We start from the raw sequence: 115,343 nt of genomic DNA, 5'->3' as shown, positions 1-115,343 counted from the left end.
TTGGCTGTTCGGCGGCGGCTTCAAGATCGGTGGCTTCCACTTTTCCCTCGGCTTCCGAGACACCGGCTATGCACCGACCTACTACTACCGCACTCACGATCGCGTAGCCTACCGCGGCTACAAGTGCAGTGACCGCTGCTACCGCAGCGGCCGAACCCATTACCACCACGAGGCTTGCCCGGTGATCTCGCACCATCTCGATCGCCATCGGCTGACGCTGCACACGATCTTCGCTCGCCATGCGCCCTACTACGACGGGCGCTACGCTCGCGGCTATGACCGCTACTACCGTTCAGACCGCTACGGCTACGACCGCTACGACGACCGCTATGACCGCTCCGAGCGGCGGCGCTATCACCGGCGCGGTCACCGGCACGACCGTAGCTGTCCTTACGACTGAGTCACCGGGCGCCGAGTCGTCGAGACTCCGAGGCGTCCCCAACCCCTGTGGGGTGCGCAGGCACCCACAGTGCGTCTCGTCTCCTCATCGAGACTCCCTCGGCCGGGGCGCTTCCCCCAGCGTCCCGGCTCTTTTTGTCGCATCGGTGGCGTGTCTGCTCCCTGCTGTGGTCGGCTGGTGCCCGGTGGGTCTTGCTGAAGGCGCCTTGGAGCGGAGTCGTCTCTTGCATCGGCCAGATGGAGTGCGAGGGTGGAGCCGACCGTATCGAATTCCGTCCAATGCGAGGTCTCGAATCGGAGCGAGAGGCCCGGTAGGTCGCGAAAGAACCCAACCGAGGGCTTCATCTCGCTCACGAAACGATTCAGTAGCCAAGCTTCATGTTGGATTGGATGCCTTGCCGGACTCGGTCTCGGACTGTGAGGATGCTTTGTCGCGGATCTGGGGCAGAAGGATCTCTCGGACGTAGTACCAGTGGGGCTGAAGCTCGAGCGCGCGGAGGGCATACTGCTCCGCCGTGGCAGTGTTGGGTGCATCAGCGTTCAGATGAGCCCACGACAGCGACATGAGCGCTTCAGGTACTCCCCAGTCGGGTCCTAGGGAACTGAGCGGTTTCTTGGACCGATCCGCTACCGTCTCGAAGATCTTCAGTGCCTGAGTACGATCTCCTCCGTACTGTGGCGGCGCGGAAAGAAGCATCCCGGCCTTGACCCACAAGACTCTCGGGTTCTCTGGCTGTAGCTGTGATGCAATTCCGATGTGCTTCCAGGCATTCATCGCCAGCGTCGTTCGCTCATTGGTTTCGATCTGTGCGAATCCTTGAAGCCATCCCGTGGTGCCAGCGATCGCTGCATGGCCGTCAGCAAAGTCAGGGCGTTTCTCGACCGAGGCTTCGAAGTTGTCTATGGCCTTTCGCAACACTTGTTCGAGATGTCCTGTCTCGCGGTCTAGGTTGGCCGTATTGATGGCTTTCCGCCAGAGCGCAAAGCCCGACCAGTAGTTCGCCAGGTAGCCGCAGTCCTCGGTGTCGAGCCACGGCTTGAGCTGTTCTACAACGGAGTCGAGGAGCTTCAGGTCTGACCTGTAGTCACCCTTCATTGCCTCGGCTTTGGCTCGTTCTATGGTCGATTCGCAGTCGGTCGCCCGTGCTTCTGCGCTCGACGCGAATCCCACACCTACAATCGTCATAAGCAGTCCGAATAGGGTGTTTTGAATTCTCACTTTAGGTTCTCCGGTCTCTTCAGATAGATAGGGCAACGATGCCCGATGTTTGCCCGTAACGGCCCAGAAGTTTCACCTTATTCACTGGTCCCTGTATTGAAGAAAATCCAACCGGGTTCCTGCTGAAGCCGACGGGTACGGGTGGAAGCCTTCTCTGCAGGCCCTGGTGATTCTGTTTGGAGGCAACCGTGCTTCGCGGCCGGGCGGCGAAAGAAAGGGTTGGATTTCTTTCTATCGTGGAGGCAGCTCCAAGCCTACTCTCAGTCTTGTCTCGTAGAGAAACAGCTATGGAGGAGAACCCAATGATCACCAAGCGACCTCAGCCCAGACCTCGGTTTCGAAGGCACTCCCTGGCGGTGGTGCTGGGATTGACCGCCGTCCTGATGAACGTTTCTCCGGCCTGGGCGGGGAGAGTCAACTGTACCGGGAAAGTCCTGTCGATCAAGAAATGGCCGCTATCGAACCAGGGGCATGTCGCACCCATGATCGAACTCGAAACCGGTGAGAAGCGGAGCTGGATCATCTGTACTACGAATCCAGACAGCACGTTCAGCTCCAGCACCCCCGAGGAGTGCAAACAGTTGCTGACGATGCTGCTCTATGCGAAGGCCAAGGATGAGCTGGTGACGGTCTCTTTCGACCAGGAGAAGGTGCCCAGCCGGTCGGGTGGTATTGGTGTGTCGGCCTGTTCGGAGGTCGCGCAGAACTTGCCGGAGGTGATGCGATGGATGAGGCAGTTCGTTCTTCATTGAGGCCTGCTTCGTAGACCGACAGCGCGGCACGCCGGGCATCCGCCTGAACTTACCTACTCTCGCCAATAGAGAGCTTCCTGACCTCAAGGAACTGCCATGTCCCGTTTTTTCAGCCTTCCGCTTGTGGCGACTCTCCTACTTGCCTCTCCAGCCGTCTGCCACGAGATGATTCTGGTTTCCATTGGAGAGGGCGTGTTGATTCCCATCGTCCAGCCCGACATTCACCTGGAAACCAGCGATCCGGAAATCGACTTCGGCACGGTGGCGGTCGAGCAGTCCGGCGAAAGACAACTCGTCCTGTCGAACGTTTCGTCCGACGTACAGATCGTGCAGCTCGAGTCGAGTTCCGCGGCGGTCGCGGTCTCTGAAGAGGTCGTGACTCTGGATGCCGGCGCCGAGCAGGAAGTGACCGTGACTTTCTTGCCCACTACGGTCGGGCCGCTGTCAGCCGAAGCTCTGGTGGTGGTAGCGACTGACTCCGAGGGGTACTCGCAGACGATCGAAGTCGAATTGACGGGCGAGGCGATCGATGCGTTTCTGGCGGTCTCCTCTTCGGACCTGGAGATCATCGGAGGTGTCGCTGATTGGGGCGAAGTCTTTTCCGGTGCGAATCTGCAAAAGGCCATCGATGTGAAGAACACCTCTGATCATTCGCTGTACCTATCCGTCGATTGGCACGGTGATTCGGGTGAGGTTCTGATCACGAGAACCGGAGACGGCTTGCTCGATCCCGGAGAGGTGGAGACCTTGGACTTGCAGTACTTCCCTCAATCGGTGGCCGAGGTGCTCGGCGGGAGCTTGGTGTTCTCGGGAGCGGATTCGACGGGGGCCGTGCTGGATGAATTGGCTATTGAGCAGACGAGTACGCTGGTGCTCGGCTACATCCTTCCCTCGGCACAGAGCCTTGACTTCGGGTCGGTGGAGGTTGGGACATCCGGTCAACAGACTCTGGAAGTGGTCAGCGGCTCGGCTGGGCCGGTAATCGTCACCGCCGTCGTCGACGCGTCGGAATCCCTCGAGTTGCCGGCGGAGGACGAGCAGTTCGTGCTCCCGGCGACTTCGGCGGCGCATGTGATCGAGGTGGCGTGGAGCCCAGATCCAGCAGCGGACGTTCCCTTGACCACCCTGTTGCTCGAGGCGACGAACGAAGACGGCTATGTCCAGGCGATCTCAATCGACCTCGAAGGCGAGCGGATCGAGCCCGGGGCTGAGTTGCTCGCGTACTCCCTGCTCGCCAGCCCTTCGGTGCCCCTGGGCACCATCGACTTCGGGACGGTGGTAGGTGGCGACACGTTCACCCACGGTTCCTTCTGGATCCACAACGTGAGTGATTCGGCATTGGAGAACGGGAACTTTCTCTACGACGGCGCTCCGGTGAACCTCAGCGGCTGCCCAACGGCAGATCTCTGTTTCGAGTACTTTGACTCCGTCTGGAGACCTCTTTCGGGTTTCTCCTTGATGCCCGGCGAGCGTGTCCTGGCCAGGGCGCTCTGGAGCCCGTCTTCGGGCGGAAACGACTTGGGGGGGGTGGCCCAATTCTCCGGCGGGGCCGAGGTTTTGGCTGTACTGGTGTCGGGTTCCGTCGTTTCGCCTGAGGAGGCTCCCGTCTTGCTCTTGGACGCGGAAACGGCTGGCCGCCCGGTCCTCAACGATGTCTTCTTCACCTCGTCGCAGAGGCAAGGCGACGAGACGGTGGTCCGCCGCATGGTGCTGAAGAACCTGGGGACGGCAGAGGTCGCCGCCGGCGACTTGCTGAATCTAGCGCCTGACGCACCGTGTCTTCCCGACGGCTTTCTCAACAAGTGTTTCTATGACGCCTTGGGCGGACCGGTGCGCAGCTACCAGCTCGACCCGGCCGAAGAACTGGAGATTCTGCTCGTTTGGACCTACCGCACCGACGAATACGGGGTCAGCGATATGAAGTCGGTGGCCTTCACCAACGGTGGCGCCCACCAGGCCACGTTGCACGTTCATACGGATGTCGAACACGCCGAAGGCGGGGTAGACATCGTGCCGACTTCGGCCAACGGTGCCGTGGCATACCCGGATGAGTTCCACGGTGCGCGTGGCCTTTTCAATACCAATTCGTTTTTCTCGGATCTCACTATTGATGCGATCAATCGGCTGAACGGCAACCTTGTGGTCACGATTCCGGTCGGGCAGACCTGGCAGGTCGGTCCGAATTTCACCTACGGATTGAGCTTGATTCACAACTCGAACAAATGGCAAGTCCGGAGCAAATCGGAACTCGACAACACATCGGGAGATGACTACTCGGTGGCGCCGATCACGGTGCCATTTCCGACCAATGCCGGCCTCGGTTGGAATCTGAGCCTTGGAGGCGAACTCTATATCGGGCGCAATACGCTGCTCAGCGACGGCCAAAATCACGACGATCTCTGGGATTGGCCGGTCCGCGAGATCAATACCAAGTGGCTCTACGTCGATCGCTCGGGAGGGCGGCATCCGTTTGGTGGCCACCCCTCAGACAAGGCCGACGGGTCGGCCCGCTTTTCCCGCAACGGTAGCCATATTCGTCTGCGTGACGCGACCGGTCCCAATGGACAGGAGGTGATCTATGTTGACCATCCGAACGGGCTCTCGGAGGAGTTCGCTCGCTACTCCGGAGTCGCGCAGGGGTGTCCGGCCAGTGCCGGCGAACGGTGCTGGCGGCTGAAGCGGATCGTCGATCCATTCGGCAACAATGTCGAGCTCGCCTACGCCTCCGGGGGCATGCAGACGACGATCACGGATAGCCATTCGCGGACGATGGTGGTGCGGTACCGGGCGTTCCAGCCGTCCACGGCCAACCCGTACCAGACGTCCGTGCGGAAGCTCGTCGACGAGGTGGAGTTCACCGATGCAAATGGTGCCCCCGCGGTGTGGAAGCTGTCGATCGGGGAGGAGCACCTGACGCGAGCTTGCCCCTTGCGCGCCCAGTCCTTCTCGGGTCCGCACAACCTCGTTCAAGAAATTCCTTTCCTCTACCGTCTAGATCTACCCGGTGCCGATAGCGTGACCGGCTATTACCAGTTCGGATACAAGCAGGAATACACCCCAAACCTTGAAGGCTGCGAGAACTACAACGGCGCGCTGACCAAGATCAAGACGCCTGCCGGAGGGGGACTCGAATACTCCTATGGTGGAGTGTACCTACCTATCGAGTGCCCGGATGGGGACGACATCTCGGAGCCCGATACGGTGGTGAACTTCGGGGTCTATCGGCGCAAGGTCATGACGGCCGACCCGAATGCCGCGCCAAAGTCAGAACAGGCCTTCCGCTACAACCTGGTGGACCGTTCGACCGGCAACGGCTGCAATCGGTCTCATACGATGGAAACCCACGTTGTTCACATCGAGACTCGCCCAGATCCGGAGAGTCCTGATCTGGATGGTCCAGATCCGGATGGTCCGGAAAAGCACTTTCGGCACGAGGTGGACTACCACACGGTAACCAAGACGGAGTATCCAGATTCACTGCCTTCGAACGGAACCTGGCGCGTCCGCGACTATGGCCTTCCGATCACCAAGCGAAACGATCTCAGCAAGAGCAGTGTGTTCAGCAGTCCATCCGAGAAGCTGTTCCTGTCGTCGCTTGTCTACGACTGCAACGACGAGAGCACTCTGGTCGATGTCAACGATACGAATGTTTGCACCTTGCACCGGAAGGTCTATCGCTCGTTCGCCTACAACACCTTCGCCGATTGCTGGCAGCCCGGCGTCGTGGGTGCAGCGGCCTGTCGAACACTGAAGAATCCCTTGCGTGCTTTCCGTGAGGAGCATGGCGGTCGATGGAAAGAGGTGCGGTACACGGACTACGACGGTTTTGGGCACTTTCGAACCGCGACCACAAAGTCAAATTTCGGCGGTACCGCCACGAGTACTCTACAAACCTCAGAGTACCTAGGCCACTATGTCAGGCATTCCGACGGTAGTGAGCACGGCACCGAGATTGTCCATCACTCCGTCGATCTAGGTGGCAACATGACGCTGGGCCCCCTGCGCGATCACAGACAGGTCAAGCCCTGGAGGCTCGATCTCTTCGATACCAAGAAGTCGACCCGCAATGGCGGTACTTGGCGCGTCGACTATGACTTCGATGCGTCCGGATTTTTGACCTGCCGCCGCACCGGCCGTCGCTTGAACGGCACCCTGGACGCCAAGGACGTGGTGGCTCGCTATCTCGACGACGACAATGGCGACGGCGAGCACGACGCCAACGGGGATGGTTGGCCCAACTGGGAAGAGTACTCGGGTGGGGACTATGGCGTCGCCAACTGTGCCTCAGCGAACCCGGAGTATCGAGTTTACTCGACCCACGAGATGGGGCAAACAGCGACGAGTGTGTTCAAACATCCGGGGGGGCCTCGCTCCGCCAATGCTGCCAACGTCGCTCCGCTCTCGGTGGATAACACGATGAACCCTCACACCGGTCTCGTAGAGAGGTCCTGCGACCGCACCGTCCATCCGAAGTACTGCGAGCAGACGTCCTACGACAAGGTGAATCGGGTCGTCGTTCAGGCTCCAGCCAACAATTCCTCAGGACGGGGCAGTCGCCGCAACCTGGTCTACCAGGTGATCGGTGAAGGCGGTGGAAAAGTGACCACCGAGACCCGGGACACCACGGATGGCAACCGTCTCGTCGACCGAACCCTCGTCACGTTGAACGAGTTCGGCCAAGAGAAACGCGTCGAGAAGTGGGTTTCGCCGGAGCGTGCCGACTACCGGGTTGCTTCTGCGGCCGAACATGTGATTCGGCAAAGCAAGCTATATCACCCCAACGATCAGTTGAACTCGGTCACGGGTGTCTATGATCGCGCCCTCTGGGATCAGATGGACGGCAACAACGGGCCGAACGACGACGAGAACTGGCGCGCACGCACCCGGTACAGATTTCAGGAATACGACATCTTCGGCCGCCTCCTTCGATTCCGGAATCCAAAGGGGGACTGGGTAGAGTTCAACTACGGAGGCGGCCGAAGTGACTATTTGGTGCGGCTCACACCGTACGAGCCCGATGCCATTCAGCAAGAATCGACTTTCGATCACCTCGGGCGAATCGTCAGCTTCAAGGAGTCGCTGCGCGGCAACGATGAACTTTTCCGGGCAACGGACTACACCTACTCGGCAGGTGTCGAAACGGTCAGCCGCACCGACGAGCCCGAGGGCGGCGATTCCGTGGAGCAGCAGAGGAAGAGAACCCTCGACGGACGGGGCTACTTGGTGTCGGAAGACCTGCCGGAAGTCGAGGGCCAAACTCAATACAAATACGACTCTCTGGGAAATCTAAGGAAGACAGACTACCCCGGCGGCTACTCTGTTCGAAATGAATACGATGCGGCCGGACGGCTTGTGCGAATCAAGAACGCCGCGTCGCGAACTCTGGTGCAGAACGAATACCACCCGCTCGGTGAGGGGGGGCGCCTGGCGAGCGCGACCCGGTTCAACTACTTCACCGGGCCGGGGACCGGCTTCTACTCCGATGCCCAGCAGGGCCCTCTCGAAGGCCAAGGAGTCAACCTCCTCTATGAAGTAACCGACAGCTACGAATACGACGACCGCGGCAACGTGAGTCTCAAAAGAGTCTCGATCGACAAGGTGCAACTCGACAACTGGTTTGAAGAACTGGCTGGGGGCCGCTCCACCATGTACACCGCGGACGCTACCTGGGTTTTCGACGGGCTCGGCCGGGTCGTGCAGGTGAACTATCCGAGCTACGGCGGCTTCGAGGGTTTCCGTGACCTCTCGCTGCGCCACAGCTATAGCTGGGGAGAACTCGTCAAGACGGAAATGACGGAGACTCCCGGGGACGGCAGCTCATGGAACGACCTACTGACCTACACCTACTACCCGAACGGGATCCTCCGTCAGCGGAACCGCTACAACCTGAGCGGAAGCCCTGTGGCCTACGACACGCGGCAGCTTGAGGTTCACGAAGACAGCAGGCCCAATTCGGTTCTATACCCCGAGCTCCATCTGCCGAGGATTCGCAGTGTCGGTATGTACCACTGGACTACGAGCGAAGTTTGGGACTCCGGGCTGATGCAGTACGACAAACGAGGAAACATCCAGTTCATTGGTCAGACTCGCTATGACTACGACCTGGCCGGTCGACTCTCGACGGTAAGTTTGGGCGGTAGTACCCCTCCGAACTACACCTACGAATACGATGCCTTCGACAATCTCCTTCAAGGTGATACCTCGAGTTTCCCAATTACCGAGCTCGATCGGCACACGAATCGTGTTTCAAAAGTGGGTACCTGGGAGATCGATTATTCCCTCCGAGGTCTATTGGAACGAATCGGCTCGACGCATCTGAGATACGACGAATTTGGAAAGCACAATGCCTGGTGGTGGAGATATCCGTCCATGGAGGTGGGGGACTATCTCTACCAAGCCATGTATATCTTCGATGCCGATGGGAACCGGGTCGGGGTCTTCAATCGTCTGCCCGTGCGCTCCGATCCTCTCACCTCGACGGATCCAGGCGGAATCATCCTGAGCGCGGGGGAAGTAAGCGACCTGAGGGACGACTTCTCTGAGGCTCTGGTCACCTTCCACAGCCCCGGCGGCACTCCCATGCAGGAGTTTAGGCTGACCGATCAGTACAACCCGGTCGACGGCGCGATCCCGGGGGCCTTCGGACTTCGATCCTACGTGGGGCGGGAAGTCGTCCTCTATCAGGGGTCCGACGGCGTCCGAAATCATCCATACACCCTTCGCCACCTCGCATCCGATCACCTCGGAAGCGTCCGTGCTTTGCTGGACTACGACGAGTCCGGGCAGGTGCCGGACGTTGTGGGCCCCATCCACTATACGCCCTGGGGAATCCAGCAAGGAGACATGCCCGAGAGCCTGGGCTATGCGGGACACGTCACGGATCGGAACCACTACAACTACGAGCTGCCGCGAGATGGCAACGGCATCACGACCTTCATGAAGGCTCGCACCTATCTACCTCAGATCGGACGATTCCTTTCCGTTGATCCTGCTCGCAGCAACGGGGCCTGGAGCCTCTTCGCCTACGCGGCAAATGATCCGATCAACATGGTGGATCCGTCTGGGTTGGCGGAAGAAGAGGCGGACAAGACTGGCAATGCCTCGGTTGACGTCACCGGTGCCAAGCGCAGCTCGCAGAAGTCCGAAGGGCAAGCAAGGAGCTACACCGAAAGGCAGTTGGAGAACCTGAGAAAAGCTGGCGTCGAGACGTCTGGTGTGAGTCGCGCACCCAGCGAACCAGTCGGAGACTCGTCTAGTGAATCGTCCGAGGATTCGGACTCGGGGGCCACGATCAGTGCGCGAAACGACACATTCGTCGGGGAGGCCTTGTACTCATTCGTGCAGTATACGGGGCTCGATGAGCCGGTGGGTCCTGGTGGTGACAAAACGCGCGGAGAATTTGCTGTTCATGTGGTCCTATCGCAGTTCACTACGGTTGGTCTCACGGGGCCGAATATCGTCAAAGGGGCCTTCTTTGCGCCGTCCATCGGATCCGGCAAGAACTACGGTCTTTTCGCCGAAGGAGTAGGGTACACCGGAGCGAAGCAAGCGCAGGCCAATGTGGGGCTGGCTCTCAAAGGTCTTTCGGGGTTGCCACTTCGAATCTACAGCGGAGGCAAGTTTACTTTTGGGGAGGCTTTGCACTTCTTCTTCGGCCGAACCGCTGCTGTTGGAGTGGCAAAAGAAGTATCGGACCGCACCATTGGGGAGTAGCTGTTTCTATCCGTTCAATGAGAATGATTGAGGACGACGGGATGCAACGACCGGGTCCATTGGGAAGAACGTGAGCAATCAAGATCTGACGAAACATTGCGCAGTCATCGGTGCAACGGGAATGCTAGGCCGACCCGTCGTTCGACGCCTTGTGCAGGAAGGTTTGGTGGTGAAGGCGCTCGTCCGCGACCCGGAGAAAGCGGCCCGTGTCTTGCCCGAGGCCGTTCGCCTCGTCCAAGGCGACCTCGAAGATCCGGAATCGGTGAAGCGCTTTCTCTCGCCCGGTGATCGTGTTTACCTGAACGTGGCCGCCATGCGTCCTCCGCCGGCGTTCTGCCCAGAACGCGATGGAGTGCCGATTGTCGTCAAGGCGGCTGAGGAGATGGGTGTCGAGCGAATCGTTCGCCTGACAGCCCTCGAAATGCGAGAAGACTCCCGTTTTTGGCTGACGCAGAACATGCTGGCGGCCGACGAGTCGTTACGAGCTGGGCAGGTGCCGTGGGTGCTCCTCAGATCGAGTTGGGCGATGGAGACCCTCGAGACGTTTGTTCGAGGTGGCAGGCTATGGGTGTTCGGCCGGGGCAACGTAGGTTTCTACTGGGTTTCCGGTGACGACCTCGGTCGGTTGGCAGCGGCAGCCTTGGTCCGCGACGAAGCACTCGGCAAGGAGTGGCATTGCCAGGGTCCCGAGGAACTTTCGTTGAGAGAGGCGGCTCGTCGCTACGCGGCGGCACGCTCCCGGCCTGTGCCGGTGAGCGAACTGAAGAACGTCACGGTGGGGCTGCTGGGTCTGTTCTCGGCTCGCTATCGTTTTCTTTCACGTATCATGCGCGATTTCGCACCTTCCTCCTATCCCTTCACCGGAGAGGAAACCTGGAACACCTTGGCGAAGCCTTCGATGTCGATCGAGGGCTGCGCGAGGTACTTGGAGGAATGCGGTGATCGTCCACGAAAAACGATTCCGGCCTAGTGGGGCTGGCAAGAGAGGCGAAGTGCCAGAAAAACTGACTGTCGTCACAAGACCGAACCCTCGCGTGGCGAGGCTTACGTTGAACCGGCCTGAAAAGCACAACGCCTTGTCGATGGCGCTTCGCCGTGAGATCGAAAAGGCTCTGAGCGATCTGGCAGCAGACCCGGCAGTCCGCGTCGTCATTCTCGATGGGGGCGAAGGAGTCTTCTGTGCCGGCTATGATCTGCCCGAAGTCCACAAGTTTGGCGTCGAGGCGTTTCGACACCGCTATCGGGAATGGTACGACGCCTGCTACCGGTTTCCGAAACCGATGATCGCAGCGGTCAACGGGCCGGCACTGGCCGGTGGCTTCGACCTGGCGCTGGCGGCAGACTTCATCATCGCCAGCCATCGGGCGTCTTTCGGCCATCCAGAGATCATGTTCGCACCGGTGGCCGTTGCGCCGCTTGCTCGACTGACATCTCCGGGCTATCTGCGCCGCATCGCGCTCTCTGCCGAGATTCTCACGGCCGATCAGGGGCTCGAGGCCGGTTTCCTTCACAGCGTCGTCGACGAAGGCTGCCTGAACGCAAAGGCCGAAGATCTTGCGGCGCTGATCGCCAGCTTCGCTCCCGCCGCAGTGTCGGCGACCAAGAGGGCGGTCGACCAGGCGTGCGGGCTGGAATTCTGCCTCGAAGCCGATGCAAAAGAGGTCGCGCGAATGCAGCTTTCGACCCTGCTGCTGCAGGATGCTGGAAGGAAGCGGCGTTGAGGCTCGCCGAGCCTGCGATCGATCGTGCCGGAGGTTCAAGAGAGAACCCGGTGAGCGACCGCCTGGTCAAGGAGAAGGCACGCCGCCGCTGTGAGCTCGGTTGGCAGCGTCCTCTCGGATCGACGGCTGCCCTCAGCGGTTGGCTGATCTTGGGCATCCTGGCGCACAGCCCGATCTCACGAGCTGGCGAACCACTACCGACCGTTAGTGCGATTCTTCACCGCGACCTGGTAGGGCTCGTCGACCCACAGGGGACGGTGCGCCTCTGGCACACTCTCTCGCATGGGCCTCCCGATCTCAGCTTCTCCATAGCCCCCAAAGTCTCTGAGCTGATGGCGGTCTCCGGCCGCTGGGATGCCGGCTCGACGGAGAGTGTCGGAATCTTCTCGGCCCAAGAAGCCAGGTTTCTACTACGAGCCGCGCAGACCAGCGGTGCCGCCACGCGGGACTTCGACTTCTTCGTGGATGGTCCTCCGGCCGGAACGTTGCTGCCGGTCATGGGCGATTGGGATGGAGACGGAGTGGATACGGCGGGTGTTTTCTGGCAAGAGAGGAACACGATTTTCCTGAAGAATCGAAACACCGCGGCAGCCCCCGTCGTTTCTGCGACCAAGTATGCGATCGTCGGCGACGATTGGCTGCCAGTGGCTGGCGATTGGAACGGCGATGGGCTGGATCAGATAGGGCTCTTCGATTCGCCGGAGAATGTTGCGGGACGAGTTTGCCTGAGCTACTCCAATGGAGGTCTCGAGTGGACCGATCCCATCTTCGCAACGACCGATCCGTTCGCCACGCCCAGGACCTGTGATCCACCTGGGGATCCGGCCGTCGACCCGCCGGAGATCTTGGCCGAACTGGTCTCTGGCTTCTTCAGACCCTCGCAGACGTCGCTTCTGGGCGACGGAGGTCTCCACTTTGGTGTGATGAACGGCGACAACACGGAGCTGTTCGAGGATGCACTTCTGGGCACCGGCCGGACTCATACCTACCATTACCTAGCGACTCCGAATCGCCCCTGGTTGTGGGTACTCCGGAGCGAGTTTTCGCCGCTCGGAGTCGTGTCGCCGAATACCGGGGGGGCGCTGGAACTACGACTTCGGCATCAACCTGGACTTGACCTTCGATGCCGCCGACCAGATGGTGTACTGGACCCGAAGCTACCCGTTTCCTTTCGATCTAGGCGGCGCAATACCTTGCCAGAACCTGGGCTGTCCTTCCGGGCCATCCCAGAGCCCGAACCGCATTCAGGTCTATCGGATGCCCTTCGGATCGTTCAACGGCGACACCACATATTCAAGGGTTGCCTGGGAACTGCTGCTGGATCTAGGGAGTGCAGTGGGCTACGCGGAGGAAGATGAGACCGCCGGATGTGTTCCGGCGCTGCCGGTGGACGAGCGGCAGGACGGCCGCCTTGGCCTGGATATCAACTCCGCGACTTTCGTCAAGGACCGACGAGGACTGATCGTTCGCGACGGCGAAGGGAAGCGTAGCCTGAGCCTCGGTGGTGCGGCGGTCAAAGACCGCGTGATCGGCCAATGCGACTTCGACCATCGCAGTCTTTATGTTTGGCAACAGAATTGAGAGAAGGGGGCATCCGTTGGATGGAGTCGAAATGACCGTTTCGAAAGAAAACCGAATCGCCGTCTTTGGCGACTGGAGAATCGCATACGAAACTCGACCGGGCGCAGAGGAGATCCCCATCGTCTTCGTACACGGAGCCAACAGCGACCGAAGGATCTGGCATCGCCAGCTGGCAGGGCTCGAATGGCAAGGGCAACTGCTGGCGATCGACCTGTTGGGTCATGGCGAAAGCGACAAGCCGCCAGAGTATCGATTTGGATTTCGAGAGCTAGCGTTGGGGATTGAGACCGTCGTCAAGTCAGAGAGACTTGAGAGAATGGTGCTCGTTGGCCACAGCAATGGAGTGCCGACGGTCCGCGAATACTATCGGCTGTTTCCCGAGAAAACGGCGGCACTGGTGCTAGTGGACGGTCCGATTCGCCAGCCCCTCACGGACCAGATGGCGGCGTGGCTGAGGGCGCAGCTCGACAGTGGGAAGGAAGACATGATGAGCACGATGGTGCAGCAAATGCCAAGGGGCGAGTTGACCGAGACGGACCTCGGTCTGATTCACCAGGCGGCGTTGGCAACGCCTCTACACGTCATGAAGGGTGGTCTAGAGGCCTTGACGGATCCAGGTACCTGGCGGCAAGACCCGATCCAAGTCCCGGTCTTGATGTTGGTGTCGCGAGGCCCGATGCAGACCCACTGGAAGGAGGAAAATCGCAGCCTTGCCGAAAGCATGATCGAGGAACTGGATTTTCAAATCCTGAATGAAGTGACGCACTTCTTTATGCTCGAGAGGGCGTCGGACTTCAATCGAAGACTCAGCGCATTCCTGGGACATTTGAAACAGACCGAGGAGGGGCAGATCCCTTGATGTCTTTGCACCGGACTGTAGAAGCAGGAAGCCTGCTCTTGTTGCTAGATGCTGAGAAGGCTTGGTGCCGATTGACTCACGCAATCCTCGCGAAGATGACCGACTAGCGAAGTTCGCCGGGCAACAAAGGAGGTGGGTGAGTACCCAGAGAACTCTCGGAATTCTCGGACCATGTGTGCCTGATCGGAGTATCCGCAGTCGAACGCGAGATCGGCCCATCTGAGCGTTGAATTCTGCTCTTCGATTTGTCGAAGAGCGTGTCGAAACCTCTGAATGCGGCAGAATAGTTTGGGTGCGATTCCGATTTCGCGACGAAAGAGGGTTACCAGGTGAGTGGAGCTATAGCCCGTGGAGCGGGCTACCTCGGTCACGGTAGGCCCATCGGGTTGTTGGCGGAAAGCCGCCGTTGCCATCGCGACCGCTGGGTGACTTTTCGGCGGCCCGGCGTCGAGGCACTGGAGGAGAAAGTCTTCGAGGATATTGAAGCGATCCATCGGCTCCGTCAGCGGCAGCAGCCGCGAGCGCAGGAGGCGGATGATCTTCGCACCAAACACGTCCTCGGGAACCACGAAGGTGTCTCGCAGGTGCAGGGCAGGCGTTCGCGACAAGGCGTAGGCGCCTCCAGGTCGGAAGTGAATGCCGACCGCGTCGGCGCGAACATCGGTGGCGATGCTGAAGAACCCCGCATGGGGTCCGATGACCATCGTCCAGTCCGGCAGGTCGGAATCGTCGCGGAGGTCAATGACGAGCTCGGTCGCCGTTGTCGGCAAGATTCTCTCCCGGCTGTGTGATTGGTGCGGTCCGCATCGCAAGTGCCAGAAGTGGTCCACGTGGGATCGAAGTGCGGGGCAAGGAGTGTGAAGCACAAGGGGGTGATTCCGGTGGGCGCTGGACATGGATGTCTCCGATTCCGTTGGTGTAGGCTTCTCAAGAACTAGCGCCGGCTTTCGACCGCGAGGTCTCAAATCGAGCCGAATTGGCTCGAATCGCCGCGGCCAAGAAGGCCGCCAGACCCTCTGCATGTTCCTCGAAACTCGCGGCGAAACGCAAATCAGTTTCGTACAAATGCGCCAATCCGGAATGGATTGAGTGCGTACACGAGTAGTACCAATGATCCATGTGGTAGCGATGCCTCTCTGCTAGGTCCATCGCCGCTGAATCGTCCGGTGCCGCTCCGGACTGCATGAGCTTGACCATCCGCTCCAGGATGTCGTCGTTCTCGGCACGGATCTTCGCCCAGTCTTGTTTGTCATATCCGCGCACCCGCCGCTGGGATTCTCGGTAGGCGCTGGAGTTGCCCCACCGCTTCTTCACTTCCTCGGCGTACCGAGAGGGGTCGAACCCCCCAAACAGATCCTCTGCATGTACCGCGGCCTCGGTCCTCAGCGCCTCGAGCGCGAGATCGACGGACCGGATCATCCCTTCTGTACGCCGGAGACGCTGGAAGAGTTGCTCTCGGTGCGCCTGGAGAGAGACCGCTCGCTCGTAGCTCGGATCCTCCAAGCTCCGCTGGATCTGGTCCAGCGACATGCCGAATTCCCGGCAGATGAGAATCTCTTGGAGGCGCAGCAAGTTGTCGTCGTCGTACTGCCGATAGCCGGCGTCGGTACGAGTGACCGGGATCAGTAGACCGATGGAGTCGTAGTGATGCAGGGTGCGGACCGAGACTCCGGCGATTTCGGCGACCTCTTGGACTCTGTGGAGTTTCTTGTTCATGGGGTCATGCTAGGGCCTTACGTAACGTCAGGGTCAAGGCTGGGGGGATCGAAGGCGTTCGCAATAGCTGGTCTGCGGCTGCCATGACTCGTCGAAACCAAGGCACGAAGGCTGCCGGGGCGTGCTCCCAATTTTGGGTTTTCTTCAAGATCAGGCTCCTCCCTTGGTGCATCCTCCAAGGCGCGCGGCTGCCCGGGCGAGGGTCGTACCGCGCAGACATGTCAGGCTGCGGAGAGGAGCACGTGATGACTCGATGGTCGTTGGTTTCGTTTGCATTGGCGCTTTTCCTACTGGCGCTGGGGGTCTCCCCTTCGGCCTCCATGCTAAGCGCGGACAACCGGCCGGCGTCACAGGACCGTTTCGCCGAAAGTGCATCCGGCGAGTCCTCGACGGAGGAAAAGGGGCCGTCCGCTCAAACCCTCCAGATTGCGAATCTCGCGCTACCCGAGGCGCAGGCCTATGAGCACTATGCGACGGAACTCCATGCGGTCGGCGGCTCGCCGCCCTATCTGTGGAGCCTCCAGGGCGCGCTGCCGCCGGGGACGGCCTTCGTCCCGACCTACGGTCGTATCCGCGGGACCCCCAGGCAGTCCGGCTCCTGGCGGCTGTTCGTTTCCGTTGTCGATGCCGCCGGCGCGCAGGCGGGTCGGTTTCTGGACTTCGTCGTCGCAGAGGGTCGGCTTCGCATCGATGAGGAGATGTTGCCGACCGGACGGGTGGGACAGTTCTACAGTGTGTATCTGACCGGCCTCGGCGGTCAGGGTTCCTATCGCTGGCAGGCCACGGGCGACCTTCCGGCCGGCCTTCGTCTCTACCCGAATACGGGGCGTATTCGGGGCACGCCCGTGTCGGCCGGGTTCTCAGATTTCACCGTGACGGTGACGGACGCCTCGGGCGGCGGCAACTCGGTGACCAAGGACCTGACGCTTTTCGTGGCGGATGACTTGATCCAGGTGTCCGACGCGGGGTCGTTGCAGTCGGCGTTGGGATCGGTCGAAGACGGCCAGATGATCGAGCTGGAAGCCGGCATCTATCCGGCGCCGCCGGGTGGCTTCTCACACCAGAACCGGCATCGCGAGTTCGCCATTCGCGCCGCACCGGGTGCGAGCGTTCGGCTGGACGGCGGGGGCGACACCCCGATCTTCAAGCTGCGGAACACCGACGGCGACACCCGTGGACGCGTCCTATTCCAGGGCCTGAGTTTCGAGAATGGCGGCGGAGCGGAAAACACCATCGGAACGGGCGTCACGGTCAGAGATGCCAGTGCGATCTTCGAGGACTGCCTCTTCCGAGAGAATCACGGCGACCCTCAGGTGGCGAACTTTCGTGTCGGCGGGCTCAAGCTCAGCGGCGGCACCCGCGTGTCGGTGATTCGATCCCGTTTCGAAAACAATTCGGCCGTGGGACCCGGTGGCGCGATCAAGATCAACCAAACCGGCGAAGGCGGAGCCGAAGTGAGAGTCATCGACTCCGAGTTCTTCGCCAATCGAGCGACACTGCGCGCAACGGGGGCGGGCGAGAGTTCGAACGGTGGCGCGATCTACCTGGAAGGTGGGCTCCTCGTGGTACGTGACTCCTATTTCGAGGACAATCACTGCGAGTTCGTGGGCGGCGCGATCATGGCTCGCGGGATCTATGACGACGAGGACTACACCGAGCCGGTCGCCACTGTGAGGGTCTCCAATTCCTCCTTCTATGGCAACGGCTGTACAACGAACGGCGTGGTATCCGGTACGCCGTCTTCGGCCATCCATGGGGAAGGTGACGTGCTGCTGGTGATCGACGACTCCCTGTTCGTGGAGAATCGATCCGAGGGTACGGGGGCCGTCAGCGGCTACCGTTCGACCGGTGTGATCCAGCGCAGCGAGTTCCTGGGCAACGGCAACCTTCCCGGCTTTAGCCATACGGTGGGGACGATCCACTTCGGAGGCAACGACGCCAACAACGCGTCGACGGGATTTGGCGAGTTCAACCGTCCCTCGGCCCATTTGACGGTACGTGACTCCTATTTCGTGGGTCGCTATGGCGACACTGACGTGGTGTCGGGCTCGGCCGGAGCCATTCATGTCAGCGGAGACAAGCAGAGAGAGTTTTTGGGCCATACCGTGCCGGTCGATCCCGGCCCCGAGGAGTACTGGAACTATGGCACCGCGGTGCTGGAGAACGTGATCATCGAAGACGTGGATGTTCGCCAACTCAACCCCGAGGCCGCGTCGGCAGCGGGAGTGCGGTTCTCGCTGGCTTTGGCGACCCTGGATGGCGTAGAGATCCGAGATTGCGACGTGCTGGAATCAGGCACCGGCCAGGCCGGCAGAGGCGGGGGCATGGTGGCCTGGATCCTGTCCGAGGTCTCGGTCAGAGATTCGGTCATCGAGCGGTGCAGCGCCATATCGAGCGGCGGCGGCCTGTACTCTTTCGGCAGCACCCTGGTCTTCGAGGACAGCGAAATCGTGGACAACTTCTTGGTCGATGCCGACGGCAGTGGCACCCAGATCTACCACCGGCCCGACCGGTCCCCGCTGAGACTTTCCGACGCTCAGGGTGTGTTCCGCGACAACCTCATCCGAGGTCCTGGCCGAGTGATCGCGGAAGGCGACTACTCGGACGGACCGATCAACCACGTGCGCTACGACGGCAATCAGATCGAATCCACAGACGCCTCCACATGGATCTACTGGAATGACCTTCTGATCGATGGCCTCGACGTCGATGGGCTCAACAGCGTGACGATCCTGCGCGACCCGGGTGTCGATACGACAGAGAAGTCCCAAGTGGACAACTCCTCGGACTGACGATCGGAAGCGCAGTCCCGGGGAGCTACGTCACGCCTGCCCGCCCGTCGAACGGATACCAAGGCGCCTCGCTCGGCGCGCGCTCGCACTTCGCAGAGAACTGACCGACGACCCGCCAAGGGTGGGTTGCCTCCGGCGGAGGCAATACGTTGTAAGGGGTTAGGATCCCAGCGCGTGCGGGATCCGTCTTCCTGGGCGTGAAGCGATGCCGATCCGTTGGCTCCCTTGGGTTTCTATCGGTTTCACGCCGCAGCGGCTGTGTCGACCAGGTGCTGCCGCGCCATCCAGCTCGGAAGTACGAGGAGCAGGAGATAGGCAAGCCAGATCGCTGCAAACCGATAGAAACCCAGGCCGGAACCCATGGCCACGGACACCACAGCGTAGTCCAAAGCGATATTGGTGACACACACCACGATTCCGATCTGGAGGGCGTCGCGCCGGGGGCGTCGCGAGGTCCCGATCTGGCGGTGTGAGTACCACCAGATCAGCGGAATCCAGATGCCGATCGCCAGGATGCTGATGAGCGGGTTGGCCGACACCCAGGGAATCTCCCCAACGTTCCTGAGAGCCGGGATTGCGAAGACGATTGCGCCGGCAAAGAAACCGACTGCCCAGATGAACATTGCGAATCCGAAGCGAAAGATGAACGTCTTCACGTCTTTTGTACCTCGCGGATGAGTTGGCAAAGTGCTACGGCGGCCGCAGCGTACCACGACGAATTTCAAGCGAACAGCCGTTGTCATGGCAGGGTTCAGTTGCGTTTTTTTCAATACTTTTCCGCTGCATTTTTATAGGGGACGGAAGCTCGTTCTGCTCGACCGGGAGTTGTGTTTTTTTCAATACCCGTTTAGCGCCGGGCCTTAGGTTTCGCTCTGCTGTAGGCGGAAATCCAATGCATCGATTGGGAGAGAACTGAGAATGCAAAAGGTACCCTTGAAGGCTAGATTCACCCCCACGTTTCACCACGCTCGTCTCTTCCTTGAGAGCCTTCGCTCCCGGCGGCCCGGCTCATGCTCAATCGGTCGAGGCCGGCGGACCGGGTTTCGGTTGCTGTTGTTGGCGGCGTTTCTTTTCGGCATCAGCCAGAGCGCGTCGGCGGCGGTGTTCACCGTCGACAGCACCGGCGACGCGGGAGACGCCGTCATCGATGGGGTCTGCGCCACCGCGGGCGGAGAGTGCACTCTTCGAGCGGCGATTCGCGAGGCGAATCAGACCGTCGCTGCTGACACGATCCTGTTCGCGATTCCAGGAGCAGGACCCCACAACATCAGCCCGGGATCGCTGCTCCCTTCCATCGGTGAGGCACTCACGATCGATGGCTACTCCCAGGCGGGCGCGAGCGCCAATACCAATGCACCGGATGCTGGCGGCTCGAACGCAGTGATTCAGGTCGTGATTGACGGTAGCGCCGTCGGAGCGGACGGACTTCGCGTCGCCGGTCCCGGGCCTGCCTTGATTCGTGGCCTCGCCATCCATAGCTTCGGTGGTATCGGAATTCGGGTTCTCAGTGGAGTCACCGGATGCGTGATCGAGGGAAACTTCATTGGAATCGACGCCGGAGGTCTGGCTGATCTCGGAAACGGCGGCGACGGGGTGCGTTTCGAAAACGCAACGGGCAGGATTGGAGGTTTCTTTCCCGCAACTCGCAATGTCGTTGCCGGAAACGGGGGCAATGGCATCCGGCTGCGAGGAGCCGGAACCTTTGGGGTCTTCATCTCAGGGAATCTCATTGGAGTCAACGCCGCCGGAGATGCCACTTTGGCAAACGACGCCAACGGCATCTTGATCCAGCAAGGAGCGGACGCCACCCTAATTGGTGGCGCCGACTCCGATGGACGCAATGTGGTCTCCGGCAACATCCAAGGTGGAATCCGCCTTTCAGGGGTCAACGCAACCGCAATTGCAAGCAACTATGTGGGGACGGATGTGACCGGCTCCGTTGACCTGGGCAACGGCGGGCGAGGGATCTTCATATCTGGGGCCACGACCAGTACGGCAGTGGGCCGCAACCTCGTCTCGGGCAACGCCGGCACCGGGGTGGAAATCGCCGGAGCCGGAACGACGGGCACCGACCTCGAAGGGAATCACATCGGTACGGACGCAGCCGGCGCTTCGGCCCTAGGCAATGACGGCGATGGAGTGGCAATCCTCTCCGGAGCCACGGACACCACGGTGGGTGGTCCGGAACCGGTTGGTACCGCTCCCGACGGCGGCAATGTCATCTCCGGCAACGGAGGCTCGGGAGTCCGAATCGCAGGTGTCGGAAGCGAATCGAACACCGTCCTAGGCAATCATATGGGTGTTGATATCTCCGGAACTGTGCCGCTCGGCAATGCCGGGAGTGGTGTTCTGGTTGCGGCGGGGGCCAGTGACAATGTCATCGGCGGGGTCGACGCGTCCGATGCGAACGTGATCTCAGCCAACGGCGCCAACGGCGTCAACCTTCGCGATGATTCGACGACCGGCAATTCCGTATGGAGAAATCTCATCGGAACCGACGAGTCGGGTACGGCAGATCTGGGCAACGCCGAGAACGGTGTGCTGGTCGAGATCGGGGCTTCGTCGAATGTCATCGGTGGAGTCGATCTCGGCAACGTTGTTTCCGGCAACGACACCAACGGCATCAAGGTCATCAACTCGACGACGACTGCCAATGTGATCCAAGGCAATCTGGTGGGTACCGATGTGACGGGTAGCGTCGATCTCGGAAATACGCAGCACGGAGTCTTCGTCACAGGTTCGCCGGGGAATGAGATCGGCGGGATCTTCCCCGGGTCGGGAAACCAACTGGCCGGCAATGACCTGACTGGAGTTCGGATCGGTGGCGCGGCATCGGTGGGGAATTTGGTTCGCGGCAACCTGATCGGCCTCGACGCCGGCGGCACGGCGGCTCTTCCCAACTCGGTGATCGGGGTCGTGATCGCCAATGCGTCCGGCAGCGTGATCGGCGGTGCCACTTCCGCAGAGCGCAATACCATCTCCGGCAATGGGCGGGACGGGATCTTGATCCTCGGAAACGGGGCGACCGGGAATTTCGTGTTGGGTAACTACATTGGGACCGACACCACCGGTACGACGGCCATCGGAAACACCGAATCGGGCATCAGAGTAGACGGCGGCGTCGACAACATGATCGGTGACGGCACCACCGGCAATCTCATCTCGGGCAACGTTCTCAACGGCGTTCACTTCGAGGGCGTTGGCACCTTGGGCAACTCGCTTCTCGGAAATCTAATCGGCACGGACGCGTCAGGCGCTTCTGGCCTGGGCAACGGGGCGGCGGGGGTGCTGGTCGATGCTGCCGTCTCGACAACCGCCATCGGCGACAGCATTCCCGGTGCTGGAAATGTCATCGCCGGGAACTCGGCGATCGGGATTTCAGTCAACGCGGGAACGGTTGGAACGACCATTCAGGGGAATCGGATCGGCAGCGACGCCAGCGGAGCGATTGAGCTTCCGAACGGTGCCGGGGGAATTCGGCTGGATGGCGCATCCGCTCTTGTTGAAAGCAACTGGATTCTGTTTCATCCGGCAGCGGGAGTCGAACTCGATGCCGGGGCGACCTTCGAAGTAGCTTCCAGCAGCAACTGTGTCGTTCACAACGCCCTTGGTGTGGAAAATCTCGGCGGTGCCGGCACGACCTTCACGGACAACTGGTGGGGCGTATCCGATGGTCCCTCCGGAGTCGGTCCGGGGAATGGAGACTCAGTCAGTGCTGATGTCGTCTTCGATCCGTTCCTCGTCGCGGCGCCCGCCGGGTGTCCGACCAAGTCTGCGGACCTATCCATCGAGAAGACCGATGGCGTTGGGGTGGTGACGGCTGGTCAGGACGTCACATACGTCATCACCGTCATGAATCTCGGTCCCAACGACGTCGTATCGGCGACCGTCGTCGACCCCTTCCCCGCAGAGCTTCAGAATTGCCTGTGGGACAGCACTGCGACCGGCGGCGCGAGTGGCAACGGTTCGGGAGCAGGGGACTTGATGGAAACGTTGAGTCTTCCGGTGGGGTCCGTGGTGGAGTATGTGGCGACCTGTATGGTCGCCGCGGACGCCCAAGGCTTCCTCTCAAACACCGCGTCCATCACTTCGGGGGTCGAAGATCCTTCGGATGCCAACAATTCCTCTACGGACGATGACACCGAGGTCGTTTCCATCCTCGAAATTCCCACGGTCGGCACGCTCGGCTTGATCATTCTTGTGCTCTTGCTTGGCTTCGCCGGCTTCCTGATTGTAGGCCGTGCAACAAGGGGACCGATGGCGTCATAGGCGGCGTATCTCGAAGTGAGTCTCGAGAATCCGGTCGCCGGCGGTACGGTCTCCACGGCAACACTGTTGGCTGATCCTGTAGGTGATTCTCGGGAGGAGATCGCCATGGAGTTTCTGGACTCGTTGTCCACGGAGGAAGGGCAGCGTCGCCTGGGGTGCGACGCTGCCCCCTTTTTTTGCTTTGGACGATTTATGCACGACCGTGCTTTTTCATTGGACACTCATCGGACACACCTGGACACAAGGCTGGACAGTTTCTGGACACAATCCGGTCACATGCGGCGGCAGCCCAAAATCGTCATCGATCCAAAAGCGCCCGTATCGTCGGCGTTTCTCGGAGGGCGGCGAAGGTGGCACGGGAATTGATTTAGAGAGGGACAGTTCAGCGCATGACACCTCGGAGCGTCCGTCGACGCTCACCGCCTCCGAGCGTAGACGGGCGTTCCGAGGTCCCTTTTTCGCCTCTTCCTAGACAGGCCCCCTTGACGGCTGACGGCGCGGAGCAGAGGGTTGAAAACGACTCTGCGGCCCGCCACCGAGCCCTAAGGCGAGGCGGCGTCCAGCCCCCTCACAACGAACAGCGAGCAGGGATGCTGAAAAGATCGGCGAAGCCGTAGTTCAGCGCCCTGGTAGCCCGTATAATGGCGCTCCGTGAGCACCACCGAGCCGCACGTTTGTCCCCGGCCAGACCACCCGATCTCCCGTTCGAATATCTCGAGCAATACGCTCAAGGTTCTGTATCGGCTGAACCGGTCAGGCTATAAAGCCTTCCTGGTGGGGGGAGGGGTGCGCGATCTGATGCTCGGACGCACGCCGAAGGATTTCGACGTGGCGACCGATGCGCGGCCGGACGACGTGCGCCGGCTGTTCCGCAATTCGCGCATTATCGGCCGGCGTTTCCGGTTGGTGCACGTCTTCTTCAAGGGCGAGATCGTCGAAGTCGCCACCTTTCGGCGGCAGCCCGAGGCGGAGGCTCAGGCGAGCGCCGACGACGATTTGCTGATCACCAGCGACAACGCCTACGGAACGCCCCGCCAGGATGCCTTCCGCCGCGACTTCACGGTCAACGCGCTGTTCTACAACATCGACGACTTCTCGGTGATCGACTATGTCGGCGGCCTGGACGATCTGAAGGCCAAGCGCATCACCACCATCGGCGATCCGGACGTGCGTTTTCAAGAGGATCCGGTACGCATGCTGCGGGCCTGTGAATTTGCGGCGCGCCTCGGCTTCGGGATCGATCGCGCCAGCCAGGAAGCGATCTACCGGCAGCGCAGGGAACTCGACAAAGCCTCCAAACCGCGGGTGACGGAGGAGATCCTTCAGCTCCTGCGCTGTGGCCACGCCGGCAATGCCGCTCAGTGGATGCTGGACCTCGGCCTGTTGGAAGAGGTCTTGCCGGAGGTGCGGGCGATGGTTCGGGCACAGCATCCGACGGGTGTCGACTTCGGCCGGATGCTGCCGGTGATCGATGCGATGGCGGCGGAGGGCAACTCGCTTTCGGATATCGGTTTGCTGGCGGCGATCCTGCTGCCGGGGGTGCTCGAAGGCCGGCAGGTGATCGAGCAGCGGCGCGGCCGGGCGATGACCCGGGCGGCGCTGGCAAAGCTGGTGGAGGACCTGGCGGAGCCACTCTTCGAGCGCTTCACCCTATCCCGTGAGCGGCGGCAGCGGGTGATTCGCAGCCTGACCGGCTTTTTGCGTATGTGCGAGCCCGGTTGGTCCGACAATTCCCGGCAGCGCTTCGCTCAACGACCTTACTTCAACGATGCTCGCTTCCTCTTCGCCTTGCTGGTGCGAGCTACCGGCGAGGGCCACGAAGAGCTGGAACGGTGGGACCAGAGCCGCGGCCGGCGGGCGGAAAGGAACGACGACCACGGCGGCTCCGAGGGCCGTTCCGAAGGGCAGCGGCCGCGCCGCCGGCGCCGACGCTACCGCCGGCGGAGGCGGCGGTCGTGATGCGCCGCGACGGTCGATTCCGTATCCTCCCACCAAGGTCTATTATGGAGTGGTGTAGGACGTCTGAATCTACTTTTGCCAGCTTGGAAAAGGACTCTCTATGAACTGGTTTGCCAGCGTATACCGCTCGGCCGTCGGTAAGAAGGCGGCGATGGCGATCTCCGGGATCGTCCTCTTCGGCTTCGTGTTCACCCACATGACCGGCAATTTGAAGGTTTTCCAGGGAGCCGAGAAATTCAACGCCTATGCGGAGTGGCTGCGGGAAATCGGTGCCCCTCTATTGCCCCACAGCGGGATGCTGTGGATTTTGCGCATCGGCCTGCTGGCGGCGGTGGTGATCCACATCGCCAGCGCCATCGCTCTGGTGCGCCTGGCCCGGAAGGCGCGGCCGGAAGGCTACCGGCGGCGCGACGCGGTGCAGATGGACTACGCTGTCCGCACCATGCGCTGGGGCGGGGTGTTGATCGCCCTCTATGTCGTGTACCACCTGATGCACCTGACCTTCGGCAATGTGCATGGGGACTTCATCCCCGGGGACGTTTACCACAACGTGGTGACCGCTTTTCAGAACCCTCTGGTGGCCGGGGTCTACGCCATCGCCAATCTGGCCTTGGGCTTCCACCTCTACCACGGTCTGTGGAGCCTGTTTCAGTCCCTCGGCTGGAATCACCCGCGGTTCAATCCCTGGCGCCGCGCCTTCGCCACCGCCTTCGCGGTGATCGTGACCGTCGGTTTCATCTCGGTGCCGCTGGCGGTGCTCACCGGGCTGGTCTCTTGAGGAGCGCGTGACGATGCAACTGGACGCCAAGATTCCCGCTGGCCCGATGGACGAGAAGTGGCAGAACCACCTGGAGCACCTCAAGCTGGTCAACCCCTCCAACCGCCGTAAGTTCGAGATTCTGGTGGTCGGCTCCGGCCTGGCCGGCGGCTCCGCCGCCGCCACCCTCGGCGAGATGGGCTACCGGGTGAAGTGCTTCTGTTTCCAGGACAGCCCGCGCCGCGCCCACTCGATCGCCGCCCAGGGCGGCATCAACGCCGCCAAGAACTACCGCAACGACGGCGACAGCGTGCACCGCCTGTTCTACGACACGGTCAAGGGCGGTGACTTCCGCTCCCGCGAGGCCAACGTCCACCGGCTGGCGGAGGTCAGCGTCGAAATTATCGATCAGGCGGTGGCTCAGGGAGTACCCTTCGCCCGCGAATACGGTGGATTGCTCGACAATCGCTCCTTCGGCGGCGCCCAGGTGTCGCGCACCTTCTATGCCCGCGGCCAGACCGGCCAGCAGCTCCTGCTGGGCGCCTATCAGGCCCTCTGCCGGCAAATCGAAACCGGCCAGGTGCGGATGTTCCCGCGCACCGAGTTGCTCGATGTGGTGGTCGAGGACAACGTCGCCAAGGGCATCGTGGTGCGCAATCTGGTGACCGGCGAGGTTACCTCTCACGCCGGCCACGCGGTGGTGCTGGCGACCGGCGGCTACAGCAACGTCTACTACCTTTCGACCAACGCCAAGGGCTGCAACGTCACCGCCGCCTGGCGTGCCCACCGGCGTGGCGCTCTGTTTGCCAACCCCTGCTACACGCAGATCCACCCCACCTGCATTCCGCAGTCCGGCGAGTACCAGTCGAAGCTCACCCTGATGAGCGAGTCGCTGCGCAACGACGGGCGGATCTGGGTGCCCGATCAGGCTGAAGACAACCGCCCGCCGGGGCAGATTCCGGACACCGAACGGGACTACTATCTGGAGCGCCGTTACCCGAGCTTCGGCAATCTGGTACCGCGGGACGTCGCCTCGCGCAACGCCAAGTCGATGATCGACGCCGGCAAGGGGGTGGGGGAGCTCGAGAACGGCGTCTATCTGGACTTCGCCGACGCCATCGAGCGCCTCGGACAGCAGGCCATCGCCGACCGCTACGGCAATCTTTTCGAGATGTACCAGCGGATCACCGGCGAGAACCCCTACGAAGTCCCGATGCGCATCTATCCGGCGCCGCACTACACCATGGGCGGCCTGTGGGTGGACTACAACCTGATGACCAACGTCCAGGGCCTGTACTCCATCGGCGAGGCCAATTTCTCCGACCACGGTGCCAACCGCCTGGGAGCGAGCGCCCTGATGCAGGGCTTGGCGGACGGCTACTTCGTGCTGCCGCTCACTATCGGCGACTACCTGGCCGGGCACCTCGGCGAGGAGGTCAGTACCGGCGACGAGGCCTTCCGGCGGACCGAAGACGAGGTGCGCCAGCGGGTCAACGGGTTGCTGGAAGTCGATGGTTCGCGCACGGTGGATTCCTTCCATCGGGAACTGGGCGGCATCATGTGGGACCGTTGCGGCATGTCCCGCACCGGCGACGGGCTGCGCGAAGCGATCGGCCAGGTGCGCGAGCTGCGCGACGCCTTCCATGCCGATGTCAAGGTGCTCGGCACCGGCGACGGCCTCAACCAGTCCTTGGAGAAGGCCGGTCGCTTAGCCGACTTCTTTGAGCTGGCGGAGCTGATGTGCCGCGACGCCCTCGACCGCGAGGAGTCCGCCGGCGGGCACTTCCGGGAAGAGCACCAGACCGAAGAGGGCGAGGCGCTGCGCAACGACGAGGAGTACTCCTACGTCGCCGCCTGGCAATTCGAGGGGGCTGGCCGGGAGCCGACCCTCTGCAAGGAAAACCTGACCTTCGACGTGGTCCACCCGAGCCAAAGGAGCTACAAGTAATGAAGTTGACCCTCAGAATCTGGCGTCAATCGGGCCCGCGGGACAAAGGTCGCCTGGTGGAGTACGAGGTCGACGACATCAGCTCCCACTCGTCCTTCCTGGAAATGCTCGACGTGCTGAACGAGCGCTTGATCGAGCGGGGCGAGGCGCCAGTGGCTTTCGACCACGATTGCCGCGAGGGCATCTGCGGCTCCTGCGGCATGATGATCAACGGCATGGCCCACGGCCCGCAGGCGCTGACTGCCACCTGCCAGCTCCACATGCGCGAATTCCAGGACGGCGACGTCTTGCAGATCGAGCCCTGGCGCTCGGCCGCCTTCCCGGTGGTCAAGGATCTGGTGGTCAACCGGTCGGCCTTCGATCGGGTGATCGAAGCCGGCGGTTACATCTCTGTTTCCACCGGTGCTGCGCCGGAGGCGAACCTTTTCCCGGTGGCCAAGGAGAATGCCGATGCGGCCTTTGATGCCGCTGCCTGCATCGGCTGTGGCGCCTGCGTGGCACAGTGTCCGAACGGCGCCGCGCAGCTCTTCACCTCCGCCAAGGCGGGGCACCTCGGCAGCCTGCCGCAGGGCCAAACGGAGCGCCCGTCGCGGGCGGTTCGGATGGTCGAGGCGATGGAGGACGAGGGTTTCGGCTACTGCTCGAACTACCGCGAGTGCGAGGCAGTGTGCCCGAAGGGCATCAGCGTGGACTGGATCGCCCGCTTGAACCGCGACTTCTTGAAGGCCAAGGCCACCGGGGTCCGGGGAGACCGCTAGGCCGAGTTCCTCGAGGTCCGGTTCAGGCGCACCCGGTCCAGGTTGAACTGGGCGCGGCGATCGCCGTGCCGCATCTCGAGGACCATCTCGAAGGCCTCTGCGGCGCTGGTGAAGTCCCGTGCCAGTGAATCCTGGATCCCTACGTGGCAGCAGCTCTTCAAAGGGATCCTTTCGGTCCTCGCCGGGGGAATCCGCCAGCCCCGATTGTTCGTGTAATGATCCTTCGATGGAATCTTTCGGTTGAGTGACGGGCAGGTCAACTCAAGATCGAAAGTATTCTTCGAATCGAGTTTCTCGATATTTCTGAGCACGCTGCGGCGCGTCAGAGCCTTCCGAATCCAGCGTCAACTGCCTATAGATATGCTAAAGCATGTTGCTCTGGCATGGCCTATAATGCGGGCCTGCTACTCCGGTAGCCTTTGTTTTTTGTCGTTGTTTTTTTGTTGATGCTTGCGATCCGCGCGCCCCGGCGCCAGCCCGGTGGCGCGCATCGGCGGAGGGGAGACCATGGCTAAAGTGGTCGTAGTGGACGATGCGCCGGAAGTTGTCACGCTCGTCCGGACCATGTTGCAGGATGCTGGACACGAAATTGTAGACCTTCCCAACGAACCCGACCTCGAAGTCAGAATTGCTGAGGAACGGCCTGCCGTGCTGCTCCTCGACGTGGTGATGCCGGAGCGCAACGGGTACCAGATCCTCCGTTCATTGCGTCGGCAGGACGCCACGCGCCGGTTGCCGGTGGTTCTGATCAGCTCGAAGAAGGAAGAGAGCGATATCGAGTGGGGAAAGATGCAGGGAGCCGCGGACTACCTGACCAAGCCTTTTACGGCGGAGCAGCTTTCCGAGGCTGTTGCTCGTCAGTGTGAACCATGAACGCTACCCAGGCGGTCGAAGAGAGGGTCTGCTTCGTGCAGGTTGGAGGGCGGGTGGTCGGCTTGCTCGGCCGCGAGTGCCAGGGAGTCGTTCCGTACGATCTCCTGACGCCCGTGCCCCATAGTCCTGAGTGGGTCGCTGGTTTGGCGAATTTTCGCGGCCGCGTTCTCCCGCTCTTGCTTCTTCACGAACATCTCGGCGAGGGTCCGGTGGAGTCACGAGGCCTGGCGATCATCGTGACCAGTGGCTCGTTGGAGGCGGCTCTCGACATCGAAAAGGTCTTGGGATTCGAACTTCTCGATCACGCTGCTCTAGCTCCGCCGAGCACTCTGGAGGAGGGTCGTCAGGAGTTCGCCCGGGCGCGTCTGGAGTCTTTAGCCGCCGGGGCCGAGACGTCGCGGGATCGCAGCGCCATACTGCTTCATGTGGGTCGGATGCTCGGCGCCTTGGGCGTCCATCGTGCGGAGATGTCAGGAGGGATTGCTACCCATGGCTGAGTCCATTGCCAAATCGTCCACTTCACGGCCCGGAACGCTGGAGCGTCTCCGCAAAGCGCTCGCGCCGCAACGAGCCCTGCGAGATCGTGAGGAGCCTCGGCGGGAGCGCTCCTCCCAGGGCGGAGGAGTTCGCCTCAAAGCGAAGATCTTGTTCTTCTTTCTCGGTTGGATCCTGGCCCTTGCGCTGGTGGCCAGTCTGGCGACCGCCTTTGTCCTCCAGCGGCAGTACGAAGGACTCACTGCGGACCGAGGCCGGGTGATCGCCGAATCCTGGGTGGCGCAACTCCGGCAACCTTTGGCCGATGGAGATACGGAAGCGGTTCGCCATTTGGTTGCCGGGGCTGCTGGGGAATCGGGGTTGGCGTACCTGGTGATTGCCGACCGTACCGGCGCTCAGCTGGCCGGTGCCTTCGCCGAAGGAGTCGATCCCGCGGCGGTGCAGGCGGTCACGGCCCGTCCTGGCGCGCCGGTGGAGATCGCCGTCGGTGGCTCAGGGGCGAGTCGCCGAGCGCTCGAGATGGCCCGCCGTGTAGCCGGCGACTCGGCCACGGTACGGGTAGGTTTCGATCTCAGCGAGTCGGCTGAGGAGGCTCAGCGTGCAGCCCTCCAGGTGTTGGGCTGGCTCGCCCTCTTCGGTCTCCTAGGGGCGATCGCCGCCTTCTTCTTTGCGGACCGCGTCACCCGTCCCCTACGGGCGATGGCGGGTGCGGCTTTGCGAGCGAGCCGCGGCGACTATTCGGAACCCGTTCCGGTGACTTCGCGCGATGAGTTCGGCGTCGTCTCCGGTGCCTTCAACCGGCTTCTCGGAGAGCGCCAGGAACTACGTCGGGAGCAGGAAGCGCAAGGCGAAGTGGATCGCGTCGAGCGAGAGAGTTTGCAGGCCAATATCCGTGAGTTCCTGCTCGTTTCGACAGAGATCGCCAAGGGCGACCTGACCCAGCGGGGACGCGTGACGGAGGACGTGCTGGGCAACGTGGTGGACGCGATCAACCTGGTGGTGGAGCAGATCGGCGAGATTCTGATCGGTGTCCGTCGGACCGCAGAGTCCGTCAACGGTGGGGCCGGCCAGATGATCGAGGCGACAGACCGCATGGTGACGGACATCCGGAACCAGGCCGAGGACACGCAGCGAATGAACCGCGAAGTTGCCTTGGTTTCGACCAATGTTCGAGCGGTCGCGCAGAACGCCGAAGGCTCCGAGCAGGCGGCGCGTCAAACCCGAGAAGCCGCCGAGGCGGGGCAGCAGGCGGTGGGGCAGACTCTGGACAGCATGCAGCGAATTCGTTCCGAGGTGCAGGGAATCGCCGGTCGAATCAAGGTTTTGGGCGACCGTTCCCTGGAGATTTCGGAAATCGTCGAGACCATTTCGGACATTTCGTCTCAGACCAACCTGCTGGCTCTGAACGCCGCCATCGAGGCCTCCGGTGCGGGCGCCGAAGGGGCGCGCTTTGCGGTGGTGGCGGACGAGGTGCGCAAACTGGCTGACGATTCGGCCAAGGCGACCAAGCGAATCGCTGAATTGATCGAAACGGTACAGGCGGAAATCCAGGAGACCGTGCGGGCGATGGAGAACGGAACCCGGGAGGTCGAAACCGGATTTCAGGTGACCCAGAAGGCGGGCGAGCGGTTGGAAGAGATCGGCTCCATTGCCGGCGTCTCGGCACAGCTCGCCATCCGCATCTCCTCGGCGACGCAGGAGCAGGTGGCGGGTGTCGAGCAGGTGGCCCAGGGCGTCCGCTCCGTCGCCGAGATCACCAGCCGAACCACCGATTCAGTGCAGGAAGGTCGTGTCATTGCCGAGCAGCTCGAGCGGTTGGCTGAGGAGCTGAGCACCAGCTTGGCGCGCTTCAAGCTGCCCTCCTGATTGCAACCAAGAGATCGCAAAAAAGAGGACGTCGAAGATCGCATGAGCGATAGCCACCTTGGAGACCTGCTGGGGAGTTTCCTGACCGAGAGTCGGAAGCTTCTCGACGAGCTGCAAATCTTGATCGGTGATTTGGGCACCGACCAGGGGAGGGATGCATGGTCGTCTATCGAGGTGTTGACTCATCGCTTGAAGGGCTCGGCGGCTCTGTACGGCTTCGAGCATCTGTCGCGCTTGGCGGGAGAGATGGAGGTGGCCGTTGAACGCGCGCCGGAACAGCCGGAAGAGTCGGAACGAGTTTTGGTGGCACACCTGCCGAGAGTGCGATCGATCGTTCAGAGTCTGGCGGAAAACGGTACCGAGCAGGCAGGGCGGTCTCGGCCGATCGACCCATCGGTGCCCGCTTCTCCACACCGGGCCGAGTCGATGGCGCTGCAGCTCGGGCGCTTCGGTCGCAATCAGGCCGATGTCCTGGACTTCTTCTTGCCGGAGGCGGAAGAACATCTCGAAGGCATTTATCAGGACCTGCGTGAGGCGGCGGCGGAGGAATCTTCCACGGAGGTGATCGATACTCTCTTCCGACGCTGGCATACCTTGAAGGGTGCGGCTTTGACGGTGGGTTGTGCCCCGATCGGGGAGCTTGCCCATGACGCCGAAGATTTGCTGGTGCAGGTGCGAACCGGCGAGGTGCGCTTGTCGGTGCCCGCTCGGCGCGCCCTGGCACGCTGCGCCGACGCCGTGGTGATCATGCTCAAGGTGGTCGGCGGCGGGGGTGGAGCGACCGTCGCTGAAGCGGTGAATGTGGCGCGCCGCGCACTCGCTGCGCTGACGACGAGAGACGACTTGGAAGCCGCCGCGAAGGGCTCCTCAGATGCGGCCTCAGCGCCGACGCCCATCGACGCGTCTGAGCCGATTCAAGAGCAGGACCCTCTGTCGGTTCCCCCCTCGCAGGTAGACGAGCCGGTCGCCGCTCTCGCTCCGCAGCGACCGGCGGCAGAGGGTGTCCAGGAGACACCGTGGAGCCTCGACCTTTCGGACCTTGAACCGGAGGCCGAGTCCTCCAGCCGGCCCATCGAAGCTCGCGCGACGGTGCGAGTCGACATCGGGCAGATCGACGAGATGCTTCGCTCGGTCGGCGACTTGGTGGTCAGTCGACATCGCTTGGACCGCCAGATCGAGTCCCACCGCACCCTCGAGAAACCCTTCGGCGAACTGCGCGATCGGCTGCGGTCGGTCTCCTGGAAGGTGGCCGAAGCGGCCGAGCGGAAGGGCTCCGAGGAACCTCCGATCGTTCGGCGCGCCTTGCCGAGAGTGGCAGGTCAATCCCTCGCGGACATTTTCAGCGAACTGGAACTCGATCGCTATCACGAGCTGGACGTCTTGTCTCGTCGCCTCGATGAGATCGTTTCGGACTTTGGAGAAGTACAGGCCGAAGTCGATCGGTCGCGACAACTGCTCGAACGCGAGAGTACCCAGATCTTGCGCTCGATTCGGTCGCTGCGCACCCACCTCGGGCAGACGCGGATGGTGACCGCAGGCAGTCTATTCGGACGCTTCCGGCGGCGCGTTGAAAGCCTGGCCGAAGAGCTGCACAAGCAGGTCGCTCTCGAGGTGCGAGGCGAAGCGGTGGAGATGGATAGCGCCATCGCCGAGGAGTTGGTGGATCCGGTGATGCACTTGATCCAGAACGCACTGGTTCACGGCTTCGAGTCGACCGAGACTCGCCTTCGCCTCGGTAAGCAGGCGGTCGGCAAGCTCGGCCTCCATGCCTATCCGGAGGGGTCCTCGGTGTTGATCGAGGTCTCCGATGACGGAGCGGGAGTCGATGTTGAGTCGGTGCGAAACCGGGCGTTGGCGCTGTATCCGCATCGCCGGGAGGAGATCGAAGGGGCGGAGGATGATCAGGTGCTGCCGTGGATCTTCGAGGCCGGCCTGAGCACCCATGCGGAAGTTTCCGAGGCTGCCGGGCGCGGTGTGGGGCTCGACGTGGTGCGCGAGAATCTCCGCCGTATCGGTGGCCTGGTCGAAGTGCACAACGAGGTTGGCGGCGGCACCCGGTTCATTCTGCGAGTTCCTCTGACGCTGATTGTTTCCGAGGCACTTCGGGTGCGGGTGGGTTCTCAATTCTTTGCCATCTCGACTTCGGTAGTAGAGCAGACGGTGCAGTTCCCGTCGGATCACATCCACGGTTCCGATGAGGAGAGGACCGTCTTCACCGGCGGCCGAGAATTGCCGGTCCGCCGTGCCTCTACGCTGCTCGATCTACCGTCGGAGGCGACAGCCCGCCTCGAGCAGGGTGTCATCTTGCGTTCGGAGGGACGGTCGTGGTGTTTGATCGTCGATCAACTGCTCGAGATCGAGGAAGTCGTGGCGCGGGGCATCGGCAACTTCCTGCGCGGCCTCGACTATCTCGCCGGCGCCGTGGTGGCGAAGGAGGGGAAAGTCGAGTTGCTGCTCGACCCGGTAGGACTGTGGAATCTCTCTTCGCAGGGTCTTGCCACCTCCGTCAGCCCGGTGGAAGAGGCCGCCGTCCCGTCTGCTCCCCGCATACTTCTGGTGGACGATTCCCTCAGCGTGCGAAAGATCCTAGGCCGACGCCTCAGCCGGATGGGCTTCGATCTCTCCGTGGCCTCGGACGGCATTGAGGCACAGGAAACGCTGCGAGAAGAGAACTTTGATGCGCTGGTGACAGATCTCGAGATGCCGAATCTCAATGGCTATGAGTTGGTCGAATGGGTCCGCCAGCGGCCCGCCTCCAAGCATCTGCCGGTGATCGTCGTCACCACTCGGACCGGTCGAAAGCACAGTGAGCTCGCGGCTCGTCTCGGGGTGACGGACTACCTGCCGAAACCCGTGGACGAAGCCGTGCTGGCGCGAGAACTGCGGCGCTTGACCGGTCGGGATCCCATCGCGAGGGTCGCTTCGTGAGGGAGGTCCGTTGAAGCGAATTGTGCTCATCGAAGCCGATCCAGCGCGAGCCTTTGCCCTTCTCACTACCTGTCGAGAGGTCGCAACGGTCACCGTCGCTCCGGATCTTCTCTATGCATTCACTCTCCTCGAGTGGGATCCACCGGATCTGGTGGTGGTTGGCGTGGCCGTCGATCAAGAAGACGTTCGGGCCTTTGCGAAGATGGTGCGTGAGGATCCGGCCCTCCAGGGGATGCCTTTGGCGATCATCGGAAGCGGTAGCTCTCCTCCGCCGGGAATCGACTTCCGACTGCCCGCCGTGGCGAGCGCTAAGGAGATGGCCGAAGAGTTACGAAAGATTCTGGAAGGGGTCCATCCATCGGGATTGCGGTCGGTTCAGGAGCGGCCGGAGCCGGATCCCCTCGCGACGCGGGAAGACGTTCTCAGTGGCTCTCTCAGAGTACTCAGTCTGGTGGATCTCACCCAGGCCCTCGCGCATGCGCGCAAAACCGGGCGACTGCGTTTGGTGTTCCGAGACGGCACCATGGGCGATCTGATGTTCGATGACGGGCAGGTCGTTCACGGAGTCTTTTCGGGCCGGACCGGAGAGAGGGCTTTTGCTCGGCTGCTCACCGAGAGCGAGCAGGACCGTCGGACGGAGTTTCGCTTCCAGCCGATGCGTCGGCGGGAAGTCTTCCATCAGCCCCGAACGATCAATATGACGGTGCAGCAGCTTCTACTCACCATCGCGGTGGACTGGGATGAGGGCCATTTGCCGGGACAGGAGGCGAAGTAGGTCGTGGAATCCGAAGCGATGAGACTCTTTTTGGTCGACGACAGTATCAGCGTCCGCAAGGCCGTCGAACGCATGCTCACCGGCCGCGGTATTGAAGTGGTGGGTGCCTCGAATGGTCAAGAGGCGATCGACGGCCTCGTCGCGGCGGCGCCGCAAGTGGTGGTCTGTGACCTCGTGATGCCCGAGGTGAACGGCTTTGAGGTCTGCGAGTTCATTCGTCGCTCGCCCGCCTTGGCGGAGGTGCCGGTGGTGTTCATCTCCGGCATCGTCGACGACGAAACTCGCCGGAGGGCGGACGACGTCGGAGCGAATTCGATTCTCAAGAAGCCGTTCACCAACTCCGAGTTGCTTTCCACCATCGAGCGTTTTCTACCGACCGGAGAGCGAGAAAAGGCACCGGAGATCGTCCCGCTCGAAGAGCCCAGTCTGGCGATCGATGGAATCCTTCGATCGCTCGATCGGCTCGGAGGTCTGCGGTTCGGAATGCTGCTGGGCGAAGGCGACGAGATCCTGAGAGAGTTTGGCGCCGAGGAGTCCGAAGGGTTGGCCGGCCGTGCATTGCTGGATCTCTTGGAAGCCACTCGGATGGCGGTGCGGGAAGTGGCCGGTGAGAGAGTCGACAGCCTGATTCTCGAGAGCCCCTCGGGCCTGGTGGTCGCGCGGGCTGTCGATGCGACCCGCTGCCTACTGCTGGTGATGGGGAGCCAGGCAGTGCTCGGCCAAGCGCGAATGCAGACTCGGCAAGTAGCGGCCCGATTGGCTGCGCACTTCGCCGCCGAAGACCTGGGCACCGGTGGCGCGGGCCCGGCGGTCGAAGCTTCTGAAATGAACCAACCTGCGGACGTTGGACACCATCGACCGGCGGGCGTTGACTTGGGGGATTGAGGGAATGGGGCAGGAGAATCTGATGGATGTCGTAGGCGGAATGGAACTGACGATCAACACCGTCTGGTTGATGACGGCGACCACGCTCATCTTCTTCATGCAGTTGGGCTTCGCTTTCCTCGAGGGCGGTTCCGTCCGATCGAAGAACACGGTGAACGTGGTCATGAAGAACTTCGTCGACATGTGTTTCGGCGCGCTTTTCTTCTGGTTTGTAGGCTACGGATTGATGTTCGGTACCAACCCTACCGGTTGGTTCGGTACCGATCACTTTATTCTGTCGTCCGGGGTCGACTGGGACTTTTCCTTGCTCTTATTCCAAATGATGTTCGCGGCGACGGCCGCCACCATCGTCTCCGGCGCGATGGCCGAGCGCATACGATTTTGGCCGTACCTGGTGATCTCCGTGCTGGTGACCATCGGCGTGTACTCGGTTTTTGGAAGCTGGGTTTGGGGCAGCTACTACGGTGAAACCCAGGGCTGGCTTCGAAAGCTCGGGTTCATCGACTTCGCCGGAGCCACGGTCGTTCACTCGATCGGCGGCTGGTGTGCGATGGCGGGAATCTTGGTGCTCGGGCCGCGCCTCGGCCGCTTCGCTCAAGACGGCACGGCGCGAACTATCCCTGGCCACAACCTTCCGCTCGTCGCCGCCGGAGGCTTCATTCTTTGGGTCGGTTGGTTCGGTTTCAACGGCGGCAGTGCCCTGGAAGCCGGTGCCAACCTCGGGCGCATTCTGCTCAACACCCATTTGTCCGGAAGCGCTGGGGTGGTCGGCGCCATTCTGCTGATGGGTCTGCTGCGACGGCCGGTGCTCATGACCACCACCGTCAATGGAGGCCTGGCGGGGTTGGTCGCCAGTACCGGCGGTTGCGCCACCATGAGCGCCCCCTTCGCCGTGCTCACCGGCCTGGTCGCCGGTGCCATCCTGGTGCTCGGTCTCGCCGTCTTCGACGGTTTGGGTCTCGATGACCCCGTGGGAGCCGTCTCTGTCCATGCCTTCAACGGCGTGTGGGGTACCGTGGCGGCTGGATTGTTCGTTTCCGGTGATCTGTTCAACCTGGAACAGGTAACGGTTCAGTTGATCGGTGTGGTGGCTGCTTTCCTTTGGGCGTTCCCAATTTCTTGGGTGATCTTCAGGGGAGTCGATCTGTTGATCCCACTTCGAGCATCGACGATGCACGAGCAGCGGGGACTTGATTTCACCGAGCACTATGAAATGGGATATCCGGAATTCCAGCAGGACATCTTGCACGGTGGTAAGGAGGATGTCTGATGGCCCAACCGGCTCTTGACGACAGCTTTGCGACTCGCCGTCGCCGAGCCCTGTATCTAGCGCTCCAATCGATGCTGCCGGCGGATGCGGCGGCCGGTGGCATCCGGGTCTGGCAGGAAGAGTTTGCGGAGCGCAACCCCTTCGGCATTGCGGACTACGGCCAGCGCCTGGCGGAGCTCTTCGACATCGAAGACCAGCGTCCTGCCCTGATCGCCAGAATCAACGAGTGTTTGCGCCTTGATCCGTCGCAGCTTGGTCCGGACCCCCTGGCCCAGTTGCCGAAGGCATCCTTCGATTTTGGCACTGGGCCGACGGCCCCGGTTGCGGCGCCGGCCGATGCACCGGCCATGAGTGCGGAGTTCGTCGTTCTCAATCACCTGCTGGATGGACTTCTCGATGGCTTTGATCGAGTGCGTCCAGGGGCCGGGGCCGACTTGCGGAAGTTTGTTGCTGCGGGTCCGCGGGGCCTTCGGATGTCGGCCGTGGCGCGCGAAGTCGTGAATGCCTGGTGCGGCAACCCCAAGGGCATGAAGATCCGTTCCGCCGTCACCGTCAGTGAGATGTCGCAACTGATCAATGCGATCTACGTATGGGCTTGTGAAGCCTTTGGACCCAGCGCGGCGGATCGATTGATCGGCGGTGCCGTGCGGCGAACTTCGGAGATTCCCGAAGCTGCTACCTTTCCGCCACGATCCTTGCTTTGAAGTTGTGTCTGTAACGAGAACATGCTGTGGTATGAAATCTGAAGATTTTTGAACCGTGAGATCTGAGGGAGGTGAGCGCTCATCCGCTTCCTCTCCACTAGACAAGGGGAGATGATGAAGAAATTCTTTGGAGGCGCACTCATTGCGCTGATGGTTTGTGTAGCCCTACCGGCCGCCGCTAACGAACTGACCGGCAACGTGGCGCTGACCTCGGACTACGTGTTCCGCGGTATTTCTCAGACCAATGAAGACCCGGCGATTCAGGGCGGTTTCGATTTTTCCGCCGGAAAGTTCTATGCCGGGGTGTGGGGCTCGAATGTCGACTTCGGCACCGCCGCCCACATCGAATTGGACGGCTACTTGGGTGTGCTCTTCGAATACGACAGCGGCTTTTCCTGGGACCTAGGAGCGATCGGCTATTTCTATCCAAGCGAGAGCGAGAGCGACTACGTTGAGGTGTACTTCGGTGCCGGCTACAAGTTCTTCTCGGCGAAATACTGGTATACCGACGACTTCGCCGGGGCCGGCGGCGCTGGCGACTACATCGAGGCCAATCTCGAGTTCGACCTGGGGCACGGCTTCTCCCTCGGGGCGCATGGGGGGCAGTCATCGTTCGACGACGACACGGGCCTTGTCGACTATGTGGACTACGGTCTGTCGGTGGCCAAAGAGATCGAGTCGTGGGAGCTGAGCCTGGCCTACACGGACACGGATATCGACAACGAGCCCCTGGCGGAAGGTCGAGTGGTCTTCACCGTCTCGAAGAGCCTGTAGACGACCCTTCGGCTCGAGGGCACCCTGCGCGCCGCCCGGACTTCTCAGGCCCCTTGTATGAGGTGCTGAGAAGCCGGGCGTTCGCCGTTTGGATGCCGCATGTCGGGGTCTGCTCCCGAGGGAGCCGGACGAGCGAACTCAGGCGTGCGATTCGAGGGCTTCGCGCAGGTGCTCGAAGGCCGGCGCCAGCCGGCCTTGGTGGGTGATCACCGCGCCGGCCAGCTCCGCCGGCAGGGCGAGTTCTTCCAAGGGGCGGCTGTAGTCGCAAGCGAGGAGCGCGGGCATCATCGGCGTCAGCAGGTCGCCGAACCAGCGCGACGAGCTGCGCGGCAACTCCGCCGGCAGGTTGTCCACGGCAAGAACGATCGGCCCCCGGCCCGCCACCCCGTCGAGGGTGTCACCGGTTTCCGGATCGTAGACGTACACCGGGGCGCCGTTGGTCGCGACCCGGGTGGTGACCTCGATGCCGCCTTCCACGTCGCAGGAAAGGTCCGCCAGCATTTGCAGTTTGGGTGGGGCCACGCCGGCCCACAGGGATTCCACGTCCTGGCGGGTCACCAGGCGGTCGTGTCCTTCCTCCCAGTAGATGCCGTTGACCAGCATCGTGAGGTACGGCAGGTAGCGGCTGAAGTCCTTGCGGTCGTCCCGCCGAAAGACCACCTTGTAGATGGCGTGGCGCGAGAGCTTCGGGTCTCCGGCGACGGTGGCGAGGTCCTGCGGCGTGATCGACAGCACCGGCAGCTCGCCGAGGATGTCCTGGGCGCCGAGGGAGACGTTTCCTCCACCGGTGAAGCCCACGACCAACGGATGGTTCGTCGGGTGCACCCCGCTTTCGCGAATCTCCGGCGCGATCTCTTCGCGTAGAAACTGGCGCGCCGACTCGACGGTGTCGTAATCGAGGGCTTTGATCACCCGCTGGAGCGGGCTGTCGATGCCCTGAAGCTTCATGCGTTGGCCGAAGGCCCACAGCGCGTCGAGCATCCCTGCATAGCCGGCGTGGCGGCCGAAGAACACCGCCCGGCGGCCCTCTTCGTCCACGATCGGTTCGTAGTCGAGCATGGTGATGCCGGCATCGAGCGCGTGCCGCAGAAGGGGCATGTTGTAGGGCTGGCCCTTGATGACGTGGAAGAACGCCAGGTACGCCGGACCCGCGCACAGCACGTCCGGGGGCATTTCCTTGACGCCGGCGATCAACCGACAGCCGGAGAGATCTTCGGCCACCCGAGCGCCGGCGGCGCGATATTGATCGTCGGGAAAAATCCGGATGCCCGATGGCTGCACCACAATCGAACAGCCGTACTCCCGCACCAGCCTTTCGACGTGGTCCGGGGTGAGCGGAACCCTCCGCTCCCACTCGTTCTTGTCCTCCCGACGTACTCCAAGATCAGCCATGCGGCGGTGATTCTAGCAGCGCTTCTGAAGAAGCGCTTCGCGCATCTTTCAGCAGCACCCCTGCGCGGGCCGCCCGTCCTCGGCGGCCTTGCCGCTGCCTCGTCGGGGGCGCCCAGCCCTGGCGGGCTCGGTGTCTTGCTCACTCAGGTCTACGCAACACTCAGTGCTTAGAAAAAGTCAGGGGCGGGTGCCGGGCAACGGCAGCCAGGGGGGAGGCACCAGCGATCGGTCTTCGCGCCAAGGGTCCGTTACCGGTTCGCCGCTCTCGAAGGCGGCGAGGCGTTTCCGGGCGGAGGCTAAAGCCTGGGGCGGGGCCTGCCCTGCGAGGCCGGCGATCAGGCGTCGCTGGGCGCGCACCGCCTCCTCGAACCGTCCGGCGGCGGCCAGGGCGATGGCGAGGCCCTGGCCGAAGAGCGGCGAAGGCGTTTCGCCGAAGGCGCGGCGGGCCAGCTCCAGGCCGCGCGCCGGATCGCGGACGGTGGCGTTTCCGCTGGCGCTCAGCAGCAGGCCGAGGAGGTAGGTCTGGCCGATGTCCTCGGGCGTTTGCTCCAGGCCCGCTTCCAGCGCGCGCCGGGCGTCCGCCGGCCGGCCGGTCGCCAGGTAGGCGGAGGCGAGAGGCAGGCGAGGGGCGGCCAGGCCTGGGGCGGCCTTCAAGGCGTCTTCGTAGGCCGTCACGGCACCCTCCGGGTCGCCGGCCAGCGCTCGGGTGCTGCCCAGCCGCAGGTAGGCCGGAACCGCCGCGGCGTCCTCGCCGAGGGCGGAAGCGTAGTGTTCGGCGGCCTGCTCGAAATCACCGGCTCGCTCGGCGATGCGTCCGAGGGAGAGGTGAGAGCGGGCCGCGAGCTGGGGCCCCGGCGCCAGGCGCAGGGCCTGCTCGAGATGCCGGCGGGCAGTTTCCGGTTCCGAGGATTCGAGCAGCACGCCGAGGTTCGCCAGCGCCGCCGGATGTTCCGGGTCGAGGGCAAGGACCGAGCCGAGCGCCGCCACCGCCTGGCCGCCGCGCCGCAGGGCGAGCAGGCTCATCGCCCGCTCGAAGCGCGGTTCCGGCTCCAAGGGGTCGAGTTCCAGGGCGCGGGCAAAGGCCTCGAGGGCGTCCTCATGGCGCTGCTGGCGGGCGAGGGCGATGCCCAGCACCAAATGGCCCTCGGCCAGATCAGGCTCGATCTCGAGGGCTCGGCGGGCCTCCGCCTCGGCGTCCCGCGGCTGCTCCGCCAGCACCAGAATGCCGGCGAGATCGACGTGCGCGGTGGCCCGGCCGGGCTGGAGTTTCATCGCCCGCCGCAGGGTCTGGGCGGCGCCCGCTGCATCGCCCATCTGGCGCAGCATCGAGGCGAGGGCGTGCAGGCTCGGCGGGTGGTCCGGGTCGGCCTCCACCGCCTTCTGAAACTCGGCTAGGGCGGTCTCCGAATCACCGCGTGCGCGGGCCCGGCGACCCTGCATCAAATGAACCGCCGAGCCGGCGGCGAGAGCCCGGATCTCCTGGACCACCGGGTCCGGGATGATCAGCTCCTGCCGGTCGTAGAGGGCGAGCTGGGCCTTGGCCTCTTCCGCGCGGCCGAGCTGGCGATAGGCCTGGGCGAGAGGAAACCGCACCTCCGCCGCCGCCGGTTGGATCTCCAATGCGCGCTCGTAGTGCCTCGCGGCGCCCTCGAAATCGCCCTCGGCGGCCGCCGCGCGGCCCAGCCCGCGGTGGGCCGCGGCGAGATTGGGAGCGACCTCCAGCGCCCGCTCGAAGCGCCGCCGGGCCTCCACCGGTCGTCCGAGGTCGACGAGTGCTTCGCCGAGGCGCACGAGGGCCGCCGGGTAGTTCGGCTGGAGGGTGAGAGCGGCTCCGTAGGCTTCCTCCGCCTGCTCGAAACGGCCCGTGCTCTGCGCCGTGAGGCCGGCGAGATAGGCCCACCGGAAGCTCTCCGGATCGAGGGCGCGGGCGTTGCGCAGGGCAACGGCGCCGACCTCTCCCAGGCCGTAGACAAAACTCAAACCACCGAGTTCTCCGTAGGCCTGCGCCAGGGATTTGGGATCGCCGTGGAGCGGCGGCGGGTCGAGGGCAGCGAAGCGTTCCGTGAGCTGGTCGCGAACGGCCGGCTCCATGGTCCCCAGGGCGGGGGTGGCGAGTCCTTCGAGGGCGGGTAGGGTCCGGCTCTCCGGGACGCTGGCGGCGAGCGGTGCGGCGAGTGCCCAGGAGAGGGCCAGGAGGGCGACCGCGGCGCGGAATGGACCGTTCACGGCGAAACCGTCTCGCCGGTGCCTCGCACCAGGCGGGTGTAGGCGTTGGCGGCGACCTCCGGCCAGCGCTCCACGCCACCGGAGGGCCAATACACCCGCACTTCGTAGGGACCCTTGCGCGCCCCCAGGCCGAGCAGCACCCGGGGGTCCCCGGAGGAGGCATAGCTGCCGCCCGGCCGGCTGCGGCCCCACAGAGCGGCTCCGGTCTTCGGCCGCACCTCGACGCGGGCGTTGAGGGCTGTGCCCTGGCCCGCCCAGGGCTCCACTCCGAGCCAGGCGGCGCGCGCTCCGATCTGATTGATCAGCAGGCGCACCGGCCCTTCGCCGTTGGTCACCACCACGTCCGGGTCGCCGTCGTTGTCGAGGTCGCCGACCATCGCTCCGCGGCTCACCTCAGAAAGCTGGAAGGCTTTACCGGCGAGGTCCGTGACCTCCCGAAAGGTCCCCTTGCCGTCGTTGTGCAGCAGCTGATTGCGCTGCTCGAAGGGAAACGCCACCCCGGCATCCCGCTGGGCGGGAATCGTCTTGACGGCGCCGTTGACCGCCAGTAGGTCCCGGTGACCGTCGTTGTCGTAGTCCAACCAGGCGGTGCCGAAGCCGGTCATCGAAAAGCTCGGCGCGCCGACTCCGCGGGCCGTCGAGGCGTCGAGGAACTGTCCCGCACCATCGTTCAGGTACAGCGTGTTGGTCTCGCCGTCGAGATGGGTCATGAACAGGTCTTCGTCGCCGTCGCCGTCAAAGTCGGCGGCGTCGACCCCCATCGAGGCTTCGGCACGGCCGTCACCGTTGACGGCGGTGCCCCGAAACAGGCCCTCGTCGATGAATTTCCCGTCTCCCTGATTCATCCACAGGAAATTCGGCTCGCCGTCGTTGGCGACAAACAGGTCGATCCGGCCGTCGCCGTCGAAATCCGTGGCGGCCACGCCGAGGGCCGGACCCGGCGCCGCCAGGCCCGCCGCGGCGGTGATGTCCACGAAGGTGCCGTCGCCGCGATTGTGGAGCAGGCGGTCCGGCTCCGGCGGATAGCTCTTCGGGCCGCAGTAGTCGACCCGGCCGGTGGTGTCCAGACAGGGCACTTTCTTGGCCGGCTGGAAGTCGACGTAGTTGCCGACGTAGAGATCGAGGTGCCCGTCGCCGTCGGCATCGAAGAACACGGCGCTTACGCTCCACCGGGGATCGTCGGCACCGGCCTTTTGGGTGACGTCTTCGAAGGTGCCGTCGCCGCGGTTGCGCCACAGCACATTGGATCCGAAGTTGGTGACGTAGAGGTCGACGTGGCCGTCGCCGTCATAGTCGCCGGCGGCGGCACCCATGCCGTAGCCGGTGGAAGCGGCGAGGCCGGACTCCGCCGTGACCTCCGTGAAGGAGAGGCGCCGCTCGCCGTTCGGCAGCACCGAGAGGTCGTTGCGGTACAGGCGGTCGCTGGGAGGCAGCTTGCCCCGCGGCGGGATCTTGGCCTTCTTCGGATCCTGCTCGTCGCCGAGCATCGTCCCTTGGGCGAGAAACACGTCGAGGTCGCCGTCGCCGTCATAGTCCAGCAGCGCCCCGGCGGCGCCCGCGATCTCGGGAAAGAAGAGCTTACCGGTGGCGCCGGTGAAGTGGACAAAGTCCAGCCCGGCGGCGGCCGCCCGTTCGACGAAGATCTCTTCGCCGACGGCTCGCGGGGCGGCGAAAAAGGGGCCGGCGAAGAGTAATCCGGCGACGGTGAGGCCGGCGGCGGTGCGGAGTGAGTGGTCGGAAAAGGGCATCGGGAGGGCCACCTTCGTCGTCTCGGATGCTACCACCCGAAGGCTGGCCTGCCCGGCCGCGGATCAGCCGATAGGATGCGGTCCATGACCGCCTCTCGCCTCCAGCAGCAGCTCCGCTTCATTCTGGAAATCGATCGCCTGAAGGGGGTGCTGCGGCAGACCACCCTGGCGGACGGCTCGCGCCGCGAAAACTCCGCCGAGCACTCTTGGCACATCACCCTGATGGCTTTCCTGCTGACCGAGCACGCGGTGAGCGAAGAGCTGTCGGTGCAGCGGGTGATGGAGATGCTGCTGGTGCACGACCTGGTGGAGATCGACGCCGGCGACACCTTCTGCTACGACCGAGAGGCCCATCGCGACAAAGAAGAGCGCGAGCAGCGGGCGGCGGATCGCCTTTTCGGCCTGCTGCCGGCGGACCAGGGCGAGCGCTTCCGCGCCTTGTGGGATGAGTTCGAGGCCGGCGAAACCCTCGAAGCCCGCTACGCCGCCGCCCTCGACCGACTCCAGCCGGTGCTCCTGAACCTCCACTCCGAAGGTTCCTCCTGGCGCCGCCACGGCATCCGGCGCCACCAGGTGTGGGAGCGCAACCGCCCCATCGGCGACGGCGCTCCGGAGATCTGGTCCTACATCGAAGAACAGCTAGACCTGGCGGTGGAAGCGGGACGACTGAAGGCGTAGCGCGCGAAACTTCCCGGTAGCCCCCTTTCGCTGCGGATGCGATACGTTCCGGCGTATGGGAAGGCCGCGCCGGCCTGCTGCCGCCGCGTTTGCGCTTCCTTTATGAAGGAGGGTATTTTTATGCGACGCAATCTAGTCATCGCCCTGTTGGCGGTGCTCGCGCTGACGCTATCGGCCCCGGCCGCCTGGGCGCTGGACACGGCAGAGCCCCGAGCTGGCGAGCGGATCTCAACGAACGCGGTTTCCAACTGGTGGAACCTGCTCCGGGAATGGTGGGCGAACGGACTTCCGGAGACTCGGAACCAGCCTTCTGAGGCGGGCCCCGACGGCGCCTCCGTTGAACTTGGCCCCGGTGCCGACCCGGACGGTAGTCACAGAGAACTTGGCCCTGGCGCCGACCCGGACGGTCTTCAATGTGAATGTGGCCCCGGCGCCGACCCGAACGGTGGTCCCAGTGAACGTGGGCCTGGATTGGATCCCACGGGCTAGGCCTGAATAGGGCCACCGGCCACGGCGGTGGTGCGCGGCCTCCGCGCCCACTGCCTGGAGCGCGCCAGCCGACTGGAGGCCCTAGTGGGGCTGGCGCGCAAGGCCTTTCGTTCGAAGCCTCCCTCCGCCTGGATCAGCGGCGATTCGAAGACGCCGGGCCAGGTCCGGGAACCGGCATCTGCCCTGGTCAAAGCGATCGCTTTCGTCCCCCCGAAGGCCCAACTCCCCTCAGCGAAAGATCCGAAACCACCACCCGAAAAGTCTCTGCACCGTCGGCGTGAGCTTGCCGCGGTTCCAGGTGTCGGCGGCTTTCTTGACCACCTCGCCCTGGGTGGGGTAGGGGTGGATCACCGAGGCGATTTTTCCCAAACCAATCCCTTCGGTGGTCGCTAGGCAGAGTTCGCCGATCATGTCGCCGGCGTGCTCCGCCACCAGGGTGGCGCCGAGGAGGGTGTCGGATCCCTTCTTGAGGTGCACCCGCAGGAATCCCTCGTCCTCGCCGTCGAGGAGCGCCCGGTCGATGTCGTCGAGGGGCAGGGTGAGGGTGTCGACCTCGATGCCCTGCTCCTGGGCGTCCTGCTCGTACATGCCGACGTGGGCGATCTCCGGGCTGGTGTAGGTGCACCACGGGATCACCAGGTCGCTCACCTTCTTGCGGCCGAAGAACAGAGCGTTCTGGATCACGATGCGGGCCATGGCGTCGGCGGCGTGGGTGAACTGGTACTTGGAGGCGACGTCGCCGGCGGCGAAGATGTTGGAGTTGGAGGTCCGCAAGCGGTCGTCCACTTCGACGCCCCGTTTGTTGAACCGGACCCCCGCCGCTTCGAGACCCATGTCGTCGACGTTCGGCGCCCGGCCGGCGGCCACCAGGATGTCGTCGCCGTAGGCCCGGCCGGTCTCGCCGTCGCGCTCCCATTCGAGGGCCTTGGAGCCGCCGTCCGCCGAGGCGGCGGTGATCTTGACTCCCAGTTCGAGTTTCACACCGTCCGCCAGCATCGCTTCCTGCACGACCTCGGCGGCGTCGGCGTCTTCGCGGATGAGGGTGTGGGGTGCCATGTCGAGCAGGGTGACCTCGGTGCCGAAGCGGGCGAAGGATTGGGCCATTTCGCAGCCGATGGGACCGCCGCCGAGGACCACCAGGCGGCGGGGCAGTTCCGTCAGGCTGAAGATCGTTTCGTTGGTCAGGTAGCCGACCTCTGCGAGGCCTGGGATGGGCGGCGCCGAGGCGCGGGCGCCGGTGGCGATGACCGCCTTGCGGAACTTGAGCTTCGCTCCCGCGACCTCCACCGTGTCCGGCCCAGTGAACCGGCCGGAGCCGAGGAATACGTCGATGCCGGCATCGCGGAAGCGCGCCGCGCCGTCCACCTTGGAAATGTCGGCGCGGATTTTCCGCATGCGCTCCATCGCCTGGGCGAAGTCGCCGGAGCCGTTGACCGCCGGCGCGCCGAATCGTTCGGCGGCGGTCTTCACCTGGTGCCAGGCGCGAGCGGCGCGGATCACGCCTTTGGACGGCACGCAGCCGACATTCAAGCAGTCGCCGCCCATCAGCTCGCGCTCGATCAAGGCCACCTTGGCGCCCAGGCCGGCGGCGCCGATGGCCGATACCAGGCCGGCGGTGCCGGCGCCGATCACCACCAGGTGGTAGCGGTCGGCGGGCTCAGGGTTTTTCCAATCCGGCGGATGGACGTTGTCGATCAATCGCCGGTTGTGTTCGTCGGCGGGAAGCATCTCGATCTGTTCGGCCATGGTTTATGCGTCCTCTCCGTCGCCCTCTTCGAGATCCCCTTCGACCTCGCCTTCGAGGGCCTTCTTGGCTTTCTTGGTGATGATCACGGTGACGGCGAGGGTCGCCAGCAGGCCGACCCCGAGGAGCACCCACTCGAGCGCCCCTTTTTCCTCCGCCACGGCGCCAAAGACCTTGCCGTAGTACACGTAGAGCAGAGTGCCCGGCAGCATCGCGAAACAGGCGATCAAATAGTGGACGAACTTGACGTTGGTGAGCCCCAGGGCGTAGTTGCCGAGGCTGAACGGGAAGACCGGCGACAGCCGCAGCAGGGCGACGATCTTGGCGCCCTCCTTGCCGATCGCCTTGTCGATCGCCTTGAACCTGGGCCAACCGGCGACCTTCGACTCCACCCAGCCGCGGGCCAGATAGCGCGAGATGAGAAACGACAGGGAAGCCCCGAGGGTGGCGCCAAGGAAGGCCCACAGGGTGCCGAAGGCGAGGCCGAAGATGGCTCCGGCGGAGACCGTCAGCAGCCAACCCGGCAGAAAAGCGACGGTGGCTACGGCATAGCCGAAAACGAACACTGCCGGACCCCAAAAGCCGAGGGTCTCCACCCACTCGCGGAACTGCTGAACGTACTCTTTACCGTCCTTCGCCAGCCACACAATGGCGGCCACCAGGGCCAGGCCGGCGATCCCCTTCCCGATGGTCTGCCAGCGCGAACTTCCCGCGCTGGAGCCCGCAGAGCTCTCCCTTTGAGACATCACATTCTCCTCTTGTATGAGGGGGCCATTCTCGCAGCTTCGGCCGACCTTGGCCGCCGCCTGACGATACTACGGCCGATGGTCGGCTCCGGATTGGCGCATTTCTCGCCGCCGATGGACCGATTCGGGTGCCATCGCGGTCCGGCTCGAGAAGCGGCTTCGCTTGTCGTAAATGCACATTGATTAGAAAAATTTGGTCAAAATGCAGTTTTGGTCTTGTTTTTCTCGCAATTCGAACCTAGAATCCGCAGATTGATCGATAAATAGAGTGCATTCTGCGCATCGCCGATATCTTCATCATGACCGAAAAAGACCTTCTCAAATGTTGCGAGTCCGAGGCCGTGCGCTTTCTGCGGCTGCAGTTCACGGACCTGATGGGGACCCTGAAGAACGTCGAGGTGCCGCGCAGCCAGTTCGAGAAGGCGTTCGACGGTGAGATCACCTTCGACGGTTCGTCGATCCTCGGTTTCACCCGTCTGGAAGAGTCGGACATGCTGTTGGTGCCGGATCTCGCCACCTTCGAGATCAATCCCTGGGAGAGTGGCGACGGCTCGCGGGTGGCGCGGGTGCTGTGCGACGTCCACCAGCCGAACGGTAGGCCCTTCGAGGGATGCCCACGGCACACCCTCAAGCGGCAGCTGGCGCGCGCCGAGGAGATGGGATTTGCCACTGCCTTTGGGCCGGAGCTGGAGTTCTTCCTGTTCCGCAAGGATGCCGAGGGGCGCACTCTGGTCGAAACCCACGACGTCGGTGGCTACTTCGACCTGACGCCGGTGGACCGCGGCGAGCAGTGCCGCCGGGCGATCGTGGTGGAACTGGAGGCCATGGGCTTCGAGATCGAAGCGGCGCACCACGAGGTCGCGCCGGGGCAGCACGAGATTGCGCTACGCCAGGCCGACGCGGTGACCTGCGCCGACCGCATCGCCACCTTCCGCTTCGTGGTCAAGAAGGTGGCCCTCGATCACGATCTGCACGCCACCTTTATGGCGAAACCGATTTTCGGGGTCAACGGCTCCGGCATGCACACCCACCAGAGCCTGCTGGGTCCGAAGGGCGAGAACCTGTTCTTCGATGCCGAGGCCGAGGGACAGCTTTCGGCGTTGGCGCGCGGCTATATTGCTGGCATCCTGCGCCACGCGCCGGCGCTGGTGGCGATCACCAACCCGCTGGTCAACTCCTACAAACGGCTGGTCCCGGGCTTCGAGGCGCCGGTCAACATCGCCTGGTCGGAGCGCAACCGCAGTCCGCTGGTGCGAGTGCCGGCGCGGCGCGGGCCGTCGACCCGCTGCGAGGTTCGCTCGCCGGATCCGTCGGCGAATCCCTACCTGGCGTTGACGGTGATGCTGGCGGCGGGCCTCGACGGAATTGCCGAGGAGCTGGATCCGGGGCCGCCGGTGAACAAGAACATCTTCACCATGAGCCATCGGGAGAAGCGCCGGCTCAAGATCGATACGCTGCCGGTCAATCTCTCCGACGCCCTCGACGCCCTGGACAAGAACGCGGTGATCCGCGAGGCCCTAGGGGAGCACATTCACGGACAATTCATCGCCGCCAAGCGGCAGGAGTGGAGCGAGTACATCTCCCACGTCCACCCCTGGGAGATCGAGCGCTACCTGGCGACCACCTGAGGCACCGATTCGCGGAGCCATGTTTGCGAAGCAGATTCCATCGACTTTTCTAGTCACGATTTGAAAGACGACCGACAACACAGGAGAGGGGCATGAGCGCGAAAGCTTTTTTTGAACTGGCCAAGAAAAAGGGCGCCGAGATGGTGGATTTGAAGTTCACGGACTTCCTCGGCACCTGGCAGCACTGTTCGTTCCCGGTGGATGTCTGGGACGAGAAGACCTTCGTTGACGGGGTGGGCTTCGACGGCTCGTCGATCCGCGGTTGGCAGGCGATCGACGTGTCGGACATGCTGGCGGTGCCGATTGCCGAGAGCGCCAAGATCGATCCGTTCTTCGAGCGGCCGACGCTCTCGGTGCTCGCCAACATTGTCGATCCGATCACCGGCGAGGCCTATACCCGCGACCCCCGCTATGTCGCTCGCAAGGGCCTCGACTATTTGAAAAAGACGAAGATCGCCGACACCTGCTGGATCGGGCCGGAGCCGGAGTTCTTCATCTTCGACGAGGTTCGTTACCAGCAGTCGCAGCATCTCGGCATGTATCAGATCGACTCGGTCGAGGGCGCCTGGAACACCGCCCGCATCGAGGAGCCGAACCTGGGATACAAGCCCTCCTTCAAGGGCGGCTACTTTCCGGTAAGCCCGACGGATACGTACCACGATCTGCGCGGCGAAATGGTCTACGCGATGCGCGATCTCGGTATCCAGGTGGAGGCGCACCATCACGAGGTGGGCACCGCCGGTCAGAGTGAGATCGACATGAAGGCGCTGCCGCTCCTGGAGATGGCGGATCAGATGATGTGGTTCAAGTACGTCATCAAGAACGTCGCCAAGAACGCCGGCAAGACGGTGACCTTCATGCCCAAGCCGATCTTCGAGGACAACGGTAGCGGCATGCATACACACCTTTCGCTGTGGAAAAAGGGCAAGCCGCTGTTTGCCGGCAAGGAGTATGCCGGGTTGTCGCAGATGGCGCTCCACGGCATCGGCGGCGTGTTGAAGCACGCCGAAGCGATCCTCGCCTTCGCGGCGCCCACTTCGAATTCCTACCGCCGCTTGGTGCCGGGATTCGAGGCGCCGGTGAACTTGGTGATGTCTGCCCGCAACCGCTCGGCGGCGGTGCGCATCCCGATGTACAACAAGAGCGCCAAGGCGAAGCGCTTCGAGTTCCGCTGCCCGGATCCCACCGCCAATGGGTATCTGCTCTTCACGGCGTTGTTGATGGCGACCCTCGACGGTATCCAGAACGAGATCGATCCGGGCGATCCCCTCGACCGCGATATCTACGAGATGACGGCGGACGAGCTGTCGGCCTTCAACAAGACGCCGGAGAGCCTGGAGCAGTCTCTCAACGCGCTGGAGAAGGATCACGAATTCCTGCTCGCCGGAGATGTGTTCACGGAAGACGTGGTGGAAACCTGGATCCGCTACAAGCGCGAGCACGAGGTCGATCCCCTACGGCTCCGCCCCCACCCGTACGAGTTCGAGCTGTACTACGACAGCTAGTCGCTCAACCGTTCAGTCTTTCAACGCCGGCTCCGGGGTCTCGGGGCCGGCGTTTCTTTGTGTGCGGCCGGTGGCGGCTGGTGCGGGGTCGCTGGGGACCGGGCGAGCCTGCTCTAACTTTTCACTGAATGGGCTCGCCCTGCGCACCGCGAGCGCAAGCCGGCGATGGCCTCCAACGACTAGTGCGAGCGCTCGCGGTGAGCTCCCCCTCGACCCCGCACCAGCCGCCACCTCCGTGTACTCGGGCCTCAACCTACTCGCCTACAGTGCTCAAGCGAGGTACAGTCTCAGTTGGTTTGTTTGGGAAAAATTGCGGATGTTGTCGATTTGCAACCCCCTCGGTGACCAGGTTGTGCTGGTCAACAAAACTCGCGGGAGACTGACTAGATGCCGTCCATAGTTCTCAGAGTTTTCGAGTGGTTGTCAATTCTTGTGGCCGTGGTATTTGGGGTACTTTGGGTCCTTGATCCTGGTGGGCACTATGAGCCCATCGTTACTCTCTGCGGTGTGCTTGGGGCCGTAGTGGCGATGTTCCTTAGGAAGGACGGGGGAGGTGCCGGCGATCAAGGAGTAGGCCAAGATGGCGTCGTAGCAGTGGAGGGTGAGGGTCGCTTCCTTCTCAAGGGTGGCCCGGAGCAAGCCGACAAAGCCTGGACCATTTTGACGGCGCCGTTCCTGAAAAGGTACACCTCTTGGCACCCCTCTTACTCTGACTTTGAACCCGTCTCTTTAGATCCCGATGGAAAGGCGATTGAATTCGAGACGCGAGGGACTTCAGGCGGAAGATATCCTTGGAGGATCGAAGAATGGAGCGACTCAAGAAAGCTGCTTAGACTTTGGAGAGGCCCTTCCAAGAATCCTCCTAGGAATATTGATCTTCTCATTGGAGCAATATTCTTGGGGCTAAATCTAGAGTTCAGGGTCTTTCCTGGGGCCGGTTCTCCCTTTATAGAAATTACCTACAAAGAGCGATGGCGCGGGCAGCCGTGGCGTAGCCGGCGAACTTGGTTCAAGAACGGACCCATTAGAGAGATCAGGTGGATTTTCAACAAGTTTCCCATGGACGGCAGGGTTGACTATGTGCGGGAACTTGATCGTCACGTGAGGTAGCCGAGCTTGATGTTCAGGTCAGGGCTGATCCTAAGCTTGGGGCGGAAGGCAGTGGTAGCAATTCGGTGTGGTCGTCGGGACGGTGGAGTCGCTCATCCGGGGGCTCAGCACGAGCGCTTGGAGGGATAGGGGGAGGCCACCGGCGGTTTGCGCTCGTGCTGCGCAGGGCGAGCCCTACTCGTCAAAGTCCGTTCAGGCTCGCCCGGCCCCGGGGAGCGCCTCTACCGTCCCGACGACCGGGGATCCTGGTGGATCTAGGGTCCCTGATGCTCCAGCCGCAGCAGGTCCATCACCGTCTTGACCGGCGCGAAGGTCCAGTTCGGCACTTCCACGAAGGCGGTGTTCCAGCCGGCCATGGCGCCGTTCCACAGGCCGGGGCGTTCGAGGGCGCGCAAGGGGCGGCCGGCGTGGGATTTGTCGGCCACGAAGGCGGTGGCGGGATCGATATAGCCGGAGAGGTCGTAGGGCCTTCCTTTGCGGTCGCGCACCGCGCAAACCAGATCCACCGGGTTGAAGTGGGTGGCTTCGGTCATCAGGTGCTTCTGCTCCGGCGCGATCTGCGAGGCCTCGACGAGCTGGACGGACTGGCCGCCGTCCGAGTCCACCACCCAGTACGGCCCGCCGCCGGGTTCGCCGGTGTTCTGAACCACGCCGGTGACTCGTAGCGGACGGTCGAGCCGGTCGATCAGTGCCTGGCGTTGCTCCTCCGTTGCGAGGGATTCGAACGCCTCCGGCAGCTTCCGACCGAAGGCGCCGGTGAGCAGGTCCAGGGCCCTTTCGAGGGCCGTGTTCTCACCACGCTCCAGGGCTTCCAGGGCCTGGAATACCCGGCGCTGGAGGTGGGCGGCACGGCCGATCAGGAGGGTCTTGACCTCGCCGGCCGCTCGGCCGGTTTCGCCCGGCAGCACGTTGTCGATGTTCTTGATCACTACCAGGTTGCCGGCGAGTTCCGCCAGATTTTCGATCAGCGCGCCGTGGCCGCCGGGGCGAAGGAGGAGGCGGCCGTCCTGCCGGCGGAAGGCCCTGCCGGAAGCCGGGTCGAGGGCGAGGGTGTCCGTCGACGGATGCTGGTGAGAGAAGGAGACGTCGAGGGTGGTTCCGCTCTGCTCAATCCGGGGGCGGATCGCCGCCAGGTGGTCTGCGAAGGCGGGCTGATGGTTCGCCTGAACGGTGAAGTGGAGACGGCAGCGGCCGGCGGCGTCGCGGGTATAGCGGGTGCTCTCGACCAGGTGCTCCTCAAAGGCGGTTCGCTGTCCGTCGCCGTCCCGGTGGAAGGGGATCAGCGCCTTGGGTCGCGCGGCGAGGGCCAATCCATCGGCGGCAAGGAGGGCTTCGAGGAGGTGCGCCCGGTCATCCCCGCCGGTGGCTTGGCGCAACTCCTCGGCGAAGGGCAGGTCGTCCAGGCGGTCGAAGAAGCGGTCCGTTTCGGCGGTTGCCTCGCCACCATCGCGCAATGCTTGGAGGGCCTTGAACATCCGGCTGGCGGCACCTGAGGCCGGCACCATCTTGGAGACGCGGCCGGCGGCGATGGCCTCCTCGGCGGCGGCGATGATGACGGCGTCCCCCTCCGGCAGGCGCGCGATGCCGTCATCCAGGCGGCACGGGCGGTCCAGCCGGATCGGCGACGGCGGATGGCGTAGCTGAGCGAGCTGCCGTTCCGCTTCCGAACGGGAGATCCCAAGGGCGGCGAGCTGGTCGAGGTCCGCCGTCGCGAAGTCCGCTGAGGTCATGGGTCCGCGGCGGCGTCAGGGTAGACCGGCAGGCGATCCAGCCACTCGGCGAGGGTGGGGGCGTCGCGGTCCTTGGCGGAGAGCACCGGATGCTCGATCGGCCAGTCGATGGCGATGTCCGGGTCGTCCCAGCGGATGCCGATCTCGTCGTCGGCGCGGTACAGCTCGGTGCACTTGTACTCCACCTGGGCCGATGGCGAGACGACGCAGAAACCGTGCGCGAACCCCGGCGGAATGTAGAGCTGGCGGAAGTTCGAGTCCGACAGGGTGGCGCCGTACCACTGGGCGAAGGTGGGGGAGTCGCGGCGGATGTCCACCGCCACATCGAAGACTTCGCCCTCGACGGCGCGCACCAGCTTGCCCTGGGGGAAGCACCGCTGGGCGTGCAGGCCGCGCAGGATGTGGGGGCCGGACTTTGAATGGTTGTCCTGCACGAAGGCCGCCGCTAGGCCGGCGGCGGCGTACTTGTCGCGGTGGTAGGTCTCCAGGAAGAAGCCGCGCTCGTCGCCGTGCACCAGGGGCTCGAAGAGGAGCACGCCTTCGAGGGGAGTGGTGTGGACTTTCATCACATGGTCCCCTGGCCGGCGGTGCCTAGGCGCTCTCGCCGGTAGTTGCCGGACTGCACGTTCTCGCACCAGTCCCGATGGTCCAGATACCAGCGCACCGTCGCGTCGAGGCCCCGGGCGAGATCGTAGGCCGGCGCCCAGCCGAGTTCTTCGCGCGCCTTGGTGTCGTCGATGGCGTAGCGCCGGTCGTGGCCGGGACGGTCCGTAACGAAGGTCTTGAGGTCGATGTAGGCCGCCACCCCGGCGGCGCGCAGGGCCGCGTTCTCCGCCGCCGGCCGGTGTTCTTCGAGGGCGGCGCACAGGCCGTCCACGATCTCCAGGTTGGTGCGCTCGCTGCGCCCGCCGAGGTTGTACTTCTCGCCGGGCCGCCCGCCTTCGAGGGCCGCCAGCACGCCGTCGCAGTGGTCGTCCACGTAGATCCAGTCGCGCACGTTGAGGCCGTCGCCGTAGATCGGCAGCGCCTTGCCTTCGAGGGCATTCAAGATCATCAGTGGGACGAGCTTCTCCGGGAACTGGAAGGGGCCGTAGTTGTTCGAGCAATTGGTGATCAGCGCCGGCAGGCCGTGGGTCTCGTGGTAGGCCCGCACCAGGTGATCGGCCGAGGCCTTGGAGGCGGCGTAGGGCGAGTTCGGGGCGTAGGCGGTGGTTTCGTGGAACAGACCCGTCGGCCCCAGGCTGCCGTACACCTCGTCCGTCGAAACGTGCAGGAAGCGGAAGCTCTCCGCGTCGCCGGCATCGGCCAGGTGGCGGCGGGTGGCTTCCAGCAGCTCGAAGGCGCCGACGATGTTGGTGCGGATGAAGGCGCTGGCGTCGTCGATCGAGCGGTCGACGTGACTCTCGGCGGCGAAGTTGACGATCGCTTGCGGTGAGTGCTCGGTGAGGAGCCGGCGCACCGCTTCGCGCTCGGCGATGTCGCCCTTGACGAAGGCGTAGCGGGCGTCGCCTTCACAGGCGGTCAGGTTGGCGAGATTGCCGGCATAGGTGAGGTCGTCGAACACGACCACTCGCCAGTCGGTGCGGTCGAGCACCCGGCGGACGAAGTTCGAGCCAATGAAGCCGGCGCCGCCGGTCACGATCATGGTGCGCATGGGATTGGGGACCTCCGAGCGGTTTGGGATCGGAGCGTCAGATACTGCCTACGCCGATCTGGTGCTTGAAGCCGTAGTATATCCCCGCATGTCCTTCTTCCAAGCCATCGTCTTGGCCCTCGTCCAGGGCCTCACCGAGTTCCTACCGATCAGCTCTTCGGCTCATCTCATCCTGGTGCCCCTGTTCTTGGGGTGGGAGGACCAGGGGCTGCTCTTCGACATTGCCACCAACACCGGCACCCTGGCGGCGGTGATGCTCTACTTCCGGCGCGACCTGCAACAGGTGTTCGCCGCGCTGTGGTCGGCGAAGGACGAGGCGGTCGGTCCCAGGGAGATCGACGGTATTCCCGTTCACCGCTTCGTCGCCGCCTGGATTGTGGGCACCCTGCCGGTGGCGGTGGCGGGTTGGATGTGGGGCGATGCGGTGGCCACCGTGGCGCGCAACGCCTGGGTGATCCTGTTGACCACGGTGATCTTCGGGCTGCTCCTCGGGTTGGCGGATCGGTTCGGCGCCCGGCAGCGGGATTTCGCGTCGCTGCGGGTGTCCGATGCGGCCTGGATCGGTCTGGCGCAGGCCATCGCCCTGATTCCCGGTACCTCTCGCTCGGGAATCACCATCACCGTCGCCCTCCTTGTCGGGCTACGGCGCCCGGCGGCGGCGCGTTTTTCCTTCCTGCTCGCCATTCCGGTGGGCCTGTTGGCCGCCGGTTGGGACGCCTACCAACTGCTGCGCGGCGAGATGCCCGGCGGCGAACCGCTGCCGCTGGCGGTCGGATTTCTCGTCGCCGGCCTCGCCGCCTACGCCACCATCGGATGGCTTCTCGCCTGGCTGGAGCGCCAGAACCTGTCGCTGTTCGTGGCCTATCGCTTGGCGCTGGGAGCGGTGATTGCGGTCACGCTGCTGTAGGTTGCGCGGGATCAACCCATGAAGACTCTTGGGCTGCGCCTTGCGGTGGTGACGGTCGGTTTGCTGGCGGCGCTGCTGGTGGCCGAGGTGGCCCTGCGCACGACGGGTTTCGATCTCAATCCCAATCCGCGCCTGCGCTGGGACGGGCGCTTCGGGTGGACCTTTGAGCCGGGCTATTCCTGCGGTCCGCCGGGCTGCTTCGCCGAAGGCCGTATCGACGGCGTCGGGAGAGACGGTTTCCGCAAACCGCCGGTGGCGCGGGCCAAGGCGCCCGGGGTACGCCGGTTGGTGATCCTCGGCGACTCGATCTCCGCCGGCACCGCCTATCCCTATGCCCACACCTTCGCCGGCCGCCTGCAGGCCTGGTTCGACGGCGGCGGTGCCGAGGAGCGGTGGGAGATCCTGAACTTCGGGGTGGACGGTTGGGGCACGGCCCAGCAGTGGATGGTGCTGGAGGAAGAGGCCTTGTCCTACCAACCCGATGCGGTGGTGCTGCAGGTCTTGCCCTTCAACGACGTGTGCAACAACAACCTGGCGCAGCTCTACACCTGCGGCCGTCAGGACTTTCACCGCCCCTATCTGGTGCCCGAAGGAGACCGTTGGCGAAAGACCTGGGCAGATCCCTCGCGGGCTCGCCTGCGCCAGGCCTCTCGCCTGTTCGGAGCCGTCGAAATCGCTTGGTTGGGTGGCCGGGAGGAATTCGGAGCGGATGGAATCGTCGCTTTCGACGAAGAGCCCAACGCCTCTCGCCGTCCGAATTCCCGGCGTCGCTCGGTGCGGGAGCAATACGCTCAGGCCGCGGGCCTCGAATTCCAGAGCAACCTCTATTCGCTGGTGCCGGACCCGCGCCAACCGCCGGCGGTGCGCCGTGGCTGGCAGGTGACCGAGCGGTTGGTCGGCGAGATCGCCCGGCGGCTGGATGCCCAGGGTGTTCCGCTCTATGTTTTGGTCGTGCCCTTTGTCGAGACCTTCGATGCGAGCTGGTTGGCGCGCAAGAGCGCCCCCGGCCCGTGGCCGCGGAGTGCGACGGGAGCGGAGCTGCTGCCGAGCTACGGTACGGATCGGATGGAGAGGGTCGCGTCGGACCTCGGCCTGACGGTGATCTCCGGGCGGCGAGAGATCCTCGCCCGGGCGATGCAGCCGACCGACTATTTTTACCCCCCGAGTGCCGTACCCGATCGTCATCTCAACGGATTCGGCCATCGCGCCGCGGCCGGCTGGATTCTCGACGCCCTCGCGGCCGATGGTTTCACTCGGCTTCGGCCGCCGGAGCCAGCGGCCGCGGTCGATCTTCTCGCTCCACTTCCTCACGCCATCGCCTTGCGAGGCTTGTGGAACGACTGGGTGCGGGATGAACACCGCGGCGAAGGACCGGAGACCCGGCTGGCCTTCGCCGGCGAACCGGGAGCGCAGCCGCTGCTTCGGTTCGAGCTGGAAAGCCGTTTCAACGACCTGCCGGTGCAGATCTTCCACAACGGCCGGCCGGTGCTGCCGGGCCGCTACCTCCAGCAGGGTGAAAAGTGGGCCGGAGAGGTTCGGCTGCAGGCCGAAGAGGGCCGCAACGAGGTGATCTTCCGCTGCTCCGGCCCGCTGCCGGGGGACGAGCTTTGGGCGCTTCGGTTTTTTCGCCTGGAGTTGGTAGGGGGAGCGTAAGCCAATGATGATTAGAGCTTTATGACTTTCCTGGCGGGTGGTCCACAGCTTCGAACTCGACCTCCGGAGAGGGGATTTCAGCGGATCACCCTCAGTCCATTTATCCATATTGACACGTTGCTATTCCATGTGCTACTGTTCTTCTCGACGGGGAGGTAACCCTCCTCTCATCCCTCCCAACGAGGAGCGCAACAGGCGCTCCTCTCTTTTTTTATGGGCTACTTTTTCAGGAGGGCTGGGCGCCCCCTCGGCTCCAAGAAGTGTCATTCTTGGCGGCTCACCCTCATCCTCGGAGGCTCTGCCGCCGCCTCGCCGGGGGCGCCTAGCCCTTCGGGCTCGGATGCGATCTGCTGTCGTAGCAGATCGCTCCTGGCACAGCTCGGCTGCGCAGGGTGGTTGCTCGCAGTTCAGCCGCCCATGAGGTCGTCGCGGAAGCCCTCGCCGGGGCCTGGCTCCAGACCGATCCAGCAGGCGAAGAGGGCGTCGGCGAAGGCTTTGCCTGCGAGGGTGCCTTTGTTCTGGCCCTTGACCTCGACGGTGGTGCCGGTGCCGGGAAGGTAGGTGAAGGAGAAGCTCTCGCCCTTGTCGACATCTTCCATCCAGGAACAAAGGGTCTCGAACTGGCCTTTCAGCTCGGCGGAGGCGTTCGGGGTGTTGGCGGCGAGGCCGTCGCTCCAGGCGCCGCAGATCGAGTCCGCGCCGACGCTGCGCAGGAAGTTCATGTCGAGGCGCCGAGGCTCGTCAGCGGAGAGGACGGCCGTCGGCGACGCAGTCTTCGCCGGCAGATAGAGGCCCGCCACGTACACCTTGATGAACAGCTTGGAGCGCAAGGCCATGCCGTTCAAGACCATCTCCTGATCGCCCACCTCGACCGAGTCGGGCAGGGTGACGCCGGCCAACTTACCGGCGAAAGCGGGTGTTGCCGGGACGAGAACCAGGACCAGGGCCAGCAGGGCGAGGGTCGCCGCCGTCGACCAACGATGATTGCGGGTCGGGGAGATCTGCATTTTTCTTCCTCCTTGAAACATCGGGATTCGTACCACCGTGGGGCAGCCTATCGAAGTCCAACGGAAAAGGCCTCCGCCGTAGGTCGGCGGAAGTACAATGTCGCCGGACCCGGGTGTGAACGAACAGAATCCAGCGATCGCCGATGCCGCCCTGGCTTCGGCGGCACGGCAGGGCTCCCAGGAGGCCTTCCGGCAACTGCTGTTGCGCTTCCAGCGACCGGTGTTCAACCTGATCTTTCGCATGGTGCGCGATCCGCTGATCGCGGAGGACCTGGCCCAGGACGCCTTCATCAAGGCCTTCCGCAAACTCGACCGCTACGATCCGCAGCGAAAATTCTCGAGTTGGCTGTTCAAAGTCGCACACAACACGACCCTCGACCATATGCGCCGCAAGCGCTTGTCGCTGGTCGCCCTGGAGACGCCGGACGACGAGCCGGATCTCGCTCGGGTGTTGGCGGACGACAGCCGCCGCGGGCCGGAAGTCCGGGTGCAGCGGGGCGATCTGGCGGCCGCTCTCGAAGCGGCGGTGGCGACCCTGCGCCCGGAATACCGGGAGATTGTGGTGCTGCGGTATCAGCAAGGTCTGCCGTACCAAGAGATCGCCGACATCACCGGCTTGCCCCTCGGCACCGTCAAGACCCACCTCCACCGGGCCCGCAAGGAGGTGCAGGCGCATCTCGAAAGCGCCGGCTGGACGGCGGAAGGAATTCTCGATTGATCGACTTCCGGGCGAAACTCCAACCGGTCGCGGCCCGTAGGGCTCGGAGGAGGACATGATGAGCAACCGACGAGAACCATCGACGACCCCACGACGAGCGGAAGCGTCGGCCCTGGCGGACTGGCTGGAGGCCGAAGGGACAGAGCGTCCGGAAGCGGCCGATGCCGCTTTTTTCCGGCTGTTCGCGGCATTGCCGATGCTCTCCCCGCCGGCGGAGTTCGCCGAGCGCGTTCTCGCCGCTCTTCCGAGTCCGGTGCCCAGGCCTTTGCGCGGTCGCTCCCTGCTGGCGGCGTGTTTCTTGCTTTTGGGGTTGGGCGCTGGTTTTCTGCCCGCAGTGCTTCGAGTGGTCGGTTCCGTGACGTCCCTCTCCGGGTTGGTGGAGGGGTTCTCCGGTGCGGTGGTGTCGTTGGCGCGCTGGTCCGCCGAGGCGGTCGATCTGTGGCAGATCGCTTCCGGGGTCGGCGCCGGTGGCGCGGCGCTGTTGGAAACACCGCCCATCGCTATCGCCCTGATGCTGTCCATGCTGATCTCCGCTGTCGCCTTGCGTAAGCTGGCCGTATTGATCGCAAACGAGAGGAGTTGGTCCCATGTGGCCTCGACCCTTTGAACAATCGTCTGATGTTTCGCTGAACTCCCGTTCGCCCCGCTGGGAAAGGTCCATCGTTCTCGGTGTGTTGCTGGCCGCCCTTCTCGGCGGTCCGGCGCTCTACGGCCAGGAAACGGCCGCTCGACTGCCGGCGGAGGCTTCCGAGACCTTCGAAGTGTTGCCCACGCGGATCGGCCTGCTGCTGCGGCCGCGCTCGCCGGAGGCGCCGTTTCGCACCGTCGAGATCACCGGCGACGAGGTGGCGGTGGACGGCGAGCTGGTGGCCGGCGACGCTCTGGACCGGCGCTTGGGCGACTTCGCCCCGCAGGTGCGCCGGCTTGTCGAGCTGAGCGAGGCGGATCGCCGTGTCGCCCTGGGCTTGGCGGAACCGGCGCCGCGTCGCCTGGAGGTGCGCCAGGAAGGCGGCGAAGCGGTGGTGGGGGCGGTCAGCGCCCGGGCGGACGAAGACTCCGATTCCGAGTCCAAGGGCGACAGCGACTCCGAATCCGAAGAAGACGACGGCCCGCATGTGCAGGTGTCCCTCGGGCCCAGCGGTTTCGGCGTGCAGGTGGAGCAAGCCCCGAGAGTCGATCTCGGCCAGCGGGTGAGCCTGGGCGAGAGCGTCGAGGTCGGACCTGATGAAGAGGCTGAGGAAGCGGTCGCGATCGGTGGTCCGGTGCGGGTCTACGGCGAGGTGGAACAGGACGTCCTCGCCGTCGGTGGCTCGGCACACGTCGACGGCAAGGTGGGCGGCGAAGTGGTGGCCGTCGCCGGCTCCGTCTACTTGGGGTCGGAGGCGCAGGTGGCCGGCAACGTCACCAGCGTCGGCGGCCGAGTACACCGCGAAGGTGGCGCCGAGGTCGGTGGGGTGGTCTCGGAAGTCTCCATGGGCCGCCTGTTCGCCGGCAGCGCCTTCAAGATCGAAGATGACGACTACCGGCCGGCGTCGCGCCGTTCCGGCCGCGTCGGTTCCTTCTTCGGACAGATCGCCTGGGCGTTCTTCCTGGCGCTGCTGGTGTGGTTGATCGGCATCGTCTTCGCCCGGCCGATGGAACGTATCGAGGAAAAGATCCGCTTCGACACCGCCCGCGCCGGCCTGGCGGGACTGCTGACGGTGGTCCTCTTCCTGCCGATGATCTTCGTGGCGGCTCTGATCCTGGTGATCTCGGTGATCGGGATTCCGCTCCTGGTGTTGATCCCGGTGGTCTTCTTCGTCGGCGCCGTGGCGGTGCTCTTCGGCTACGCCGCGGCGGCCCGGGTGCTCGGCCGCAAGATTGGCGACCGCTTCGGCCGCAAATTCGGCAACGGCTTCCGGTTGGCCCTGGTGGGTATCGCCGGGCTTCACCTGTGGAGCATCGTCGCCGCCTTCTTCGGCATGATCGGTGGGCCGCTCTACTTTTTCGACATCATGTTCTTCCTCTTCGGCCTGCTGGTGCAGATCGTCGCCGCGCTGGTCGGCCTGGGGGCGGTGATCCTGACCCGCTTCGGCGCCGGTCCGCGGGAGGAGGCGGTGTCCCTGACCCCGCCACCGGTGCCGCCGCCCTTCGAGCCGCTGTCGCCCATCTCGCCGTCGCCGACTGCACCGTCCCCGACGGACCCGGCTGGCGCGGTAGAAGACCCGGCTCCGGCCTCCGATCCGCCGCCGGCCGAGGTGCAGGAAGACCTGCCGGTAGAGGAGCCGGAGCCGGCCTGGGTGGAGATGGAGGAGCCGGTCGACGCCGGTGCCGAGACCGGCGATCCGGAGGCCGGCGACCCGGATGCCGCCGGCGACGCGCCGGACGGCGAAGACCCCGACCGGCGCGAGTCCTAGCCAGCAGCCTGCTAGCGGAGCACCTACCGGTAGAGCGGCCGGCGCGGATCGATGCCCTCGTAGTACGAGGCTTCGACTTCGCCGGTCGCCGCGCCGTTTTGCCCATCGGCGATCTTCACCATCACGTAGCCGTGGCGGCCTGGCGCTACCCACTCGCCTTCACCCGGTGAAGGTGGAAGAAGGAGAACACGTTTCAGCGTTCCGGCGTACGCTTCCGGCAGATCAATCGCTCGCTCCGAGATGGCATACCTGGCAGCCGATGCGGCTGCCGCCGGTGAAGAAGGTCGGTGGATCGTCGCCCGGATCATCGTTGGCGAAGAGCTCGGCGTAGAGTTCGAGATTCTCCAGCCGATCCTCTGCCTCGTCGCGAAATGGCCAGCGGGAAAAGGACTCTGCGCTGCGAGTGGCCAGCAACAGCTCGCGCGCTCTTTGTGGGTGTCCCGCCTTCAACTCGTAGTCGGCGAAGAAGGTGAGATAGCCCTCCTGGTTGTGCGGCCAGCGAGGTCGGTTGAGGCAACTGACATCGCCGGGATCGTCGTTGCAGCCGCCGGTGGCGCTGCGCAGCGCGGCGAGTCCGCGTTCGAACGGCTGCGTCCCGGGTCTGTCGGAGAAGGACTGTAGCGCCACCGAGAAGGAATGAAAATTCGGGTCCTGCCGGTAGGCCGCCATCAGTTCGTCCATTAGCGACTCGCGCTCGCCGACGTCTTCGGCCAGGGCCAAGCGCACCGGCAGCAGCCAACTGGCGATGCGCTCGTCCTCCGGAAGCAGCTCTTGGGCCTGCGACAAGAACCGCTCGGAGAGCAGCAAGTGCTCGACGAGGCGCGGATTGGTGCGGTCGCCTTCGGCGGCGAGCCATAGGTGATTGAGGCCGAGGAGCAGGGCCGTGCGGCCGTCCTGCCGATCTCCTAGCCAGGCGATCATCAGGTTCCGAAGAGGCCCTTCCCGCCGGCGCGGCTCGCCGTTGAAGACCGCAAAGAACTCCTCTTCGGCGGCACGCGCCTGCGGCGAGCGGTCTCCCGAGGTCGCCTCGTCCGCCGAAACGGCCAAGCCCCAGCCGGTCAAGGCGGCGACCAGGAGCACAGCGAGGATCTCGATCCGTTGGCTCACGGCGTCACCGTCTGCAGGCTCTCCACCTTCCAGCTCACGTGCGGCGTCTCGGAGCCCATGAAGCCGGAGATGTCGAGCAGGGTGATCATCACCGTACGGGCCGGATCGAAGGCCCCCGGATCGGGGACTTCGGCCTGGGGCGCGAAAAAGGTCAGGTCTTCGGCGAAGACCTCTGCCCGGCGGGCCTTGCCTACCCGCACCGGTACCGCTGGGAAGGAGAAGACGGCGCCTTCCGCATCGCGCAGGGTGATGGAGAGCTGGGCGTTACGGTTTCCCGAAAGAGCGACCTGAAGGTGATCGAGGTCTTTGAGGGTTCCCGGTGGAATGACCAGCGCGGCGCCGGCCGGTTGGCCGGTTTGCACCTGGTAGGACACCTCCAGGGCACCGTCTGCGGACTGGACTTCCACTCCGTCGCGCACCGGTCGCCAGGTCCACGGCGGCGAGCCATCGAGGGGAAGGGCGACGGTGCCATCGGTACCGGTGATCGGCGGCAGAGAGGCCGCGATGTCTCCGAGGGGAGGTACTTGATGAGGCTGGGCAGCGAGGTCCGTGACCACGAAGAGGGTGGCGAGGACAACGGTCAACAGAGCGGTCTTGCGCATGGTGAAGTCTCCTTTCGGTTGGCGGTTGCCGGCGGGCCAAGAGCCCTCCGGTGACGACGGAGACCAGCCTAGGCAGCGGGGTGGACCGGGCGCATGTGCCGGAAGTCGCTGTCGTCCACCATGACCTTTGGCACATCCGGCGGTCGGAGCCGGCAGGCTAGACTGCCGTTCATGCACCGAAACGAGACCCATTCCAGCCTCTTGCGGGTGGTGGGCGGACTGACCTGTGTCGTAGCCGGCTCGCCGGTCTGGGTGGACCTCATCCGCCGGCCGGAACTGCTGGGCCGGCCGCGGTTTCAACTGTGGTGTCTTCTGTTCGCGATGGTGCTGGGGTCCTTCGCGTTGATGACCTCGAAGTGGTGCGATCGGCGGGGCCGGTGGTTTCAACGACTACTGCTGGTCGGGATGACCGGTTCGGCGCTGGCGGCTAGCGCCACCGTACCCAACTCCCTGCACGGGGTGCTGCTGGTCATCGCGGCCGCCGTTGCCGCCGAGATTCTGCCGCTGCCGGCCGCCCTCCTCTGGTTGGCCGGGCAAACGGCGATTTTCGGCTGGATCTCCCAGGGTAGCTACTCGCCGGTGGAGACCTTGACGCTGGTGGGCGCCTTTGGCGGCTTTCAGCTCTTTGCCCTCTATTCGGCACTGACGGCGGATCGTGAGCGCACCGGGCGAGAAGAGCTGGCCCGGGCCCACGGCGAACTCCTTGCCACCCGCCGGCTGTTGGAAGACACCACTCGCTCCGCCGAGCGGCTGCGCATTTCCCGCGAGCTGCACGACGTCATGGGCCATCGCTTGACCGCCCTCACGTTGAACCTGGAGGCGGCTCGTCACAGCGAAGGCGACGCGGCCCAGCTCCAGATCGACAAGGCCGAAATCCAGGCTCGGCAACTCCTCTCCGATGTCCGCCGGGTAGTCAGCGCCTTGCGCGAAGAACCGGCGGTCGACCTCGCACGGGCACTCGAGGCGTTGGGAGCGGGCATCGACCGGCCGGCGATTCACCGTGAGGTACCGGAAGCCCTGCAGTTCGACGATCCCGAGCCGGCCCACGCCCTGCTGCGCAGCGCCCAGGAAGGCCTGACCAACGCCCTGCGCCACGGCCGGGCGGCGAACGTGTGGCTGACCGTCGAGCGCGCTGATGGCGGCGTGGCCCTCACCGTGCGGGACGACGGGCGCGGCGCCGCGGCTCCGAAGGCAGCCGACCGCCGGCGCGCGGGCCACGGCCTTGCCGGCCTGCGGGAGCGGCTTGAACCGCTCGGTGGCCGGCTTACAACGGAATCCCCGCCGGGCGGCGGCTTCACCCTGCGCGCCTGGCTGCCGGTAGGTTTGTGAGCGACTCGCTCCTGCGGGTCGTCCTGGTGGACGACCAGACGCTGGTGCGCGAGGGCATCCGCACCCTCCTCGGCCTGCTCGACGACATCGAAGTGATCGCCGAAGCGGGTGACGGCGACGAAGCGCTGGAGGTGATCCGGCGGCAGCGTCCCGACGCGGTATTGCTCGATCTGCGCATGCCCGGCAAGGATGGCCTGGAGGTGCTCGCCGAACTGCGTGCCGCCGAGGCGCTGCCGCCGACGCTGGTGCTCACCACCTTCGACGACGACGCGGCAGCCCTCGAAGCCATCCGCCGCGGCGCCCGCGGCTTCTTGTTGAAGGACATCTCCCTGGAGCGGTTGGCGGCGGCCATTCGTACCGTCGCCGCCGGCGGCACCCTGATCCAGCCGGCCCTGACAGAGCGCATCTTCCGCACCGCCGGCGAGGCCGGTTGGGAGTTCCCCAGCCTCGATCCGCCGGATCCCCTGACCGAGCGCGAGGTCGAGATCCTGCGCTTCCTGTGTGGCGGCTACAGCAACCGGGAGATCGCCGAGGCCCTGGGAGTGGCCGAGGGCACCGTCAAGAACCACCTCTCCAGCATCCTCTCGAAGCTCGGCGTTCGGGACCGCACCCGGGCGGTGCTCAAAGGCCTCGAACTCGGCTTCATCTAGCAGGGCCCACCGAGACGGCTTCGCAGGCTCGCCCTCCGGGCTCGCGCCTCGATTCGCTACTCAATGCCCTTGATCAACGGTTTCTCCGTAACCGGTCGCTGAGTCAGGCGTTTCCCGGTGGCTGATAAATTCGGCGTATATGAATCCTGTCAATGGCGACGACATCACCGACCTGCTGGTGGCCTGGAGCGGCGGTGATCGCAGCGTGCTCGACCGGTTGATGGAAGTGGTCCATGATCGCCTTCATCGGCTGGCCGGCAGCTTCATGAACCGGGAGCGGAAAGAGCACACCCTCCAGACCACCGCGCTGGTCAACGAAGCCTTCCTGCGCCTGGTGCGCCAGGATCGGGTCGAGTGGCGCGACCAGGTGCACTTTTTCGCCGTCGCCGGCTGGGTGATGCGGCGCATCCTGGTCGACCACGCCCGCCGCCAGAGCAAACTCAAGCGCGGCGCCAACGCCCAGAAGATTCCCCTCGATCGGATCGAACATCTCTCGGTCGAGCGGTCGTCGGATCTGCTGGCCCTGGACGAGGCCCTGCGCACCCTCGAAGAACACGATTCGGAGCTGGCGCGATTGGTGGAGCTCAAGTACTTCGGGGGCCTGATCAAGGAGGAGATCGCCGAGGTGATGGATCTTTCGCCGGCCACCGTCACCCGCCGCTGGCGGGCCGCTCGGGCATGGTTGTATCTCTTCCTCACTGGGGGGCGGTCGGCGGAGGCCGGATGAGCCGGTGGCAACTCTTCCCGAATCGACGATGAAGAACTGGCGGCAGGTCAACGAACTCTTTCAGCGGGTCTTGGAGATGCCGGCGGAGGAGCGGGAATCCTTCTTGGAAGAGGCCCGCGGCGACGATGCCTGCGGGGATGCCGGGCCGATCGTCGATGCCGTTCGCCTGCTGCTGGTGGCGGACGAATCGGCCGGTGATTTCCTCGCGCAGCCGGTGCATCCGCGCGGCGAAGGGGAGGCGCAGGCCCTCGCCCTTCGCGCTCCAGGAAAGCGCCGGGTCGGGCCATACCGGCTGATCCGGGTGATCGGCCAGGGGGGCATGAGCACCGTCTACGAGGCGCGCCGGGAAGAAGACTTCGACCGCCGAGTCGCCCTCAAGGTCATCCGCCAGGGAATGGAGAGCGAAGAGGCCCGGCGCCGCTTCGAAGCCGAGCGCAAGATCCTGGCTCACCTCGACCACCCCCATATCGCCCGCCTGTTCGACGGCGGCACGACGGAGGGCGACGCGGAGGATGGCGGTTTGCCGTACCTGGTCATGGAGCGGGTCGAAGGGCGACCCCTCGATCGGTTCTGCGAAGAGCAGCGCCTCACCCTAGGGGAGCGGATCGTTCTCTTCCGCAAGATCCTCGAAGCGGTGCACTACGCCCATCAGAACCTGATTGTCCATCGCGATCTCAAGCCGTCGAACATCCTGGTCACCGTGGAGGGGACCCCCAAACTGCTCGACTTCGGCATCGCCAAGATCCTCAACGCCGGGGCGTTGCCGGCCGGGGAGGGTGAGGCCACCGCCGCCTGGGTGCGGGTCCTGACCCCGAGCTACGCCAGCCCGGAGCAGTTTCGGGGCGGACCGATCACCACCGCGAGCGACGTCTATTCCTTGGGTGTGTTGCTATTCAAAGTGTTGACCGGCAGCCAGCCCTACCGCATCGAAGGCGGTTCCCCGCAGGAGGTCGAGCAGCAGATGCTCGATTTGGAGATCCCCGCTCCGAGTTCTCGCGTGGCGGAGGGAGACGAGGCGCCGCGGCTCCGGCAGGAATTCGCCGGGGATCTCGATGCGATCGTCCTCAAGGCCCTGGAGGTCGCGCCGCAACGTCGCTATCGTTCCGTCGAACAGTTCGCCGAAGACCTCCGCCGCTTCCAGGAGGGACTTCCCGTCGAAGCCGTGCCCCACGGGGCCGCCTACCGGGTACGCAAGTTGCTCCGGCGTCACCGCCGAGCGGTAGTGGGGGGTGCCGCGGCGTCGGCCCTGGCGCTGGTCCTCATCGGTCTGTTGCTGGTGCAGAACCTCCGGGTCGGTCAGGAGCGGGACCGGGTGAGCCGGCAACGCGATGCGACCGCCCGGGTCCTCGCCTTCACCGAACGGATTCTCTCCTTGGCGAACCCGGCGGCGGCCCGGGGGGAGGAATGGACCGTCGCCGACGCTCTGGACCGAGGAGATCGGTTGATCGACGAGGAACTGGCGGCGGAACCGGAAATTCGTGCACAATTGCACGGTACCGTCGGCCGCATTCTCCTCGCCCAGGGAGAGTCCGATCGGGCGATCTCTCACCTCGAAGAAGCATTGAACTTATGGCGCCGGGAGCGTGGCCGCGAGAGCATCGAAGTCGCTCAGGCGTTGAGCGATCTCGGCAAGGCCTGGGTCGAGGAGGGAGACTTCGCCCGGGCGAAGGATCTTGCCGGGCAGGCCGTCCAGCTCTATCGGGGTCCGATCGGCCTCGATCACCAGGGCAGCGTCGCGGCCTACAACGCCCTGGTCTACAGCCTGTGCGCCGAAGGCGATTTCGAAGCCGGCGAACCGATGGCCGAAGAAGCGTTGGAGCTGGCGAGGAAACTCCTGCCGAACGACCACGCTGAAGCCGCCCGCGCCCTGCACAACCGGGCCCACGTCCATAATCGGCGCGGCGATTCGGCGGCGGCCGAGACCCACTACCGGCAGGCTCTGGAGATCCGGCAGCGAATCTACGAGGAACCTCACCCGCTGATCGCCTCGACGCTCGGCAACCTCGCCTCGACGGTGCTCGATCGGGGGAAGCTCGAAGAGGCGGAAGGCCTGCTACAGCTCACCCTGGCGCAGAAACGTCTGCTCCTGGGCGAAGGGCATCCGAACCTCGCTCCGTCCCTCAACAACTTGGCCTCACTGCATCGCGAGAAGGGGCAGTGGGCGGAGGCGGAAGCGGCGGTGCGGGAGGCCATCGGCCTGTTCCCGGAAGGTCACGTTCAGCACCTTCGGCTGCGAGCCGAGCTGGGCAGTCTGCTGGCCCAGCGCGGCCGGGTGGCGGACGCCGAGGCGATGCTTCGGCGGGAACTTGCGCACTGGCGGCCGGAACTACCGCCGGGCAATACCCTGATCGCTTGGGCCGAAAACGCTCTGGGCGAAGTCTTGACAAAAAGAGGCGAGTTCAGCGAGGCGGAGGATCTCCTCGAGCAGAGCCTGCCGCTGATCCGCGAAGGTAGGGGCCTCGAAGACGGCTACACCCAGAGCGCTTTGAAACGCCTCCGGCGGCTCTATGAGGCGCAGGGACGCACCGCCGAAGCGGCGGAAGTGGCGGCAGACATCCGCGACCCGGCCTGATCCGAAAACGCCCGATCCGGCGCGTACTCTCCAGGAGCAAGTGCGGGCGCGCTCGGCGAACGCGTTCGAAGTCACGAGGTGGAAAAGAGCCTATTCAACAACCCAAAAGGAGAGAGCAATGCACAACTTCCACAAGCGTTGGATCGGATGTCTGGTGTTGGGGATCTTGGTGGCCAGCGCTGTTTGGGTTCCCGCCGCGGGGGCCTGGGACGAGCCGGAAGGAGAATGGCTCTTTTCGGAAAACTACCTGGGCTGCGATCCGTCCCTCGCCGAGTGCGTCGAGTGGGTAGTTCAAGGCTTTGTGCTCAAGGCCTGCTGCATCGCTCCGGATGCCGACCTCAGCGATGAAAACGCCTGCGACAACCCGCAGAGCGCCCGCGGACCCGGAAACGGTGGTGGGGGAATCGACCTGTAGGCGAGCGAATCTTCCCTAGCCTGGATTTCTCACCGGCAACCCCAAGCGAGAGGTCGTAGGTCGCTGGAGATGCAAGGCATCCGTGGGTTCTGCGCCGAAGGCGTACTGTCCGTACGTCGAGAAGCAGGTTCCGCGGATAACGCAGCAGATTCAGTGGCATACGGCCTCGCAGCAGGTTGTCGGTGAGAAAGGCAGGCTAGTGCCTGAAGTGGCGCCGGCCGGTGAAGATCATCGCCACGTCGTGCTCGTCGGCCGCCGCCATCACCTCTTCGTCGCGCTTGCTGCCGCCGGGCTGGATCACCGCCTTCACCCCCGCCTCGGCGAGGAAGTCGAGGCCATCGCGGAACGGGAAGAAAGCGTCCGACGCCGCCACCGATCCTTCGATCGGCAGGCGTGCCTTTTCGACCGCCAGGCGGCAGGAATCCACCCGGCTCATCTGGCCGGCGCCGATGCCCACGGTCTGATCCCGGCCGGTGAGCACGATGGCGTTCGACTTCACGTAGCGGCAGACCTTCCAGGCGAACTCCAGGGCGGCTCGCTCGTCGTCCGTCGGCAGGCGGGTGGAGGCGGTGGTCCAGGTTTCCAGATCCTCCGGCAGGCCGTCCGGCGCCTGGGCGAGGAGGCCGCCGTCGATCGACCGCAGCTCGATGCCGGTGGGGTGGGGCGCGTAGGCTGGGCAGACCAGCAGCCGTAGGTTCTTCTTCGCCGCGAAGACCTCCCGCGCGCCCTCGCCGAAGGCCGGCGCCACCACCACCTCCACGAACAGATCCGCCATGCGCTCCGCCAGCTCCGCATTCGCCGGCCGGTTGAGGGCCACAATCGAGCCGAAGGCGGAGACCGGATCCGTCTCCAGGGCGCGGGTGTAAGCCTCGGCCGCGTTGTCTCCACGGCCCACGCCACAGGGATTGTTGTGCTTGAGGATCGCCACCGTCGGCTCGTCGAAGAGCGCCACCATCTTGCGGGCGGCGTCGGCGTCGAGCAGATTGTTGTAGGACAAGTCCTTGCCCTGGAGTTGGTCCATGCCGCCGAGCAGGCCGGGGCCGCCGAGCGATTTGTAGACCGCCGCCCGCTGGTGCGGATTCTCGCCGTAGCGCGGCTCCAGCTCGCGGCTGGTGTCCAAGAACAGATGCGACGGGAAGCGCGGGTGGTCCGGCGCCAGGGCCTCCGACTCCCCCTCGTCATCGGAGGGTTCTGCCTGCCGTTCCATCCACTCGGAGATCGCTGCGTCGTAGCCCTGGGTGTGGCGGAAGGCCTTGATGGCGAGGCGCCGGCGTAGGGCCTCGGGCACGGTCTCCGACTGTTCGAGGGCGGCCAGCACCTGCGGGTAGTCCTCCGGATCGACCACCGGCGCCACGGCGTGGAAATTCTTCGCCGCCGCCCGCACCATGCACGGGCCGCCGATGTCGATCATCTCGATCACCTCCTCGAAGGCCGCGCCCTCGGCCGCCGCCGTCTGCCGGAAGGGGTAGAGATTGACCGCCACCAGATCGATCGGCGTGATGCCGTGCTCGGACAGCTCCTTGACGTCCGACGAGCGCGCCCGGTTGGCGAGAATGCCGCCGTGGATCATCGGGTGCAGGGTCTTGACCCGCCCGCCGAGGATCTCCGGAAAGCCGGTGACCTCGGCCACCCGCGTCACCGGAATCTCGTTCTCCTCGAGGAACGCCGCCGTGCCGCCGGTCGAGACGATCTCGACCCCCAGGCGATGCAGGCCGGCGGCAAACTCGGCCAGGCCCTGCTTGTTCGAAACGGAGATCAACGCGCGTCGCACGGGAAACATAGGGTCTCTCCTCTAGCCGAGGGTCGGGTTCAGGACCTCTGGAACGTTCTCCAAACAAGGAGGGCTCATTTTCACGGGTGGTCCCCCTGTCGGAGCTCCGGTCGGCCATCAACTGGAACGTTCTCCAAACAAGGAGGGCTCATTTTCACGGGCCAGTCGCCGGAAAGATCACCTTCGGCTGGGTCACCGGTGGTTCCGCCGGCCGAGGAGCCGGGGGCGGAACCGCCGTCGTCACTGTCGCCCGCGGCAATCGAAGCACCCGATCTCCCACCGTCGGCAGGCCCTTGCGATAGTCCATCCCGCCGGCCCGCAGCCAGATGTAGCGCATCACCGCGGCAGCATCGTCCACCGCGTGGCTGAAGGCCAGGGAGGCCACCCCGAAGGCCGTTGAGCGGTCGTCGAAGAACTGCCGGCCGGACCCGAACTCGATGCGCCGGTATTCGCGGCTCACCATCGGGTAGAGCGCTCGGCTGCGGGCCAGCGTTGTCGCCACCAGCGGCGAAACATTCGCCGCGCCCTCCAGCTCCGGCCGCAGACCGTAAAACACCACCGGCAAACGCGGCTCAGCGCTCTCCAGATAGCGTGCAAAATCGGCGAAAAAGCGCGTCTCCTGGGGGTCCGCGCCGGAAGCGTTGAGCGGCTGATTGGCATCCGCCACATAGTGCATCACCCGCCCGAGCTGGTAGACGATGTCCGAGAACGGAGCGTGCGCCTCGATCGCCGCAATGGCGTGCTCCACCTCGGCGTGGATCACCGCATCGAGGCGCCCGCCGCCGTCGGGATCCTTCACGTGACGGGCCGCGTCGCCGTCTTCGAAGGGCGCCAGCACCCCTTCCTCCAAGCGTTTCGGGTACTTCTCGATCTGCCTTGCCAAGTCCGACGGCGCCAAAGGCGCCGCCTCCTTGGCGATCACCACCTGGGTCTTCGGCGTCCAGGCGAAGGCCGGCGCCGCGAAAGCGAACACCACCGCCACCGGTCCCCACCAGCGGACTCCCCCCGCAACCATCGCATTTCGCCAAGTCATGGCGGCGATTCTAGCCTGCCCGAGTCCCAGAGGCCCACGCCACCGCCAAACCCCCGAAAGTCTTGACTCCACTCCCGCCGACTGGTAGAAATTGTCCCTTCCGGGGCGCCTGCTCCGAGTGCCTAGGTAGCTCAGTTGGTAGAGCACACGACTGAAAATCGTGGTGTCGGTGGTTCGATTCCGCCCCTGGGCACCAATTGAACTCTCCCCACGCCAGGTAGGTTAAAGCGGGTCGGAATGTCACCACGAGAGTGGAGGATGCACCGGTTGTGAAGCACAACGTCGCATTGTGCAAAGCGGTCTCGTGAACCTTCGGACTTGTTCGGTTATGACGGCTTGCGGAATCGCAAGCTCGGATCGCGCCGGGCCTGCTCCAGGTAGCGAGTGAACTGGCCGAGAAACTGCTTCGTGACCTCCTCGGCCTCGGCGGCCTGCTGGAAGAGGACGAGAGCGGCCATGGCTTCGCGGTGAACGTCTTGCGCCTCGAAAACGGCGGCGATCTCGTGGGCGACTCGGCGCACTTCTTGGGTTCTGCCGATCTCCAGCAAGACGGTCGCGAGTTCGAGGGAAACGAGAGCGGCGTCATAGCCCTTTCCGTCACGGAGGAAGCCGTCCCGAGTCGCTTGGAAGCTCTCCACCGCTTGATCGAGATATCCCAGGCCCGCATCGATCTTCGCTTCGAGCCACGAGAGGCGAAGCTGCGTCCAGTGATCGGGGAATTCTTGGTAGCGCTGGTAGCCATCGCAAAGGCCCTGGCGAGCTTCCGCGAACTTGCCAGCTTCGGCGAGATAAAAGAGACGGTTGTGCAAGGCGCAGAGCGCTAGCCGTGGGCGGGCTCTCAGCTCTTGGCATTTCTCCGCACGATCCAGAACCTCAATCGCCTGGTCGAGCCTTCCGGCATCGCGATAGAGCTCACCCAGCGACAGAAGAACTGCTGCCGCGCGGACAATGTCGCCGCCGACCTCGAAGAGTTTTATCGAGCGAATCAGCAGGGCCTCGCTTTGGCTAAAGCGCCTTTGATCGCGATTCAGGCCACCCTCCATCAAATCCACCTCTGCTAGGACCAGAGAGTCGACGACTCCTTCTGCGCGAACAACGTTCCGGGCTTGGTCAATGACCTCGCGGGCCGCAAGCAGGTCGCCGCTGACGCGCAGTGCATTCCCTTTGTGGGCCATCGCCAGAGCGCGGTACTCCTCGTGAAGCGGTGATGGCAGGGAAAGCGCTACTTGGAGAGCAAGCTGTGAGTACTCGAAGGCAAGGTCCGAAGCTCCAGGGAGGGCATGGCGACATTCGGCGATCAACTGCTCGGCAAGGAACGGGCTTCGGAAACGCCGGGTCGCTCGCTGCATTCGCGCGATGCGCTGCTCAGGTTTGAGCTTGATGAGTGCGCGGAAGTCGGCATCAGCACGTTCCCGCTCTGCCTCCAGGGCGGTGTCGAGATCAGAGGCATTTGCTGCGAGGTTGGTGAAGACCTGATCGAACTCGGAATTGCTGCAGCCCGTTGACTCGGGCTCGTCGCGGAAAGCGGCGACCTCGGATCGGCAAGTCGGGCACAATTCCAGGAGATGGGCTACTGCAATCTGAATCAATTCGTCCTCGCCGAAGCGCCCCTTGGAAACTGCACGCAAGACGGCCGAAGTAATGTGGATATCGGGCATTCCATTCTCCTTTTCCTGGAAGCAGGAGTGAGGATACCGCTCAATTTGTGACACACGAAGACACCGGCGTGCTCGCAACCACGCCGGTGTTCCTCCTTGAGATAACTTAGCCGATCGGATCCATTCCTCCGCCCGGCTCACCGTCGCCCTCAGTGGCGTTCGGCGGAGAACTCTCCAAAGCCGCGACATCCGCCTGCGGCAGCAACCATGAACTTGCCTTCGACCACAGGTCGTTCAGCCACATTTGAACAGAAAGATTCTCTTCATGCTGTGGGGTTTTGGCGAGAGCCGGGGTGGCGATCAGGGCCAGTATGAGAAGTGCACTACACGTCCAGCGTCGCATCGCATGCTCCAGTCAGGGCAGGTCGAATGGACCGCCGGATGCGGCCTACGCCCGCCTCTACCCTGAATAGTGCCTGAAGACGTAACGATTGCACCTTCCGGAAATATGAGCGCGAGCGCATTGGACGGCCTCTTCAGAAGCTGCGTACCATTCTTCAGCGACAACGCAATCGCCGGGAAGAGCGAGTGCTGGAGCCGATTGGCGGCGTTCTTCCTCAAATGAGCAGGTGATCTCAACCACTACGCAGGCCCTGGGAGGGTGTACCGTGCCGCGAATTCGACTCTTGCTTTGGACCCTACTTCTCGGACTGCTCCTCCTTGCTCCAGCGGGCACCTTCCAGGCACAGACGGTGCCGCCGGGCTCGCTCATCTTCGGAGACGGATTCGAGAGCGGGGACACCTCCGCCTGGAGCAATCGCTTTCCAAGTCTGAGCATCGCCTTTCTGGAGCCACCATCAGGCGGGTGTATTTCGGATACCCGGCCGCCAGTCGCCCTTTCGTATGGCGGTCCGGTGGGGTTGGAGCCGGATGTCAACACGGTGTCGCTCGTCGCCAACGGCGATGCCCTGACGCGAAGCTGCTCGGCGGCGAACGGTCGCATGGACTGCACCCTGTTGGAGGATCTCTCCGAAGGCGCGATCTCGCTGGTGGCGACGGTGGATGATGTGGAAGGACACTTCGCCTCGATGGCGTCGGTCGCGTTCTCGGTGGATGTGGGGATCCCGCTGGCCGTGGACACGGCGCGGGTGACGGTGACCTTCGATGGCTCGCAGGCGAGCGTCTCCGGTGGCCCGGATGCCGCCGAGCCGAGAGCCTTGGTGACCGCCACTGGACCGGGTGGCTCGGGGCAGACCATGGCGGGGCTCGATGGCTCGTTTCTGTTGAAGCTGGCCGGAGCGGCGGGCGATGCGATCTCCCTGGAGCAGGAGGACTGCGCGGGAAACACCAGTGGAAGCGCTTTGGTCACGGTGCCGGGTCAAGGTGTCACTCTGCCGCCGAATCCACCCGAAGTGGCACCGCCCCTCGACCCGACGACGGCGACGGATTTCGCCGAGGAAGTCGAGTTTCTGACCACCGGTCCCAATCCCATCCAAACGGGTGTCGCCCCCGGGACCTTGAGCGACCGTACCGTGGCGGTGCTGCGGGGACGTGTGCTGTCGCTCACCGGCGCTCCGGTTCCGGGGGTTCGCATCACCTGCCATGGTCATCCCGAATTCGGCGAGACGCTGACCCGCGCCGATGGCGTCTTCGATCTTGCGGTGACCGGAGGCGATGAGGTGGTGGTGACCTATGAGAAAGACGGCTACCTTCCGCTCCAGCGTCGTCTGGAGGCGCCCTGGCGTGATTTCGCGTGGGCACCGGATGCGGTGCTGACGCCGATCGATCCCGCGGTCACCACCGTCAGTTCCAATGCGGGGACGCAGCAGGTGGCGGTGGGCACGGAAGTGACCGATGAGGACGGCACCCGCTGCCCAATCCTGGTCATGCCGGCGGGAACCGATGCGGAAATGGTGCTCCCGGACGGCACGGTGCAGGCGCTCCCCTCGGCCAATTTGCGCGTGACCGAGTTCACGGTCGGCCCAACGGGGCCGGATGCGATGCCGGCGGATCTGCCGCCCACCACCGCCTACACCTGGGCGGGCGAGATCTCTGCGGATGAGGCGATCGTCGCCGGGGCGACGGAAGTGCGGTTCAGTCAGCCGCTCATCTTTCATCAAGAGAACTTCCTGGACATTCCGGTGGGCGAGCCGGTGCCGGCGGGGTACTACGACCGCCAGAAGGCGGCGTGGGTGGGGTCGGATAACGGCCTCGTCATCGAAGTCCTTTCGGTGGATGGGCAGGGTCGCGCTGAACTGGACCTCGACGGCAGCGGCCAGCCGGCGGGCGCGACAGCGCTGGCGGCGTTGGGAGTCACCGATGCCGAGCGCATCGAGCTGGCGGGACGGTTCGCCCTGGGCACCTCGCTCTGGCGCGTGCCGATTCCGCATCTGACGCCGTGGGACTTCAACTGGCCGTGGGAGCCGCCGCCCGACTTCGAACTGCCGCCGAAGGATGACGACGAGGGTGGCGACGACTCGGACGATGTCGATCCCAACGACCCGGTGGATCCAGAGGACGAGAACGATCCCCGCAACGATCCTAAGGAAGCCGAACCGGACTGCACTGGTGGCTCGGTGATCGAGTGCCAGAACCAGATCTTGGGCGAGTCGGTCGCCATTCCAGGAACGGGGATGGCGCTCCACTACACCTCCGATCGCACGCCCGGTCGAAGGGACGGTCAGATCCTCACGGTCCGAGTGACCGGGCCGACGGTGCCGGCGTCGCTGCTGCGAGCCGAGGTCACCTTCCAGATGGCCGGACAGTATCTCCACCGTACCTTTCCACCGGTCCCTGGGCAGTTTCTCCAGCTCTCGTGGGACGGCACCAATGGCTACGGCCAGAGTTTGCAGGGCGATCGGCCCGTGCGCATTCTCAAGCGCTTCTGCTACGGCTTGGCGTACTCGAGCGGCTCATCGGGTGACTTCGAGCGGGCCTGGGAGCGCTTCAGCGAAGCGGGTGGCAACTTTGGAGGCATCCGCCGCGGGACGAGCGAGGTCTGCCTGGATCGCAATCGCGAGACCACGCTGACGGCGCTCGGCGTCCCTGCTACGCAGTGGGACGCCCGGGGAATCGGTCTGGCCGGTTGGACCCTGACGCCGCATCACACCTACAACCCCGATGCGCGATCCCTCTACCTCGGCACGGGTGGTCGCCGTACACCGCAGCCCTTCGGGGTCGCTTCGCGCCGCGCCGTCGGTACAGGACTGTTCGGGTCGAGTGGCGACTTCGGACCCTCGGAACTGGCGCGAGTACGGCGAGTGCGGGGAATGACCTTGGCCCCGGACGGCACCCTCTACCTGGCCGATGCCTCGTCGAATCGGGTGCGGGCTGTGTCAGCGGACGGCATCATCACCACCTTCGCCGGCAACGGGCTCCGCTGTGAGGATCGCGAACTCGGCGATACGGCGACGGAATGTGGAAATGGCGGTCAAGCCCAGCAAGCTCCGCTGTCCAATCCCTTCGATGTGGCTGTCGAGGACGATGGCAGCGTCCTAATCGTCGAAGGCGGCAACCAGTGCGTGCGTCGGGTGGCGCCCGATGGGGTGATCTCCACGGTGGCCGGCGACTGCTTCGATCAGTTCTTGGACCTTGCGGTGGATCGTCCGGTCTCCGATGTGCGCGATACCGAGACCTCGGCCTTTGCCTGCGATGGCTGCCCGGCGACGAGTGTTCGCTTGCGAACACCCTCAGGCGTGCAATCGATCCCCGGCGGCGGCTTCTGGGTCACCGACTCCGGCAACGGCATGGTCCTGCGCGTAACGCCGGATGGACTCATCGAACGCGAAGTCGGCGACCCCATGGCGACCGGCCTGGGCGATGGCGGACGGGCTCGCGATGCAAAGCTCTCCCTTCCGCGCGGCATGGCGCGGGACCGCATGGGCAATCTCTACATCGCCGATAGCGGCCACCACCGAGTGCGCAAGGTCAGCCCGTCGGGAGTGATTACCACCTTCGCGGGGGACGGGTCGGACAGTTTCTCTGGAGAAGGTGGCCCCGCCGTGTCAGCAGGTGTTCCGTTTCCCAAGGATGTTTCCGTCCGGCGCGACGGAACGGTATTGATATCTGCAAGCGACCGGATCTTGTCCGTTGGCAGTGACGGACGGATTAACACCGCTGTCGGTGGCGGAACCGCCGATCCGCTGGTGGCGGGCATCCCAGCCGCCAACGCTGATTTCCTCTCCCTGTGGGGCGTTCTGGAAACGCCCCTCGGCACATTGTCGGTCGCGGATGAGAATCTCGCCGCCGTGTTCGAAGTCGGCGAGCCACTGCCGGGCTACGATGGCGACGAACTGCGCATCCCCAATCCCGCGGGGACCGAGGTCTACATCTTCAGCCGCAAAGGCCGCCATCTGCGCACCATCGACAGCCTCACTGGAGCCGTGCTCTGGGAATTCGGCTACGACGCGCAGGGGCGTTTGGTCACCGTGACCGATGCCGATGGCCTGGTGACGACGATCGAACGCGCTGGTGATGTCGTCTTGGCGATCGTCGGTCCATACGGCCACCGCACCGAGCTGGGCGAAGACCAAAACGGCTGGCTCTCCAGTGTCACCACGCCCGCGGGTCGGGCACAGTCCTTCCGCTACACCGAAGACGGTCTCCTCGAAGAACACACCGACGCTCGCGGCAATACCTCCCGCTACGAGTACACCGAAACCGGCCACCTGAAACGAGCCGTCAACCGCGCGGGAACCGCCAAGACCCTGGCGCGCTTCGGCCTGGAAGAGGACTACCGGGTAATCCAGACCTCGCCGACTGGTTTGGGAACGGAGTACCACGTCGATCGGCGGGGATCCGGCGCGACCGTTCGGACTCGGACGGACCCAGCGGGCTTTCCGGTGACCAGCTACCGACTGCCCGATGGACGCAGTGAGGTGATCTCCCCAGATGGAACGGTCACGACAACGCAGGCGAGCGGCGACCCACGATTCGGAATGTCTTCGGCCATAATCTCGGCATCGACGACCACGACACCAGGTGGCCGTACTCGCAACGCCTCACATAGTCGCTCTGTGACGCTCTCTGATCCCCTCGATCCACTGTCGGTGACGGCCACTGCGGATACCATGACGGTCAATGGTCACTCCGTAACTCGCATATGGGAAGCGTCCACTCGGACGATCACTATGGCCAGTCCAGAGGGCCGCGAAGTCGTCTTGAAAGTTGACGACCAGCGTCGTCCGATTGAGACTCGCATTCCGGGCCTGCTTCCGGTGTTTATCGCCTACAACGATGAAGGAAACTTGGAGCGTGTCTGGCAAGGAGTGGGCGATCACCGCCGAGAGATCGTCTTCGGCTACAACGACCAGGGGCGAGTTGAAACCGTCACTGATCCGATGCTGCGAGTCACTACACTTGAGTACGACGACGATGGACGACCGATCACTCAGATCTTACCCGACGGAAACTTCGTTAGCTTCCGCTACAACCTTGATGGGAATCTCACTGAATTGACGCCTCCGGGTCGTCCGACGCACAAATTCCAGTACACCTCGGACGAGCTTCCAAATCTCTACACTCCTCCCACCCTCGGGGGAGATCTCGAGGCCAGCAGTATGGAGTTTGATGAAGACCGACGCCTCGATGCGATCACGCGAGCTGGAGGTCTCGAAATCGATCTAGAATACGACGTGATGGGCCGTTTGCAAACGAAGTCATCTCCACAGGATGTACTCACGTACTCGTACTGGTCTGACACGGGTCGGCTGAAGTCCATCGCAGGGCCTCGGCTAGGGCAGGAAGTCTTCTATACCGCCGATGGATTTCTTCCCACTCAGACCGCCTGGTCGGGTCCAGTAAGTGGATCCGTGTCGCGTACATTCGATGATGATTTTCGAGTCATTACAGAGTCTGTGAACGGGGGAAATACGATTCTGTTGGAGTACGACGACGACGGACTTCTCGAGAAAGTTGGAGCACTGGATCTCCAGCGCTCGGCAACGACCGGTTTTGTCAAGGGGGCGACACTGGGCTCTGTCTCGACCGATACCGAATACTCGCCGTTCGGTGAGGTAGAGACGTGGTCAGCAGAGTTCGGTGGCAGCGAGCTGTACCGATACGAAGTCATATCTCGGGACAAGGCTGGAAGGATCATCGAGGCGCACGAAGCAATCGGTGGAACCACGGATGTGTTCATCTACGGGTACAGCGTGGTGGGTCGCTTGGAGACGGTCTCCAAGAACGGTGTTCTGCTGGCGTCCTACTCCTACGGACCCAACGGAGATCGGCTGACCTACGATGGCCCATTTGGCTCCGTGAATTCTCCAACCTATGACGACCAGGATCGCCTGACCGCGTACGGAGGTGTTTCATATACATACCTACCTAGTGGAGAGCTGAGCTCTAAGTCGACGGGCGGTGCTACGGTCCAGTATGGGTACAACTCCTTCGGGGACCTTCGGAGGGTGATTCTCCCCGATGGGATCGAAATTGAGTACATTCTTGACGGTAGTGGTCGAAGGGTTGGCAAGAAGATCGAGGGATCCTTGGTACAAGGGTTCCTCTACGGAGATCTCCTCCGTCCGGTTGCCGAACTCAACGGTGCAGGAGCCATCGTGTCGCGCTTTGTCTATGGCGAGCGAGGAAACGTGCCGGACTACTTCACACGGGGCGGTTCGACGTATCGAATGATCACTGACTTGCGAGGAAGCGTACGACTCGTAGTGAATGCTGCCACCGGAGTGATCGAGCAGCGGTTAGATTACGATGAGTACGGTCGAATTCTGCAGGACAGTAATCCCGGGTTCCAGCCCTTCGGCTATGCAGGGGGTCTCTACGATCACCATACTGGATGGCTGCACTTCGGAGCCCGCGAGTACGTTCCGTCGATCGGTCGGTGGAATGCCCGCGATCCCCTATTGTTCGGGGGGCGGGATTCCAATCTCTATGCCTACGTAGCTGGCGACCCCATCAACTTCGTTGACTTCTCTGGAACAGTCAAGTTCAGGGCGGAGAACTGGAACAACGTCTTCAGAGCGTACAGACTGCAAGAGCAGCTTCGGGAACAGCTCAAGCCGGAGACCAAGGAGTTCTTCGAACAGTACGGCGTCGATATCGATGAGGTGCTGTCGTACTGCTATGACTATGAGGTAGATCTCGTCGACACAGATCTCTTCAGAGGAAAGTACAATTCCGAGATATTTAATGAGCTAGAAATCGCGTTGGGGCTTTCAGATGAACTCTTCCAGGCGACACTCTTGCACGAATTGGTTCATTGGGCAGCAGATAAAGCGACGCCCTTTGGGAGCCACAAGCCCCAGATCGCTCCAAGCCTCTTGCAGACTGTTGAGAGCGAGATCTTGAAAGAGGCTCCCCACAACGTCTCCGTTCAGAAGCACTCTAAGCAGCCCTATGCTGTTGAGTATCTACAGTTCGGCTCGCTCGTGACCCTCGGAGGGCCGTAGCCGTGCGCGTTAGACTCATGCTAGGAATCCTTTTTTTCTCCTTGCTCGGATGCGAGCCACAGTTAACTTTGACCGAAAGGCGAACTGGGGAACGTGGATATTATGGCTTCCCCAGGGAGGCGGATTTTGCAGCTAAAGGAGAGAGGCGGACTATGTTTGTGCAGGCTGGCGATCAGTCTGGTTTGAAGGGAGTCCGCGGTTGGTTCTCCGTCGATGAGGAGCTTTGGCCTGAAGTTTGGGTGGTTTGGGACGATGGAAGGACAGAAGGTTCTTGCAAGGTGTCTGAGAAATGCGCGGCCGGCCTAGTTCTCTGGCAAATGTTTGCTCCGGATTTCTGTTGGGCCAATGAGGGAATGATTGCGTGGAGTGAGATTTCTCCGGAGCATCTAGAAGTCGAGTTGGAGCTGTCGTTTCAGGAAAACGATGAGGGACGGTGCAAGCTAGACTTCAATGCTTTGAACGTTGTCGCTGACCGGGTGCCTTCGGAAGATCTCGTGAGTAAATTGAGAAGCTATGGAGAGCATGATCCCAAGGAATTCTGGCGAGATTTGCTTGAGAAGGTGGCGCCCGATGAGGTGGATAGTGAGGCCTGAGTCTTCTGCGTCTACCGGAACATCGAGCAATTATTTGAGTTTGGGCGCCTAGTTGCGCCCAGAGGGTCTGGCCTATGAGAAGAGCACTTCCCTGCCTTGTCGCAGTCTCCCTTGTTCTTGGTTGCAAGTCGCCAGTTCGCTTGGTAGAACTCTCGAACGGAAAGTTTGTTCATTAAGCAAGCTATTACTAATATTACAGATATCCGAGGGAGGCGAGCTTTGCTACAAGCGAAGGCGCAAGTTTGGCCTATGTACAAGGCGGCAAGCAGGCCGGGTGGAAGGGTGTGCGGGGCTGGACCAAAATCGACGAAGAATTGGTGCCGGATGCTTGGCTGGTTTGGGACAACGCAGCGCCTGGAGGCTCATGCCGTGTCCCCAGCGAGTGCACGGTTGGGATGGAGATTTGGGCAATGTTTTCTCCGGGGTACAATTGGGCCAGCGATGGAGAGATTGATTGGGAGCGCAGGACGGGCGGGGATTTAAAAGTCGATGTCATGGCTCACTTTGAAGAGACTAGTTACGGCGGCAAAGAGATGCAGCTCACACTTTCCAACGTGGTGGCGTCGAGAGCTGACTGGGGAGATCTGACCCAGACGATACGTGGCCGACTTGAGTTGGATCCTGAAGGCTTCTGGAGCACGTTGCTGCAGGAAGCGAAATGGCAGGACAGTGACTGACGGAGAGTAGACCGTGGCTGTGCGAAATGTCGAACCCTCTTGACTCTCAGGCCTTGGTGGTGTTTCTACCATACCTGGTGATCGCTTGTTATCTGGCGCACTTCATTCTCTACTGGATCTTTCTTCGGAGACTCCGTACTCATCATGCGTCAGAGTGGCAGGAGATCGGTTCTCCTGGTGTATTCAAGAATAATACGCCCAAGACGGCATGGGGAGTCCTACGCTACTTGCGCGGCGAGCACCGCTCACTGAATGGTTCTCAATTGACGAGCTTGGCGCGAGCCCTCCACGTCTCGTTCGTGGTTTCCACTGTTGTTCTCTTGATGCTAGTCATGGTCAACTGGGGTTGAACTCTCCCTTGAGTCATGCAGCGAGAGTGAGCTATTGGTCTGCGGGAGTTTTCGTGGCTCCCAGGTCTCTGTTGCCGACTCAATCAGTAGGGACTTAGGCTTTGACGATCTCAATCGACTTCTATGAAGGCGCCTATGGTCCGACCCTGCGAATAGCACTTCACGAGAGTCGAGACCTTGAAACAGTCGCCGAAATGTTCTCTGCGTTGGCTGCGGGACGAAAACTGACTATCGACCTGCTTGAAGACTGTAGCGCCCAGGTGACGGGAATATCAAACTTCACCCTTCATCGAGTCCGCAAACCTCTTGAGAAGAGACTCAGGGAGATCCCGTGAACAATATTGATCCTTCCGGGCGCGGTGGTTGCACTGTTGATTTTCTCGGCTACAAGGTACCTGTTCCTAACAGCGCCCGGAAGAAGCCGTTGAATCACGCAGGCGTATTGACGTATGACGAGCAGGGCAATACCCGGTACTATGATTATGGGAGATACGGCCCTGATGACAGTGGGGAGGTGCGGCGATTTCGTGTGAGCGATCTTGAGCCGGGTGATGACGGGAAGGATTCTCTGCGGCGGGGGCCAGGCAAGGGTTACAAGCCCTACTTGCTTTGCCTTGGCTGGGCTGACGAAGAAAAGATCATAGATTTTGCGGAGAGAAAGAGGAAGAAGCCGGATCCGTATAGTTGGAATCCTTTCAGCCTGAACACATGTGTCACCTTTGCACAGGACGCATTTTTATCGGGGTTCAAATGAAGATTAAGATTCTACTATTTGTATTGGTTTTGTCTATGGCGTTGAACGGCTACTTGATGTTCGTTTGCGTAGATGACGGGACTGCCTTGACCGATATACGATCCAAGAATGACGACCTTCGGGAGCGGCGACAGTTTGCCCTGAGGGTCATCAACCATAGGTGGTCTGGCAGTTCTGTCGAAGATCTTGAATCACTCGCAAGAGAATTCGAGGCCGAAGGAGTGATCGTCAAACGGTATGATGACTTTTGGGAGCTTCACGATTTCATTTTCGCCATTGGTAATGGCCGAGTGCTGGAGGTTGGGGATTTCGACAGTCCGCTTTCTGATGCTGACGAAAAAAGCATGTGACAATGGTATCATTCGCGCCAGGCAGTCAAGTCTATCTTTTGGCGGAGGAGTTGGTTTCGGAGCCGGCATTACGATTACTACTCCCGTAGAGATTGGAAACTGACCATCAAAGGAGGTCGAAATATCGAATCCTCTTGACTCTCAGGCCTTGGGGGTGTTCTTGCCATACTTGGTGTTGGCTTGTTGTCTGGCGCACTTCATTCTCTACTGGATCTTTCTTCGGAGACTACGTACTCATCATGCGTCAGAGTGGCAGGAGCTTGGTTATCCCGGAATGTTTAGGAACAACACGCCCAAGACTTCTTTCGGAATAATGCGTTTCATGAGGGGGAAGTATCGATCTCTTAATGACCCTCAATTGAATCAGTTAGTCCGAGCGCTAAGGGTGACGTTCGTTCTAGGTGCGATCCTTCTCTTGGCTCTCGTCTTGGTGAGGTGGGGTTGAACTCTCCCTTGAGTCATGCAGCGAGAGTGAGCTATTCGTCTGCGGGAGTTTCGAGGTTCCCAGGTCTCTGTCGCCGACTCAATCAGTAGGGACTTAGGCTTTGACGATCTCAATCGACTTCTATGAAGGCGCCTATGGTGCGACCCTGCGAATCAAACTGCACGAGGTTCGAGACCTCGAAACGGTCGTCGAAATGTTCTCTGCGTTGGCTGCGGGACGAAAACTGACTATCGACCTGCTTGAAGACTGTAGCGCCCAGGTGACGGGAATATCAAACTTCACCCTTCTTCGAGTTCGGAAACCTCTTGAGAAGAGACTCAGGGTCGAAGGCAGCTTAGATCAGGAGGCCGAAGTGGTGTGGGAAGCTACTTCCGAGGAATGGGAGAACTGCTTGGGTCTGACAAACGCCTTCAAGATTGAGCGGAGTGGGCATCAGTACCTGACAGCTGAGGGGGTTGACGATGCATTGGTGGTGCTTAGCTTCCGCGAAGGCTAGAGGGGGTTCAGGGAATCGATGGAGCAACCCTTCTGGTTCTCGTAGGAACGGGATTGCTGCGCTCACCTTGGACCATTCTTTGATCAACTTCGCGGACTTGCCTTTCATTTTCAAGCCATCGCAGTCCTCCCCTGCGTACAGGGGTAAGGCGGAAAGAAGACAGAATGAAGATGACAAGATCGACATCATGGATACGATTTCTCCTGGTGGCGACCGTTCTCGGCTCTAGCCCCTTGGCCGCGCTCGGCGTGCAAGGTGGTGCGGAAGTCAGCGCTGCGATTGGTGAATTCCGGGGCTGGCGCTTTTCGATGCAGGTACCCCATCGGGCGGTGGTTACCTTTTCTTCTCCCGTTGAAGATTTCGCACTCTACAAGGTCAAGCTAGATGATGAAGTATTGCTTTCGATCTATGCCGGCGATCATCCAGATTTTCCGCAGTATGCCCCAAGAGATGCCGTTGAAGTGAAAGAGATTCTTGATCGACGGAATGTTAGGTCGATTCGTTGGGTCCGTGATGGTTTGGTGGGGCGCGAGGTCCTGGTGCAGCTTGAATCTGGGTTTCCTAAAAGGCTCCACATCGCTTATCCTAGGCTGTCGCGTGAGCAGGAGACGATTGCTGAGGCCATCCTTCAAAGCCTTCGGTTCGAGTAGGGCCAGAAGAGAGAATGCTGCCGGTGGCGGTGTATTTCGTGGGTCAGTGTAATTCTCCGAAGGATCTAGAGAATGAAGATCGCCCGACTGTCAATCTGCACTTTCCTGCTAGTTGGTCTGGCGTGTAGCGAGGGTGAACAAGGTGTGCGATGGAGGGTGCTGGCAATTGAGAAGGTGTTTAGCCAGACGACAGGCGACGTGTCGCTAGCTGTCGTCGGCAATGGGGCGTGGACCTCGTCGATCAGCGGACCACTTACGGACGAAGAGCTGAGGGAAGAGCTTGGAGGCCAAGCCAATGAAACGATGACAGCGGACTCCGTGATCGTCGATCTTGCGATGTCGGAGAGCCAGTCGCGTCGGTTTGTCTATCGGTTCAATTTTGAGAGCAGGGCGATCCTGGAATCGGTCCTCATCGACAAGAGATCTGGTGAGGTAACCGGTCGCTGGGACGGCATAAAGCAAGGATGTATTTCTGACAGCTTCCTCTTCTCCGAGGCACTAAATCTCTATGCTTGGGACGGGGCCACTCAGAGCGGCAAGTTGATTCAGGATGGCGTTTCTAGTGTCGCCTGCTCCGACGGAACCGCTTACTTCTTCAAGAACAGCGGTGACATCGTGAAGCTAGAAGGCTCCACGGACAAGGGAGAGCCAGTCGCCTCATTCTCGGGGGTGGTGACCGAATCCTCTGCGCTGCCGGACGGAACGATCCTGTTCTACAACAGCCGTAGCGAGAAGCACTTGGGCAACCTAAAGATGTACGATCCAGTATCCGGAAGGACGAGGCTGATTGGGAAGAAATGGCCGAGTGCACAGCTAGTCGTGCTTGGAGAAGCTCTTTAGGGACTTGTCTGTGCCGGAAGAAGTGGTCATGATCCCGTTGGACCCAATGTCACGCCGAGGCAATATCAATGCTCAGTACTCGTACTAAGGAACTCCTTCGGTGGCATGCAGGTCTTCAGGACCTGCCCCGTCAAGCAAGTCGAAGTATCGCTTTCTGCACCTGGCCGGCGAACCAATCGACCTCTGAACTATCTGCGGCGATCGAGGACTATCTTCAAACCCTCGCCACGGTCAATCAGGAGCTACGGGAATCTGAATACCTGGTCGGCGATGAGCGTTGTGTTCCGCTTGTGGCTGCCTACTCTGTTGCGGAGGTTGGCCGCATGCTGCGCGAAGTCGCGAAGCGTATGGAGGAGTCGTTGGAGCTGAAAGAGTTGACGCGCCCAGATTTGGCAAGTAGAAGCCTCGTGGATCGGAATTCTAGACGGAGATCACCCTGACCTGACGGAGTTCCTTCGGGTGGAAGAAACGGCGAAATTCGCGTAGCTTCGACAGCTCGTATGACGCGGCAATCCTCGGCAAAGACGTTTCTTGGTGTCAGCGACGAAAATGAGCTACTTCATTTATGGGAGTTTCGAGATTCCAGGTGGCGGGAAGTCTGCCGAGCTTGCTGCTCGGTTGAGAGAACTGGCTCGGAAGCAGGGTCTTGAGTTGGCCTCCGAGGCAGTGTTGCAGCGAAGCGTCGTAGAAAGTGTTCTGCTCGATCGATCATTGACCGGAGACGACCGCCTCCCCTTTCTGCTGGTCCAGACTGCTGGGGAGGACACCTCCGACAACCTGATCTCGCCGTTCGCCGTGATTTCAAGAGCAGAGCGCTTGGCGAGCGCGGAACGAATTGGGAGGTTCATGGAAGCCGTCGGCAGAGCTGGTGTCGAGGGATTCGACCTATTGGTGAGCGAAGGTTACGATGTCGCTTTTACGGATTTTGTGGCCGTGTGGTCGGGTGCTCGTCGGGCGGTCGAGGCAGTGCTGTTGCTGAGTGAGGACGAATCTGTCCACCTACGTGTTGGGTGAGGCCAGAGGAGATGTCGATGGCGAAGGGGATTCTTGGTTTGCTTCTTGCTCTCTCGCTCCTGGGGAACGCCTACCTGTTCGTTCTTTCGCTGGACGCCGGCATGATCTTGGACAACGCTCAGACTGAAGCGGAACGACTTTGGGAGCGCCGCGAGCGGGCGCTGACGATCATCAACCGAGCGTGGGTGGGAACGCCAATCGAAGAATTGAGTGCACTGACTGATGAGCTGGAGGCTAAGGGTTGGCTCATAGACCGACACGACGGCGAGTGGGAGCTACACGACTTTGTTTTCCGGATCGAAGATAGTCGAGTCGTTGAGGTTCGAGATTACGACAGTCTGCGGCGATGAACTTCGCCCCGTTGCTGGACCAGCAAGGGAAGCTTTGTGAGCTGACCGATGAGATCCACGATTGCTGGTTCGTGTCTCGGAGGTCGTCCACGATCCCGAGACAAGAGTCGTTGCGGTCCCATTTTTTGGGGCGAGCGCCCGAGAAGCGCCGAGTGCTTTCCCGATGGGGTCCGATGGCTCGATTGGCGGTACCTGCGGATCGGTGGACTCTCGTCATCGAGAACGTCGCGAGGCTGGACCTCGAAGACCCGCAGAACGTAGACTGCTTTGACTTCAATGTTCTGGTCTGGCACCCAGCGAGTTCGACGGTCGAGGTCAGGACGGGTATTCCTCTCGAGTTCCAGGTGGCGGTTTCTTCGCTGGCTCTACGCATCGACAGGGACGAGGAGGAGGTTGATCAGATTCGCAGGATTGGGATAGCGTTCCCTTGAATCGAAGACCGGAATTTTCCCATGCAGACTCCACTAATCGTCTCCGAACAGGGTGATCTCGTTCTTTTTGAGACCGTTCGGGAAGCCGAAGTTTTACTTGGAGCTGATTGACGTTGAGAGTGTTGAGTACGAAGCTTTCGACGCTTCCAGGCGCAGGCTTATGCTCGACGTGGTGGATGAGGTTCTTCCTGGCAAGAGCTACCCGGTACGGATGAGCAGAATTCGCCTCGAACAGGGTTTCCCCCGAGCCAGCAGTGGAACGTCCTATACGACCGAGGCATCCCGCTCATCGCTCAGATATCCCGTAGTTGACTGAAAATGGGCAGGTTGTACGGCCAATGGGTAGTTTGTGGAGTCCTTTAGCGATCGGCTCGAGATCGTCTGAAGATCGAGGTGGTGGTTCGATTCCGCGTCTGCGCACCAATGTTTGAATCCCCTCGAGACCTCTCCAAGGCCGCGCCGCGTTGGTGGATAACGCCGCGCGTTCGTCGCCTGCTGTTCCTGGTGCTGGGCGTAGTTCTCATCGCTCTAGCGGCGCAGGTCACGGTGCCGATGGTGCCGGTGCCGATGACGCTCCAGACCTGGGCCGTCCTTGTCGTCGGTGCCGTGGGCGGATGGCGTATGGCCCTGGCCGTTCTCGCAATGTACTGCCTGGTGGCGGCTCTCGGTGCCCCGGTGCTGGCCGATGGAGCCTCCGGCGTCGATCGCCTGGTCGGGCCGACGGCGGGCTATATCGTGGGCTTCTTCTTGGCGGGCGCTGGGGTCGGCCTCGCCCGGGTGCGCCGCTGGGCGGGCCGACGTCTCGGCCGGTGGACGCTCGCGGCGGCGGGCGGGCACCTGCTCATCCTCGCGACCGGGTTCGCTTGGCTGGGCGGCAAGATCGGCTGGATGCCGGCTCTTGAGGACGGCGTCGAACCTTTCCTCCTCGGGGCGGTGGCGAAGTCGCTGCTGGCGGCGCTTTCGATTCGGCTCTTGCTGGGCCTTCGGAGGCAAAGCGTCGCCGGCCGATCTGGGGAACTGCCTCACTCGTAACGGATACCGCGTCGGTGCGCCACTCTCGGTGGAGCGAGGTCGAATTCCCGAGGAGGCCGCCGATGTCCGCGAATCTCTGTCCCATCTGCAAGAGCACCGGCAAGAAGTCGTGCAGTTCCTGCGGCGGCCGCGGCGGTCGCTTCGCCCGCCGTTTCCAGGCGCTCGATTTCGGCATGCGGCAGTTCGGCGCGCGGATGCAATGGGAGACGTGTTCAACCTGCGACGGCTCGCAGAAGGTGCGCTGCACCTATTGCAACGGTCACGTGACGGCCGAGCAGCGGGCGGTTCGACAGCAGCGTGCGGAGCGGTCCGTCGAAGTCAGCCTGCGCGCACTCCGCCGTACTTTGACCGAATCCGACGACCTCAGTTCGTCCCTGGTCCGCCGCTGGCTAGCGGTACTCGAGCGAGTGGAGATCGACCAGGGGAACCCGTTTTCCGAAGTCTCCGCCCTCGAGAGGGAAGCCGCGGAAGAGTACCGGCATGCGCTTGTAACGGACGAGCGCATGGCCCTCCTCGAACTGGAGATGCAGGCCCGCTTGCTGTACAAAGCTCTTCTCGAGGCCTGAGGCGCTGCGGGGTTTGGGCTTGCTTTTCTCTACCAACTGGTAGATAGTCTCGATGTGAGCACCAAAACCGCCATCCTTGAAAGCGCCCGGACCCTGATCCAAACCCGCGGGGTCAACGGCATGAGCTACGAAGACGTGAGCGCCGCCGTGGGCATCCGCAAGGCCAGCATCCACTACCACTTCGCTTCGAAAGCGGATCTTGTGGAGGCCGTTATCGATCGCTACGCCGAACGGTTCGACGAGGCGGTGGTGCGCATCATGGCGTCGGAAGCACCGGGTGCGCACCGGCTGCGGGCCTTCACCGGACTGTTTCGCCAAACCCTCGAAGCTGGAGACGGCTCGATCTGCCTGTGCGGCATGTTGGCGGCGGAGATCAGCACCTTGGATACCGCCAGCCGGGAGCGGGTGCGGGGCTTTTTCGAGCGCGGTGCCCAGGCTCTCGCCTCGATCTTGCGGACGGGTGGTGAAGATGGAAGCCTGCGTCCTTCGGAGGATCCCGAGGGCAGCGGCTTGATGCTGTTTTCGGCCTTGGAGGGAGTGCTGTTGGCGGCGCGCATAGACGGCCGCGCGGAGCGGTTCGACGAACTGGTCGAGCCACTGCTGGACCTCATGAAACCTCTAAATCCCTGACACCGGCACGATGCATTTTCTGGTCGGTGCAGAAACCTGTGGTGAACAACTACCTACTAATAGGTAAAAAACAAGGAGCCGAAGAAATGTCTAATGGGATCGTAGAAGCCAGCGCGTCGGATCGTGGACTCAGCCTGATCGTGGGGGGGTCGAGCGGCATCGGCAAGGCGACGGCTCGGCGCCTTCTCGAGCGCGGTGCCGGGCCGGTGGTCTTGCTGGGTCGGCGTCCGAACAAACTGGCGGAAGCGGCCGCGGAGTTGGCGGAACTAGGGGATGTCGAAACCGTGGCGGTGGATCTTCAAGATGAGTCACAGGTCCGCGCTGCGGTGACGCGCCTCGATGGCGATTCGAAGCCGATCCGGCGGCTGGTCAACGCCGCGGGCGTGTTTCAGCCCAAGACCTTCCTGGAGCACGAGGAAGGCGACTACGATTCGTATCACCGGATCAATCGCGCGACGTTTTTCCTCACCCAAGCGGTCGTTCGGAATATGGTGGCGAACGGTGGCGGAGCGATCGTCAACGTCGGCTCAATGTGGGCTCAGCAGGCGGTGGCTGCGACTCCGTCGTCGGCCTATTCCATGGCCAAGGCGGGGCTGCATGCGCTGACCCAGCACTTGGCGATGGAGCTGGCCCAGCACGGCATTCGGGTCAACACCGTCTCGCCGGCGGTGGTGGTCACCCCGATCTACTCGGCGTTCATTCCGGAAGGGGAGATCGAAGCCACTTTGACTTCCGGGTTTGACGCCTTCCACCCGATCGGCCGCGTGGGGCGGCCGGCGGACGTTGCCGGGGTGATCGACTTCCTGCTGTCCGAAGACGCCGGTTGGGTTACCGGTGCCCTTTGGGATGTCGACGGTGGAGTGATGGCGGGCCGCAACTAGCCTAGAAGGCTGTTTTGCTGCCGGTTTGCCAAACCCACCGTCTCCACCAGCCATCCGCCGAAGCGGTAGGCCTCTTCCCGCGAAGAGAGGAGGGGGAGCTCGAGGGTCTGTTTGACGCCGTCCGCGGCGCGGTGTTGAAGCACGGGCCGGAAGTACACGGCCCGCTTCGCCCGTCCGCGTATTTCTTCAATTCGCCAGTCCTCGATCTGGGATTTGGGCAGCACGGCGCCGGAGGGAAGGGTTAGTTCGCGGCTGTGTGGATCGAAGGTGACGGTCATGGAACGAAAGGCGTTCCACAGCGCCTTGCCGGCCAGCAGACCCACTCCGAGGAGAAGCAGAATTCTCCAGGTGAGCGAGAAGTAGGCGGCCGGTAGGACGGCGAAGAAGAAGACGGTCACCAGGCTGACCAGGAAGGCGATAATCAGCAGAACCCCAAGGGCGAACTGGATCGGTCCCAGGTGCGGAAATCGCGCCCAGGCCCGACCGTTTTCCTGGCCGAATCGCATGACGTCCGGCTCCAAGGACCGGCCGAGGACCTTGCGGGCGAAGATCTCCAGCAGCCATCCCACGGCGAAGAGGTTGAAGGGCAGGAGCAAGAGCCCTGCGGCGTGCTCGACCGCACCGATCCCCGCCGAAAGGTAGGCGACCCGCGGCTTGTCAGGATGGACGTACACCGCGTGTGCTTCACCCGGAACGAGATTCCCCATCACCCGCTCGACGTCTTGTGGATGCGAGGAACAGAAGCCACCCCAGCGGAAGCGATTTCCTTGTAGGGCCTCGTGGTTCACCTGGTATCGAAAGGCCACCTCCGGGCAGTGGGAGACGTGAGCCGAGGTGCTGCTGTTGTCTTGCCGGACAGAAACGGCCTCCACGACGCCCGGGGTGGTGGGAAAGCGCGCCACCCTCAACTGGTTGAAGATCATCCAGCCGAGAATCCCGTCGAACATCAAAACCACCAGCAGGAAGAGAATCGCCGGGCCGGGAATCGGTGCAGGTTTCTTCTTCGGCGAAGAGACGCCGCCCTCGTTCACTCGATACCCTCCCGATCGCCCATGGTGATTTGGCTCGAAGTGTATGTTCAGGGCCCGGCGCGGTCAATTTGCGATGCCCCTGACTCCGCTCAAGCGGCGTGGGGTTGGCCGGCCGCGATCGACCCTTCGTCATCGGGTTTCTTGGAGTGCGCAGCGAGGGCGGTCCAGCCGCCGATCAAGTCCATGCCCATGTGCAACAGGATCGCCGGCCACAGGGACCCGGCCAACAGCACCAGCGCGATCAAGACGGCACCGGCCGCGGTGGCTCTCAGCAGTCCCTTGGGTCCCTGGTAGCTGTGGGCCAGGCCGAAGACGACGACCGTGCCGACGGCGGCGAAGGCGACATTCAGCCCGAGGCTTTGCAGCCACCAGAAGAGAAAACCGCGGAAGAGGACCTCTTCGCAGAACCCAGCCGTCAAGGAGAGCGCCGCGAAGCCCGCCATCTCACGGCTCCGGGTAGGCATCAGCGCGTCGACGGGTGCGAGTTCGTCGCGCATTTGCTGCCGCCACCCGGCGCTCTTGCGTCCCGTTGCGACCTGCGTTGCGAGAGCTGCGAGGGCGACCATCGCCAGGCTCCAGGCGAGGGTCGCTCGTTCCCCCGAGGGCCAGTCGAGGCCAAGGGCCGAAGAAGAAAGTTGGCTCGAGATCCAGATGCCGGCCACCGCGGCCGTTGCCACCCATTCGACGAGAAAGATCTCGCCGTACAGGAGCCAGCGGCTGGAGCGGCCTTCCCGGATCGCCCGGCGCTGGCGCTCGAAGGTCAACCAGCCGATCAGGGGGTAGATGACGAAGTAGCTGAGGAGGAGGAGGGGTTCGAGAAAGGTGCTCATGAGGTGTTCTCCCGCGGTGGTCGTGAGTCCGTGTTGGCGCCCCCTCGGGCGCCGCATGGAGAATTTAGCAGGAAAAAATCTATTATTCAAATTTCTCCTATTAATCAGGATTTGCCTCGTGTTAGTCTGCGATCATGAGCCACGATTCTCAAGAGGCTGGACCCCAGGAGGCTGGACCCCAGGAGACTGGACCCCGGGAGGCTGGACCCCGGGGCGTTGAACCGCAGGAAGCCGGTCCGCCGGTGGAGGCCAGCTACACGATCAAGGACCTAGGCCAGCTCAAGGCTCTCGCCGATCCTCTGCGAGTGCGCATTCTCGAAGCTCTGTGCGAGCAGCCCCGAACGACCAAGCAAGTGGCCGAGCGGCTTGGCGAGAAGCCCACCAAGCTCTACCACCACGTGGATGCTCTGGAAAAGGTGGGACTGATCGGGCTGCATTCCACCCGTCCCAACCGAGGCACTCTCGAGAAGTACTTCCGGAGCGTGGCGCGGGCTTTCCGGGTGGATGACAACCTCTTCTCGGATCCCGCGAGCACCGGTTGGGCGGCGCTCGGCGGGGATCTGTTGAGCCGGGGAGCCGAGGAAGTGCGAGCGCTGGAGGGGAAAGATCTCGGTGGCCTCCAGCCGATGCTGGTACACCTCAAGGCGACGGCCCGGCCCGAAAAGATCGAGCGGCTGCAGGCAGAGGTCCAGCAGTTGTTGGATGATCTGGCCGAGGAGGAGGAAGACCCCGCGGAGGGCGACGCCGAGGAGGTCGAGTTTCAGATGATTCTCGCCCTCTACCCGATTTTGAAGCCTTGACGAGTCTCCTGGAAACGACGACGCCATCACCTCCGACTGCCGACTCTGCGCCGGATCCGTCGGACCAGGCCTGGTTTTCCAAGCTGCCGCCGGCTGTCGAGCGCTCCTGATCGAGTTGCTAGAATGGGCGTTCTCGTGGATAAGATTTCGGCATCAGGAACTCCCGGAGGTCGAATGAAAAAAGACCCGTTCGTGCGATGGATTTCCCTTGCTTGGGTGGCGGCGGTTGCGGTGGCGGGGCCTCTGATGGGGCAGTCCTTGAACATCGACTTCGGCGAAGTCGGCAATGCGCCGGCGGACACCTACGCCGCCGCTGGACTACCCGGAGTTTGGAACAGCTTTCGGGCCGATCACGCCACCACCACTCAGGGGTTGGTCGATCTTGACGGATTGGTCACTTCCGTCAGCCTGCGTCAATTCGGTGGCTTGGATACGCCGACGGTTGTCGATCCTGCAACTTCCGGTGACGACTCTCTGCTGCTCGATGACTACCTGGTGACCTTCGATGCAGATCTCGAATCCTGCATCTTCTTCACCGGCTTGGCGCCGGGCGAGTACGTCATCCTGATCTATGCCCGCATGCCCAAAGAGCCGGCGGTCTTGAGCTACACCAGCGTGGACCAGGAAGATGGATTTCCGCACTACTCCATCGGGGGCGTCTGGAGCGGCGGCCACGAGGAACTCATCACCTTCTCCCGGCACCGGGCGCAGGTCGGTATCGACGGTCGCCTGGACCTGCATTCCGGAGTCGTTCCGGACGCGGATCCAAGTCTCGGCGCCGCCCTCAACGGCTTGCAGGTGATGACGGCGGAGATTTTCGAAGATGGATTTGAGAGCGGTGATCTCAGCCGCTGGGGCGGTACCGGGTAGAGGGCTTCTCGGCCGGCGGCGGGGAAGCTCTCCAGGTGATCACGGGCACGGTACGTTTTGGCATAGGTTGAGGCCGATCTGCGTTCCGCCGGCGACCTGATTTCCGGCGTTGGCCGGCAGGTTGTTGCTTCGAAAAACATTGTTGCCGAATACCGTGGTGCCATTCGCCTGCAGGCCCACACTGTCGTTGAGCTCGACGTGGTTGTCGAAGACGTAGCCGTCAACGGTTCGAATTCCCGGGTTGTTGCCGGCCCCTCCGTTGCCGCGTACGCGATTGCCCCGCACCGTCGGGCCGACGGTTCCTGCGATGCCGGTGCCGCCATTGCCAAATACCTGATTGTTGAGGATCATGCCCGCGCCATTGGTGATTCCGGTGGAGCCGTTGCCGATTACCACATTGCTCTGGACAATGGCGGCGGCGGCGGCGATGCCTGTGCCTCCGTTTCCCCGGACCACCGTGTCCTCGATGAGGCCGCTGCCGACGTTGATGGCGAAGCCTCCCATCCCCCGGATGGCGCCGTTTCGAATCGAAATACTGCGGCTGGGGTCGCTGTTGATGCCGCTCCCGGTGCCGAGAGGGGTGCAGACGATGGGGTTGCCGCTGCAGGTGGTCACTCCGGAGATGCTGAAGCCTCCGAGATCGATCTGTACCGGACCCTCAGCGGTAACCTCAATCGCCGTCGTGTTCTCGTCGGGAACGGTGAGGTTCGAGGTCAGCAGGTAGCTGCCGGGCTGGGTGATCTGGATGGGAAAGCCCGCGGTATCGCCGGCCAGGCAGCCGGTGGCGACGCACGCCTGGTGGATCTCGCCCACGCCATCGGAGGCCGTTGCGAAGGAAGTCGAGAGCAGGGTTGTGACGACGACCGCAAGGACCCAAGCGCAGACTCGGAATGATGGTTTCATGGCTTCTCCAGGAAATCGGTCTCGGCGCTCCAAGGCATCCGGCGCCGGACGATGGCGCTGGCGGAGAGTGCGAGAATCATGGCAAGAACCGTCAGGCCGATAGGCGACAGTACGGGGATTTCCAAAACGTTCGGCGGCTCGCCAGCGGTGAGGGCCACAAGGTCGGTGGCCTCCCATGCCGGGAAGAATGTGGAGCCGTCGTAGAGCAACTCCCAACTCCCGGCAACGGGATCGTGCTCGACCACGTCCTCATCGGCCAGGCCGACGCCGCCGACGGTGCCGTCGCTGTCGAAGGACAGTAGCCAGTTGCCGTTTTCGAGGCGGTGGGCGGCGTCGAGATCCAGTGACCGGGGTACTCCGGCGGCGGCGCCGTCGAAGGCGAGGGAGAAACTGGCTCCGTCCCAGCGCACCAAATCGTCGTCGGCGTAGGGGCCACCCGGGAGATCGGCGTGGGTCTGGAACGATAGAAAGATGTCGTCAGCATCGAAGGACAGCGCATCGACATCGAGTCCCGCCGGCAAGCCGGCGGCAGCCGCATCGAAGGCGATGCCGTAGGACGTTCCGTCCCAGGAAACGATGTCCGCAGGGCCGACCGGTAGACCGCCCAAATCCGCCCAACCTTCGAGCGAGAAGAGAAATCTGCCGTCGTCCAGCCGATGGAGAGCGTCGATCGCCGCCGCTTCCGGCAAGCCTCCGAGGGTCAACTGCATCAATCCGCCGGCGAGATCGTCGGCGAGCACCTGATGATCTCGAATCTCGACTCCGCCGACCACCAAATGGATATCGGGAGCGACGTAGAGCGCCTCGAGATCCGTCGTAGCGGCGGAGACATTCCCCGCGCTGGCCGAGGCGATCAGGAATGCGAGAATCCCCCCGGCGCTCCGCCGCCAGTGGCTTCGCCGACTCGCGCGTCTGAGCGCAGGAACGTCGTGGCGGTTCTGGCCCAAGAGCTATCCTCCTTCGAGGTGGTTCCAGGCAATAGAGGGGTCGGGCGAAGAGAATCGTTACTTTGGAGTATAGCAATAGGGGATTTCGCCAATTCTTGCTGCCCGGACGGCTCCGGCCGAGGTCACTCGGCGCAAGCCACCGCCTCGATTTCGACCAGCCAGTCCGGCGAGACGAGGCCCGCGACGAACAGCGTGGTGATGGCGGGGCGCACCCCATCCAAGAACTCCTTGCGGACTTCCACCAGGGCATCCATGTCTTCGCGGCGGGTCAAAAAGCAGGACATCTTTACGATATCCGTCATCTCCATGTCCGCCTGCCGCAGAACCGACTGAATGTTGCGGATGGCTTGACGACACTGGCCTCGGAAGTCGGAGGGTAAGTGGCCTTCCGGCGAGGCTCCGACCTGGCCGGAAACGTGGACGATGCGCGCGCCGGCACGGGTTTCGACACCGTGGGCGTAGATGCCGTGGTAGGGATCGTTGACCGGAAAGGGATCGTGGCGGGTGGAGACGGTCATGGGGACTCCTGTTGACTACGGGCAAGTGAGGGTCCAACTCCTCAGGGCTCGGCGAGGGTTTCCAATGCTCTCAGCAAGGTCTCGTACTCTTCCCGGCATTCGCCGCAGACGGCCAGGTGTCCGTTCACGGTAGCCAGCGCCGCGGGGATCTCCTGGCCCGACAGTTCGCGCTCGGCCAGCTCGGATACCTGCTGCCAGCACTGGCCGCAGTCGAGTTCGTGCTCGAGGGTGGCGCAGATCGACTGGATCAGGTCTTGGACTTGCTGATGTGTCAGAGCCATGGCTCTCTCCTAGAACTCGAAGGCGTGGCGAATGGTGGCCTCCGAGAATCCTTCCTCGATCAGGCCCTTCTTGAGGCTCTTGCGGGCGTCGTGGGCCAACTTGTAGACGGCGTTGCGCTTGACGTCCGGCATGCGCCGGGCGATCTCGCTCTGTTCCAATCCTTCGAGCTTGGCGCGCAGGACTTGGCGCTGTTTCGCCGTGAGTCGCCGGTCGATGAGGTGCTGCAGCGCTCGCAGAATCCGGCGGCGGTCGAGATTTCCGTCGGAGGCCTCCGGGTTGCCGGGCGGCGCCAAGGAAATGGAATCTTCGAGCGCCAGGGAATCCAGCGACACATCTCGGGACCGGCGCCGCCGGAGTTCTCCGAAGGCCTCGCGAACGGCGATCGAGACGGCCCAAGTGGTGAACCGGCTGCGCCCCCGAAACTCGGCCAGGTGCGACAGGACCTTGAGCAAGGTGTCCTGCACTGCGTCCTCGATAAAGGCTTGCCGCTGGGAGATCTTGCGCCCGAGGGCGCCATCGAGGCCCCGCCTCAAGACCTCGCCGAGGTCGGTGAGCGCGGCCTCCTGGGTCGGTCCCGGGGAAGAAAGGTGATCGATCCAGGTGGTGTTGTTGCGGTCCATGGAGACGAAAGACGATGCCATGCCCCGGAAGCACCCTCAAAGGTGGCTTCCGGGGCCATCACGATCAACCTGCGACCGCTTCGAGCCGAGCCGGTGCCGGAAAGTCGACGTCCGGATCGGCGACGTGGTTGAAGTAGTTGGTGAACAGGTTGATGGCGACGTTGGCGACGACTTCAAGCACCTCCGGATCGCTGAATCCGGCACCGCGGAGGGCTTGAAGTTCCTCGTCCGTCACCTGTCCTCGGTTGGTCACCAACAGGCGCGAGAAGGTGAGTGCCGCCTGGGTCCTGGCATCGTTCGAATGGCCCCGTCGTCCGGCGAGGATTTCGTCCTGATCGAGTCCGGCACCCTTGCCGATGGTGGAGTGAGCGGCCAAGCAGTAGTCGCACTGGTTGGTCTCGGCGACGGTCAAGGCGATCAGTTCCCGAAGTTGCGCCGACAGCGTACCTTCACCGAGGGCGCCGCTGAAGCCCAGGTAGGCCTTGGCGACGGCCGGTGCCTGGGCCATGGTGCCGAGGATGTTGGGAACCCCGCCCATCTTGGCTTTCACCTGGTCGAGGATCTGTTGGGATTCGGGGGAAGCGTTCTCCGTCTGAAGCGGTTGAATGCGGCTCATGGTCTTTATCTCCTTTGAAGGCGTAGCTGGCTCAAAACGTATCGGGCCCCTGGATCAGGGCTCCTTTCGTCCTACACCCGGTGAGATGCGGTGAGGGTCCGATGTCTTACCCCGGCGGGTGAGTTTTCTTGGGCGAGGGCCTCAAGCCCGCAGGTGCTGCACGCTGAACCAGCGTTTCGGGTCCGTCCACACTTGTTCCACCTCGAAGCCGGTTCGGCGCGCCATGGCGCGAAATCCGTCCAAGGTGTATTTGTGAGAGTGCTCGGTGCAGATGGTTTCGCCGGCGGCGAAGGAGAACCTCTGGCCTCCCAGATGGACAGCTTGCTCGCTGGAACTTTCGAGGTGCATCTCGATCCGGCCGTGTTCCCGGTTGTAGATCGCGAAGTGCCGGAACCGCGGGAGATCGAAGTCCGCACCGAGTTCCCGGTTGAGGCGCGCCAGGAGATTCAGGTTGAAGGCGGCGGTGACGCCCTGAGGATCGTTGTAGGCTCGTTCGAGAATCGCCGGATCTTTTTGCAGATCGACACCGATCAGAAGGCTGCCTCCGGCACCGCAGACTTCGGCAATGCGGCGCAGAAAGTCCTCCGCCGCGGGCGGCTCGAAGTTGCCGATGGTCGAGCCCGGGAAGAACACGGCTCGGTGCTCTTCCGGTCGGGGTGGAGTGGGGATCTCCAAGGCGCTGGTGTAGTCGGCACAGACCGGCAGGATGGGGATGGCCGGAAAGTGCCGCGCCAGCCGCCGAGCGGAGGCTTCCAGGTGGGGCCGGGAGATCTCGATCGGTACGTAGCCCGCCGGGTCTTCAAGAGCCTCTAGCAGGATCTCGGTTTTCTTGCCGCTACCGCTGCCGTACTCGATCAGCAGGCAGCCCCGCCCCAGCGCCGCCGCCATCTCCGCCACATGCCGGTCCATGATCGACAGTTCGGTGAGGGTGGGGTAGTAGGCCTCCAGAGTGCAGATGGCTTCGAAGAGAAAGGAGCCGGTCTCGTCATAGAGGTACTTCGACGGCAAGGTCTTCGGGATGGCGGACAGGCCGGCGAGGACATCCGCCAGCATGTCGGCGGTGACCGGCGCCGTATCCCGCACCGAAACGGCCTTGGCCGGTTCGAGAGGGGCCGGTTCGAGCGCTTTCGGTTGGGGCATTACCGCTCTCCATCGCGCGCCAGGCGCAGACCGGAGAACTGCCAGCGGGCGGCCGGGGGGAAAAAGTTGCGATAGGTGGTGCGGATGTGCGATCGCGGCGTGGCGCAGGAGCCGCCGCGCAGCACCGTCTGGTTGTTCATGAACTTGGAGTTGTACTCGCCGAGAGCCCCGGCCGGCGGTCGGTAGCCGGGGTAGGGCGAGTAGGCACTGCGAGTCCACTCCCACACGTCGCCGAGCATCTGGCCGTGGGCGGATCCGGCCGGCAGCGGGCGCGGATGGAAGAGCCGCGATTCAGCGAAGTTGCCGTCGGGAGCGTTTTCGCCTCGTGCCCGAGGCCGACCGAAGACCCGCTCGGCGGCGATCTCCCACTCCGCCTCGGTCGGTAGCCGCCCACCGGCCCAGCGGGCGTAGGCATCGGCCTCGTACAGACTGATGTGGCAGACCGGCTCGCCAGGGTCGATGGGTCCGTCGCCGCTCAGACTGAAGCGTCGCCAGCCGTCTTCGGTCGAGTGCCAATAGAGCGGTGCCCGCCAGTTCCCGGCGCGCACCGTGGCCCAGCCGTCGGACAACCAGAACTCGGGCCGTTGGTAGCCGCCGTCGGCCATGAACTCGAGGTATTCACCGTTGGTGACCGGCCGGTCGGCCAGCTCGAAGGCCTCCACGAACGCCCGGTGGCGCGGCCCCTCGTTGTCGAAGGCGAAACCGTCGCTGCCGGCGTCCTCGCCGATGGCGTAGAGGCCTTCCTCAAAGGCCGTCCAGCGCGCCTCTCCGGGGGCGTTTGCCGCTGCGCCGCCGGCCTCCGCCGCCGGTCCGTAGGCCGGCTGTAGCGGATTGCGCGACAGCATGTGTTTCACGTCCGTCAACATCAGCTCTTGGTGCTGCTGCTCGTGATTCAGGCCGACCTCCAGCAGGCCGCGCAGGGTGGTCGCGGGTTCGTCGTCACCGAGGGTTGCGATCAGCTCCGCCATCGAGTCGTCAACGTGGTGGCGGTAGGCGTACACCTCGTCCACCGTGGGGCGCGACAACAGCCCCCGATCCGGCCGTGCGTGCTGCGCGCCCACCGAGTTGTAGTAGGAATTGAACAGAAAGTTGAAGCGCTCGTCCGGCGATCGGTACTGCGCGACGTGCGGTGCCAACAGGAAGGTCTCGAAGAACCAGGTGGTGTGGGCCAGATGCCACTTCGCCGGACTGGCATCGGCCATCGACTGCACCACGTAGTCTTCGGTGGCGAGGGGCTCACACAGGGTTTCCGTCCAGGCGCGAACCTGCCGGTAGCGATCGAGGGACGTCAGCGGCTGAGAAGGCCTTGTTCCGCTCTCCTCGGGAGCCGCGGTCGCGGACGATGGCTCGGGCATGGATGTGGATCTCCCAGCGATTCGTGGTGCGGTAAGAGACGAGGGTATCAGCCCCTCGCAGCGGTCGGTGGTGGAGGATCAGCCGTCCGACGGGAGGCGGAGGCCGCGCGGCACCAGCCGGCGTTCGGAGAGTTCGAAGAGACCCTGGACGGCCAGGGCCAGTACGGCGGCCGGCACGGCGCCCTCCAGGATCAACCCGAGATCGTCCAACCGGATTCCCGTCAGGATCGGCTGGCCGTAGCCGCCGGCGCCGATCAGGGCGCCGAGGGTGGCGGTGCCGATATTGATCACCGCCGAGGTCTTGATGCCGGCGAGGATCGAACGCGAAGCCATCGGCAACTCGATGCGCCGCAGCCGGGCGCCGGAGGGCAGGCCGAGGGCGTCCGCCGACTCCAGGAGTTCCGGCGCAATGCCCTGGAGGCCGGCGTGGGTGTTGCGGACGATGGGGAGCAGGCTGTAGAGGAACAGCGCCGCCAGCGCCGGCGGCGCACCGATGCCCAAGAGCGGAATCATGAAGACCAGGAGCGCCAGGGAGGGGATGGTCTGCAGCACTCCGGTGAGTCCCAGCAGTACGTGGCCGAGGCGCGGCCGGCGAGCGGCGACGATACCCGCCGGGACCGCCACCAGAATCGCCGCGAGAAGAGAAAGCCCGACCAGCATGAGGTGCTCGCGGGTGTGGCGTAGGAAGCGGGCCGCCCGGTCTTCCATCCGAATCTCGCTCTCGATGCCGAACGCTTGCCGCAGGAAGGACGCCGCCACCGCCGTCTCCGGCCGGCGGTCGATCTTGACGGCGGCGTTCATCGCCACCATCGCCTCGCCGTCGATCTCCCCGGCGAGACGTTCCAGGGCGTGGATCGCGCCCGCCGGCAGGTCGCGGCGGTAGAGCACCAGAGCCTCATAGGCCGGAAAGTAGGCGAGATCGTCTTCCAGTACCCGCAGACCGTAGTAGGCGATCTCCGCGTCCGTCGAGTAGAGATCCATCACCTGGAGACTGCCGGCGGCCAAGCCCTGGTAGGCGAGATCGTGATCGAGGCCGCGCACGTCCGACTGCGGTAGAACGTAGTGGGCGCGCAGGCCCGGCCAACCGTCGCTGCGGTCGAGGAACTCGTTGGTGAAGGCAAGCGCCAGCTCCGGCCGGGTTCGCAGGTCCGAGATGGTGCGCACCGCGTGGCGGTCGGCCACTTCCTTCAGCATGCCCAGGGCGTAGGTGTTGTTGAAACCGAGGGGCGCACTGGCGCCGATACCGACCTCGCCCAGGGCGGCCGGCAATTTCTCCTCCGGGAGGTCGCGGCCGGCGAAGATCTCTTCCCGCAGGGTGCCGGTGTACTCGGCATAGGTATCGATGTCGCCTCGCAGCAGGGCGTTCCACAGCACTCGGGTGCCGCCGAGTTCTCGCCGGTGGCGTGCTTCGAGGCCGGCGTCCCGGAGCAGGTGGGTCAAAGCCTCGCCGAGAATCACGGACTCGGTGAACTTCTTCGAGCCGACCTCGACGACCGGGGCCTCGATGGTGGCCAACGCCGGCGACGTCAGGTAGACCGCCAATGCCCCGAGCAGCCACCCACGGCGATTCACGGCTTCGCCTCCGGCGCCTGCTGCGCTGCCACGAAGCGGTGCGCAAAGGTGGTGACGGGCGCCTCCTGCAGTTCCTGGATCGAGCCCTCCTGTTCGATGCGGCCCTCGTTCATCAACACCAAGCGCTGACTGAAGAAGCCCGCCTCGCCGAGATCGTGGGTCACCAGCACCACCGTCTTGCGGAGGGTTCGGAAAATTTCTGCCAGTTCGCCCTGTAGGTCGCGGCGGATCATCGGATCGAGCGCGCCCAGGGGCTCATCGAGCAGCAGAATGTCCGGATCGAGCATCAGGGCTCGCATCAGGCTCACCCTTTGCCGCTGGCCGCCGGAAAGCTGAGTGGGAAAGCGGTCGAGGGTGGCCGCCGGTAGGTGGACCAGCGCCGAGAGACGGGCGATGCGCTCGCCGCTCTTCTCTTCCTTCCAGCCGAGGTGGTCGGCCGGCAGGCTCACATTCCGCCGGGCGGTGAGATGCGGAAACAGGCCACCGGACTGGATGACGTAGCCCATCCGCCGGCGCTGCGCCCGCAGGGTCGCCCCGTCATCCGCCAGCGGCTCGCCATCGATTTCGACCCTTCCCTCGTCGGGCTTGACCAGCCCGATGATCAGCCGCAACAGCGTCGACTTGCCGCAGCCGCTGGGGCCGATCAGGGCAACGGTCTCGCCGGCGGCGACGGCGAGATCCACCGCCGCCACGGCGGTGACGTCGTCATAGGTTTTCGAGACTCGGCGCAGGCTGAGCATGGTCGTCGTCGATTGGGAACGGGTGGCTCTTCGAACCTGAGACGATGTTGTTGAAGGGGCCGCCACCGGCATCCAAGGGGACGTTGGGTTGGATCGGCCCGGTTGGGCGAGTCTGTCATGTTGCCATCGCGCTAAAGTGCCACCATTCCTGCTCCCCGGCGAAGGGCTGGGGGATGATTTCGGCTCGAAGAACGGCAGAAATTTCTCGGATGCGCTCGCCGTAGAGCAAGATTTATGGCTTTGCCCCCTACAGATTGGTACTTCAAAGACAAGACTTTCTTGCCGGGAACGGGGCACGGGTGGATCGGCCATCGGTCCGCGGCGTTGACCCTGGTTGTCTTTGGCCGGCTCAAGGAGCGATTTCGGGGACAGGTCCACCAGTGCACGCCGTGGGAGGTGCACTTCAAGCCGCGCGGGGAGTTCCATGAAACCGCGGCCGGACCTGAAGGGGTTCGCATGTTCGTGCTGGGCCTGCGGGGCGAGGGCGTCGAGAGGACGCTGCCCGACAAGCCAATGCGAATGCCTGCCGGCACCACGGCGATGAGAATCTTCGGTCAGTTCTTGAGGCTTGCGAAGCGTCCCCAGGCAGAGGTGCCGCTTTCGGATCGGATGCTCTCCCGCCTTGTGGAGGGCTTGGGGTCAGACCGGCTTTCGGTGCAAACGAAGACCTCGCGTCCCTGTTGGATTACCGAAGTCCACGAGGCGGTGGGTCGGCGCGGAGGCGCCGATCAGAGTCTGGAGGAGTTGGCTCGTCGGTTTCGAGTCCATCCGGTGTATTTGGCTCGTGCCTTCCGTCGCTATTACGGATGCTCGATCGGGAGCCAGCGGCGGACCTTGCGCCTGCGGTGGGCCATCGAACTCTTGGTCTCGGACCAGGATTCCCTTGCCGATGTCGCCTTGGAACTCGGCTATGCGGACCAGAGCCATCTGACGCGCGACTTCAAGCGCGAGACCGGCTGGACGCCAGGCCAGTTTCGCAAGACGGCCGGCGAATGGCACCGATTGGGCACCCGCTGACGGCGAGTGTGATCGAACAGGTTCAGAATCTTCAAGAAGGCGCCGCGGCTCCACTGCAGGCTTGGGGCATGATGAGAGCCACTCCCGTCGCGTTCCTTGCTCTTTCCCTGTTCGCCTGTACCGGTGAAGCGCCGGCGGTTCCCGAGGTTGAATTTCGGGGACCCGCCCACGTCCGGCCATATCTCCAGACCTATCTGGACGCTCCCGGCGGGCCGCCTTCCATTTCCCTTGCCATCGCTGTGGATGGTGAGATGGTCGTGGCCGAGGCCGTGGGCTTCGCCGATCTCGAGAGCCAGCGGGCGGCAACGCCGAACACCGCCTATCGCACCTACTCGATTTCCAAAGGAATCACCGCCATCGGAGTTCTGCAGCAGGTCGAGTCGGGAACGCTCGATCTCGACGACGACATTCGCAGCCACGTCTCGGCCTTTCCCGAGAAGCCGTGGCCGATCCGCCTGCGGCACCTGCTCACCCATACCTCCGGCGTGCGGCACTACAAGGCGAATGCCGGCGAGATCTCGTCGACGACCGAGTACTCTTCTCTCGCCGATTCCCTGCGCGTGTTTGCCGACGATCCACTCGAATTCGAGCCCGGCCGGGGCTACCGCTACACCTCTTTTGGTTTCAATCTGTTGACCGGCGCGATCGAGAATTCCACCGGCCGCAGATTCGAGCGAGTGTTGGAGACGTCCATCTTCGAGCCGGCCGCGATGAACCGGTCCTCGCTGGCGATCGCATCGGGGCGCGACGAAGATCTGGCGAAGGCCTACTGGGCGCCTCGGTTGGGCAAACACCGCGAGGTCGATGACTTGCCCAATGTGAGTGGTAAATACGGTTCGAGCGGTGTGGTCTCGACCCCGACGGATCTGGTCAAACTTTTTCTGGCGTTGGATCGGCTCGAGCTTCTGCGGGCCGACACCCTCGATCTAATGCTCACGACCCCCTACCCAGAACTCGCTCCAGAACAGGGCTACGGTTGGAATGTCGTGACGGAAAACGGTCGCCGGGTGGTCTATCGCACAGGTGCCGGCACGGGCTACACGGGAATCGTCGAGTATTTCCCGGACCATGAGGTGATCGGAGCCGTCCTGATCAATCAAAACCAGTATCCGGGACGCGTCCCGATCCTCGAACGCGCACTCGAATACTTCCTGGACCCCTAGACTTCGCCAGCGAAGTGCTGAAAGCCGGGTGTCGATACCGGTCGGCCGAAACGGAGCGGGCCCTCTAGCGAGCCCCTGGGGCCGAGGGTTTTTTGCGGTCCTCTTCGGATTCCGCGATCGCGTACAGGTGACTTCTGCCGCGCAGGTACAGGGTACCGCCCACCAGCGCCGGCGAGGCGTTGAAGGCGTCCTCCAGGGAGTTGACGGCGAGGGTTTTCATCTCAGGACCGGCGGCGAGGACGGTGACGGCGCCGTTGCGGCCGGTGACATAGACTCGGCCGTCGGCGGCGACCAGGGAGGCGTAGACACCCTCGATGCCCTCGACGCGCACCGGGCCGTAGTGGACCTTGCCGGAGTCGGCGTCGAGAGCCGTCAAGATGCCGCCGTTGTGCTTCAAGAAGTAGAGGATGCCGTTGTAAAGCACCGGTGAGGGCACGTAGGGGGTGTCCTTGTCGTAGGTCCACACCACCGCTTCTTTGCCGGTGATGTCCCCCTCGGCGCCGGCCAGGCGAACCGCCTTGAGCATGTTGCCGCGGAATCCGCTCATCACGTAGAGCAGGCCGTCGGCGCTGACCGGCGACGGGATGGCGTTGACCGTCATGCCGCCGACCTCCCACACGACTTTGCCGCTTTCCAGATCGTAGGCCCGCACCCGGCCGGTACCGTTCAGCACCACCTGCGGTTTCCCCGTCACCTCAACGACATGCGGGGTGGACCAGGAGGTCGGTTCGTCGCGGGTCACCCGCCAGCGCTCGGCGCCGGTCGAAGCGTCGAGGGCCACGGCGAAGCTGTCGCCCTCGTGGTCCCAGGGGATGACCAGGGTGTTGCCGGCGAGGATCGGCGTCGCGCCTTCTCCAAAGGCGTTTCGGGTGGTCATCTCGCCGAGCTGCTTTTTCCACAGCAGCTCCCCGGCGTGGCTGTAGGCGTAGATGCCGCGGGAGCCGAAGAAGGCCCACACGCGGTCGCCGTCGGTCACCGCCGAGGCGGCAGCCCAGGAGCCATCCGTGTGGGTGCCCTCGTGCGGCCGGGTGGTGATGGCGGTGCGCTCCCAGACGGTCTCGCCGGTGGTGCGGTCGAGGGCGAACACCTTGAAGTGCAGCTCGCGGTCCGGCGCGACGCCGCGCCGGCGCCGGCCCTCGGCCGGCTCCTCTTCCTCGGTTTCGGCGGCCGGCTCATCGGCGTCGACGGCCGACAGCAGGTAGAGGCGGTCGCCCGCCACCACCGGCGAGGCGTGGCCCTGGCCCGGGATTTCTACCTTGTAGAGGATGTTTTTCTCCTCTCCCCAGGTGACCGGTGGGTTGGCGTCGGGCGCTACGCCATTGCCGTCCGGGCCGCGCCACTGGGGCCAGTCGGCGAAGGCCGGGCCGGCGAGCAGGCCGAGGATGAGGAGCGCGGGGAAAGCGCGGAAGCGGGCGAAGTGGATCATCGCAGTCTCCTTGCCAGAGATCGAGCCGGTCGAGATATGTGGTGCTGCTCACTCTATCCGCTGGCCGTGACGTTCGGGCGACGGTGGAGGAGGGTGATGTGAGGCCGCGTGCGCACGAGGAGCCTACTCCCACGGTTCGCAGAGCACCGCCGCGATCACCCCGACGCCGTCCAGGAAATCCCCCAGCCGCAGGTTTTCGTTCGGGCTGTGCTGGTGGTTATCTGGATTGACGGTGGGTACGGCCACCGCCGGCACGCCCAGAGTGGTCACGAAGGGCGCAATGGGAATCGAGCCGCCGAGGGTGCGTAGCCGGATGGGTTCCCGGCCGTGGTAGCCGGTGAGGGCGCGCTGGAGGCGGTGGCCCAACTCCGAATCGAGGGGGGTGCGGAAGGCGCCGTAGGAGATCTGCGACCGCCAGCGGAGAGGCGGCCGGTGGGCGAGACGCTCCTCTTCCGTGGGTTCGGCATCGATCACCCGGAAGCCCTGTTTCTCGATGTGTTGGCGAAGGGAGCGGAGCAAGGCCACGGCGTCGCTCTCGACCACTAGCCGCACGTCGATCTCGGCCGTGGCGGTGGCCGGGATGATGGTGCGCGCCTGCTCGCCGACCCAGCCGGCTTGGAGGCCTCGGACGTTGAGGGACGGATACTGGATTGACTCCTGGAGGGTGTCTGCCACCCGCTCCGGAGTCCCGATGCCGAGTTTGCGGTGCAAGGTCTTCGGATCGTCCGGTACGGCGGTGAGGGCGGCGCGGTCCGCCGCCGTCAACTCGACGCCATCGTAGAACCCCGGGAGGGTGACCCGACCCTCGGCATCTTTCAGGGAAGCGAGGAGCCGCGCTAGGCGGAAGGCCGGATTGGGCACGTAGTTGCCGTAGTGACCGCTGTGCTGCGGCGTCCGTGGGCCGTAGGCGGTCAGGGTGACGGTGGCAATGCCGCGCGCCCCGAACACCAGCGTCGGTTCGCCCGAAGGGTGGGGCGGTCCGTCGAAGATCACCAGCTCGTTTGCCGCCAGGCGTTCGCGCTCGCGCTCTACCGTCGCCGCCAGCCGCGGGGAGCCGAGTTCCTCCTCCGCGTCGATGATCACCTTGAGGTGGGCGGAAGGTCCTCCGCCGACGGCGGCGAGGACGTCCAGGGCGGTCAGGAACTGGACGATCGGACCCTTCGAATCCGCCGCCGAGCGGGCGAAGATCCGCCAGTCCGGTTGGCGCGCGCCGGCCAAGCTTGGCCAGGGGAGGGCGCGCCACGAACCGTCGTCCTCTGGCTCCTTGAGCACCGGCTCCCAGGGGCTTTCTTGATCCCAGGCGGCGGGGTCCACCGGCTGGCCGTCGGCCTGGAGGTAGACGAGCAGGGTCTTCGTAGCGCCGGGGGTCTCGCGCTCCGCCAGCAGCAGCGGAATCCGCCCCGTCGCCAGCTCGGAAGTTGCAAAGCCGCGCCGGGAGAATTCGGCTGTGAGCCAGCCGAGAACAGGCTCTAGATCGTCCGGCTCTTGGGCGTCGTTGGGAAGGCGCAGGAACTCGCGATAGCGGTCGAGAGCCTTGGACGCCTGTCGTTCCGTCTCCATTCGGAGGGCATCGGAGGAGGGCTGCGCTATCGGTGGCTCGGCAAAAGCGGTTCCAGCGGCGATCAGCCCGGCGAGGGAAAGGACGATCCTGACTCTCATCGCCCGAGTGTACCGACTCAAGGTGGGCGCCCTAGCCGCCGCTGCAGCGTCCTTGATCGTCCCAGCCGGCGGCAGGAGCGATCCGCTCGCACCAGATCCGATCGCCGAGCTTTCTCATTTCCACCGGCAGATGCGGCCCTTCGATTCGATCGACGAGTTCTCTCGGTGCATCCAGGGCAAGGGCTCGTTGCCGCTCGACCATTCGGTCACAATGGTCGAGCTTCTCCTCGAGGTCGCCCTCCTCGGCCAACTGCTCGTGGAGGGCGCAGTGCAGGAAATCGATCATGAAATGCGACACCGCGAGATCCGGATAGGGCTCGTCCCGGCGCTGAGCCGTGCATTCCTCGGGTGAATTCTCTCCTTCGACGCATTTCTTGAAGGTGCTCCACTGCCGCGAGAGTTCCATCGCGATCGTTCGTTCCAGGGAGGTCAGCAGGAACGCCGAGGGTGCCAAGTCTTCGAAGTTGCGTACCACCGTGGATTCGAGGTGTTGGATCGCTTGAACGTACTCCTGGTACGCCGGATCGATTGCAGCGAGGCAAGCCTGGGGATCATTTCCCAGGCACGGAGTCTGGAGAATCTCAATCGCCGACAGCGCGCGCGGCATCGCCGCCGCGACCTCGAGATGCCTGCGATTGGCGATGTGCCGCTCTTCTTCGCGAAGGCTATAGGTGGCGGAGACGGCCCAAAGGGCGAGCGGCACGATGAGAGCCGTCGCCACGAAACGGAGGGTGCCGACCAGCAGAGGATGGCGGGCTACCCAGCCCTCGAGGCCGCTCTGCGCCTTGCCGCACTCGGTGCAGTGGGTTCCCGCCGGGGTGCTGCCGCAGAAGGTACAGCGGGTCTCTTCGCTCATGGCTCCTCTCCCGATTCTCCAATCCACTCTTTCCAACTTTGGTTGCAGGATATCGAAGACAAAAGCTTCGAGACCGACTACTGGGAGTCTGCAGTGGCCATCGCCTCCGCTTCCTCAGCGATCGCTTTCACCATGTCGCTGAAGATCCAGCCGTGTAGCGGGTAGATGCCATACCAGTAGAGGAAACCCGGCAGGCCGACGGGGGCGAAGAAGGCGGTTTGGACGAGACGAGTGCCGGCGCCGTTCGGTTGCGTCTCCCACTGCAGCCAGGCTTTGCCGGGGACTTTCATTTCCGCCCGCAGGCGGAGGAGGGAAGGTATTGCCACTTCTTCCACCCGCCAGAAGTCCACTGCCTCGCCCGGCAAGAGTTCGGTGGTGTGCCGTCGGCCGCGCCGCAGGCCCGGGCCGCCGATGAGTTGATCGAGCAGGCCGCGAGCTCGCCAAGCCCAGTTCCACACCAGCCAGCCCTTGTCGCCGCCGAGGCTGGAGAAGGCGCGGAAGACCTGCTTCGGAGAGGCGTTCACCTGCCGGGTGCGGACCTCCCGCACGATGCCCTCGCGGTCCTGGAACTCCACCTGTGAGCCAATGCCCCAGGTGCTGCTCCAGCGGGTCACCACCTGCCCCTCCAGGGTGTCTTCGACCGCCCCCTCGACGGCCGCCCGGTAGGACATCGGCTCGATCTCCGGAAACAGCTCTAGGGCGCGGCTGAGATCTCCGATCAGCGGCCGCACAACCCCCTTGACGAGGGGGACGGCGAGATCGTTGGAGATCGGGGTGACGAAGCCCACCCAGCGCGCCGCCAGGCCCGGCGCCAGCACCGGCACCGGCACGATCCAGCGCCTGAGGCCGCGCACCGCGGCGTAACCCTGCATCATGGCCTTGAAGGTGAGGGGCTCGGTGCCGATCTCGACGACTCCTTCCGGCCCCCCGTCGACTCCCGGTCGGTTGAGGGCGGCGACCAGGTAAGAGAGGACGTCGCGCACGGCAATCGGCTGCACCGGATTCTTGATCCACTTGGGGGCGATCATCGCCGGCAGGCGCTCGGTCAAATATCGCACCATCTCGAAGGAAGCCGAGCCGCTGCCGATGATCGGCCCGGCCCGGAATTCCACCGTCGGCAGCCCGTCGCGCAGGATCTCGCCGACCTCCGCCCGGCTCGCCAGGTGCTCGGACATCCCACCCCCGCTTTCGGGCACCAGGCCGCCCAGGTAGATAGCGCGGGTGAGATTCCGCCCGGCGGCCACGAAGTTGCCGGCGGCGGTGCGGTCGCGCTCGGCGTAGTCCTTCGCGGAGCCCATGGAGTGGACCAGGTAGTAGGCGACATCGATTCCGTCGAGGGCCGGAGTGAGGCTGTCGCGGTCGGTGAGGTCGCCGCGGACGATCTCGACCGCTTCGCTCCACGGACGGCGATGGACCTTACGGGGGTCGCGCGCCAGTACCCGCACCGAGTGCCCGGCGTCCAGCAGGCGAGGGATGAGCCGGCCGCCGATGTAGCCGGTCGCCCCGGTGACGAGAACTTTCATAGCCCAAAGGATAGCCGGTGATCGGGCTTGCTCGGCGGAAAGCGGTCCGCCTGGCCGAATGCTGGCTGCGGTCCTTCGGAGACCTACCGGAGGTGATTCAGCGCTCGCTCACCTCAGGTAGCCGGGCACCGAAAGGTTGCCGTCAGGCTGAAGCCGCGCGGTGGATTCTGGTTCGCCGGCGAGCACACGGCCCCGCCGACGATGGTCGGATCGGCGGTCGAGGCGGTCACCTGGGTGACGTTGCGCAGTTCGCCGGTGCAGTCCGGATCGCCGCCCGCCGGCGCCAGGTCCACGGTGCTGACGGATCCGTCGCCGAGGCGGATGCCGAGGCGTACGGCGAAGGTGTTGGGATTGCAGAGTTCCGCCAGGCGGATGGTCGCCGGCAGGCCGTCTCCATCGCCCGGCGTCAAGGCGGTCCAGCAGATGCGGCTGCCGCAGCAGGAGCCATCGAACAGGGTCTCCTGCACCAGATCTTCGGTGATCACGTCGATGGCGCGGCTGTAGGAGGGCAGAGTGTCGTCGCGGTCGGAAGCGGCGAAATCGACGGTGGTGTCCACCGTCGGATTGATCGTCCGGGTGCCGGCCGTCTCCTCGGAGGCGATCGGGTCCGAGGCGAAGAGGTCCGGCGTGGAGGTGATCGTCACTCGCGTCGGGTCGCTGCAGCCGCTGCCCATCAGCACTCCGTCGGCGTTTCGTTCGCAGCCGCCCTCGGGACCGGCGTTCCAGGTCACCGTCACCGGATCACCGGGGCAGATGGTGTTGGGTTCGACCTCCGCCGTCCAGCCGGCCAGGCCGCTGCGGTCCACGAAACAGGCCGGGGCGGTGACGGCGACCAGCAGGGTCACCACGGGCAGGGAAATGCGGCGGAGCTTCGGGTTCATGATCGCCTCCTCGTCGACTGGAAAGGTTGATCTCTACGCTCGGATCTATGCGCTCGATGTATTCAAGCGGCGCTATGTTACCCGAGCCGCCTCGCTGGGGGTTGACCCTCAGGCTGGGCGCCGCAACTCCCGGAAACCCACCAGCAGCCGGCGCTCCTCGTCCCACAGGCGGAGGCGGGCGCAGGCCAGGCTTTCCCAGAGGGTCAGATGGGTCACTCGACGCAGTTCGGCGTTCTCCTCGAAGCACTCCCGCAGGCGGTAGTTGGGGATGCGGCTGGAGAGGTGGTGGATGTGGTGGTAGCCGATGTTGGCGGTGAACCAGTGGAGGATGCGCGGTAGGTCGTAAAAGGAGCTGCCGTGGGCGCCGGCGCGGTAGAAGTCCCACTCGTCGCCTTCGTCCCAGTAGCTCTCTTCGAACTGATGCTGCACGTAGAACAACCACACGCCAATGGAGCCGGCGAGCATCACGATCGCCACCTGCACGATCACCACCGTCTGCCAGCCGAGCCACCAGGACAGTGCGCCGCCGATAGCGAGGATGGCGAGGTTGGTGCCCATCACGCTGGCCCATTCGCGCTTCCAGGCGAAGGGGGTGTCGAAGGGGAAGCGGTGCTTCAGCACGAACTGGTAGAGCGGACCGAGCACGAACAGCACAAAGGGGTTGCGGTACAGGCGATAGCCGAGCCGGCCCCAGCGCGAAAGGGCCTGGTATTCGCGCACCGTCAAGGTAGCGATGTCGCCGAATTCGCGCCGGTCGAGGTTGCCGTGGGTCGCGTGGTGAATGGCGTGGGTGCGGCGCCAGTATCCGTAGGGGAAGAAGGTCACTACCCCGAGGGTGGCGCCCAGCCAGTGATTGGCCCGCGGCGAGCGGAAGAAGGAACCGTGGCCGCAGTCGTGCTGGATCATGAACACCCGCAGAAAGAAGCCAGCCGCCGGCACCGCCAGGGCCGCCGTCAGCCAATAGGAGACCCCGACGCTCCAGGCCATCGCCGCCCACAGCAGGACGAAGGGCACCACGGAAGTGGCGACCTGGAGCAGTGCGCGCCCTCGGTGCGGCCGTTTATAGGGCGCGAGCAGGCGGTTCCAGGTGCGGGCGCTAGTGGAGGTGGAGGCACGCGCTTCGGCGGCCTGATCTTCGATTGGTGGAACATCCGTCGCGGGTAGGGAAGCGGCTGAGGTCATGGTCCGATTCTGTCCGCATTCCGTGTCATGCGCGGTCACATGAGCGTCAGGAATGCCTTGCCTCCGGATGAGCGATCGCGCATCATCGGGCCATGCTCCGAGTCCCTTTCAGGACCTCGTGGATCATTCTGCTGACCTGTTTCCTGGGGTCTCCCCGGCTGGCGGCGGACGAACCCGGCGAGGCCGGGTACCTGGTGCCCGGAGTCCCGGCTGCAATCCACGAAGAGGTCGAAATCCACCCGCTCGAAGATGGCCTTTGGCTTCACCGCAGCCGCACCGCCTGGGAGGAGTACGGCACCATCGAGGCGAACGGCCTGGTGATCGCCGGCTCGCAGGGCGCCTGGATCATCGATACCGCCTGGAACGAAGAGCAGACCGAAGCCCTGATCGCCTGGGTAACCGCCGAGGTGGGGCCGTTGCTCGGAGTCGTCGCCACCCACTTTCACTTCGATGGCCTCGGCGGAGTGAGTGCCTTCCATCGGCGCGACCTGCCGAGTTGGGGGCATCAGAAGACCGCGCCTCTGGCGCCCACCTGGAATCTCGAAGCGCCGCGTCACACTTTTGCCGAGAGCGCCGAACTCTCCACCGGTAGCGGGACCGTCGAGCTGTTCTATCCGGGGCCGGGCCACAGTCCGGACAACATCGTCGTCTGGCTACCGGAACGCCGGGTCCTATACGGCGGGTGCCTGATCAAGAGCGCCAAGACCCGCCACTCCGGCAATCTGGAAGATGCGGACGTGACGGCCTGGCCGGCGAGCCTCGATGCGGTGGGGAAGCGCTATCCGGCGGCGAGAACGGTGGTCCCAGGCCACGGCGATCCGGGGGATCTGTCGCTCCTCGGCCACACGGCGAAGATCATCGCCTCGGCGGCTTCGCCCTGAGGTCTCTCAGGGTTTCCAGAGAATCAGTGTCGGGTTCTCGAGGCCTACGCTGAGCACGCCAATTCGGACGGCCAGTCCTTTCAGTCCACGGCTTCGACTTCGAGCCGCGACGGCCAGGGTGGCGGAACGACCTGACCGAAGGAGGCCGCCAGCGCGTTCGGATCGCGCAGCGCGTCCTCGCCGGCCTTCCAGGCGGTGATGGTGAACGATCCGGCGGGAATTCCCGATCCTCGCCAGGTGCCGTTTCCGTCCGCCGCACTCTCGCCGACCAACCACTGCAGGATCGGGCCGTGGAGCACCATGCCCCTTACGTCCAGGGCGATTCGGGCCCAAGGGATCGGCTCACCTCGAGAAACCAGGAGGGCTTGGAGGGTAGGGCCCGCCGCTGGAAACGCGAATCGCTCGTCACCGCTCGGGATCCGGTCGAGCAAGAAACCGGCTCCGGCGAAGCGGGCGGCGAAGGGGTGAGAGATGAAGCGTTCCGGTATTTCCAACTCTCCCGCCACGCCCGTCGTGCCGGACCACTCGAAGGTTCCATCCGCCCCGCGGAGCACCACGACTTCGGCACCTACCGCCGGAGAGCCGCCGGGTCCCGTGAAGGCAAGGATCAACGGAGTCGCTTCGCCTTCGGTCTCCAAGGCGATCTCGAGGGTGCGCTCTCCGGTTTGGTCGTCCACTACGAAATCGGAAAGCTCGGCCGAGAGGAATCCCTCGGCGGAGGCGTGGAGATCGAGGCTGCCGTTTCTCAGGGCGGGCAGGAGGGCGAACCCATCGGCGTCGGTCTCCACCCAGCCGAAGTACTCGCCGATCGGCTCGTCGTCCGCGAGGTGTAGATTCGCATACCGCACCTTGGCACCTTCGACCGGCTCACCGGATGGATCAGCGGTGACTGCGACCTCCACGCGATTCTCCGGCACG

Annotated in this window: 94 protein-coding genes and 1 tRNA gene (2 of these 95 only partly in view); 57 read left to right on the top strand and 38 right to left on the bottom strand. The window is 63.6% G+C overall.

Annotation, left to right across the window (positions count from 1 at the left end; translation table 11 throughout):
• On the top strand, positions 1-400 hold the 3' portion of the coding sequence (locus AAF481_01085) for a hypothetical protein (GenBank protein MEM7479740.1). It extends 77 nt beyond the left edge of the window; only the last 400 of its 477 coding nucleotides appear in the window; its start codon lies beyond the left edge, outside the window; it ends in the stop codon at positions 398-400.
• A 375-nt stretch (positions 401-775) separates the two neighbouring features.
• Here the strand turns inward: AAF481_01085 and AAF481_01080 are convergent, their stop codons facing one another.
• The gene (locus AAF481_01080) at positions 776-1,618 is read right to left on the bottom strand and encodes a hypothetical protein (GenBank protein MEM7479739.1); all 843 of its coding nucleotides are present in this window, start codon (positions 1,616-1,618) and stop codon (positions 776-778) included.
• Between the two features lie 302 nt (positions 1,619-1,920).
• Here AAF481_01080 and AAF481_01075 point away from each other — a divergent pair, with 302 nt between their 5' ends.
• The 6 genes from AAF481_01075 (at position 1,921) to AAF481_01050 (ending at position 14,244) form a co-directional block, all read left to right on the top strand.
• Complete coding sequence (locus AAF481_01075) at positions 1,921-2,370, top strand: hypothetical protein (GenBank protein MEM7479738.1); 450 nt, start codon at positions 1,921-1,923, stop codon at positions 2,368-2,370.
• A gap of 96 nt (positions 2,371-2,466) precedes the next feature.
• Complete coding sequence (locus tag AAF481_01070) at positions 2,467-10,083, top strand: choice-of-anchor D domain-containing protein (protein ID MEM7479737.1); 7,617 nt, start codon at positions 2,467-2,469, stop codon at positions 10,081-10,083.
• Positions 10,084-10,153: 70 nt separating this feature from the next.
• Positions 10,154-11,053 carry an NAD(P)H-binding protein gene (locus AAF481_01065; GenBank protein ID MEM7479736.1) on the top strand — a complete coding sequence of 300 codons (900 nt, stop codon included), beginning with the start codon at positions 10,154-10,156 and terminating at the stop codon, positions 11,051-11,053.
• Entirely contained in the window at positions 11,022-11,804 is a 783-nt protein-coding gene (locus AAF481_01060) for an enoyl-CoA hydratase/isomerase family protein (protein ID MEM7479735.1), read from the top strand. The genes AAF481_01065 and AAF481_01060 overlap by 32 nt, the downstream gene beginning before the upstream one ends.
• Positions 11,805-12,917: 1,113 nt before the next feature.
• Positions 12,918-13,385: a hypothetical protein gene (locus AAF481_01055; GenBank protein MEM7479734.1), complete on the top strand. Its 468-nt coding sequence runs from the start codon at positions 12,918-12,920 to the stop codon at positions 13,383-13,385.
• A 31-nt stretch (positions 13,386-13,416) separates the two neighbouring features.
• Positions 13,417-14,244, top strand: a complete 828-nt coding sequence (locus AAF481_01050) for an alpha/beta hydrolase (protein ID MEM7479733.1) — start codon at positions 13,417-13,419, stop codon at positions 14,242-14,244.
• Positions 14,245-14,288: 44 nt separating this feature from the next.
• On the opposite strand, the gene AAF481_01045 is transcribed toward AAF481_01050, so the two are convergent.
• Together AAF481_01045 and AAF481_01040 are read right to left on the bottom strand one after the other, a co-directional pair.
• The gene (locus tag AAF481_01045; protein MEM7479732.1) at positions 14,289-15,140 is read right to left on the bottom strand and encodes a helix-turn-helix transcriptional regulator; all 852 of its coding nucleotides are present in this window, start codon (positions 15,138-15,140) and stop codon (positions 14,289-14,291) included.
• Positions 15,141-15,171: 31 nt separating this feature from the next.
• Positions 15,172-15,960 (bottom strand): MerR family transcriptional regulator, encoded by a 789-nt coding sequence (locus AAF481_01040; protein ID MEM7479731.1) that lies wholly within the window; start codon positions 15,958-15,960, stop codon positions 15,172-15,174.
• A gap of 245 nt (positions 15,961-16,205) precedes the next feature.
• Here AAF481_01040 and AAF481_01035 point away from each other — a divergent pair, with 245 nt between their 5' ends.
• Entirely contained in the window at positions 16,206-18,752 is a 2,547-nt protein-coding gene (locus tag AAF481_01035) for an Ig domain-containing protein (GenBank protein MEM7479730.1), read from the top strand.
• Between the two features lie 242 nt (positions 18,753-18,994).
• Here AAF481_01035 and AAF481_01030 read toward each other — a convergent pair whose 3' ends face one another.
• Positions 18,995-19,522, bottom strand: a complete 528-nt coding sequence (locus tag AAF481_01030) for a hypothetical protein (protein ID MEM7479729.1) — start codon at positions 19,520-19,522, stop codon at positions 18,995-18,997.
• Between the two features lie 277 nt (positions 19,523-19,799).
• Between AAF481_01030 and AAF481_01025 the strand changes: the two genes are divergently transcribed.
• The 14 genes from AAF481_01025 to AAF481_00960 all read left to right on the top strand — a co-directional run bounded on the left by AAF481_01025 (position 19,800) and on the right by AAF481_00960 (position 39,013).
• Positions 19,800-23,021 (top strand): hypothetical protein, encoded by a 3,222-nt coding sequence (locus AAF481_01025; protein MEM7479728.1) that lies wholly within the window; start codon positions 19,800-19,802, stop codon positions 23,019-23,021.
• A 651-nt stretch (positions 23,022-23,672) separates the two neighbouring features.
• Positions 23,673-24,980, top strand: a complete 1,308-nt coding sequence (gene pcnB, locus AAF481_01020; GenBank protein MEM7479727.1) for a polynucleotide adenylyltransferase PcnB — start codon at positions 23,673-23,675, stop codon at positions 24,978-24,980.
• Positions 24,981-25,080: 100 nt separating this feature from the next.
• Entirely contained in the window at positions 25,081-25,758 is a 678-nt protein-coding gene (locus AAF481_01015; protein MEM7479726.1) for a succinate dehydrogenase cytochrome b subunit, read from the top strand.
• Between the two features lie 13 nt (positions 25,759-25,771).
• Positions 25,772-27,685: a fumarate reductase/succinate dehydrogenase flavoprotein subunit gene (locus AAF481_01010; protein MEM7479725.1), complete on the top strand. Its 1,914-nt coding sequence runs from the start codon at positions 25,772-25,774 to the stop codon at positions 27,683-27,685.
• Entirely contained in the window at positions 27,685-28,443 is a 759-nt protein-coding gene (locus AAF481_01005) for a succinate dehydrogenase/fumarate reductase iron-sulfur subunit (GenBank protein ID MEM7479724.1), read from the top strand. The genes AAF481_01010 and AAF481_01005 overlap by 1 nt, the downstream gene beginning before the upstream one ends.
• A gap of 507 nt (positions 28,444-28,950) precedes the next feature.
• Positions 28,951-29,316 (top strand): response regulator, encoded by a 366-nt coding sequence (locus AAF481_01000; protein MEM7479723.1) that lies wholly within the window; start codon positions 28,951-28,953, stop codon positions 29,314-29,316.
• The gene (locus AAF481_00995) at positions 29,313-29,813 is read left to right on the top strand and encodes a chemotaxis protein CheW (GenBank protein MEM7479722.1); all 501 of its coding nucleotides are present in this window, start codon (positions 29,313-29,315) and stop codon (positions 29,811-29,813) included. The genes AAF481_01000 and AAF481_00995 overlap by 4 nt, the downstream gene beginning before the upstream one ends.
• Positions 29,806-31,677: a methyl-accepting chemotaxis protein gene (locus AAF481_00990; GenBank protein MEM7479721.1), complete on the top strand. Its 1,872-nt coding sequence runs from the start codon at positions 29,806-29,808 to the stop codon at positions 31,675-31,677. The genes AAF481_00995 and AAF481_00990 overlap by 8 nt, the downstream gene beginning before the upstream one ends.
• A 42-nt stretch (positions 31,678-31,719) precedes the next feature.
• Entirely contained in the window at positions 31,720-34,605 is a 2,886-nt protein-coding gene (locus AAF481_00985; GenBank protein ID MEM7479720.1) for an Hpt domain-containing protein, read from the top strand.
• Between the two features lie 10 nt (positions 34,606-34,615).
• Positions 34,616-35,380 (top strand): DUF4388 domain-containing protein, encoded by a 765-nt coding sequence (locus tag AAF481_00980; GenBank protein ID MEM7479719.1) that lies wholly within the window; start codon positions 34,616-34,618, stop codon positions 35,378-35,380.
• A gap of 18 nt (positions 35,381-35,398) precedes the next feature.
• Positions 35,399-36,265, top strand: coding sequence for a response regulator (locus tag AAF481_00975; protein ID MEM7479718.1), 867 nt, complete (start codon positions 35,399-35,401; stop codon positions 36,263-36,265).
• Positions 36,266-36,287: 22 nt separating this feature from the next.
• Positions 36,288-37,535 carry an ammonium transporter gene (locus AAF481_00970; GenBank protein ID MEM7479717.1) on the top strand — a complete coding sequence of 416 codons (1,248 nt, stop codon included), beginning with the start codon at positions 36,288-36,290 and terminating at the stop codon, positions 37,533-37,535.
• Positions 37,535-38,239, top strand: a complete 705-nt coding sequence (locus AAF481_00965; protein MEM7479716.1) for a hypothetical protein — start codon at positions 37,535-37,537, stop codon at positions 38,237-38,239. Before AAF481_00970 ends, AAF481_00965 begins: the two co-directional genes overlap by 1 nt.
• Before the next feature lie 111 nt (positions 38,240-38,350).
• Positions 38,351-39,013 (top strand): TorF family putative porin, encoded by a 663-nt coding sequence (locus AAF481_00960; GenBank protein ID MEM7479715.1) that lies wholly within the window; start codon positions 38,351-38,353, stop codon positions 39,011-39,013.
• 138 nt (positions 39,014-39,151) lie between these two features.
• Here AAF481_00960 and AAF481_00955 read toward each other — a convergent pair whose 3' ends face one another.
• From AAF481_00955 to AAF481_00945, 3 genes are all read right to left on the bottom strand, one after another.
• The gene (locus tag AAF481_00955; protein MEM7479714.1) at positions 39,152-40,405 is read right to left on the bottom strand and encodes a hypothetical protein; all 1,254 of its coding nucleotides are present in this window, start codon (positions 40,403-40,405) and stop codon (positions 39,152-39,154) included.
• A gap of 177 nt (positions 40,406-40,582) precedes the next feature.
• Positions 40,583-42,631, bottom strand: coding sequence for a tetratricopeptide repeat protein (locus AAF481_00950; GenBank protein MEM7479713.1), 2,049 nt, complete (start codon positions 42,629-42,631; stop codon positions 40,583-40,585).
• Positions 42,628-44,379 (bottom strand): CRTAC1 family protein, encoded by a 1,752-nt coding sequence (locus tag AAF481_00945; GenBank protein MEM7479712.1) that lies wholly within the window; start codon positions 44,377-44,379, stop codon positions 42,628-42,630. Before AAF481_00945 ends, AAF481_00950 begins: the two co-directional genes overlap by 4 nt.
• An 84-nt stretch (positions 44,380-44,463) precedes the next feature.
• Here AAF481_00945 and AAF481_00940 point away from each other — a divergent pair, with 84 nt between their 5' ends.
• Positions 44,464-45,057 (top strand): HD domain-containing protein, encoded by a 594-nt coding sequence (locus tag AAF481_00940; GenBank protein MEM7479711.1) that lies wholly within the window; start codon positions 44,464-44,466, stop codon positions 45,055-45,057.
• Positions 45,058-45,774: 717 nt separating this feature from the next.
• On the opposite strand, the gene AAF481_00935 is transcribed toward AAF481_00940, so the two are convergent.
• Positions 45,775-47,292, bottom strand: coding sequence for a mercuric reductase (locus tag AAF481_00935; protein MEM7479710.1), 1,518 nt, complete (start codon positions 47,290-47,292; stop codon positions 45,775-45,777).
• Positions 47,293-47,295: 3 nt separating this feature from the next.
• Positions 47,296-48,036, bottom strand: coding sequence for a TVP38/TMEM64 family protein (locus AAF481_00930; GenBank protein MEM7479709.1), 741 nt, complete (start codon positions 48,034-48,036; stop codon positions 47,296-47,298).
• A 299-nt stretch (positions 48,037-48,335) separates the two neighbouring features.
• Between AAF481_00930 and glnA (AAF481_00925) the strand changes: the two genes are divergently transcribed.
• From glnA (AAF481_00925) to AAF481_00915, 3 genes are all read left to right on the top strand, one after another.
• Positions 48,336-49,664 (top strand): type I glutamate--ammonia ligase, encoded by a 1,329-nt coding sequence (glnA, locus tag AAF481_00925; GenBank protein ID MEM7479708.1) that lies wholly within the window; start codon positions 48,336-48,338, stop codon positions 49,662-49,664.
• A gap of 92 nt (positions 49,665-49,756) precedes the next feature.
• Positions 49,757-51,169 carry a type I glutamate--ammonia ligase gene (glnA, locus tag AAF481_00920; protein ID MEM7479707.1) on the top strand — a complete coding sequence of 471 codons (1,413 nt, stop codon included), beginning with the start codon at positions 49,757-49,759 and terminating at the stop codon, positions 51,167-51,169.
• A gap of 387 nt (positions 51,170-51,556) precedes the next feature.
• The gene (locus AAF481_00915) at positions 51,557-52,279 is read left to right on the top strand and encodes a hypothetical protein (protein ID MEM7479706.1); all 723 of its coding nucleotides are present in this window, start codon (positions 51,557-51,559) and stop codon (positions 52,277-52,279) included.
• A gap of 254 nt (positions 52,280-52,533) precedes the next feature.
• Here the strand turns inward: AAF481_00915 and AAF481_00910 are convergent, their stop codons facing one another.
• Genes AAF481_00910 through rfbB form a run of 3 tightly spaced genes read right to left on the bottom strand, consistent with a single transcriptional unit; the run spans position 52,534 to position 55,663 of the window.
• Complete coding sequence (locus tag AAF481_00910) at positions 52,534-54,009, bottom strand: DUF4301 family protein (GenBank protein MEM7479705.1); 1,476 nt, start codon at positions 54,007-54,009, stop codon at positions 52,534-52,536.
• Positions 54,006-54,575 (bottom strand): dTDP-4-dehydrorhamnose 3,5-epimerase, encoded by a 570-nt coding sequence (gene rfbC, locus AAF481_00905; GenBank protein MEM7479704.1) that lies wholly within the window; start codon positions 54,573-54,575, stop codon positions 54,006-54,008. Before rfbC ends, AAF481_00910 begins: the two co-directional genes overlap by 4 nt.
• Positions 54,575-55,663 (bottom strand): dTDP-glucose 4,6-dehydratase, encoded by a 1,089-nt coding sequence (gene rfbB / locus AAF481_00900; GenBank protein MEM7479703.1) that lies wholly within the window; start codon positions 55,661-55,663, stop codon positions 54,575-54,577. Before rfbB ends, rfbC begins: the two co-directional genes overlap by 1 nt.
• 88 nt (positions 55,664-55,751) lie before the next feature.
• Between rfbB and AAF481_00895 the strand changes: the two genes are divergently transcribed.
• Positions 55,752-56,570: an undecaprenyl-diphosphate phosphatase gene (locus AAF481_00895; protein ID MEM7479702.1), complete on the top strand. Its 819-nt coding sequence runs from the start codon at positions 55,752-55,754 to the stop codon at positions 56,568-56,570.
• Positions 56,571-56,588: 18 nt separating this feature from the next.
• A complete protein-coding gene (locus tag AAF481_00890) occupies positions 56,589-58,223 on the top strand; it encodes an SGNH/GDSL hydrolase family protein (protein MEM7479701.1) in 1,635 nt (544 codons plus the stop codon).
• Between the two features lie 407 nt (positions 58,224-58,630).
• Here the strand turns inward: AAF481_00890 and AAF481_00885 are convergent, their stop codons facing one another.
• Complete coding sequence (locus AAF481_00885) at positions 58,631-59,230, bottom strand: chalcone isomerase family protein (GenBank protein MEM7479700.1); 600 nt, start codon at positions 59,228-59,230, stop codon at positions 58,631-58,633.
• Positions 59,231-59,345: 115 nt separating this feature from the next.
• Here AAF481_00885 and AAF481_00880 point away from each other — a divergent pair, with 115 nt between their 5' ends.
• Genes AAF481_00880 through AAF481_00870 form a run of 3 tightly spaced genes read left to right on the top strand, consistent with a single transcriptional unit; the run spans position 59,346 to position 62,344 of the window.
• Positions 59,346-59,948: a sigma-70 family RNA polymerase sigma factor gene (locus tag AAF481_00880; protein ID MEM7479699.1), complete on the top strand. Its 603-nt coding sequence runs from the start codon at positions 59,346-59,348 to the stop codon at positions 59,946-59,948.
• 58 nt (positions 59,949-60,006) lie between these two features.
• Positions 60,007-60,555 (top strand): hypothetical protein, encoded by a 549-nt coding sequence (locus AAF481_00875; GenBank protein ID MEM7479698.1) that lies wholly within the window; start codon positions 60,007-60,009, stop codon positions 60,553-60,555.
• Positions 60,536-62,344, top strand: a complete 1,809-nt coding sequence (locus AAF481_00870; protein MEM7479697.1) for a hypothetical protein — start codon at positions 60,536-60,538, stop codon at positions 62,342-62,344. Before AAF481_00875 ends, AAF481_00870 begins: the two co-directional genes overlap by 20 nt.
• Positions 62,345-62,566: 222 nt before the next feature.
• On the opposite strand, the gene AAF481_00865 is transcribed toward AAF481_00870, so the two are convergent.
• Positions 62,567-63,451: a hypothetical protein gene (locus AAF481_00865; protein ID MEM7479696.1), complete on the bottom strand. Its 885-nt coding sequence runs from the start codon at positions 63,449-63,451 to the stop codon at positions 62,567-62,569.
• Entirely contained in the window at positions 63,448-64,053 is a 606-nt protein-coding gene (locus AAF481_00860) for a hypothetical protein (protein ID MEM7479695.1), read from the bottom strand. The genes AAF481_00865 and AAF481_00860 overlap by 4 nt, the downstream gene beginning before the upstream one ends.
• Positions 64,054-64,224: 171 nt before the next feature.
• Here AAF481_00860 and AAF481_00855 point away from each other — a divergent pair, with 171 nt between their 5' ends.
• The 5 genes from AAF481_00855 (at position 64,225) to AAF481_00835 (ending at position 69,746) form a co-directional block, all read left to right on the top strand.
• Entirely contained in the window at positions 64,225-65,382 is a 1,158-nt protein-coding gene (locus AAF481_00855) for a sensor histidine kinase (protein MEM7479694.1), read from the top strand.
• Positions 65,379-66,032 (top strand): response regulator transcription factor, encoded by a 654-nt coding sequence (locus AAF481_00850; GenBank protein ID MEM7479693.1) that lies wholly within the window; start codon positions 65,379-65,381, stop codon positions 66,030-66,032. Before AAF481_00855 ends, AAF481_00850 begins: the two co-directional genes overlap by 4 nt.
• 139 nt (positions 66,033-66,171) lie before the next feature.
• Positions 66,172-66,759, top strand: coding sequence for an ECF-type sigma factor (locus AAF481_00845; GenBank protein MEM7479692.1), 588 nt, complete (start codon positions 66,172-66,174; stop codon positions 66,757-66,759).
• Between the two features lie 4 nt (positions 66,760-66,763).
• On the top strand, positions 66,764-69,331 hold the full coding sequence (locus AAF481_00840; protein MEM7479691.1) for a serine/threonine-protein kinase: 2,568 nt from the start codon (positions 66,764-66,766) through the stop codon (positions 69,329-69,331).
• Positions 69,332-69,449: 118 nt separating this feature from the next.
• A complete protein-coding gene (locus AAF481_00835) occupies positions 69,450-69,746 on the top strand; it encodes a hypothetical protein (protein MEM7479690.1) in 297 nt (98 codons plus the stop codon).
• Between the two features lie 196 nt (positions 69,747-69,942).
• On the opposite strand, the gene purH is transcribed toward AAF481_00835, so the two are convergent.
• Positions 69,943-71,526, bottom strand: coding sequence for a bifunctional phosphoribosylaminoimidazolecarboxamide formyltransferase/IMP cyclohydrolase (gene purH, locus AAF481_00830; protein ID MEM7479689.1), 1,584 nt, complete (start codon positions 71,524-71,526; stop codon positions 69,943-69,945).
• Positions 71,527-71,671: 145 nt separating this feature from the next.
• Positions 71,672-72,550, bottom strand: coding sequence for a hypothetical protein (locus AAF481_00825; protein ID MEM7479688.1), 879 nt, complete (start codon positions 72,548-72,550; stop codon positions 71,672-71,674).
• Positions 72,551-72,670: 120 nt separating this feature from the next.
• On the opposite strand from AAF481_00825, the gene AAF481_00820 reads away from it, so the two are divergent.
• Positions 72,671-72,746: transfer RNA gene (locus AAF481_00820), tRNA-Phe, on the top strand.
• 130 nt (positions 72,747-72,876) lie between these two features.
• Here the strand turns inward: AAF481_00820 and AAF481_00815 are convergent.
• The gene (locus AAF481_00815) at positions 72,877-74,208 is read right to left on the bottom strand and encodes a hypothetical protein (GenBank protein ID MEM7479687.1); all 1,332 of its coding nucleotides are present in this window, start codon (positions 74,206-74,208) and stop codon (positions 72,877-72,879) included.
• 106 nt (positions 74,209-74,314) lie between these two features.
• Positions 74,315-74,551, bottom strand: a complete 237-nt coding sequence (locus AAF481_00810) for a hypothetical protein (GenBank protein MEM7479686.1) — start codon at positions 74,549-74,551, stop codon at positions 74,315-74,317.
• 817 nt (positions 74,552-75,368) lie between these two features.
• Here AAF481_00810 and AAF481_00805 point away from each other — a divergent pair.
• From AAF481_00805 to AAF481_00735, 15 genes are all read left to right on the top strand, one after another.
• A complete protein-coding gene (locus AAF481_00805) occupies positions 75,369-81,554 on the top strand; it encodes an RHS repeat-associated core domain-containing protein (protein MEM7479685.1) in 6,186 nt (2,061 codons plus the stop codon).
• A gap of 152 nt (positions 81,555-81,706) precedes the next feature.
• Positions 81,707-82,147 carry a hypothetical protein gene (locus tag AAF481_00800; GenBank protein MEM7479684.1) on the top strand — a complete coding sequence of 147 codons (441 nt, stop codon included), beginning with the start codon at positions 81,707-81,709 and terminating at the stop codon, positions 82,145-82,147.
• A gap of 242 nt (positions 82,148-82,389) precedes the next feature.
• Positions 82,390-82,824, top strand: coding sequence for a hypothetical protein (locus tag AAF481_00795; GenBank protein MEM7479683.1), 435 nt, complete (start codon positions 82,390-82,392; stop codon positions 82,822-82,824).
• A gap of 681 nt (positions 82,825-83,505) precedes the next feature.
• The gene (locus AAF481_00790; protein MEM7479682.1) at positions 83,506-83,928 is read left to right on the top strand and encodes a hypothetical protein; all 423 of its coding nucleotides are present in this window, start codon (positions 83,506-83,508) and stop codon (positions 83,926-83,928) included.
• On the top strand, positions 83,925-84,278 hold the full coding sequence (locus tag AAF481_00785) for a hypothetical protein (GenBank protein MEM7479681.1): 354 nt from the start codon (positions 83,925-83,927) through the stop codon (positions 84,276-84,278). Before AAF481_00790 ends, AAF481_00785 begins: the two co-directional genes overlap by 4 nt.
• Positions 84,279-84,823: 545 nt before the next feature.
• Positions 84,824-85,219, top strand: a complete 396-nt coding sequence (locus AAF481_00780; GenBank protein MEM7479680.1) for a hypothetical protein — start codon at positions 84,824-84,826, stop codon at positions 85,217-85,219.
• A gap of 206 nt (positions 85,220-85,425) precedes the next feature.
• Positions 85,426-85,869 (top strand): hypothetical protein, encoded by a 444-nt coding sequence (locus AAF481_00775; GenBank protein MEM7479679.1) that lies wholly within the window; start codon positions 85,426-85,428, stop codon positions 85,867-85,869.
• A 72-nt stretch (positions 85,870-85,941) separates the two neighbouring features.
• The gene (locus tag AAF481_00770) at positions 85,942-86,709 is read left to right on the top strand and encodes a hypothetical protein (GenBank protein MEM7479678.1); all 768 of its coding nucleotides are present in this window, start codon (positions 85,942-85,944) and stop codon (positions 86,707-86,709) included.
• A gap of 549 nt (positions 86,710-87,258) precedes the next feature.
• Positions 87,259-87,723, top strand: a complete 465-nt coding sequence (locus AAF481_00765; GenBank protein MEM7479677.1) for a hypothetical protein — start codon at positions 87,259-87,261, stop codon at positions 87,721-87,723.
• A gap of 17 nt (positions 87,724-87,740) precedes the next feature.
• A complete protein-coding gene (locus AAF481_00760; GenBank protein ID MEM7479676.1) occupies positions 87,741-88,073 on the top strand; it encodes a hypothetical protein in 333 nt (110 codons plus the stop codon).
• Positions 88,074-88,246: 173 nt separating this feature from the next.
• A complete protein-coding gene (locus AAF481_00755) occupies positions 88,247-88,504 on the top strand; it encodes a hypothetical protein (protein MEM7479675.1) in 258 nt (85 codons plus the stop codon).
• A 423-nt stretch (positions 88,505-88,927) separates the two neighbouring features.
• Positions 88,928-89,536, top strand: a complete 609-nt coding sequence (locus AAF481_00750; GenBank protein MEM7479674.1) for a biotin transporter BioY — start codon at positions 88,928-88,930, stop codon at positions 89,534-89,536.
• Between the two features lie 62 nt (positions 89,537-89,598).
• Positions 89,599-90,102, top strand: a complete 504-nt coding sequence (locus AAF481_00745) for a hypothetical protein (GenBank protein MEM7479673.1) — start codon at positions 89,599-89,601, stop codon at positions 90,100-90,102.
• 54 nt (positions 90,103-90,156) lie between these two features.
• The gene (locus AAF481_00740; protein ID MEM7479672.1) at positions 90,157-90,732 is read left to right on the top strand and encodes a TetR/AcrR family transcriptional regulator; all 576 of its coding nucleotides are present in this window, start codon (positions 90,157-90,159) and stop codon (positions 90,730-90,732) included.
• 86 nt (positions 90,733-90,818) lie between these two features.
• Entirely contained in the window at positions 90,819-91,613 is a 795-nt protein-coding gene (locus AAF481_00735) for an SDR family oxidoreductase (protein ID MEM7479671.1), read from the top strand.
• Here the strand turns inward: AAF481_00735 and AAF481_00730 are convergent.
• Both AAF481_00730 and AAF481_00725 read right to left on the bottom strand, forming a co-directional pair.
• Positions 91,610-92,644 carry a DUF3592 domain-containing protein gene (locus AAF481_00730; GenBank protein ID MEM7479670.1) on the bottom strand — a complete coding sequence of 345 codons (1,035 nt, stop codon included), beginning with the start codon at positions 92,642-92,644 and terminating at the stop codon, positions 91,610-91,612. The genes AAF481_00735 and AAF481_00730 overlap by 4 nt on opposite strands.
• 89 nt (positions 92,645-92,733) lie before the next feature.
• Positions 92,734-93,474, bottom strand: coding sequence for a CPBP family intramembrane glutamic endopeptidase (locus AAF481_00725; GenBank protein ID MEM7479669.1), 741 nt, complete (start codon positions 93,472-93,474; stop codon positions 92,734-92,736).
• 134 nt (positions 93,475-93,608) lie between these two features.
• Here AAF481_00725 and AAF481_00720 point away from each other — a divergent pair, with 134 nt between their 5' ends.
• Together AAF481_00720 and AAF481_00715 are read left to right on the top strand one after the other, a co-directional pair.
• The gene (locus AAF481_00720) at positions 93,609-94,274 is read left to right on the top strand and encodes a helix-turn-helix domain-containing protein (protein MEM7479668.1); all 666 of its coding nucleotides are present in this window, start codon (positions 93,609-93,611) and stop codon (positions 94,272-94,274) included.
• A 174-nt stretch (positions 94,275-94,448) separates the two neighbouring features.
• Positions 94,449-95,144: a hypothetical protein gene (locus AAF481_00715; GenBank protein MEM7479667.1), complete on the top strand. Its 696-nt coding sequence runs from the start codon at positions 94,449-94,451 to the stop codon at positions 95,142-95,144.
• Between the two features lie 39 nt (positions 95,145-95,183).
• Here AAF481_00715 and AAF481_00710 read toward each other — a convergent pair whose 3' ends face one another.
• From AAF481_00710 to AAF481_00665, 10 genes are all read right to left on the bottom strand, one after another.
• On the bottom strand, positions 95,184-96,047 hold the full coding sequence (locus AAF481_00710) for a right-handed parallel beta-helix repeat-containing protein (GenBank protein MEM7479666.1): 864 nt from the start codon (positions 96,045-96,047) through the stop codon (positions 95,184-95,186).
• On the bottom strand, positions 96,044-96,994 hold the full coding sequence (locus AAF481_00705; GenBank protein MEM7479665.1) for a hypothetical protein: 951 nt from the start codon (positions 96,992-96,994) through the stop codon (positions 96,044-96,046). The genes AAF481_00710 and AAF481_00705 overlap by 4 nt, the downstream gene beginning before the upstream one ends.
• Positions 96,995-97,116: 122 nt before the next feature.
• Positions 97,117-97,512, bottom strand: coding sequence for a RidA family protein (locus tag AAF481_00700; protein MEM7479664.1), 396 nt, complete (start codon positions 97,510-97,512; stop codon positions 97,117-97,119).
• A 41-nt stretch (positions 97,513-97,553) separates the two neighbouring features.
• The gene (locus AAF481_00695; GenBank protein MEM7479663.1) at positions 97,554-97,793 is read right to left on the bottom strand and encodes a hypothetical protein; all 240 of its coding nucleotides are present in this window, start codon (positions 97,791-97,793) and stop codon (positions 97,554-97,556) included.
• Between the two features lie 9 nt (positions 97,794-97,802).
• Positions 97,803-98,435, bottom strand: a complete 633-nt coding sequence (locus AAF481_00690) for an RNA polymerase sigma factor (GenBank protein ID MEM7479662.1) — start codon at positions 98,433-98,435, stop codon at positions 97,803-97,805.
• 43 nt (positions 98,436-98,478) lie between these two features.
• Positions 98,479-99,030, bottom strand: a complete 552-nt coding sequence (locus AAF481_00685) for a peroxidase-related enzyme (GenBank protein MEM7479661.1) — start codon at positions 99,028-99,030, stop codon at positions 98,479-98,481.
• Positions 99,031-99,171: 141 nt separating this feature from the next.
• Positions 99,172-100,170, bottom strand: coding sequence for an L-histidine N(alpha)-methyltransferase (gene egtD, locus AAF481_00680; protein MEM7479660.1), 999 nt, complete (start codon positions 100,168-100,170; stop codon positions 99,172-99,174).
• Positions 100,170-101,525, bottom strand: coding sequence for an ergothioneine biosynthesis protein EgtB (egtB, locus tag AAF481_00675; protein MEM7479659.1), 1,356 nt, complete (start codon positions 101,523-101,525; stop codon positions 100,170-100,172). Before egtB ends, egtD begins: the two co-directional genes overlap by 1 nt.
• Before the next feature lie 78 nt (positions 101,526-101,603).
• Positions 101,604-103,067: a glycine betaine ABC transporter substrate-binding protein gene (locus tag AAF481_00670; GenBank protein ID MEM7479658.1), complete on the bottom strand. Its 1,464-nt coding sequence runs from the start codon at positions 103,065-103,067 to the stop codon at positions 101,604-101,606.
• Positions 103,068-103,093: 26 nt separating this feature from the next.
• The gene (locus AAF481_00665; protein ID MEM7479657.1) at positions 103,094-103,837 is read right to left on the bottom strand and encodes an ATP-binding cassette domain-containing protein; all 744 of its coding nucleotides are present in this window, start codon (positions 103,835-103,837) and stop codon (positions 103,094-103,096) included.
• Between the two features lie 234 nt (positions 103,838-104,071).
• On the opposite strand from AAF481_00665, the gene AAF481_00660 reads away from it, so the two are divergent.
• Both AAF481_00660 and AAF481_00655 read left to right on the top strand, forming a co-directional pair.
• Positions 104,072-104,854, top strand: coding sequence for an AraC family transcriptional regulator (locus AAF481_00660; GenBank protein MEM7479656.1), 783 nt, complete (start codon positions 104,072-104,074; stop codon positions 104,852-104,854).
• Positions 104,855-104,925: 71 nt separating this feature from the next.
• Entirely contained in the window at positions 104,926-106,017 is a 1,092-nt protein-coding gene (locus tag AAF481_00655; GenBank protein ID MEM7479655.1) for a serine hydrolase domain-containing protein, read from the top strand.
• A 64-nt stretch (positions 106,018-106,081) separates the two neighbouring features.
• Here the strand turns inward: AAF481_00655 and AAF481_00650 are convergent, their stop codons facing one another.
• From AAF481_00650 to AAF481_00625, 6 genes are all read right to left on the bottom strand, one after another.
• Positions 106,082-107,443 (bottom strand): PQQ-binding-like beta-propeller repeat protein, encoded by a 1,362-nt coding sequence (locus AAF481_00650; GenBank protein MEM7479654.1) that lies wholly within the window; start codon positions 107,441-107,443, stop codon positions 106,082-106,084.
• A gap of 123 nt (positions 107,444-107,566) precedes the next feature.
• Entirely contained in the window at positions 107,567-109,003 is a 1,437-nt protein-coding gene (locus tag AAF481_00645; protein ID MEM7479653.1) for a M20/M25/M40 family metallo-hydrolase, read from the bottom strand.
• A gap of 130 nt (positions 109,004-109,133) precedes the next feature.
• A complete protein-coding gene (locus AAF481_00640) occupies positions 109,134-109,958 on the bottom strand; it encodes a hypothetical protein (GenBank protein MEM7479652.1) in 825 nt (274 codons plus the stop codon).
• Positions 109,959-110,035: 77 nt separating this feature from the next.
• Positions 110,036-111,481, bottom strand: a complete 1,446-nt coding sequence (locus AAF481_00635; protein ID MEM7479651.1) for a DUF2867 domain-containing protein — start codon at positions 111,479-111,481, stop codon at positions 110,036-110,038.
• Positions 111,482-111,594: 113 nt separating this feature from the next.
• On the bottom strand, positions 111,595-112,362 hold the full coding sequence (locus AAF481_00630) for a hypothetical protein (GenBank protein ID MEM7479650.1): 768 nt from the start codon (positions 112,360-112,362) through the stop codon (positions 111,595-111,597).
• A 108-nt stretch (positions 112,363-112,470) separates the two neighbouring features.
• Positions 112,471-113,544 (bottom strand): fatty acid desaturase, encoded by a 1,074-nt coding sequence (locus tag AAF481_00625; GenBank protein ID MEM7479649.1) that lies wholly within the window; start codon positions 113,542-113,544, stop codon positions 112,471-112,473.
• Between the two features lie 92 nt (positions 113,545-113,636).
• Here AAF481_00625 and bla point away from each other — a divergent pair, with 92 nt between their 5' ends.
• The gene (bla, locus tag AAF481_00620; protein MEM7479648.1) at positions 113,637-114,425 is read left to right on the top strand and encodes a subclass B1 metallo-beta-lactamase; all 789 of its coding nucleotides are present in this window, start codon (positions 113,637-113,639) and stop codon (positions 114,423-114,425) included.
• An 80-nt stretch (positions 114,426-114,505) separates the two neighbouring features.
• Here bla and AAF481_00615 read toward each other — a convergent pair whose 3' ends face one another.
• Positions 114,506-115,343: the 3' portion of a carboxypeptidase-like regulatory domain-containing protein gene (locus AAF481_00615; GenBank protein MEM7479647.1), read on the bottom strand. Its footprint extends 1,343 nt past the window's final position; only the last 838 of its 2,181 coding nucleotides appear in the window; its start codon lies beyond the right edge, outside the window; it ends in the stop codon at positions 114,506-114,508.

It is taken from the genome of Acidobacteriota bacterium, from assembly GCA_039030395.1.
GTDB lineage: Bacteria > Acidobacteriota > Thermoanaerobaculia > Multivoradales > JBCCEF01 > JBCCEF01.
The sequence above is the reverse complement of the archived record's forward strand: the minus strand, read 5'-3'. Positions and strand labels throughout refer to the sequence as shown.

Coding starts and splice junctions, on each gene's coding strand:
- AAF481_01075 (MEM7479738.1), top strand. CDS start 1,921: ATGATCACCAAGCGACCTCAGCCCAGACCTCGGTTTCGAAGGCACTCC.
- AAF481_01070 (MEM7479737.1), top strand. CDS start 2,467: ATGTCCCGTTTTTTCAGCCTTCCGCTTGTGGCGACTCTCCTACTTGCC.
- AAF481_01050 (MEM7479733.1), top strand. CDS start 13,417: ATGACCGTTTCGAAAGAAAACCGAATCGCCGTCTTTGGCGACTGGAGA.
- AAF481_01045 (MEM7479732.1), bottom strand. CDS start 15,140: ATGTCCAGCGCCCACCGGAATCACCCCCTTGTGCTTCACACTCCTTGC.
- AAF481_01040 (MEM7479731.1), bottom strand. CDS start 15,960: ATGAACAAGAAACTCCACAGAGTCCAAGAGGTCGCCGAAATCGCCGGA.
- AAF481_01035 (MEM7479730.1), top strand. CDS start 16,206: ATGACTCGATGGTCGTTGGTTTCGTTTGCATTGGCGCTTTTCCTACTG.
- AAF481_01015 (MEM7479726.1), top strand. CDS start 25,081: ATGAACTGGTTTGCCAGCGTATACCGCTCGGCCGTCGGTAAGAAGGCG.
- AAF481_01010 (MEM7479725.1), top strand. CDS start 25,772: ATGCAACTGGACGCCAAGATTCCCGCTGGCCCGATGGACGAGAAGTGG.
- AAF481_01005 (MEM7479724.1), top strand. CDS start 27,685: ATGAAGTTGACCCTCAGAATCTGGCGTCAATCGGGCCCGCGGGACAAA.
- AAF481_01000 (MEM7479723.1), top strand. CDS start 28,951: ATGGCTAAAGTGGTCGTAGTGGACGATGCGCCGGAAGTTGTCACGCTC.
- AAF481_00995 (MEM7479722.1), top strand. CDS start 29,313: ATGAACGCTACCCAGGCGGTCGAAGAGAGGGTCTGCTTCGTGCAGGTT.
- AAF481_00990 (MEM7479721.1), top strand. CDS start 29,806: ATGGCTGAGTCCATTGCCAAATCGTCCACTTCACGGCCCGGAACGCTG.
- AAF481_00985 (MEM7479720.1), top strand. CDS start 31,720: ATGAGCGATAGCCACCTTGGAGACCTGCTGGGGAGTTTCCTGACCGAG.
- AAF481_00975 (MEM7479718.1), top strand. CDS start 35,399: ATGAGACTCTTTTTGGTCGACGACAGTATCAGCGTCCGCAAGGCCGTC.
- AAF481_00970 (MEM7479717.1), top strand. CDS start 36,288: ATGGATGTCGTAGGCGGAATGGAACTGACGATCAACACCGTCTGGTTG.
- AAF481_00965 (MEM7479716.1), top strand. CDS start 37,535: ATGGCCCAACCGGCTCTTGACGACAGCTTTGCGACTCGCCGTCGCCGA.
- AAF481_00960 (MEM7479715.1), top strand. CDS start 38,351: ATGATGAAGAAATTCTTTGGAGGCGCACTCATTGCGCTGATGGTTTGT.
- AAF481_00955 (MEM7479714.1), bottom strand. CDS start 40,405: ATGGCTGATCTTGGAGTACGTCGGGAGGACAAGAACGAGTGGGAGCGG.
- AAF481_00945 (MEM7479712.1), bottom strand. CDS start 44,379: ATGCCCTTTTCCGACCACTCACTCCGCACCGCCGCCGGCCTCACCGTC.
- AAF481_00940 (MEM7479711.1), top strand. CDS start 44,464: ATGACCGCCTCTCGCCTCCAGCAGCAGCTCCGCTTCATTCTGGAAATC.
- AAF481_00935 (MEM7479710.1), bottom strand. CDS start 47,292: ATGGCCGAACAGATCGAGATGCTTCCCGCCGACGAACACAACCGGCGA.
- AAF481_00930 (MEM7479709.1), bottom strand. CDS start 48,036: ATGTCTCAAAGGGAGAGCTCTGCGGGCTCCAGCGCGGGAAGTTCGCGC.
- glnA (MEM7479708.1), top strand. CDS start 48,336: ATGACCGAAAAAGACCTTCTCAAATGTTGCGAGTCCGAGGCCGTGCGC.
- glnA (MEM7479707.1), top strand. CDS start 49,757: ATGAGCGCGAAAGCTTTTTTTGAACTGGCCAAGAAAAAGGGCGCCGAG.
- AAF481_00915 (MEM7479706.1), top strand. CDS start 51,557: ATGCCGTCCATAGTTCTCAGAGTTTTCGAGTGGTTGTCAATTCTTGTG.
- AAF481_00910 (MEM7479705.1), bottom strand. CDS start 54,009: ATGACCTCAGCGGACTTCGCGACGGCGGACCTCGACCAGCTCGCCGCC.
- rfbC (MEM7479704.1), bottom strand. CDS start 54,575: ATGAAAGTCCACACCACTCCCCTCGAAGGCGTGCTCCTCTTCGAGCCC.
- rfbB (MEM7479703.1), bottom strand. CDS start 55,663: ATGCGCACCATGATCGTGACCGGCGGCGCCGGCTTCATTGGCTCGAAC.
- AAF481_00895 (MEM7479702.1), top strand. CDS start 55,752: ATGTCCTTCTTCCAAGCCATCGTCTTGGCCCTCGTCCAGGGCCTCACC.
- AAF481_00890 (MEM7479701.1), top strand. CDS start 56,589: ATGAAGACTCTTGGGCTGCGCCTTGCGGTGGTGACGGTCGGTTTGCTG.
- AAF481_00885 (MEM7479700.1), bottom strand. CDS start 59,230: ATGCAGATCTCCCCGACCCGCAATCATCGTTGGTCGACGGCGGCGACC.
- AAF481_00875 (MEM7479698.1), top strand. CDS start 60,007: ATGAGCAACCGACGAGAACCATCGACGACCCCACGACGAGCGGAAGCG.
- AAF481_00870 (MEM7479697.1), top strand. CDS start 60,536: ATGTGGCCTCGACCCTTTGAACAATCGTCTGATGTTTCGCTGAACTCC.
- AAF481_00860 (MEM7479695.1), bottom strand. CDS start 64,053: ATGCGCAAGACCGCTCTGTTGACCGTTGTCCTCGCCACCCTCTTCGTG.
- AAF481_00855 (MEM7479694.1), top strand. CDS start 64,225: ATGCACCGAAACGAGACCCATTCCAGCCTCTTGCGGGTGGTGGGCGGA.
- AAF481_00845 (MEM7479692.1), top strand. CDS start 66,172: ATGAATCCTGTCAATGGCGACGACATCACCGACCTGCTGGTGGCCTGG.
- AAF481_00835 (MEM7479690.1), top strand. CDS start 69,450: ATGCACAACTTCCACAAGCGTTGGATCGGATGTCTGGTGTTGGGGATC.
- purH (MEM7479689.1), bottom strand. CDS start 71,526: ATGTTTCCCGTGCGACGCGCGTTGATCTCCGTTTCGAACAAGCAGGGC.
- AAF481_00825 (MEM7479688.1), bottom strand. CDS start 72,550: ATGACTTGGCGAAATGCGATGGTTGCGGGGGGAGTCCGCTGGTGGGGA.
- AAF481_00815 (MEM7479687.1), bottom strand. CDS start 74,208: ATGCCCGATATCCACATTACTTCGGCCGTCTTGCGTGCAGTTTCCAAG.
- AAF481_00810 (MEM7479686.1), bottom strand. CDS start 74,551: ATGCGACGCTGGACGTGTAGTGCACTTCTCATACTGGCCCTGATCGCC.
- AAF481_00800 (MEM7479684.1), top strand. CDS start 81,707: ATGTTTGTGCAGGCTGGCGATCAGTCTGGTTTGAAGGGAGTCCGCGGT.
- AAF481_00785 (MEM7479681.1), top strand. CDS start 83,925: ATGAAGATTAAGATTCTACTATTTGTATTGGTTTTGTCTATGGCGTTG.
- AAF481_00770 (MEM7479678.1), top strand. CDS start 85,942: ATGAAGATCGCCCGACTGTCAATCTGCACTTTCCTGCTAGTTGGTCTG.
- AAF481_00765 (MEM7479677.1), top strand. CDS start 87,259: ATGAGCTACTTCATTTATGGGAGTTTCGAGATTCCAGGTGGCGGGAAG.
- AAF481_00760 (MEM7479676.1), top strand. CDS start 87,741: ATGGCGAAGGGGATTCTTGGTTTGCTTCTTGCTCTCTCGCTCCTGGGG.
- AAF481_00755 (MEM7479675.1), top strand. CDS start 88,247: ATGGCTCGATTGGCGGTACCTGCGGATCGGTGGACTCTCGTCATCGAG.
- AAF481_00750 (MEM7479674.1), top strand. CDS start 88,928: ATGTTTGAATCCCCTCGAGACCTCTCCAAGGCCGCGCCGCGTTGGTGG.
- AAF481_00745 (MEM7479673.1), top strand. CDS start 89,599: ATGTCCGCGAATCTCTGTCCCATCTGCAAGAGCACCGGCAAGAAGTCG.
- AAF481_00735 (MEM7479671.1), top strand. CDS start 90,819: ATGTCTAATGGGATCGTAGAAGCCAGCGCGTCGGATCGTGGACTCAGC.
- AAF481_00725 (MEM7479669.1), bottom strand. CDS start 93,474: ATGAGCACCTTTCTCGAACCCCTCCTCCTCCTCAGCTACTTCGTCATC.
- AAF481_00720 (MEM7479668.1), top strand. CDS start 93,609: ATGAGCCACGATTCTCAAGAGGCTGGACCCCAGGAGGCTGGACCCCAG.
- AAF481_00715 (MEM7479667.1), top strand. CDS start 94,449: ATGAAAAAAGACCCGTTCGTGCGATGGATTTCCCTTGCTTGGGTGGCG.
- AAF481_00710 (MEM7479666.1), bottom strand. CDS start 96,047: ATGAAACCATCATTCCGAGTCTGCGCTTGGGTCCTTGCGGTCGTCGTC.
- AAF481_00700 (MEM7479664.1), bottom strand. CDS start 97,512: ATGACCGTCTCCACCCGCCACGATCCCTTTCCGGTCAACGATCCCTAC.
- AAF481_00695 (MEM7479663.1), bottom strand. CDS start 97,793: ATGGCTCTGACACATCAGCAAGTCCAAGACCTGATCCAGTCGATCTGC.
- AAF481_00690 (MEM7479662.1), bottom strand. CDS start 98,435: ATGGCATCGTCTTTCGTCTCCATGGACCGCAACAACACCACCTGGATC.
- AAF481_00685 (MEM7479661.1), bottom strand. CDS start 99,030: ATGAGCCGCATTCAACCGCTTCAGACGGAGAACGCTTCCCCCGAATCC.
- egtD (MEM7479660.1), bottom strand. CDS start 100,170: ATGCCCCAACCGAAAGCGCTCGAACCGGCCCCTCTCGAACCGGCCAAG.
- egtB (MEM7479659.1), bottom strand. CDS start 101,525: ATGCCCGAGCCATCGTCCGCGACCGCGGCTCCCGAGGAGAGCGGAACA.
- AAF481_00665 (MEM7479657.1), bottom strand. CDS start 103,837: ATGCTCAGCCTGCGCCGAGTCTCGAAAACCTATGACGACGTCACCGCC.
- AAF481_00660 (MEM7479656.1), top strand. CDS start 104,072: ATGGCTTTGCCCCCTACAGATTGGTACTTCAAAGACAAGACTTTCTTG.
- AAF481_00655 (MEM7479655.1), top strand. CDS start 104,926: ATGAGAGCCACTCCCGTCGCGTTCCTTGCTCTTTCCCTGTTCGCCTGT.
- AAF481_00650 (MEM7479654.1), bottom strand. CDS start 107,443: ATGATCCACTTCGCCCGCTTCCGCGCTTTCCCCGCGCTCCTCATCCTC.
- AAF481_00645 (MEM7479653.1), bottom strand. CDS start 109,003: ATGGAGACGGAACGACAGGCGTCCAAGGCTCTCGACCGCTATCGCGAG.
- AAF481_00640 (MEM7479652.1), bottom strand. CDS start 109,958: ATGAGCGAAGAGACCCGCTGTACCTTCTGCGGCAGCACCCCGGCGGGA.
- AAF481_00635 (MEM7479651.1), bottom strand. CDS start 111,481: ATGAAAGTTCTCGTCACCGGGGCGACCGGCTACATCGGCGGCCGGCTC.
- AAF481_00630 (MEM7479650.1), bottom strand. CDS start 112,362: ATGAACCCGAAGCTCCGCCGCATTTCCCTGCCCGTGGTGACCCTGCTG.
- AAF481_00625 (MEM7479649.1), bottom strand. CDS start 113,544: ATGACCTCAGCCGCTTCCCTACCCGCGACGGATGTTCCACCAATCGAA.
- bla (MEM7479648.1), top strand. CDS start 113,637: ATGCTCCGAGTCCCTTTCAGGACCTCGTGGATCATTCTGCTGACCTGT.